The sequence below is a fragment of the Dysgonomonas reticulitermitis genome (assembly GCF_054601275.1).
Map to the genome: position 1 here is coordinate 1 of NZ_BAAHWU010000008.1, position 93,070 is coordinate 93,070.

A 93,070-nucleotide genomic window follows, 5' to 3' on the forward strand; every position below is an offset into this window, starting at 1 on the left:
GTTAATTACTACTTAAATATAATAAAAATATATCACAAATCAAAGCGAATACGCCTAATAATCAATACTATAAATCCTTAACTTAATGACATTGTGGGTGCCCCGCCTGCGGAACTAATGCGCGGGAGGCTGACGCACGACAAGCGGCTGCCTTGTCAGGCTTTAGCCGCGCCTACGCCAAACGGGGGGGACGCTAGCAATCTATGATTGCGCGCAGAAGAAAAGGATGAAAATAATCGAACGTTTCAACTACTGATTCACATGAATAATATGACATAAATTGCCGATTATGTTAAAAAATATGTAATAAATAATTGGTTTAGTGGGCTATTTTACGTATTTTTGTTAGAGATGATGAGAATACGAATTTATTTATTTAATAACACCCATTATGAAAGAAAAAATAGGCGCGAACGCAGGCATCATTTGGACATATCTTGATGCAGACGGCAGCAAGTCTCTGAAGGAAATCAAAAAGGCATGCAAATTGACAGAGAAAGACATGTATGCAGCCCTTGGTTGGTTGGCAAGAGAAGGCAAAATAGCATTCAACGAACTAAAGGACGATCTACAAGTCGTTCTATTGTAAAAAACATCAGACAAAATTCATTCCGGAAGGGGTGCTTATCATATAAATAAGCATCCCTTTTTGTTTTTGTTTGTTTTTAAGGAAATTAGAAAGAGAATAATTTTGTTAATTCGTTGGTATTACCTATTTTTGTCTTGCATTTTGGCTGTTTTATGACTGAAAATGATGAAAAACTTTTAGCCGATTTTGAATTAAGAATGAGGCAATTAATTTACCTCTGTGATATGCTTAAAGACGAAAATTCGCTATTAAAGCAACAGTTGGAGCAAAAAAACACGGAAGTAGAAAGTTTATCATCATTGGTCGAAGAGCTGAAAATAAAATATGACAATTTAAAATTTGCCGGATCATATACATCCGGGAGTCCGGAAGAAAAAGAGCAAGCAAAGAAACGATTGTCGAAATTAGCGCGAGATGTAGATAAATGTATCACCATGCTGAAAAGCTGAAAAAATGTATAAGTTATGGATGATCATTTAATTATTAATCTACGAGTAGCCAACACACGATACCCTTTACGAATCGAGAGAAAAAATGAAGAGATGTATCGAAAAGCTGCTGATGAAATAGATTATAAATTAGGACAATATAAAAATTATTTTACAGGAGATTCTTCCCGTTCGTTACAAAACGCAGATTACATGGCAATGACTGCAATACAAGCTGTAGCGGAAAAGGTAGAATATCAGGCAAGAACAAATTTGTTTGAAGTCAAAATTAAAAAGTTAACTGAAGAATTGGACAGTTATTTAAAGGGCAAGTAAAATAATTATTATACACATAAAAGATCTAAAGCGCTAATTATAAGATGACTAAAATCATCTTTAGTTAGCGTTTTGTTTATTATATAAATTTAAAATTACATAGAAATAAAATTATGGATATATTAAGTATTATACTAATCGTGATAGCCTTCTTCATTGGAGGAGGTGTGACGTGGATAGTTTTGAACTCATTGTCGGGCTCAAAATTAAAACGTCAGGTTAAAGAAGCCGAACAAGAGGCTGAAGTGATCAAAAAGAATAAATTACTGGAAGTTAAGGAACAAGCCTTACAGATGAAATCTGAGTTTGAAAAGCAGGCTAACAGCCGCAATTCAAAACTCCAAGCCGCAGAAAGCAAACTGAAACAACGCGAACTTGGATTGAATCAGAAACAAGAAGAACTTCAACGCAAAAGAAGCGAAGTTGATACTATTAAGACTAATCTGGATACTCAATTAGAAGTGATAGAGAAGAAAAAACAAGATCTGGACAAACTGCATAAGCAAGAAGTTGAGCATCTGGAAGCTCTCTCCGGATTATCAGCCGAAGAAGTAAAAGAAAAGCTGGTAGAAGCGCTGAAAGACGAAGCTCAATCCCATGCCCAGTCTTACATCAACGACATTATGGAAGAGGCTAAGATGACCGCCAACAAAGAAGCCAAAAAAATCGTCATCCAGTCTATCCAACGTGTAGCGACTGAAACAGCCATAGAGAATGCCATAACAGTATTCCACATAGAGTCTGACGAAATAAAAGGACGCATTATCGGTCGCGAAGGCCGTAATATACGTGCGCTTGAGGCAGCTACCGGTATCGAAATCGTCGTAGACGACACCCCCGAGGCAATAGTTCTTTCCGGCTTCGATCCGGTAAGACGGGAAGTAGCGCGCCTGGCTCTCCATCAATTAGTAGCAGACGGACGTATACATCCTGCCCGCATAGAAGAAGTAGTAACGAAAGTAAAGAAACAGATAGAAGAAGAAATTATCGAGACCGGTAAAAGAACAACTATCGATCTTGGCATTCATGGACTACATCCCGAACTGATCCGTCTGGTCGGTAAAATGAAATACCGTTCGTCTTACGGACAGAACCTATTGCAACATGCTCGTGAAACAGCAAACCTATGTGCTATTATGGCCTCAGAATTAGGACTGAATGTAAAAAAAGCAAAAAGAGCCGGATTATTACACGATATAGGCAAAGTACCTGATGATGAACCGGAATTGCCTCATGCCCTTCTGGGGATGAAGCTCGCTGAAAAATATAAAGAGAAGCCGGATATATGCAACGCGATAGGCGCTCACCACGATGAAGTGGAAATGACAAGCCTTCTTGCTCCTATAGTACAGGTATGCGACGCTATCTCCGGAGCCCGTCCGGGTGCCCGCCGCGAAATAGTGGAAGCATACATCAAACGCTTGAATGACTTGGAACAACTGGCTTTATCGTATCCGGGAGTTTTGAAAACATACGCTATACAAGCAGGTCGTGAACTTCGTGTGATCGTTGGTGCCGATAAGATAGACGATGTGGAAACTGAGAAATTATCAACCGATATTGCTAAGAAGATTCAGGATGAAATGACTTATCCTGGTCAGGTAAAAATTACAGTGATCAGGGAAACCAGAGCTGTAAGCTACGCCAAATAATCATCTACATAGAAATGAGGGGAGCTTTTGGCTCCCTTTATTGTTTATAAAAAGTTAAGAAGCAATACTTTTGAGGATAAAAGTTATTTTATTTACTTTTGCATAAGAGTATTAAACATTTTTTTAGAATGATATTATGCCATATAAAATAGCGGTCTTTGATGCAAAGCCTTATGACAGGGCTACATTTGATAGAGTCAATAAGGACTTCGGATTCGAATTGATTTATCATAAAGAACATCTTGATATAAACAATGTACTTTTAGCCAGTGGTACCGATGCAATTTGTATCTTTGTTAATGCCGTTGTTGATTCAGCCGTAATCGACAAGCTTCATTCTTATGGAATAAAGCTGATCGCATTGCGATGTGCGGGATTTAACAATGTAGACATAGCTGCTGCTGCAAAAAAAGGAATTAAGGTAGTACGTGTACCGGATTATTCACCTCATGCCATAGCCGAACACACTTTGACCTTAATGCTTTGCCTGAACAGGAAAGTCCACCGTGCGTTCCTTCGCACGCGCGACAGCAATTTTTCACTCATAGGGTTCCAAGGATTCGACATGTACGGAAAAACTGTAGGAGTTATAGGAACAGGAAAAATAGGAAAAACAGCCATCGGATTGTTCAAAGGATTAGGGATGAATGTACTTGCTTACGACCTTTATCCTGACGCAGCTTTTGCCGAGGCCAACAATATAAAATATGTGAGCCTGGATGAATTATATACCAATTCGGATATAATCACAATGCATTGTCCGTTGACTAAAGAAACCGAATATCTGATCAGCGACCAATCTATATCTAAAATGAAAGACGGCGTGATGATAATCAATACCGGTAGAGGGAAATTAATACACACGAAACATCTGATAGATGGACTGATCAGCGGAAAAGTGGGCTACGCCGGACTTGATGTATACGAAGAAGAAGGTGCGTATTTTTATGAAGACCATTCAGACAAAGTAATGACTGACGATGTATTGGCTCGTCTTTTATCTTTTAACAATGTAATAGTGACATCGCACCAGGCATTCTTTACACAAGAGGCTATGGGAAATATTGCGCAAACTACGATGCAAAACATCCAAAGCTTTTTCGAAAACAAAGAACTTAAAAACGAAGTTATATATAAGGCATAATTTAATTAGAGTAGAACTCTAAAAAACATGAAACGAATTTTAGGTCTTATTTTTTGTTTATTCCTTTTCTGCGGCATATCGAATGCTTCGGATTCTAAGTTTGTTGTCGTTATCGATGCGGGTCATGGCGGAAAAGACGGCGGCGCGGTAAGAGGAATTTACAAAGAAAAAGAAATAAATCTAGGTGTTGCCCTGGCCTTAGGTCAACTAATCGAAAAAAATTACAAGGATGTTAAAGTTGTATATACCAGAAAAACAGATGTATTCATAGCTCTGGATAGAAGGACGGAAATAGCAAATAAAGCAAAAGCGAATCTGTTTATTTCTATTCACACAAATTCTACCAGCGCTAAAACAACGAATGCATCCGGGGCAGACACTTACATTCTGGGGTTGGCCCGTAGTGAAGAAAATTTAGAAGTAGCTAAACGCGAAAACTCTGTTATCTTACTGGAAGATGATTATACCACAAAGTATGAGGGATTCGATCCCAGATCACCTGAGTCATATATCATCTTCGAATTTATGACTAATACATTTATGGAGCAAAGTTTACAGTTGGCAAATTTAATCCAAAATGATTTTAAAACTGTAGCCAAGCGCTCAGACAGAGGTGTTCGCCAGGCCGGATTTTTAGTTTTGAGAAAGACAAGCATGCCGAGCATATTGATTGAGCTCGGTTTTATAAACAATCAAAGTGAAGCCAGCTTCCTGTCTACAAAGAGTGGGCAACGGACTATGGCTTCTGCGATATATTCCGGATTTAAAAAATACAAGAGGGAATTTGACAAAAAACAAGGGAAATTTGCAGTAGCAGACAAAGAGGATGATTTTTCCTTCGACACAAAAGCCAGTGCTACCGTTGGGAATACAAATGATGAACAACCGGTTAGCAACGCCACACAAGAACCAAAGAAAGCAGATTTAACAGGAAAAATCGAATATAGAGTTCAATTTTTGATTTCGATGAAAAAACTGCCGGACAATTCTTCAAGTTTCAAAGGACTAACGCCAGTCACATTTTATAAAGATGAGGGGGGATATAAGTATACTTACGGATCTACCACAAGCTTAAAAGAAATTGTAAATATTCAGCATCAGGTAAACATTAAATTCAAAGATGCTTTTATCGTAAAATTTAAAGATGGCAAGCGAGTAAAATAAAATTATATAGATTAGAATAAAATACGATATAGAATTATGAGTAAAGTATCCAAAGAAATTAAGATCGGCATTGCATTTGTAATAGCAATGTTCTTATTGTATTACGGAATTAGTTTCCTGAAAGGTTTTAATATATTCAAGTCCTCGAATACATATATAGTAGTATTTGATGATGTATCTGGTCTGACGCAAGCAACTCCGGTTACTATAAACGGATTTCAGGTTGGACTGGTATCTTCAATGGAAATGGATCCAAAAAATCCGAATCGAATAGTTACTTACCTAAATATGGACAAAGGGCTTAATATACCGAAAGGTAGCAAAATGTATCTTGATGTCTCCATGTTGGGTTCTGCGACAATAATAATGGAAACGAATCCTTATACAACGGAATATATATCTAATTCTGACACTATTATCGGCATTCGCAAAAAAGGTATGCTCGATGCCGCAGATAAGATGGTTCCTCAAATACAAAATTTGCTTCCTAAAATAGATTCTATATTGACAGGCATTAATACTCTTGTCAACAGCCCTGCTTTGTCACAGTCATTATCTGATGTAACCCAGATAACAAACGATCTGGCGAAATCAACTAAGCAGCTTAATATTATGATGGCTAGCCTTAACAAGGATGTGCCTGTTGTTACGGGTAACTTAAACACAATGTCCAGCGATCTGACTGGTCTTACAAAACAGTTAAACCAGATGGACATTGCATCTACATACAAGGCAGTAGATTCAACTATGAAAAACATACAACAACTATCGACTAAAATTTCGTCGAAAGATAGTTCATTGGGATTATTACTTAACGACCGTAATCTATATGATAGTATCAATAGCACTATTAACAATGCTTCTTTACTACTTAAAGATATACGAGAGAACCCATCCCGCTATATAAATGTTAAAGTTTTTTGACCTTATTATTTATAATAATTCTAAATAACGAAAAACATTCATTTTCTACAAAGGTGTAACATCAATACCTTTGGGAATGATTGTTAAAATTCGGTTAAAGACTAATTAAATACATAACGCGCTGTTTATCAATGGTTCTCATATGGAAAAAGGGGGTTACACAAGGAATATACATAACTCGCTGACTTTAAATCAGATATTTGTTTTGTTAAATAAACAAATTTAGACCCGCTTTTTTATTTTAAAATTTATTCTGAAATTTACATAACGAAACAATTCAAAAATCGATAAGTCGAATCTACTGTTTCATAAATTATTTTCTTTTTACATAAATGGAATCTTCTTCTACTCATAAATTATGGGCTAACTGCTTAAAAGTGTTTCAGGACAATGTATCCGAGGCTGCTTTTAAAACGTGGTTTTTACCGATTGTACCTCTCTCTTATGAAAATAAGATTTTTACAATACAGGTTCCCAGCCAATTCTTTTATGAGTATCTGGAAGATAAATTTGTGGATTTGCTGAAAGCAACTCTACATAGGGAAATTGGAAATGATACGATATTGCAGTACCGTATATTGATAGAAAACACCTCTAATACATTAGTTGATTATAGAGGGAATGCAAAATCGACTACTTCTGACAAGTTCACCAATAAGAACATAAACAAAATACCGAATCCATTCCAAAAGGTTGTCGCAGATGACTTCGATTCACAATTGAATCATAAATATACCTTTGACAATTTCTTCGAAGGAGAAAGCAATAAATTGTCTCGCACAGCAGGGGATGCCATTTGCCAAAACCCGGGGAAAACAGCGTTCAATCCGTTATTTGTACATGGTACTTCCGGAGTAGGCAAAACACATCTTTGTCATGCTGTAGGCAATTGTATTAAAGAGCTTTTCCCGGAGAAACGGGTGCTATACGTATCGGCTCATCTATTCAAGATTCAGTATGCAGAAGCCGGACGTTATAACACAACAAATGATTTTATCAATTTTTACCAAGGTATTGATGTCCTCATTATAGATGACATACATGAGCTTGCCGGAATAGAAAAGACTCAAAATACGTTATTCCATATATTTAATCATCTGCATCAAAACAATAAACAACTGATCTTAACTTCAGATAAAGCGCCGTCTGAACTGCAAGGTGTAGAGGAAAGATTGCTTACTCGTTTCAGATGGGGATTGACAACCAAAATAGATAATCCGGACAAAGCCCTAAGGCTAAAGATTCTTCAAAACAAGATTCTTCATGATGGATTGACCATCCCCGAAGATGTAGTAGATTATATTGCAGAAAATGTAACTGACAACGCCCGTGACCTGGAAGGAATAATCGTATCCATAATGGCCCATTCTTTGGTTTATAACAAAGATATAGACCTACCTTTGGCTCGTCGTGTAATAAGCCAGGCCATAAAGAAGATAGAAGCTAAAAAGATCACTGTAAACACAATAGAATCTATTGTTTGTGACTTTTATAATATTAAGAACGAGCTAATACATACAGCCTCCCGTAAACGCCAGATAGTTCAGGCAAGGCAGATTACGATGTATTTATCTAAGACATATACGGAAATGTCTTTGGCTCAAATCGGTTCACTGATAGGCAAGAAGAATCACGCTACAGTATTGCATGCCTGTAAAATAGTAAAAGAGCAAATGGAGGTTGATAAAACATTCCGGGAAGAAATCGCGGAAATAGAAAGAAAATTAAAAAGCTGAAAATATTGTTTCAGCTTTTTTTCTTTTATATTAAGATTTCTTTACTACAACTTTCCGTTTGATGGCAGTGGCTATTTCTCCAAAAAAATCTTTGATTTCCTTATATCGATCTTTACTATACCGTCCCGAAATAATCTCTGTATTCTGAATATAAATAATTTTATTTCCCTCCAATATACTTTGTGATGAGAATGTCCCAAAATCTGTTGTCAAGGAAATATCCTTCGGCAAGGATTCAGGAATATAGGCCTCAGGTATTTGTATAACAATCGTGTCCGACTCGGAAAAACCATCAGGAATTTCTATATCGAAATTGCGCTTAGCTGCAGAAAACACATTGTAATTATTTTTTTTAAGAGGACATACAGGAATAAATAATCTTGTACCTGTTTTACTCGCAAAATCCATTGCCTCATATTTTAATGTCAGAGAACAGAACGGAAGGGCAGACTTATCTTCACTCGTATTTATCTCTCCTATCTGAATCTTCGGCATACTTACATTGGCATTTATATACTCCACCCTCTTTTCCCTGTCATTAGACAAAATATCGTAGTAGTTCCTGGCATAATCGTATCCTATCAGATGTTCCACAAATGTTATATCGCCTTTAGCTGTACCATCTTCTGAAATATTTATCTGCAATCTCGATTCTTTCTTGTTTTGCTTACTGGTATAAGTCGGTAGTCGACATACCTTACCTCCACTATCAGTAATTACGAGTACATCATGTCCGGCGATACCGTCATGTACGTATCCGAATGGAGTTGTAGCACTGGTACACTCTAACCAAATACTATCATTCTGTAGAGGAACCAACAGTATCACGTGATTATTTTGATTGAAACTCGGAAAATCCGGTAGTAGCTCTTTATCATCTCCCATATTTATAACACAATAGTTAGAAGGAATATCAATAGCCTTCAACATGGCTTTCATTAAGTTTGTCTGTCCTTTACAATCACCAAATCTCGTTTTTAATACAGAGGCTGCTTCAATCGGTCTATATCCACCTATACCGAGCTGTATACTTACATAGCGAGTATTCTCCTGGAGATATTTATAGACAATAGCAACTTTTTCCCGATCAGTTTTCGCATCTTTTGTCATATCATGCAATTTCGCGACAAAATCGACAGGCAAAAGATCCCGGTCTTTCAATAGTCCGGATACCCATGAACCCAGATTGTTCCAATTGGATAAATTGCCGCAAAATGAATCATAACAAAAATCGGACGGAGCAATATACACTAACGGTACAATTTCTCTTGACACAGGAGATAGGGGCTCTTTATCTATAGCTTTTAAGTTTTCGGCAGAAAAAGTATATATATGCTTATTATTCCCTGTACGTTCTTTTATATTACAATCAAAATTAGAATGGTACCTCAATTTAATATCAGTAGGCAACTCTATTGTATAATGCACTTTCTCTGCAGATTGTCTATAGTTTTCAATAGGCGTAAATGGAGGGTAAGATAATATCCCATTCTTAAATTTAAATTCATAGGTATATTCTACTGTATATGGATAAGCAGGGTGTTTACTTGCATAACTAATACTATAATCATCTGACTTAAACCCTTCCGAAATAGAAGATATACTCAGGTCTTTTTTATTGATTTTTTTCACCTCTGCTCCCGCTGCATTCCTTATAACTCCATAAAAATCCTTGAGTTCTCTAAATTTATCACCATATGCAGTAAAATATCCAAATTCCTCTCCTTGTTTATTTAATATTGTAATAATCTCTGTTACTTTATATGTCGCATTATTAATATCTGTTTGAGTAAATACGGCATTACGCTCCTTTACTATTGCATTGGCATTTTCGTAAAGATTGCCTGTCTGAGCTTGCAAATAGCTGATCAGGAAAATGCATATGCCAAAAATCGATAATCGTTTCATAACTTTATTCTTTTACTGCACTTACTTTTTTCAACACTATTTGCTCCGAGTTTTTAGCTATCAGTTTAGCATAAAAATCTCTGATGGCTTCGTATTCTGTTACAGGAAATTCCAGTTTTTTAAGCTGATATATATAATTTAGCCTGATCAGATTTCCATCCACACCGATTCTATAACTAAGTGCAATATCATTATCATTCATCACCATCCTTGCAGGCTTAGGCATTTCATCTACAACATAACCTTCCGGTATTTTTATTTCCACCATTTGCATATATGTTGTCAAATAGTCGAAATTAATAGGATAAACGCGGGTTTCGGTACGGAATAGATTCTCTGTGTAATGTTTGTCAATTAGAGGACTTATATAAATAAATTCCTCACCCATATCTACATTGGTCTTTTGGATATATTCTATTTTCAGGGCTTCAGCTGTATTATCCAAATTCTGGATATTGAAACTATCTATTTCACAAGAGGTTCTCTTAGATAAGGTCTCAATAAATGCATCTTTATCCTTGTGCGCATAATAATAACTCTTAAAATCATAAGCCTCATTATCTTTTCTCGAATCAGTTATTCTTCCAATATATTCGTTTCCTGAAAATTCAAACTTTCCGATTTTCATAACTAATCCTTTTGATATGGAAGTAAGATTTACCCAATCACATCCGTTTTCTTTTATAATATGAGCCTGGGGAACCATACACTTTTCCGGTAATAGATTCCAATCTCCATATTTAGCCGCAGCATCGGTAAAATACATAACGGTATCTATTTTGACACCTGTAATTACATAATTCAGCGCTGCGACACTTGGATGTGTAAACGGCAAGCGTCCATTACTTCTTGTACTTAATGCCACTGGGAATGCGTCAAAACCTCCGGCTTTCAAGGCATTGATAAGCAAAAAGTTCACATCAGCATTGTTCCCTAATCCTGTTTTAAGAGCTTCTTTCAGATTTTGAGGGTAGAGGCTATTCCGCTCGTTCCACTTAACCCTGTATTTTATCATATTCTGTATTTCCCGTGCCCTTTCCAAGTTTATATCACCTTTTTGTATCTCTTCTTTGAACATGTCTGCCTTTTTTGTATTTCCACCAAATACACTGGAAGCTAATAGTTCCTTGTCAATGTTAGTCCAGGAAGAAGAGTAGTTCTGAATTGTACTTCCGGGAAAATAAACGGACTTAAGTTCAAAAGAAACTTTCGAGATGTAATCGTTGATAGTCCATAAGTAGCCTTCTTCTTTCATAGCAGGGAGATCAAACCCTTCGCTTTTGATCTTCTCGGCACTACACGGGATAAGCTGTCCGCTAAGACGAAAACTTTCGTTCTCCGGCTCACGCAAAGTCTTTAAAGAAGCATAACCCTGAAAATTGATATTATATCTAAAGTATTCCGGAATTTTCGCCTCATAATAAGCATAAGCTACAGGAATTGATTCTTGAAACCGAAACTCCCTAAGTTCATAGAAAAAGTCAGAAACAATCGTATACTTATATTCTATTACAGACCCCACTTTTGCCGCAGGCATAGAGAATTTTTTCACTTTATATTTATTATCGATGTCTTCGTCTGTAATATATTCCTTTGACAGTTTAGTTTTTATTATCTTCCCATTTTCCAGATTATATGTTGTCCCCGACAATCCATTTATCTGTTCTTTTGATGAATTGCTGGCTTCGTAATAATCTATATCTCCATTACACCACTTCAACCCTTCGGTTTTCAATATTTTTATTTTTACCTGTAAGGTATACTCAAACTGGAAACCATAAAGCTCCGAAAATTTAAAACGAGCATCCCCTTTTTTTAACAGAACAACAGCCGCCGCCGTTGTATCTTGTGGATAGACCTGCATAGTAAGTTCATCCATAGTTACATTTCCATACTTTGATTGGGCATAATTTTGTTGAAAAATGAATAACGAACACAGTACCAGTGCCAGAGAACAAAGTGTTTTCATAGTGATGTTATTATAAAATATAATTAACGTAAAAGTATTAAAAAAATATTAAAATAGCATATCTGAACAATCGAAAATATATGCCATAAAACAGCTTTTTATATACAGAGTATTCCTTTATAGATTTTCCCATAAGAAAAATAAAAAAAGCAGATCATCCAGACCTGCTTCCCTGTATCTCTATGAATAATAACTCCTATAACCCCAGCCCCATAATAACCGAGGGGAATATTCCCAATATAATATTAAGAGAAATAGCTATTATTGCAACGATTATATATTCGGGTGGAACCTTCAATTTATCCGTTTCGGAACTTTCTTTAGTAACCATTACATTTACTACTCCAAGATAGTAATAGACAGCCACGACAGAGTTGAGTATACCGAATATAACAACGAGAACATGCCCTATTTGCAGCATCTGATTGAAAACAAAGAACTTTGCAAAAAAACCTGAGAAAACAGGGATACCTCCTAATGATAAGAGTGCTCCTGTAAGAATAACGGACAAAAGAGGCTGGCGCTTGAGCAGCCCGAAGAAATTTGTCATATCTTCATTATCTTTCCCATGACATGCGCCGAGTATAACAGCAAAAGCAGCTATCCCCGCAAAGCTATATGCTGCTGCATAATAAAGGACAGTATTTGGCGAATCAAGGGCTATTAAGGCCATCATCATAAAACCAGTATGAGAAATTCCGGAATAAGCCAACATGCGTTTGATATTCGTTTGCTTGATTGCTGTAATATTACCCACACATAATGTAAGAATACACAGAACAATCAATATAGTCTGGAACAAAGGAGTAATACCTGCCGACAAGACAACTAATATTTTATAGAATGCTCCTATTGCGGCAACTTTCACTAAAGTGCTCATTATGGCCGTTACCAATGTCGGCGAACCTTCGTATACATCAGGCGCCCAAAAATGGAAAGGAACGATCGATGCTTTAAACATCATTCCGGTAGCGATCATCAGAAAGCCGATACTAAACCATACCGGAAGGCTTCCTGCCTGAGCTGCCGATGCAATAGCCACAGTACCTGTATCGAATGAGCCGATAGCTCCATAAATAAGAGCAAGGCCGAATAATATAAAACTCGAAGCAAAAGCCCCCATGATGAAATATTTTGCTCCGGCTTCATTGCTTTTCACTTTATCCGGCTCACTTGATGCAAGGGCATAAGCTGCTATCGAGAGAACTTCAAGCCCGATAAAAAACATCGCGAAATTGCCAAAAGATACCATAGCCACAGCACCGGCCAGCATAAATATTTTCAAGGAAACATAGTCTGCTATTTTCGATACTTTCTCCTGATAAAATTTAGGGCTCATCATTACAATGAGAATAGAAAGTATGATGAATAATATAGAAAAGCCCTGTGAGAAACCCGATGCCACAACCATATTATATTTGTCCGCGCCAATTACCGGTTCACCCAGATAAAATTCGGTTATAGTCATTCCTAATATAGCTATCAATCCAAATAAGACGACAGGGACAAGAATTTTTCTTAAATTGAGAATCTCTAACAGCAGGCTGATTATTCCTAATCCTGAAATGGTTATCAATGTACTCATTATATCTTAACTAATTATTATCTGTTAATGTATGTCACTATCTCTGTTATGCTAGCTGTCAGGAGATCTGTAACCGGTTTCGTGTAAACTCCGAAAACAAACAGGACAATTATAAATAAAGAGAATACCGCCACTTCGGTTTTCGACAAGTCTCTGAATGGCTTTTTAGCCGGAGGTCCCAGCATTACATACTGGAACATCCGCAGCATGAATAACGCTCCTAAGAACATTGATGATCCTACAGCTATAGTAAACCATACGCTTACCTGATAAAGCCCGTACATGATGGTAAATTCTCCTATAAAATTAAATGTCAACGGTACTCCGATAGAGGATAAAATACTAAGGAAGAATGCCACTGTAAACCTGGGTGCGTAAGGCTTGATTCCTCCGAGATCGCTGATTCTTAATATACCTGTACGGTTTTGTATAATGTCAGCCGAATAAAACATCGCTACCATACCAAAGCCATGAGCTAATATCAATACTACAGCTCCTTTTATTCCATCGAAGGTTAGAGCATAAGCGCCCGCAGCTATAAAACCTACATGCGACAAAGATGCATATGCCAGAAAACGTTTTATTTCGTTTTGCCTTAATGCCAATATAGCGCCGTATACAACACCGACAGCACATAATATCAATACAATAGTCCTTAGTTCCTGCGAAGCATAAGGAGTTATCGGTAATTGCCAACGAATAACACTGTATGCTCCCATCTTAGACATGATACCTGCTAATAGCATGGTTCCAATGGCCGGAGCTTTACTGTATACATTGGCTTGCCACATATGAAAAGGGAAAATCGGTATCTTAATTGCATAAGCAAGGAAAAACGCCAGAAATATCCATATCTGCTCAGTTGGAGTCAGATTGGCATTGAGGAATGCTTCTAACTCAAAACTTCCGGTTTTCACATATAAATAGATTATAGCCGCCATCATAAATAGCGATCCCATAAATGTGAATAAAAAGAAAGTCATCGCAGCTCTACGTCTTTTCGCTATCTCACCATTACCCCACAAAACAACAATGAAGTAGATAGGTACAAGCGACATTTCCCAGAAAATATAATATAACAACGCATTACTGCTCAAGAATGCTCCTACCATGGCAAATGTCATAAACATGACAAGGCTGTATAACGATTTCTCGTTCTTAAACTCACGTGCCTGTGCCGCTATCAGGATAATAGGAACAAGAATCGTGGTGAGTAACAACATGGCTATGGACAGGCCGTCAGCCTTGAGAGAGAAAGATATATCCGGATTACTTATCCAGTTCACACTAAAATTTGTTCCCGTACCCTCATAATTCAAATAAAGGGCTATTGAAAATACCGCGGCGGCAACACTGAAAAGTATAGCGACTTTCGATGCAAAACGGTTTCCCGACAGATATGTAAATATCGAGCCGGCTAATAGTATAATCAATATAATAACTATGTTCATATTCTTTCAGTTTATACAAGGAATAAATAGATTACTAACGAACTGAATCCCAACACAAAGAAAAACAAGTAGAATCCCAGGCTGCCGTTTTGCAGTTTTCTGGCGGGGAACGACAATACTTCTACAATTCCGCCACCGATCTTGAAAATATTTTTGATCGTAGGTTCTATATATTTGTTGAATATGTCAGCCAGAGCATATAGAGGATTTGTAATAAATTTCCTGTATATTTCATCTACATAATATTTGTTGTACAGGACTTTTACAAAACCTGTAATATCTTTATCTTCTGCCGGTACTTCCGATTTCTTCACATATTTAATGTATGCAATGGTAAGTCCTGCAAAAGCCAGAATGATAGATATAAGCATCACTCCATACTCTTGAAAACCAAACGAATGCTCTTCCGCGACAGCTAATCCCGGCAACACGGGCTCTAAATAATGATTGAGCCAACTAAATCCGGGTATACCGATCACGCCTCCTACAACTGACAAGATAGCCAGTACAATAAGAGGAACAGTCATCGTTTTAGGCGATTCATGTAAATGATGAGCTTGTTCTTCGGTACCTCTAAAGTCTTTGTAAAAGGTAAGAAATAGTACACGGAAAATATAGAATGCTGTCATCAGGGATGCAATAGCGGCAATACCCCACAACCAGATATTATGCTCAAATACTGCCAGCATTATTTCATCTTTGGAAATGAATCCTGCTAACGGCGGTATACCTGCTATAGATGCTGCGGCAGCTACAAACGTAGCGTATGTTACCAGCATCTTTGTTTTCAAGCCGCCCATCCTGCGCATATCCTGTTCTCCTCCCATAGCATGAATAACCGAGCCTGAACCAAGGAAGAGGCAAGCTTTGAAGAATGCATGTGTAATAACATGAAATACCGCAATACTATATGCTCCGAGCCCAACAGCAAGGAACATAAATCCTAATTGTGATACGGTAGAATATGCCAATACTTTCTTTATGTCTGTCTGCACAAGGGCTATAGATGCGGCAAACAGCGCTGTTACCGCCCCTGTGACAGCTATAAGCATTTGCACATCCGGAGTCATATCGAACACGAAGTTGAGGCGAATTACCATGAATATACCGGCTGTCACCATCGTCGCTGCATGGATCAGAGCCGAAACAGGAGTTGGCCCTGCCATTGCATCAGGCAACCATGTATAGAGAGGTATCTGAGCGCTCTTTCCTGTTGCTCCTACAAATAAAGCAAGTGTACCAAGCCCGAGCATGGAAGATATTTCGGGATTTGAAGATGTGGCAATAGCAACTTTAAGTGTTTCATAATCTACAGTATTAAATAAATATGCCAGCACGGAGATACCAATCACAAAGCCCAAGTCTCCGATACGATTCGAAACAAAGGCCTTTTTTGCCGCATCGTTATTCTTATGGTACTGAGACCAGAATCCAATGAGAAAATAGGAACATAAGCCTACACCTTCCCAACCGATAAACATTACTAACAGATTGCTTCCTGTTACTAATACCGACATAAAGAATATAAAGAGATTCAGATAAGCAAAATAACGGTCTATACGCTCATCGTCTTTCATATATCCTATCGAATAGATATGGATCAAAGTACCGATACCAGTCACAAACAAGAGCCAAAGTAGCGATAATTGATCGAGAGTAAAAGCCAGATTCGTGGTAAAACTTCCCAGAGCAATCCATTCAAAAAGATCGACACGTATAGGTTCTTCCGTAGAAAGGATACGGATAAAAAATATGAAAGAGATTATAAAGCTTATAGTCACAGCTATTGTGGCTATGACTCCTGTACGGGAACGTCCGATAATGCTCTTTCCAATCAACAGATTGATAAGAAAACCTACAAGCGGACTGAGCAGAAGTACTAATACTAATATTTTATCCATGCGATTATCCCTTTAAGTTTTTCAATTCATCGATATCGATCGTACCTATATTCCTGTATATAGCCACCAGGATGGCCAGCCCGATTGCAACTTCGGCAGCCGCGACAGCCAACGAGAAAATTACAAATACCTGCCCGCTAGTATCCTGATGGTAAACAGAAAAAACTGCAAGCAACATATTTGCTGCCGCAAGCATTAGCTCAACCGACATGAGCATAACGATTGTACTACGACGAAACAGTACTCCCAATGCTCCAATACAAAACAGCAAAATGGAGAGGTATATGTAATTGTCGATACCTATTTGTTCTAATATATTATCCAGCATAGCTTAAGCTTTTTTTTCCTTTTTAGAAATCAATACAGCTCCTATCATAGCAGTAATCAACAGTATGGATACAAACTCAAATGGCACGAGGTATTCATCCAACAACACCTGCCCGATAACGTTCACCGAGTTGTAATCCAACCCTTCGGCTTTGTATGTTTCTATTACCGGTGTAGACTTTATTAATGTTGCTAATATAACCAACGCCATCAGACAGGCCGATACGGTAGCTGCCACACGGCTTATGATCTTTTTCTTCGGTTCATGCTGTTCGCTCAGATTCATCAACATCAGGGTAAAGAGTAACAATACCATGATAGCCCCTGCATAAACAACAATATTAATAACCGAAAGGAACAATGCGTTCAGCAACAGAAAATGTCCCGATATGGAAAAGAAGCATATAATCATGTATACCGCACTATGTACCGGATTCTTCGCCAAAACTGTCAAAAGTCCGGTTCCAAGTGTAATTGCTGCTAAAATGTAAAAAACGATTGTTATCATATATTTTAAGTTAACGAGTTGATAAGTAAACAAGTAGACGAGTATTTTATTAAAGCTGAAAAAACTTGTACCTCGTGCCTTGTATCTCGTATCTCTAATTTAATCGTATTTTCTTGCCTTACCATCTTCTACCGATATTACCAGCTTATCCTTGCCATAAATAAAGTCTTTCCTGTCGAGCTTCGGTTTCACCAGCTTTTTCGACTTCGTAAGGAATATGGCTTCTTTAGGACAAGCATCTTCACACAATCCACAGAAAATACACCTCAACATATTTATTTCATACACTGCCGCATATTTCTCTTCGCGATAGAGGTGTTCCTCTCCTTTTTTTCGTTCGGCTGCTACCATCGTAATAGCCTCCGCAGGGCAAGCCAAAGCGCATAACCCGCAAGCGGTACAACGTTCACGTCCCTGATCGTCACGCATAAGGACATGTTGTCCGCGATAGACAGGACTGAATTCACGTTGCTGCTCAGGATATTGAATAGTAACTTTCTTTTTGAAAAGATGCTTTATCGTAATACCCAATCCCTGCACAATAGCAGGCAGGTAAAGACGTTCTTTCAAAGTCATTTTTTTATCAACGACCTCAGCTTTTCTTCCCGATAATGATATATCTTTTATTGACATTGCAATCCTTATTTAAATAACAGCGTGAAGATTCCCACAAGGAAAATATTTACTATTGCCAACGGAAACAGTACCTTCCACCCTAGTTTCATTAGCTGATCATATCTGAATCTTGGTATTGTCCAACGCACCCACATATAGAAGAATATGAAGAATGATGTTTTTGCCAACAGTGACAATACCGCAAAAATATTAGCAATGTTCACACCCCAGTTTTCATTTACCCAGTCGATTCCCGGATAGTTATATCCTCCGAAGAACAACACGGAAATAAGCGCCGATGAAAAGAACATGCTGGCATATTCCGAGAACATAAAGAATCCCATTCCTAACGAAGAATATTCTGTATGATGTCCGTTAACCAATTCCGATTCACATTCCGCTAGGTCGAACGGGGTACGGTTACACTCTGCAAAAGAGCATACAAGGAAAATAAGGAATGTCAGCGGTTGGTAAATAATGTTCCACTCCATCCCGTTCCATCCGCCTTGCTGCAAAGTTATTTCGCGCAAACTGAGTGAACCTGTCATCATTATCAGAGCAATAATAGACAATCCCATCGCTATTTCATACGAGATCATTTGTGCACCCGCACGGATACTACCCATCAGCGAGTATTTGTTATTAGAAGCCCACCCTCCGATAACAACACCATAAACACTAGCCGATAATACAGCCACGATGTATAAAACAGCCACATTCACATCTCCGACCTGAGGAATAAACTCATATCCCGCGATAACGAACTTCTCTGCCCAAGGAATAACGGCCGTTCCCAGAAGGGATAGCGTCATTGCAATAGCAGGGCTGCAGATAAAAAGTATCTTATTCGGCGTATTCGGCATAAACTCCTCTTTCGAGAAAAGTTTTGCCCCATCGGCTATCGGTTGTAACAATCCGAAAATACCTGCCCGGTTTGGTCCCAGACGGTCTTGAAGAAACCCGGCAACCTTTCGTTCGGCATATGTAGCATACAACGCGAAGAACATTGTAACTGCAAATACAAGAACAATAAAGATCAATTTTTCTATAATAAATGTAACTTCCATATTTTATTTAGTTGACAAGTTAACAAGTAAACGAGTTGACTAGTTATTTAACTAGTATCTCGTACCTTGTCTACTTGTATCTATTTATCATCTCTGGTTTTCTTAATAGCTTCCAGTTCGTTTGCATCGTAAGGCGAACCGGTCATACTTATCTTTTCTCTGTCTTCCTCACGTCCTTCCAATACCAAATCATCAGTTTCTATTTTTACTTTCTTCTGAGGAGTTGTATAGTTATTGACATTGATAACAGACGGCTTTTCAAATTTACGAGGACCTTCAATTGTCCAGTCTGCAACGTTCTTATGCTCGAAACGACATTCGTTGCAAATAAAATCTTCTACTTCGTGCCATTCGTCTTTACGCGCTGTTACCCGTTGAACTGCATCGCCGAACATCCATAACGTTACTTTACCCGAACATTTGGTACAATGACGATGCGCATTAAACGGTTTATTGAACCATACGCGCGATTTGAAACGGAAAGTCTTATCTGTAAGGGCACCAACAGGACAAACATCTATCACATTACCCGAAAAATCGTTATCTATAGCCCTTTCGATGTAAGTCGATATCTGAGCATGATCGCCACGTCCTACCACTCCGTGAATCCGTTCGGGTGTTAATTGCTCAGCCAGTTTCACACAACGATAGCAAAGAATGCAACGATTCATATGCAGTTGTATGTAAGGGCCTATATTTTCAGGTTCGAATGTACGTTTTTCTTCTATATAGCGCGATTTGAAATTGCCATTGCCATAAGCCAGGTTCTGTAAATCGCATTCTCCCGCCTGATCACATACAGGACAATCGAGCGGATGGTTAATAAGCAGAAACTCTGTTACAGCTTTACGGGCTTCCAACGCTTTTTCGGATGTAGCGCTTTTTACTTCCATACCATCCTGAACTGCCGTTACACACGACGGCTGAAGTTTCGGCATCGGGCGGGGATCTTTCTCGCTGCCTTTACTTACCTCTACCAAACAACAACGGCATTTACCTCCGCAATCTTTTAGTTTCGAATAGTAACACATGGCAGGAGGTACGCTTTCGCCACCGATCATACGGGCAGCCTGCAAAACAGTAGTACCTGCTTCGACCTCTATTGTATGTCCATCTATTGTAATTTTCATATCTTTAGCTGTTAGCTTATAGTCGTTAGCTATTAGCCTTTTATTTTATAAATCCGTGATAACAACCATTTTGCTAACAGCTAATAGCTATTGGCTAATGGCTGTAATAAGTGTCTCACCTTTTCCATCGGTTCATTCACAAAGTGATTCCGGTCTTTTATTTTTTCAGGGAAACGAACATGATATTCAAATTCTTCACGGAAATGACGAATTGCCGCCGCTACAGGCCATGCCGCCGCGTCACCTAACGGACAGATCGTATTTCCTTCTATCTTGCTCTGGATACTCCAAAGTAAATCGATATCCTCTTCGCGCCCGTATCCGGTCTCTATACGATGAAGGATTTTGTCCATCCACCCTGTTCCTTCACGACACGGAGAACATTGCCCGCAACTCTCGTGATGATAGAAACGGGAAAAATTCCATGTATTACGTACAATACAAGCCGTATCATTATATACTATAAATCCTCCTGACCCAAGCGATGATCCTGTAACGAATCCTCCGTCTGCAAGTGATTCGTATGTAATCAACCGATCTTCGCCATTCGCGGTTTTGAAGATATATCGGGCCGGCAAAATCGGCACGGAACATCCGCCCGGAATACAAGCTTTAAGAGGACGGTCGTCCATCATACCTCCACAGTATTCATCGGAATTGAAAAATTCATCAACGGTTATACCTAATTCTACTTCATATACTCCCGGATTTTTAATATGACCCGAAGCAGACATTAATTTAGTACCTGTCGATTTACCCAGCCCTATTTTAGCGTATTCCTCTCCACCATTGTTTATAATCCACGATACAGTAGAAATAGACTCCACGTTGTTTACAACCGTAGGCTCTCCCCACAACCCGCTCACAGCAGGAAACGGTGGTTTGATACGCGGATTACCACGTTTGCCTTCCAACGATTCTATCAAGGCTGTTTCTTCTCCGCAAATGTATGCTCCCGCGCCGCAATGCACATACAAATCGAGATCATAGCCTGTTCCTAATATATTCTTACCCAGCCATCCATTGGCATAGGCTTCTTTAATTGCTTTTTCAAGAATTTTGAATATCCACATGTACTCACCGCGGATATAGATATAAGACAAATTAGCTTCCAGTGCATAACTGGAAACAATAGCGCCTTCGATGAGCAAATGCGGGATATGATGCATCAGATACCTGTCTTTGAAGGTTCCGGGCTCCGATTCATCGGCATTTACCACCAAGTGACGGGGTTTACCTGATTTCTTATCAATGAAACTCCATTTTAAGCCCATCGGGAAACCAGCTCCTCCACGTCCACGCACGCCTGATGTCTTGACTTGTTCGACAACATCATCGGGTGTCATAGTTTTAAGGGCTTTTTCTACAGAAGCATAGCCCCCGCTTTTGCGATAAACTTCATATTCCTGAATATTGGGAATATCAATTTTCTCTAATAATATTTTTTTACCCATCGCAAAAACTTAATATAGGTTTACTTTACCCTGTTTACAATCTTCTATCAAAGTGTCTATCTTCTCCTCTGTCAGATTCTCATGGTAGTTATCTCCAAGTTGAAGCATAGGCCCGTAACCACATGCCCCAAGGCATTCTACACCCACCACACTGAACATACCATCCGAGGTAATTTCTCCTGGTTTTACACCTAATTTATGACAGGTATAATCCATCAGATTTTCGCCTCCACGCAAGCCACAACAGGCTGTACGGCAAAATTCAAGCATATACTTTGCTACCGGTTTTTGATTGAACATCGAATAGAATGTTACAACCTCATATACTTCGATGGAAGTAATCTCTAATATTTCAGCGACCTTGTCCATCAGCTCCAGACTCAGCCAATTGTCATGGGCATCTTGTACCGCATGCAAAACAGGCAATAATGCCGATTTTTTCTTATCTGCCGGATAATGACTCAATAGTTCGTCGATGCGGGCCATCAGTTCATCCGACATATTTATTACTTGTTTATATTCCATATAAGCTGTTAGCTGTTAGCCTTTAGCCATTAGCTTTTTAGTTGATATATATTATTAATTGGCACATTATCATATTTTCAAATCGGCATATTAGATTATGCATCTAATTCTCCGGCAATAACATTTATACTTGAAAGCGTAGCCACTGCATCGGAGAATAATCCTCCTTTTATCATTTCAGGAAACGCCTGATAGTAAACGAAGCATGGCCTGCGGAAATGGACTCTGAAAGGTGTCCGTGATCCGTCTGTAATAAGATACATACCCAATTCTCCGTTTGCACCTTCCACAGCATGATATACCTCAGCTATCGGAACAGGAACTTCGCCCATCACAATCTTAAAGTGCTGGATGAGTTGCTCCATTTGCGTATAGACTTCTTCTTTAGGTGGAAGATAATAATCAGGCACATCAGCGTGAAAATTCCCTTCAGGCATATTATCCTGTGCCTGACGGATTATTTTTAAACTCTCCTTTACCTCTGCCGCACGAACACACCAGCGATCGTAAGTGTCGCCCGATTGTCCGACAGGTACGATAAAGTCAAAATCTTCATAAGAGCTATATGGTTGCGCTACACGCACATCGTAATCGACACCCGTAGCTCTCAGGTTAGGACCTGTAAATCCATAATTGATCGCCTTTTCGGCAGAAATGGCTCCGACCCCGATAAGACGATCCATGAAAATACGATTACGCTTGAACAGGCTTTCAAGCTGATCCCAAGCCTTAGGGAATCCTTCTAGAAATTCATCAAGTTTATCCCAAGCAGCTTTACTCCAATCACGTTCGAACCCGCCTATACGTCCCATATTGGTAGTCAGTCGGGCTCCGCAAATTTCTTCGTATATCTCGTAAGCTAATTCACGGTATTTCATTACATATAAAAACGGCGTATATGCACCAAGGTCTACGCCCAATATACCATTACATATCAAATGGTCGGTTATACGCGCCAGTTCCATGACAATAACACGCATATATTGAGCCCTCTTCGGCACTTCTACTCCAAGAGCCTTTTCCACAGTCATCCACCACGCCATATTGTTTATAGGCGCGGAACAATAGTTAAGACGGTCTGTCAGGGTAGTAATCTGATAGAAAGTCCTGTGTTCTGCTATTTTTTCAAAGGCACGATGAATGTAGCCGATAGTGGTATCTGCATCTAAGATGCGTTCGCCATCCATCAGCAATATATTTTGAAATACACCGTGAGTAGAAGGATGCGTAGGCCCAAAGTTCAATACACTAAGCTCACGGCCGTCTTCAAAGGTCTGTTCCCTCACCATTTTCGCAAAGCGATGTTCCGGATTTATGGTTTGTTCTAACATTTCCCTCCTTTGCTTTATTGTGGTTCGTAATTATTAGGTGTTCTACCAAAGAAACGGTCATCCTTATCGGTACGTCCGGCATCCTCCAACGGGTGATCTTTCCGCATCGGAAAAGACACCATGCCTTCATCATTGAGAATACGCTTCTGATTGGGATGCCCGACAAAGTTTATACCATAGAAATCGTATGTTTCGCGTTCCATCCAGTTAGCGGCGGCAAAAACCTCAACGACAGAATCGACTTCAGGAGCCTCTCCGTTTAAAAACGTTTTGACACGCACCCGAACATTATCGATCCAGTTATGCAACAAGTACACAACCGCGAATTGAGCGTCTTTCGCATTATCGGGATAATGCACACCACATAGATCTGTCAGAAAATTGAAACGCAGAGCTTCATTATCCTTCATAAAACGAATAACATCCTTTATGACAGAAGGTGAAACCTCAAACGTGAGAATATCCTGTTCCATTCTGAAACTGAATGCTTCGGAATCAAATTTCTCTATGATTTTATTTTGAATTTCTGTTATTTCAAGTGCCATTCCTTATTCAAATTTATATGAATCAAGCAATTCCTGATATCTTTCGGAACCTCTACGACGCACAGATTCATGTTTTACCAGTTCTTGTAGTTGCATCACGCCATCCAAAATCTGCTCCGGGCGAGGCGGACATCCCGGCACATATACATCTACCGGAATTACTTTATCGATCCCCTGTAATACCGAATATGTATCGAATATTCCACCCGACGAAGCACAGGCTCCCACAGCTATCACCCATTTAGGTTCTGCCATTTGTTCATAAACATGACGAAGGATAGGCGCCATTTTTTTTGAAATAGTACCCATCACTAGCAGCATATCAGCCTGACGCGGAGAGAAGCTATTACGCTCGGCTCCGAAACGTCCCATATCATAAGTAGATGCCATAGTGGCCATAAATTCAATTCCGCAACAGGATGTTGCAAACGGTAATGGCCAAAGAGAATTGGCCCGGGCCAATCCTACGACATAATCGAATTTTGTAGCAAAAAATCCATGCCCTGTATATCCGTCAGGAGCAGGTACTACATTTATATTAGAAGATTTGCTCATAATTTTATATCTTTATTTTTCCCAATCCAGAGCTTTTCGCTTCACTATATATAGATAGCCTACAAGTAGAAGAACAATAAAGCCTCCCATTTTTAACAAGCCATCCCACCCAATAGTTTTGAAATTAATAGCCCAAGGGTACATAAAGACAATTTCTATATCGAAAAGAACAAACAAAATAGCTATTAAGAAATATTTTACCGGAAAAGGCGACCTGGCATTTCCTATCGGGTCAAGGCCACATTCAAAATTTGCTTCTTTTCGTGAGCTTCTGTGTTTCGGACCCAGAGCCTTCGATACAAATACTGTAGCAAAAACAAATATCGCGCAAAAAGCAATTTGCATTAATATGGGCAGAAAATCATATAGACTGGAGTTCATAAAAGGCTTTTTAACATACATTATTTCGTTACTTACAAAGGTACTTTTTTATTGGCAAATAAAAATAAAATGGCTCATATATTTTATCGATAATATACTGAAAAATCCGCATCAATACAAAAAAGTAGCGTTTTGTTCACTCCAGTTCGCAAACTAGCTAAAAAGTGTGTGTATGGCGACACACATTTATTTAAAAGCGTTAGTTATAAATTTTATTTATGAGTTTCTTATTCAATATTTGAAGCTATTAACATTTAAACTCCGGCTATAAGCAGGTTCCCAACAGAAATGTTAATTAATGTTTTTGAAGCGGGTTATTAGATAAACTTGCCCTTATTACTTCTTTTTTTATTCTTCTTTATCCAATAAATCAGGGCGCAAGCGTTCGGTTCGTTCCATGGCCTGTTGTAATTTCCATTCATCGATTTTGGCCTGATGTCCTGACAGAAGTATTTCAGGTACTTCCCAGCCTTTATATTCCGCCGGACGTGTATAAACCGGTGGCGCCAGCAAGTTATCCTGAAAAGAATCGGAAAGGGCTGATTGTTCATCTCCTATCGCTCCCGGTATCAGGCGAACAATGGCATCCGCCATCACAGCAGCAGCAAGTTCACCGCCTGTCAGCACATAATCACCGATAGATATTTCGCGAGTTATAAGATGCTCTCTTACCCGGTAATCAATGCCTTTATAGTGTCCGCAAAGGATTATTATATTTTCATACGAAGACATCACATTGGCTATCTTCTGGTTGAAAACTTCTCCATCGGGTGATGTATAGATGACTTCATCATAATTCCGCTGTTTCTTTAATGCCGAAATAACATTGTCTATTGGCTCCACTTGCAATACCATGCCTGCTTCTCCACCAAAAGGATAATCATCGACACGCCGATGTTTATTCGTTGTATAATCCCTGAGATTATGAACATGTATTTCGACCAGTTTTTTGTCTTGTGCCCGTTTCAGAATAGAACAGTCTATCAGTCCGGTAAACATTTCGGGCAGAACACTTATTATATCTATACGCATAGATAATGCCTATTTAACCTCTTTATGGAATAAGCTACCTGAGGCTTGGGCAGTAGGCATGACCAACAGATCTTGTATATCAACATGCGAAGGTTGCGAAACAACATAATGTACAGCTTCGGCTATATCGTCTGCCACAAGATTTTCAAAACCTACATACACCTGATCCGCTCTGGTTTGATCTCCTTTAAAGCGGACTAACGAAAATTCGGTTTCCACAGCTCCGGGGCATATTTGGGTAACTTTGATATTGTATGGCAGAAAATCCATTCGCATACCTTTGCTCAGAGCATCTACGGCATGTTTGGTCGCGCAATATACGACTCCGTTAGGGTATACATCCTTTCCGGCGATAGAACCAATATTGATAATATGGCCCGACTTACGGGCAACCATACCCGGCGATACAACGCGGGTAACATACAGTAGTCCTTTTACATTCGTGTCGATCATGCGTTCCCAATCTTCCAATACTCCTTTGTGAATAGGGTCGAGACCGACAGCTAAACCGGCATTATTAACCAATACATCAATATCTTTCCACTCTTCAGGAAGGCTATCTATCGCTTTTTCTACTTCATCATATATTCTGACATCAAAATAAAGAGAGAGAACTTTTACCTCATATTTAATTTCAATTTCTTTTTCAAGCTCTTCAAGCCGGTCTTTACGTCGTCCGGTAATAATTACATTATAACCTTCCTTTGCCAAACGCAAAGCTGTAGCTCTCCCCAAACCGGAGGTTGCTCCTGTAATAAGCGCTATCTTTTTCATGTCACTTTTTATTTTATCCACACGTTTATAATTTCACCCAGGCATGATTTAAGATTGGCGCCCTCAGCCGGTATTTCTCCGGACTTTTTACACTCTATAATCATCCATGCTTCCGAAAACGCAGGAGAGCCTGAAGGCATTGCCACAGGAGTAAACTCTGTGTCCTTGATCTTTTCTGAACCATCCAGTTTAGCTAACCCGTCATTGTATATTTCCGTAAAGAAACATATAGTATACGTTTTTGCATTTTCGATTAACGAATACCGGCTTGCACTAACATTCGTTATCGCCTGTAATCTTTCCATCAAAGTAGATGTACCTTTCCATTTAGCAAGGATAGCCGATGGTTCTTTCACATTACCGCTCAATATCAGCACTTCTTTGCCTATCATTGAGGACGGAATTTTATCAGACGGAATTTTCTTAAATCCGGATATTGTAGATGCGGTATTTTGCAGCGGCTGAGATACTTCTTTTTCAACAACAGGGGCCGGAACTACTGCTACAGGCTGTTCGGCGACAGCCACGACCGGTTGGGCTGCCGCACCTGTCGTACTCACCCCATTGAGATACACATCTATAGATCGAAAAATACTACTAATACTATCTATGGTTTGCGTTCTGAATTTATCATAATACCGATTAAGCTTATCCCCTTTTTTATTAAGAGCTATTTTGTCCGTGATCATTTGTTCCGCAGGTTGCAAATCTTTACTGTCGGAATAATCATATTTGATACCCCTGGCAGTAACATCACATTTCCCGTTCCCTACTTTCATAAGCAACTGGTAAGTCATTTTTGCCTGATCGAGGACTAAAGCGCTTTTTTTAAAGACAAGGTATTTTTCACCACCGCATGCTATTGTTCGGGATTGAGGATCCGACAATAACACTCTGTTATTCAAATCCCCTTCGGACTTATAATTCTCTTGTGCCCATTTATCCATTAAGCTAAAGAAACGGTCATCATCGATTAGCTGCTTTACTGTTACAGATTTTTCAAAAACCACCTTACCTCCAACTTCAGGCACAGCTCCGGCTAAATATTTATTCTGCTGAGCAACAGAAAAAAGACTTACTAAAAAAAGAGAAGCCAGTAAAAGATATTTATTCATTTCGACAAGTTATTATGATTATACCATAAAAGTAGTAATTTATAGTAGTTTGTCAATGTCAAATATTAAAAAATAAAAAGGTATCAGCTAATAGCCGGTACCTTTTCTATTAATTTTGTGTGTTCTTAGTTCGAGTCGCTCGATCCGTCTGAATTTTCAGCAGCCATACGTTGGTAGCTCTTATAACGCCACAAGGCACTTTTTTGAGCTGCTTCGTATAACTCCGCAGATTCGCTTGGATTTGATTTTTGAAGAGATGTGTAACGAACCTCATTGCCTAAGAATGCTTGGAATTTAGACCAATCAGGTTCCTTACTATCCATTACAAATGGATTTTTGCCCTCTTCTTCCAGCATTGGATTGTAGCGCCACAAGTGCCAGTAGCCGCATTCTACAGCCAATTTTTCTTCATCTTGGGCATGTCCCATACCTTTTCTTAATCCGTGACTGATACATGGGGAGTAAGCAATAACTAAAGATGGCCCTTTATATTCTTCGGCTTCTTTAATAGCTTTGAGGCATTGTCCCTGATTAGCGCCCATCGCAACTTGTGCAACATATACATACCCGTATGTGGCTGCAATCATGCCAAGGTCTTTCTTCCGGATTTTCTTACCTGCTGCTGCAAATTTAGCTACGGCTGCAATTGGTGTCGATTTGGAAGATTGTCCTCCTGTATTGGAATATACTTCTGTATCCAGTACAAGGATGTTTACATCTTCTCCTGAAGCGATAACATGATCGAGACCACCAAAACCTATATCATAAGCCCATCCGTCGCCACCAAAGATCCAGATAGAACGTTTGATCAGATATTGTTTAAGAGAATAAATTTCTTTACAATAATCGCATTTATCTTTTTCTACTTCAAGTAATGGAAGTAGACTGGCTGTGATTTCTTTAGTCTTTCCGGAATCATGCTTGTTCTCAATCCATTCCTTATATAAGGCTTTAGTTTCAGGAGAACATTTGTCACAATCCTGAACTTGGGTCATCAGCTTCTCTAATTTATCACGCATTGTCATGTTTGCAATGGCAAATCCCAGACCGTATTCAGCGTTATCTTCGAATAGAGAGTTTGCCCATGCCGGACCTTTACCTTCTTCGTTTTTACGATAAGGGGTAGATGGAGCCGATCCTCCGTAGATAGATGTACAGCCGGTTGCGTTAGCGATCATCATGTGGTCGCCGAACAATTGCGTTACTAGTTTTATGTATGGGGTTTCACCACAACCTGAACAAGCGCCTGAGAACTCAAACAATGGTGTTGCAAACTGGGAGTTTTTCACATTTAGTTTTGTATCTACCAAATGAGCTTTGCTCGTTACATTTTTGATCATGAAATCCCAATTGTCCTGTTCCGGGAATTGAGTGCCGATTTCAACCATTTTAAGAGCAGGGTTTCCTTTCTTTCCAGGGCAGATATCCGCACAGTTGCCGCAGCCAAGACAGTCGAGAACGTCTACTTGTATGCGGAATGCCATTCCGTCGAATTGTTTTCCTTGAGCTTTTAATAGTGTAACGTCAGCCGGAGCGCCGGATTGTTCAGTTGCATCCAATACAAACGGGCGTATAGTAGCATGAGGACAAACATATGCACATTGGTTACATTGTATACAGTTTTCGGCATCCCATACAGGAACGAATGCTGCTACTCCGCGTTTTTCGTACTCGGTAGTACCATGATCCCAAGTTCCGTCTTCGCGACCAACGAATACTGAAACAGGAAGGTCATAACCACGCTGTGCGTTAACCGGACGTACTACCTTCTTGATAAATTCGGGAGCATCGTCTTCTTGTGATTTCTCAACGACAATGTTAGCCCATTCGGCAGGAACTTCTACTTTTTCTATTTCGTCGCCACGATCAACAGCTGCATAGTTTTTCTTTATCACATCTTCTCCTTTACGTCCATATGACTTAACGATGAATTTTTTCATCTGCTCTACTGCCAGGTCGTAAGGAATAACGTTCGATATTTTAAAGAACGCGGATTGCAGGATTGTATTTGTACGGCCTCCCAAACCAATTTCGGTAGCAATTTTAGTCGCGTTGATTATATAGAAATTGATTTTATTTACGGCAAGATATTTCTTGACATTGTTTGGTAAGTAATTTCCTACTTCTTCTTTATCCCATACCGAGTTGAGCAAGAAAGTTCCGTTTTTCTTCAACCCTTTAGTAACATCATAAAGATGAAGGTAAGCAGGAACGTGACAAGCTACAAAGTTAGGTGTGTTCACCAAATAGGTAGATCGTATAGGGTTGTCGCCAAAGCGAAGGTGAGAGGCGGTGAATCCTCCGGATTTCTTGGAGTCGTAAGCAAAATAAGCCTGACAATATTTATTGGTGTTGTCGCCTATGATTTTTACGGTGTTTTTGTTAGCGCCTACTGTACCGTCCGAACCCAGACCATAGAATTTAGCTTCGTAGTTATTGTCTTCTACAGCGACTTCTTCTTTCATCGGTAGCGACTTAAATGTCACATCATCCACAATACCGATTGTGAAGTCGTTCTTCGGTAAATTCATGGCCAGGTTTTCGTAAACCGACATGATTTGCGAAGGGGTAGTGTCCTTAGATGACAGCCCGTAGATACCACCAACAATAGTCGGTGCATCAGCCTTGCCAAAGAAACAATCTTTTACATCCATATATAATGGTTGTCCAAGAGCTCCCGGTTCTTTTGTACGATCGAGTACGGCAATTCTCTTCGCTGTTTTAGGTATAGCCGAAAGGAATGCTTCTGCTTTGAACGGACGATATAAGTGAACGGAAACAAGACCCACTTTTTCACCTTTTGCATTCAGGAAGTCTATTGTTTCGCGGATTGCTTCCGTTACAGATCCCATTGCAATGATTACACGGTCTGCGTCTTCTGCCCCGTAGTAATCGAACAGTCCATATTTGCGTCCGGTAATCTTGGTTATTTCAGCAAGATATTTTTCTACAATCGCAGGTACTGCACTGTAAAATTTATTAGAAGCTTCACGTGATTGGAAATAAATATCATCGTTTTGAGCTGTACCGCGTGTTACAGGATTTTCCGGATTCAGGGCTCTGTCGCGGAATGCTTGAAGCGCTTCTTGGTTGATTAATGGAATCAGGTCTTCCTGATTCATTTCTTCAACTTTTTGTATTTCGTGTGAAGTACGGAATCCGTCAAAAATGTTCATAAACGGAATACGTGCTTCAAGTGTAGCCAGATGAGGAACAGCCGATAAATCCATAACCTCTTGTACCGATCCGGAGAAGAACATCGCGAAACCGGTTTGGCGAGCGGCCATTACGTCCTGATGGTCTCCGAAGATAGATAGGGCCTGGGCGGCTATCGCGCGAGCCGAAACGTGGAATACGGATGGAAGGAGTTCTCCCGCTATTTTATACATATTAGGTATCATCAACAAAAGCCCTTGCGAGGCTGTATATGTCGTTGTCAATGCACCTGCCTGTAACGATCCGTGAAGTGTGCCGGCAGCACCTGCTTCCGATTGCATTTCCTGTACTTTGAGTATTTCACCAAAAATGTTTTTGCGTCCGGCTGCTGCCCACTCATCAGCATACTCTGCCATAGTTGACGATGGGGTGATAGGGTAGATCGAAGCCACCTCACTGAACATATAGGATATATGTGCAGCTGCTTGATTACCATCACAAGTAATGAATTTCTTTTGTTTAGCCATACTTTCTGTAATAGTTGATTATCTTTTTAGTTTACTTATTTTTATATGTTCGATGTCTTTGAATATTAGTTATCTAGTATAGAAAACCGAAAAGCCAAAGAGGAATTATATTCTTATCGCCTGTCTTCAGGTTTCCGACCGCGTAGAGCAAATCCGATTTGTTTTTACTCCGGGTCTTTTGTCCTTCTATTTTAAATTTATAACTTTTATCATTGTATTCAACGATGAATGCGCCACTTTTCGATCCTTTTCTTAATTTGCTGTCGCTATGGTGCAGTTGGTTATAAAAAAAAGTTTCGCGAAGGTCCTGGTCGCTTACATCTGACTTTTTCAACGGGAACATCAGGTTTGTATTATGCATGTATACCAGATCGGGTTTCTTAGGGTATTCTTCACCTTCTTTGTATAGCATATTAATAAGCCTGGCGCTATGCAAATATTCCAGATAATTAGTGACTGTCGCCCTGGAAATCTCACAATCGATACTCAATTGGCTGATATTCGGTTTCCCGGGAGCAGATAAAGACAAAAGATATAGCAATTTTCTTAGTTTTGGCAAATATGACATTTCTATCTGCCGGATAGATAGAACATCTATTTCCAGCATCATATTGACCGTTTTAAGTAAATTTTCCGAAAAATTCCTTTTCTCGAGGAAAAAAGGATAATAACCATGATGAAGGTATCCCCAAAAATGTTCCAATGCGTCAATTTGGCTATAAATATCTTCTGCTATTTGGCGGTGGTCATTTACTATATCTTCCAGTCTATATGCCGGAAAATCTTTTCCAAATTGAACGTTCAGATACTCTCTGTAAGAGAACCCTCTCAGGTTATATACCTTTACGATAGAAGACACCTCTGCATCTTCTCCCAGTTTCATTACGGTGGAAGTTGTAAATACAATCTTCAATTGAGGAAGCTGTTCGTAGCACTCTCTCAGTTCTTTAGTCCAATTAGGATATTTGAATACCTGATCGATCAATAAAGTTTTACCACCACGCTCAACAAACTCTTTGGCAAAACTTGTTATAGACCGTATGGTAAAGTAGAACTGATTCATGTTGATGTAGAGACAGTCTCTTTTGTCCAGATCGAAATATTTCTTGGCATATTGCAACAAGAAGATAGTCTTTCCTACCCCTCTGGTACCTTTTATACCAATCAGCCGATGTGACCAATCTATTTGATCCATCAACAATCTAGGCATTGTTCCTTCGAGATGCTCTACTAAATATTTATGTGTACGAAAAAATGATTCCACTGAATATCAATTAAACCTGACGAAGATACTTCTTTTTTGCTTTATTGCAAAGTCCAGATAGCAGTTTTAATCATTTTTTATCAAAAAAAATGAGAGAATTCTCCAAAAATAGTTTTGCAAGCAGGCTTTAAAGATGGTAGTAAGTAGTTGCTTAGAGATTTAGGAACCAAGGGAAAAAGCATACTACTCCCTACTTACTACTCTCTACTTACTACTATTTATAGTATTTATCATAAACTTTCTTGTAAGCATCTGTCTTTTTAAGGCGTTGTATCCACGTATTAAGAGAATCCAGCAGGATAGGGGATTGTTCTCTTACAGCCCAAGCTTCCAAATGGGTGAATCCTATGAATGTAGCGTAGTCTATTTCGGGTAAATCTCTTGCTACATTCCCGGCGGTTTTTTCGTCACAAACGGCATAGTCTATCTCTTTCGAGGCTACAAGCATGGCTAGCTGTTCGGAGCCATATACTTCATCTTCCTTTATATATATGGTATCGCCAATTTCGTGCGAAAGATTTTGCAATCTCAGTTTAGCCGGCGATTTGGCCGATATATATATCGTTTTTTTTGCCAAATCCAAATGGCTTCTTATGGGTTCTGTGTTGTCGTTGAAGGTTTTCTTGCGTTGTATGAGTACCTGCCGGTTTTGCACAATCGTTTCTGTGAATTTTAAAGAATCCCGTAATAATGTTGTAACAGGTATATTGCGTGCTACTACATCATATTTGCCTTGTTTCAGGCCTTCTATGCTTTTTTCGAGGCTGGACTCTAATGATACCTCTACCTTTAAAGGTATATATGTTTCCAGTAGCCGGATGAGGTCGTGATTGAATCCGGCAATAGTATCGCCCGATACAAAATATCCTATCGAATTGTAGTCGGTGACAATATGCAGGGTGCCTGACTTTTCTATCTGAGGATAGTCTTTTATTTGTTCCTTGCCTTTTTTAAGGAATAGAATCCAAATAACGAGAATAACGGCAATGATAATTGGTATTGCAAGAAAATCTTTTTTTTTCATAGAGCCCTAATTGTTGAAACGCCAAGAGATCCCTAATTTCAATCCTCGTGGATTTACCGGATAACGGTATAAAGAGAACGATTCGCCATTACCCATACCTTGTGCGACATTATACATCATCACGAAGAAACGGGTATATTTCAGATGCATATTGAGGTATGCTGTAGCTATCGGAAAATTGCCCAGTTCCATGTCTCTTTGGTTATAGAATTGCATGGTCAGAGGCTGATAGCCGGGCATGTAGTATTTGGTGTGGAAATGGGCATCGGCTCCGAGCTGTAAAGTAAGTACCTTTGCCAGCTTCGTTGTAATATAGATATTGGTATAAAAACTAAGCTTCGGTAGGGGGATGATCTCTTCTTCGCTTTGTTGAAATATCACCTGGCTATCCCAATGGAAAATCCCAAAGTTAAACTTTTGGTCGAGGCGTATGGCGTATACCTGTGTTTCACTCTCGTATTGTACAGGGAGTCCTTGCTTATCATAATATATATAGTTATTTATAGATTCTATTCCCCCACTTATTTTTGTTTTAGAAAAAGGAAGCTCTGGAAAATTAATTTCACCACCAATGTATTTGCGATTTACGTGTTTGAATTCATTCTTCCAGTTCCAGTATTTAGAAGCAAAGTTATCTTCAAAAAAGCTTGGAGTAGTATTTTTTATGTAGGCATTCGCTTTCACGGAGAAATCTTTGCCCTTAAATTTTAGCATAGTGGTAAGCTCGCCTTCTAGTTTGTAATCGGCTTCTGAACTAAATTCACCGGATGCTTTATATCGCAGGTATTTTCCTTTTTCTTTAGTCAGAACGCCTCCGATAGTCAATACATTGTCCGGCTCTCTCCTGTTCATGCCGGGTCTGGATATGATAGTAATGGTATTCGTATTATCATCTGTTATAGTCATAGATGTCGGCATGGAATATTTTCGCAAGTCGTATTCTATAAATGCAGTGAGGCCGAACTTTATCCATTTGCGGAATCCTTCGTTCATTGCCAGCGCCAATGTGTTTTTGAAGGAATAATACGCCATGTAATCATCTATATTTTCCGAATAGACAGGGGTACTTATAGATTTCCCATTGTAAGGGTATTTCCCGTCTATGGTGTACAGGTTATCCATGTCGGTATAATTAGAACTGAAGCGGCGCCTTTGATCGGTATAATGCGAGGTAAGGATAACACTGGCAGGGGAAATATAATCCTTCTTTTGACGGAGTCCCATGGTGCTGTCATTAATAGGATATTCTTCCATATTATTACCTAAATCGTAGCGATTGGTGATATATATATGGCGTCCGCGAAGTTTATTCCACGTTTGTTGCATTCTTACCGGTATATCGCGTGAGTTTCCACTGAACTTTTTATCTCTTATGATGTTCCCGTTCGGGCTGGTGATATATAATGTGTCTGCTATCCCGCCGTTTTCAATATTCGTGAAATTATTGTTATGGAAAAACGCGTGCATCTTGTATTTATCTCCGATATAACTGGCATATACATCGTAACTGATTCCCTTGTTAGAAAGCGAGGTATAGAAACCACGGGAGTAGATGTAATCAAAATCGAACCCTATGTTTAGTTTTTTACCCATATTAGTTGAAATCTCCGCTTGGAATCTATTTTCAGCAGTTTCTCCACCTCCGGCACTCTGATACTTAATTTCCGAATAAGGAACTTTCGTATTTAAGAAGTCTTTGGTTTCAGGACTTTTTCGCCAAAGGTACATGGCATCCATAAAGGTAAAACGGGAAGTTTCGGGACGTTCAAAGAATATTTTTGATTGGGCCGGTGAGCCGACATTACCCAGATATCCCATAGCAACACTCTTCCCATCGACCAACATGCTTTGATGAAAATCTATTATCGCCGTGTCGCGGGGAATGAAAATACGTTCACCCAATCTGGGTGTTATTTTCCATGCGTAAGTATTGGGTATTTCAATTTTGGTGGTATCTATTTTGCGGCTGTCGGATGGTAATTTACCTATAACTTCTTGTTTTAGGGAATCCTGTACTATTCTGGCGGGAGACGATTGAATATTCCTGTTCTGAGCCTTCAAAACAGGAAGCACTATAATAAATAGAAATGCGGCTACTATATATTTTTTCATCGGTGCAAACTTACACAAAAAATGAAAAAAGAGAAGTTAATCTATCTATAAAAACAGAAGTCTGGACAGTTTATTGCAAAATATTAATTAAAAAACTGTGATAGTGAGTAACTTATTCCGGCTACTCCTTGAAGGTTTGCATTTTATTACGCTGAATTTCACGAAAATATCATATCTTTGATACACAGAGTTTCATAGTACATGACAAAAAATATTGCAAAATCTTATATTGCCCTTACAGGGCGCGGTTTCAGGGATTGTATTTTCCCACCCAAGGCGTTGCCATTGGGCTATATTATGTAGCCCTTTCAGGGCATCGTGGAAAGAAACAGGCTGAAAGCCTGATATATTCCAGCCCGGGGTAACACCCCGGTGAGATGACAGACTAGGGAATCGCGCCCTGTAAGGGCAACATAATAAGCCTTTTAAATATATATATAATATTTTTTGTCATGTACTATGACAGAGTTTATATAAAGATTTAGGAGAAACCAAAATGGCGCATTACTGGGAGCATATTGCGTGTCGGTAACTTCAAGCCATTACGATTGGGCGAAGAAAAAAATCAAAGCACATCTAAAAACGCGTGCCTTGTGAGTTTACAGTAAGATTAATAAAATAAAAATATCGACCGGCTGAAAGGGCAAAAAAAAGAAATATATACAAGGAATCCCCCGAAAGTTAACCTTTCCATTCGGGAGTTATTTGATAGTATTGCACCGCAAAACGCTGAGATACGCATGGTTGCCAAATATTTATGTCTCATTCTCAAATATCCTGCAAAGTGATTATCCCTTAGACAGTTGATTCTAACCGATTAAAATCCAAAATAAAAAAGTAACTTTGTCCTATAGTTTTAAAACAGTGGTAATATGAATACAATAACATTTTATAAAAATAAAGAGCAAATTATACGTTCTATATTAGATGCGGACGAAGAAACTATTACCGAAATAGCTGCAATTCTGGGGAGAAAGAAGGAAAAATATCCGGCGAGAATGACTGTCGAAGAATTAAAGGAGGAAGTTCTGGAAGGTGTTAATCAGGCGCAGAACGGACAGGTTATATCCCATGAAGACTTCTTAAAGAAACATGGATTATGAAAATAAATTGGACGCATAAAGCGGACGCGCGGATTGACGAAATCCTTGATTTTTATAAAGAGAAAAGCCCAAAAGTAGCGAAAGAAATATTGGTAGATATAAATAAAACGGTGGAGCCATTGGTAAAATTTCCACAAATGGCAGCTATAGAGCCTGTGTTGTCTGATTTACCCATCTCTTTTCGCTCTTTGATCGTTCGTAACATCTACAAAATAATCTATTATGTGGATGAAAACAACGGGACTATAAATATTGTTACCGTTTGGGATTGTCGCCAAAACCCAAAGAACTTAAAAGATGAAGTTATCAGAAAATAGAAGGGGTATGGACACAAAGCCCCATAAAACACAATCCGTGGGATTGTAAAATATATTTGAATCGGTAATTTTTTTGGTTTCTAAATTAACCCTTTGGTAGAAGGTAGTTCGTAATTGAAAATATCCCGTTTTTTTGCCATTTTTAAAGCTCGTGCAAGAGCTTTGAAAATACCTTCTATTTTGTGATGTTCGTTTGTCCCTTCTGCTTTTATATTAAGATTCATTTTAGCCGAATCGCTTAATGATTTAAAAAAGTGCAAGAACATTTCGGTAGGCATGTCTCCTACTTTTTCGCGGTTGAACTGTGCATCCCAAACCAGCCATGGACGTCCGCCAAAGTCGAGGGCTACAGAGCAGAGGCAATCATCCATAGGCAGGCAATAACCGTAGCGTTCTATTCCCCGTTTGTCTCCTAACGCTTTATTTATGGCTTCGCCCAAAGCTATTGCTGTGTCTTCTATGGTGTGATGTTCATCTACATTAAGGTCGCCTTTCACCTGTATTGTAAGGTCTATCCCTGCATGTTTTCCTATCTGCTCCAACATGTGATCGAAAAAACCGAGACCTGTGGATATGTCACAACTGCCTTTTCCATCCAGATTGAGAGCTATATAAATATCCGTTTCTTTTGTCGTGCGCCTTATTTCGGCTTTGCGTTCTCCGGCAAAAAGAAATTCACTGATGGCATTCCAATCGGAAGTTTTAAGAATGCAAGAGTTTTTCAGTTCGTCAGGGATATCGATGTTTTCTTGTAGGAAGATTGCCCTACATCCCAGATTCTTAGCAAGTTCTACATCCGTTAATCTATCACCTATTACAAAAGAATGCTCCATATCGTATTCTCCTGTCATATATTTGCCCAGCATTCCGGTTCCGGGTTTTCGTGTCGGCGCATTGTCTCCGGGAAAACTCCGGTCGATAAGTATATCATCAAAAATGATTTCTTCGCCTTCCAGTGTCTTTAACATCTTGTTATGCGCAGGCCAAAAAGTATCTTCGGGGAAAGAATCTGTGCCTAATCCATCCTGATTAGTAACCATAACAAATTCGAAATCAAGGTTTTTCCGTATAAAATAAAGATTTCGGATCACTTTCGGATAGAATTCCAATTTTTCAAGACTATCCAGTTGATAATCAATAGGAGGTTCTATAACGATAGTCCCGTCACGGTCTATGAATAATGCTTTCTTTTTCATTTTCTATAATCCTAAAATATTCAATGTTTCTATCAGCGTTTTATTCTCCTCATCCGTCCCTACTGTTATGCGAAGACACCCGGCACACAGCGATACGGAATTGCGGTTACGTACAATCACGCCCCTGTCGGCAAGCTTTTTATATATTCCATTTGCATCACTTACTTTTACCAGGAGAAAGTTTGCATCTGTCGGATATATTTTCTCTACAAACGGAAGCTTTGGTAATTCATCCTTAAGATAATCACGTCCTTTAAGTAAAGTCGCGATCCATTGCTTTCGCAGTTCCAGTTTGTCAAGTTCTTCATTAACAAAGTTTTGTGTCAATATATTAACATTGTAAGGATATTTCACTTTGTTGAATAATCTAATAATTTCGGGAGAAGCAAAAGCCATTCCCAGCCGCACAGCCGCCAGTCCCCATGCTTTAGAAAAAGTTTGCAGGATAACCAGATTCGGATATTTATCCAACTCGTTAAGCCATGTCGTTTCCGAGGCAAAATCGATATATGCTTCGTCTACTATTACAATGCCTGCGAAAGTATTCAATATCTTTTCTATTTCTTTTCGGTTCAGGAGGTTGCCTGTCGGATTGTTTGGCGAACAAAGAAATATAAGCTTTGTTTTTTCATCAGTTCTTTCCAGAATTTTTTGCGCGTCGATGTCAAAGTTTTCATTAAGTAATACTTTCCGGTATTCTACGTCGTTTACATCGGCGCATACCTGATACATCCCGTATGTAGGATTTATGGCAACAATATTATCGATACGCGGTTCGCAAAAGATACGGATAACGAGATCTATCGGTTCATCGCTGCCATTTCCCAGGAATATTTTTTCTGCGTCAATACCCTTAATTTTTGCTATTTTTTCTTTAAGCTTCCATTGCAATGGGTCGGGATAACGATTGTATTTGTCGTTCAACGGGTTCTCATTGGCATCTAAAAAAACAGAGGCTTCCCCTTTAAATTCGTCCCGGGCTGAGGAGTATGCCTTCATGTCCCATACATTTTTGCGTACTAATTGTTGCAGATCCATCTGATTATTTCTGATTATTTAAAACAATGAGGCTGTCTCAAAAGTAAAATTACACTATCAAAGTGTTACCCTCTTTGTCATCCTGAGTGCAACGAAGGATCTCATTCCTCAGGAAAAGAGATGTTTCACTCCGTTCAACATAACAACCAACGGTCACAGGAGCGTAGCGTATGTAAATAGATATAAGAAAATACTTTTGAGACAGCCTCATTCTGTACTTTTTCTTGTTACTACAACTCAATTTTAACTCCCAGCAGTTTATAAAATTCCCTTAAAATGGCAGGGTGTCCGGGCCATGCCGGTGAGGTGGCCAAATTACCGTCCGCAATAGCTTCCGTTGCCGGAATATCCTTATAAATTCCTCCTGCCAGTGTTACTTCCGGACCTACTGCTACATAGCAAGTAAGTGTTTTGCCTTTTACGACATTAGCGGCGGTCAATATCTGAATGCCATGGCAAATGGCAGCTACAGGAAGATTCTTGTCAAAGAAATAGCGTGTATATTCAATTACTTTCGGATTGAGGCGGATATATTCCGGAGCCCGTCCGCCGGTGATGTAAAGACCTGCGTAATCTTCCGGTTTTACAGCATCAAAACTTTTATTCAATGTAAAATTATGACCTCTTAATTCGGCATATGTCTGGAATCCGACAAAGTCGTGAATTGCAGTAGCGACCTGTTCTCCGGCTTTTTTGCCGGGACAAACTACATCTACATGAAATCCGACACTAACGAGAGCCTGAAAGGGAACCATCAACTCATAGTCTTCTACAAAATCGCCTGCCAGCATTAATATTCTTTTACTCATAATAAAACAGATTTAAATTTGTGAATCGATTAATTTCTATAAATATAGAAAGATTTTCAAGAAAATCAGTGTTCCTATCTTATTTTGGTTCGTATGTTGTTACTACGAATATTATAAGAGGTTCGTCACCGGTATTAATTATTGAGTGATAATTGTTCTCTCCCTGAATAGAAGTTACGTTTCCTTTTTTCAGATTGAACTTTCGGGTAATTTTATCCAAACCTTCACGTTCGATATATTCCCCTTCACCATGTACAATTACATAAAGCTCCTGTTCTTTTTTGCTGCCATGCTCGTGAAATCCCGCCTGGTCGCCTTTGTTCAGTAACACCATATAGGTACCTATGCGGTTATTTACCAGTTCACCTTTTTCGAAGACAGAGAGCATATAAACCACTCCGTTTCCGCCATACATCGGGTCACGTTTTTCTACGTCTATTGCTGTTCGTTGAGGCTTGCCAAAGGGTATCAGGCTAATATCTATATATTTTGATACAGTTTCCAGAACTTGTTTTTTCTCGTTTTCCATTATAAAATAATATATTTAAAGATTCAAAAAATTAAAGATTTAAAGATTTAAAAATTGGCAAGAGTAAGATCTTTTTCCATTTCATAATGGGGAATGCCTACTTCTTCAAATTCATCCCCCATTATTTTGTAACTATATTTTTTGTAAAAGCCAACAGCCACTTTACGGGCGTGCAGGGTAATTTTTTCAAAACCTTCTTTTGTAGCCACGTATTCGGCAAAAGCAAGCATAGCTGTTCCTAATCCGGACTTTTGGACAGTATCGTTTACAGCCATTTGCCGGAGTTTTCCTGTTTTATTGTCCAAAGGGGTGAGTATGCAGCATGCTACGATATGTTGATTGTCGGACGAGCGTATTGCGAGCAAGAAATCGTCTTTGTCCTTCTCCAGATCTTCTTGGGTAAAAGTCAATCCCAGAGGCTCACGCAATATTTTAGTTCGCAGGGCGAGCATCTCACCGTATTCAGGGCTTCCGTATTTTATTATTTGAGGATGCATTATTCTTTCTTTTTTAGTCTCAAAGTTACTGCATTTTTGTGAGCAAACAACTCTTCATTCTCTGCCATAATCTCAATAGTTGGTCCAAGGTTTTGTATTCCTTCTTTGGTTATCTCCTGAAAAGTGATCTTTTTGATAAAACTATCCAGATTGACACCGCTATATGCTGTTGCATAGCCATTTGTGGGTAAAGTATGATTGGTTCCGGATGCATAGTCGCCTGCACTTTCAGGGGTGTAATGCCCCAAAAAAATAGATCCCGCATTGATTATTTTATCAGCAATATTCATATGTCCGGCAGTTTCAATAATCAGGTGTTCGGGAGCATATTGATTGGTAATATCTATTATTTCCTGTTCATCTTTCAATAGAATCAGTTTACTGTTTTGAAGAGCTTTTTCTGCTGTTAGCCGACGTGGTAATTCAGCCAATTGACGCTCTATTTCCAAAGAAACTTTTGAGATAAAAGATTCGCTTGTTGTGGTCAATATTACCTGGCTGTCGGCTCCATGTTCCGCTTGCGATAACAAGTCGGCAGCTACAAAAGCCGGATTTGCTGTCTCGTCTGCTATAACCTGTACTTCCGATGGCCCGGCCGGCATATCGATAGCTACGTCTTTAAGGCTTACGAATTGCTTTGCCGCCATTACATACTGATTGCCCGGCCCGAATATTTTATATACTTTAGGGATTGATTCCGTGCCGTAGGCCATTGCCCCGATAGCCTGAATACCTCCGGCTTTGAATATTTTGCTTACTCCTGCTTCTTTTGCCGAGTAAAGAATGGCAGGATGTATTTTTCCTTCTTTATCAGGCGGAGAACATAGTACAATTTCACTACATCCGGCTATTTTTGCAGGGATGGCTAGCATCAATACTGTAGAGAATAAAGGGGCTGTACCTCCCGGTATGTACAGGCCTACTTTTTCTATCGCTACGGCTTTTTGCCAACAGGTAACACCCGGAGTTGTTTCTATTTTCTTTGTATCAAAGATTTGGCTGCGATGAAAAATTTCGATATTCTTTTTCGCTTGCAGGATAGCAGCTTTCAGTTCTTTAGGAACGAGCGTTTCGGCTTCGTCTATTTCTTCCTGAGTGACAGCAAGAGAAGATAACTTGACTTTGTCGAATTTTTCTCCGTATTCCAATACCGTTTTATCGCCACCGTTCTTAATGTCGTCCAGTACAGTACTTACTGTATTATTAAGTGATGATGTATCGAATACGGGACGAGCCAGTATTTTTGTCCACTCCGACCGACCGGGATATTTTATGATTTGCATGATTTGTCTTTGATTCTTTTTTCAACAAACTATATACATTAGAGTTTATATTTAATAAAAGATTATTCTATTTATTTACAGGTGTTTATACATAGTTGATTTTTTAACCACAGAGTTGCACCGAGTTAAATATCACGGAGTTACACCGTGATACACCGTGAACCATAACTCCGTGCAACTCTGTGGTTAATTTATTGTTTATGAAATCCATAAATCTTTATTCTATATAATATCTATTAATATCTGTAATTCTTGTATCATAATATCATTTTTTCGATCGGCAAGACGAGTATTCCTTCTGCGCCCAATCCTTTCAGTTTGTTGATAACTTCCCAAAAACGTTTATCTTCCACAACTGATTGTACCGAGCACCAGCCTTTAGTCGCCAATGGTGTGACAGTAGGGCTGCGCATTCCGGGGAGGATATCAAATATTTCGTTTAGCTTGTCTTCCGGTGCGTTCAAAAGTACGTATTTTTTACCTTCCGCATTTTGAACGGCTTCTATCCTGAATATCAATTCATCCAAAATATCTTTTTTCTCCCGGGATAAGTTTTTTGCGGCAATGAGCAAGGCTTCCGAGCGCATGACGACTTCTACTTCCTTTAGGCGGTTGCTGACAAGTGTTCCACCTGAGCTGACAATGTCAAAGATAGCGTCGGATAATCCTATACTTGGTGATATTTCTACAGATCCGGAGATAATATGTATTTCCGAATTGATATTCTGTTTTTTTAGATATTTTTTTAATATGAAAGGGTAGGAGGTGGCGATCTTTTTCCCTTCGAACCATTTTATATCCTGATAGTCTTCATCTTTTGGTATGGCTAAAGACAAACGGCATTTGCTGAATCCGAGACGCTTAACAATGTCTGCATTTTCGTTTTTTTCTACAAATTCGTTTTCCCCGACTACGCCTATATCGGCCACACCTGTTGCTACTGCTTGGGGAATGTCGTCGTCACGCAAGAAGAGTATTTCTACCGGAAAATCTTTCGCCGGAATGAGAAGCGTCCGTTTGATGTTATTTAACTTTATACCTGCCTCCTGAAGCAGTTCCATTGTTTCTTCAAATAACCGGCCTTTCGATTGTACTGCAATTCTTAATACCATTATATTCGTTTTATATTATATAAAAAATAAAAGCCTACCATTCCGGTAAGCTCTCACTATATATTTTGCAGACATCACATCAATATATGTTACTTACCTTTTGGTAGTAATAAAAAATGATGATGATGTGCTTTATTGTTCATATAAAATTATTCTATGAAACAAAAGTATATATTATTTGTAATAAAACAAACTTTTTGCTAATTATTTTTATCTGCGGCCTCCTTCGCGTTGCTGATGATCTTTTAAAAGTTTTTCGTTAAACTTCTGATCGGCAATTCTGTACCGTTCCACTTTTTCGGCAGAAAGCACCTGGCTGAATTTTTTATAATATTCAACCTGCAATTGGGTAGCCCTTTGTTCCGATTCCAGGTTTAACTGGGTAATCCTTTTGTAGTCGGCGTCGGTTTTATTTTCCTTCCGCTTCAGTTCCTGCGTTTCTTTTCTGGCTTCCCTGTTTACTGCAAATTTCTTTTGCATAAATTCCGCTTCCAAAGGAAGGAATGCTTTGGCTTCGGTATCGGTTAGGCTTAATTCCTTTTTAAGGTATTCTGCCTTTTCTTTTTTTATAGCTTCTATGTCAAAGCCTCTTCTGCCATCCTGTGCATTTATGGAAAATGAGAAGCAAAACACTAAAAATAATAATAAAATACTCTTTGCTTTCATATGCTTGTTTTAAATCTTTCTATCTGTTGATTTGCAATTACTTTAATAATTATATACCATTTCTTTATACTGTGACTTTACCACTTCGTCCTTTAGAAAGAGGAAATAATCATCTTCAAGGGAAGATGAAAGGTTTGAAGATATAGTCACATTAGGATCAACTTTGCCGCTTTTCTCCAAAACACCGGTGGTAAAGAGTACTCCGCAGAATATAGCCGCAGCTGCAGTCCAAGGCAATACCTTCTTCCATAATGGAACTATCCTGGCTTTATTTTCTTTGGCCGGAAGACTTTCCATTATGCTACGATTAAAGTCCTCAAAATAGTTTTCAGGAACTTTAAACGGATTCTTTGTTTTATCAAATTTATCCAACATGATTACTTTATACTTAAAACTCTATAATAATAGACTATAATTAGTTTAAAAGGTTTAATGCTCCGTTGATAAAAAATCTTCAATTTTTTTTACCGCATGATGATAGGATGCTTTTAGCGCACCAACAGAGGTTTCCAGAATATCCGACATTTCTTCATATTTCATTTCGTTGAAATACTTCATGTTAAATACGATCCGTTGTTTCTCAGGTAATGTAAGTATTGCTTTTTGCAATATTAGTTGAGCCTCATCCCCATCAAAATACTCATCTCCTTCAAGTTTCGATAATAAGAAAGAGTCTGTATCGTCTACTGAAATATTATTTTGTACACGTTGTTTATTCAAAAACGTAATAGCTTCATTCACTGCAATGCGATATAGCCATGTCGAAAGTTTCGAATCTCCTCTAAAATTATCTATACTGGTCCACACTTTAATAAATGTATTCTGAAGAACATCATTGGCATCGTCATGGCTCAATACGATTTTTCGTATCTGCCAATATAGAGGCTCGCTGTATTCTTTTACCAGCTCAGAAAAAGCAGATTGCTGAGTTTCTGCATTCTGCACCCTTTTTATAAGATTACTCTCAGTCTCTTGTGACATTATATTTATGCGTCATATTTTTATAAATCTGAATCATCACCCAACTCTTCTTCATCCTCTTCCATCTGGCTTTGCCCGTGTTCGAACCATTCAATGAAATTGTCTACTTGAGTTTTATTTTTGTCCCACCATGAAAGCGATTCCGGGAAATAGGCAACACTAATATATTTACAATATGTATCGAAGTGTCCTGAACCTAAGATCTCTTCATAGGTAGGTACAAAGAAATACCAAAGTAGCCCGCTCTGCGTATCGTTTTGCAATTGAGATAAAGAGAAAAATATCAATTTAGAGGCTTCTACAAAGAAGTTGTATTGGTCTTTATCGCTATACTTTGCTTTTATATTCTGTATTTCCTTATAAATAGCCTGACGGTCTACCCCTTCTTCCATAGAAAGGTTTTCCGATCCTGTTTCCAATTTTGCATTGAGAATGTCCAACATCTCACTAAACGCATCTTTCGAACGTTCGGTATTCGGTTCTAATAGCAGGAAAAAATGAAAGGAGTAAAAACTTTGAAGCCATCTTCCCATATCGTTTAGTGCATAGCCATATAACAGGAATGCACTGGCATGTGTAGCATCGATTTCAATGGCTTTGCGTAAATGCAATACAGCCATTGGATTATTTTTACTATTGAAATAACATAGCCCTAAATTAAAATGAAGAAGATATTCATCTCCACATCGCGACACAGCTTCATTCAGGGTTTTAATGGCCTCACCCATTTTGTCACTATTAGCCAAAGCCGTTCCTTTTACTATATAGGCATCCATCAATAGGGGTTGAAAACCGGAGGTTATAACTTTTGAACTCAGACTTAATGCTTTACTGTAATCTTTTAATTGGAGATAGGAAAGCGACATCTCATAAACGGCAGACATGGAATTCGGATTCTCTGCCAGTGCTTTCTCATAAAATTCTATTGCCTCTTTATACTGCCCTTTGTCATGAAGGCTAACTCCCTGCCTTATCAGTTTCTCTGACGGTGTTTGAGCGCTGACATTGATAAAAGAGCCGGATAATATTAATAATATAACGAGGATATATTTCATGCTAAAATCTATTTTAGTTACAAAAATAAGAAAAACCTTTAAAAAGCAGCGCTCTCTTGAAATTCTTAGACTTTTTTAAAACATGCAGGTTTAATGATTTTTCTGTTGAATTGAAAAAATATACTTGTTTGGAAGTCGTCTAGACTTTTCAACTTTTACCATCTTTTGTCATTTTGAGGAACGAAAAATCTCCTTTTCGAGATGTTTCACTATCGTTCAACATGACAAAGAGGATCAGAAATGAATAAAAAAGACTAGTTTACAAAAAGTCTAGACGGCTTCTTGTTATAAATATTATCGAACAGTATATAAATTAAATTGTTAGACATAACAGTCCAACTGAATGTTTTTTTATTACATTTGCCTTTACCCCTAAAATGCTATATAGATAGAACTAAAAAATAAATTAAATAGAAAGACTATGACAGAAATCCGGATTTTTGATATAGAGATGATTCGTAAGGTTTACGAGTCTTACCCATCAAAAGTTAGAGAGGCCAGAGATATTTTGAAGAGACCTTTGACTTTAAGTGAAAAAATACTGTATGCCCACTTATCCATAGAAGAGCCTGTTAAAGACTATGTCCGTGTCAAAGATTATGTAAACTTTTCGCCCGATAGGGTTGCTATGCAGGATGCAACAGCTCAAATGGCCTTATTACAATTGATGAATTCCGGGCGGTCAAAAGTTGCGGTGCCGTCCACAGCACATTGTGACCACCTCATTCAGGCTTTTAAATCGGCTAAAGAGGATTTAAATATTGCAGAAACAACGAACAAAGAAGTTTATGATTTCCTTAGCGCCGTATCTGATAAATTCGGTATCGGTTTCTGGAAGCCGGGCGCCGGTATTATTCACCAGGTAGTGTTCGAAAATTATGCTTTCCCCGGAGGTATGATGATCGGTACCGATTCACATACACCGAACGCCGGAGGATTGGGCATGATAGCTATCGGGGTAGGTGGCGCCGATGCCGTCGATGTAATGGCCGGTATGCCGTGGGAGTTGAAAATGCCAAAACTAATTGGTGTTAAATTAACAGGAAGACTTTCAGGTTGGGCATCGCCAAAAGATGTGATTTTGAAACTGGCGGGAATACTTACCGTAAAGGGTGGAACGAATGCTATTATTGAATATTTTGGAGAAGGAACGGCATCGTTATCTGCTACCGGAAAAGGGACTATTTGTAATATGGGAGCCGAAGTAGGAGCTACTACTTCTATATTTCCATACGACAAAAAATCATCTGACTACCTGAAAGCTACAGGCAGAACAGAAATTGCCGCATTAGCAGACCGGTTGGCAGATTATCTTACTCCTGACATGGAAGTTGTGAGCGAGCCGGATAAATATTTTGATGAAGTAATCGAAATAGATTTGTCTGCTCTCGAACCATATGTGAATGGGCCGTTTACACCCGATGCAGCTCATCCTATTTCACAATTTGCTAAGGTCGTAAAAGAAAAAGGGTACCCTCAGGTTATGGAAGTAGGATTGATTGGCTCATGTACTAATTCTTCCTATGAAGATCTCTCGCGGGCTGTGTCTATTGTAAAAGATGCAAAGAATAAAAATATTAAGGTAAAAGCCCGGTTCATTATCAATCCGGGTTCGGAACAGGTTCGTTATACTGCCGAACGGGATGGCATATTGCCTTTGTTTGAGGAGGTCGGCGCAACCATTATGGCAAATGCCTGCGGACCATGTATCGGTCAGTGGAAAAGGGAATCGGAGAATCCTGAGCGTTCAAACTCTATTGTGACTTCTTTCAACCGTAATTTCGCGAAACGGAATGATGGAAATCCGAATACCCATGCTTTTGTCGCATCGCCGGAGATTGTCGCAGCTTTGAGTATTGCCGGAGACCTGTGTTTTAATCCGATGACGGATACTTTGCTGAATGGGAACGGAGAGAGAGTCAAACTGCAAGAGCCTGACGGGTACGAGCTTCCTCCGAGAGGCTATGGAATGGAAGATTCGGGATATTTGGCTCCGGTCGAAGATAGTTCACATATTGTTGTGAAAATAGCGCCGGACTCTCAACGATTGCAGGAATTACATCCTTTTCCTGTATGGAATGGGAAAGATATAATAGAACAGCCTTTGTTGATAAAGGTGAAAGGTAAATGTACCACCGACCATATATCTATGGCAGGACCGTGGTTGCGTTTTCGCGGACATTTGGATAATATCTCTGATAATATGTTGATCGGAGCAGTCAATGCTTTCAATAATAAAACGAACGCAGTGTTGGATACTGAAACGGGAGAGTATATTGCCGTGCCCGGGCTGGCAAGGAAATTTAAGGCAGAAGGTTTGGGATCGGTTGTAGTCGCCGAAGAAAACTACGGGGAAGGTTCATCCCGCGAACATGCCGCGATGGAACCACGTTTCCTGAATGTGAAAGCTATTTTGGTGAAATCTTTCGCCCGTATCCATGAAACAAACTTGAAGAAACAAGGAATGCTGGCTATTACATTCATAAACAAGGAGGATTATGACAGGGTGAAAGAGGATGATAAGATCAGTATAATTGGTTTGACTAACTTCGAGCCGGGGAAAAATCTTATTGTCGAACTTATTCATAAAGACGGTACGAGAGACGTGTTCGAAGTCGCCCACACTTATAACGAAACTCAAATAGAGTGGTTCAAAGCGGGGAGTGCACTGAATTATATGAAAGGAAAGTGATTTAAAGATTTAAAGATTCAAAGATTCAAAGATTGTTCGGCGAGGGTTTTATCTATAGATATAGGGATAATTAGATAATTTGAAAATTAGCGAATTTGAAAATGTGAAAATGGCGCGAAGCGACAGTAACAGTCATCAGTCATCAGTTAACAATGGCGCGAAGCGGCAAAGGCTAACAGCTAATGGCTAATTGAGTGTGGAGTTTGTTACATTTTAGTTAAACAGTTACGAGTAGACGAGATACGAGGTACGAGTTGTTGACTGCTGACTGTCGCACGTCATTGCGAGGGTTCGCCCGAAGCAATCCATTAATAATCAATACTCTGGATTGCTTCACTCCGTTCGCAATGACGAAAAGGCCTTGCTTACTGATAACTGTTGACTGATGACTGTAGAAGTTTGTTACTTTTTAGTTAAATTCTGGTTTGTCATGCTGACGACAGGAAGCATCTCCTGTCTCCCGGGGATCGGGATCCTTCCCTGCGGTCAGGATGACAAAGAGGGTAGCCGCGCGAGCAGGGGCTAACAGCTAATGGCTAACAGCTAATGGCTAATTGAGTGTGGAGTTTGTTACTTTTTAGTTAAAAAGTTACGAGTTGTTCACTGACTACTGACTACTGACTACTAACTACTGATAACTGTAGAAGTTTGTTACATTTTAGTTAAAAGGGAAAGAATTTAAAATATAAAATATAAAATATAAATTACGATGGATAGATTAAATAACAATGAGATAGTAAAGCAAATATCAAGTACGGTAAGTAACACTTGTAATATAGAGAACGAACTCTTTCAGAAGTTTAGTGTAAAACGGGGTTTGCGTAATGAAGATCACACGGGAGTAGTAGTGGGATTGACTAAAGTAGGCGATGTTGTCGGTTATGATCGCGATGCCGAAGGTAATACGTATCCTATTCCGGGGAAGTTAATGTATCGCGGAATTAGTCTTGAGGATGTAGTGAAAGGTGCCCAGAAAGAGGATCGTTTGGGATTTGAAGAAGTTGTTTATCTCATTCTTTCGGGAAATCTTCCTGATAAAAAAGAATTAGCCGATTTCACGAGCCTGTTGAGTAAAACGATGGATCTGAATTCAAAGATCGTAATGCATATACTCGACCTTGTGGGTAACGATATTATGAATTATTTGTCGCGTTGTGTTCTCGAACTGTATACATTCGACGAAAATCCGGACGATATATCTCCGGAAAACCTCATAAAACAGTCGCTCAATCTGGTCGCCACGTTCCCTACTATTGTCGCTTATGCACACAATGCTTTAAGGCACAGCAAAGGACAATCGTTGCATATCCGCCATCCACAACCGAATGTTTCGCTGGCTGAAAACTTTTTGTATATGATAAAAGGGCATAACTATACACCACTGGATGTGAAGATACTCGACTTGGCTATGATGGTTCATGCCGACCATGGTGGTGGCAATAATTCTACATTCACGGTTCGTGTAACAAGCTCAGCCGGAACGGATACATATTCGGCGGTCGCGGCAGGTATCGGCTCCTTGAAAGGGCCTTTGCACGGTGGCGCCAATTTGAAAGTAGGAGATATGTTGAGGCATATCAAGAAGAACGTAAAAGATTGGACAAATGTAGAAGAGGTAGATGCCTATATTATGAAAATTTTGAATAAGAAAGCATATAATAAGACAGGCTTGTTCTACGGTATAGGCCATGCTATATATACAATATCCGATCCCCGTACAGTCTTGCTGAAAGAAATGGCCCGTGATTTGGCTATAGAAAAAGGGCGTGAGGATGAATTTAATTTTATGAGTCTGCTGGAAGAGCGTGCTATCTACAATTTTATGGAATTAAAAGGCAAAAATGTGAAGAAGCAGGTTTGTGCCAATGTCGATTTCTATTCCGGATTTGTTTATGATATGATCGGTTTACCGCAAGAAATCTATACCCCTTTGTTTGCTATGGCTCGTATAGTTGGTTGGTGTGCGCATCGTATAGAAGAGTTGAACTTCAAACAAAAACGCATTATTCGTCCGGCATATAAAAATGCAGGGGAAATCAAGGAGTATATCCCGCTAAAGGACAGGAATAAGTAAAAGGTTCTTGTATTTTTTTAAGAATAATTGTAACTAAATGGAGTTTTGTGCGTCATATTTATAAAGCGCTAATCAAAAAATATAGAAATGAAATCAATTTTATACACAATCGGTATTGCTTTAATAGCTTTAGCCTTGAATTCATGTTCTTTCAACTCGGTAAGAGGTAGTGGAACGTTAGTAAGTAATGAGGTTAGTATTCCCGATTATAAAGGGATCGATTTTGGCGGTGGCGCCACTATGGTCTATGAACAAAAGCCCGGATCACCGTATCTGCGGATAGAAACCGATGACAATATATACCCATTGCTGCGGGTTGAAGTAAGAGATGGCACTTTGTATATAGGCAGTTCAGAAAATATCAACCCTACAAAATTCAATATATATACCAACTCTTCTACATTAGAATATTTAGGAGCCAGTGGTTCTATAAAGGCCATACTGAAAGGAAAACTAGAGACTTCGTTCTTAGATATAGATGTATCCGGTAGCGGCAATATAACAGCAGAAGAGCTTATCTGCGGAACATTGCGAACAAAAGTTTCAGGATCGGGCGACTTCTTTGTAACAGGAAAAGCATCGAGCGTAGATAGCCGTATTTCCGGAAGTGGAAAGGTTATGGCTACAGAACTTATAGCAGATACGGTTTCTTGTTCAGTTTCCGGTAGTGGCGATTTCTTTGTGACAGCTCAAAAATATCTGAATGTGAGTATTTCCGGAAGTGGAAGCGTGAAGTATAAAGGTAATCCTCAGATAGATCAGTCTATATCAGGCTCAGGGAGAATATCGAGATTGGAGTGAATTGTCGTTTAAAATAATTTAGCTCAACCGTCATAGAATCAAAATCTATGGCGGTTGAGTTTTTTGTTGGGTTCAGCAAGAATATCATTTTGAGTAAAATAAAAGGCGAATATAGGAATTTCATACTGAGGATTTCATCTTTATTTGCAAGTGTATTAACCTTTTTATTAAATAAAACTGTTTACCATGAACATGAAAAACAAATCGATTTTATACCTTGTTCTAAGTATTTTGTTCTGTGGGTTCTTTTCTTGTACCGACAAAGATGACGACCCTCGGAATGAGATTGCTCAATTGAGCGATGTGGTTCTTAAACAAACAATAAATGGCTCGGAGTCTTTAGATCTTACAGAAATCAATACAGAGCTTATTTTTGTGTCGCGACTTACATTTAATGAAAAGTCTATACAATGGCCTACACCTGCATTGGAACAAGCTTTTAATAAGATTTTCGACTTGTCGGAAGATGATATATCCGTTACTGATGCTCAGGATTCCAAAGTTTCTTCAGTAAATATTACTATAGACGATAAGAATAATGTGAAGGTGGCATTTACTAAGGTTGCCGGTTCTTATGGTTATATGGAATCTTCGACTTTCAAGATCAGTATAAAGACCAGAATTAGGGCAGATGCTTCATCGGAGGAGTTGAAGGCCTTTAATGATAACGGATTCAGTAGCCAGAGTCTTTTTTATGGTGAATCTTCGGAGGTGAATCTTAAGTCTAATACTATTTCTATTATATCCAAAATCGATTCTGATAATTTTTATGATGTTAAAGGTGACCCTAAGAATAGTAATTATCCATATAAGTTGAATGTGGTTTATTTCGTTCCTTCCGATATACAGGAAAATCCGGGTTATAAAAAACGCATCAGCACATTGTTGCTAAAACATCAGTTATTTATCTGTAAATGGATGAAGCATTGGGGTTACGAAGAAAAAAGCTTTGGCCTTTTTTTAGATGAAAATGGTATGGTTGAGATTATCGTGGTTCCTGGCGAAGGCAAAAAAGCGGATTATCCTTATGCTTCAAATATTAGCGCCGGAAAAATGATTAATGAGATAAACCAATACTACACAGACAACAAGCTAACAAAATATAGCGAACACATACTTGTGATAACTGCAACCAATGGAGATATTTCTGAAACTCCGTTTTATGGCTATGGAAGATGGTGCTTTGCTCTGGATTATCCGGGTATGTCTTATGATTTGTACAATATAGACCCTATCACAAATGCACCAGTGAATTCAACGCCACTCACCACATCTCTGATAGGAGGCTTGTTTCATGAGTTGGGACACGGGCTCAATGCACCGCATGTCGGCCCTACCTTTACGCAAAAAAATGATCCTGCATTTGGAATGTCTTTAATGGGAGCCGGTAATCAGACTTATGGCAAAATTCCTACTTTTATGCATCCGGCAACAGCAGCAATAATGAACAATTGTCAAGTTTCATCTTTGACCAATAAAAAATTCTATGAAGTAACAACGGCTTCTGTGAAAATTAACGGAGTAACAATCAATGGCAATAAATGTACAATCAAAGGGGATTTCACAGCTTCAGCTAATGTAACTGATGTAATTGTTCGTTTCTATAATGCAACTGAGGCATTTTTGGGTGGTTCCTCGGGTTATACAAGTGTAGCTTTTGTTGCTAAACCTACTGGAAATAACTTTGAGTTAACAATGTCTATCGAGGAATTGAGAGTCAATAACTTTGAATATAGAATCGGGGCAACTATATTGATGGAAAACGGAACAACTAAAAGCACATCTCTACCTTATGTGTACCGGTTAGTAACTGCCGGGTCGAGCTATACACTCGAATCAGAGGATATAATAAATAATGGAGATTGGAGCGTGACAACATCTCATCCGCTTCCAAAAGATGATGCTATATCTAATGCCCCCGGTAGTTTGGTAGATGGCGACTTGTCTACTTGTTTGTCAATGGTAAAACCTGGTAAGAGTTATGAGGGTGTTTCCGTTCCTCAAGGGGCTGAGGTGTATGCAATAATTGATTTTAAGAAGCAAATTGAGTTTAATACAATTATTTTGACTAATAGAAACTTCCAAATATATCTAAACGCAAAAGAGGTATCTTTTTACGGAAGTAATGATGGGAATGTATACACTCCTGTCAAGATTGAAGTCGATCTGCCTGATCCCAAGGAGAATATTATTGCATTGGGAGGAACAGTTAAATGTCAATATTTGAAAATGACTTTTGATAAATGGGATAGTTCTCAGGGAAGTACAATTCAATTTGCCGAATTAGGATTAAAGAATCAAAAATAAAGAAATAAGTTAATTCTTCAACGAAAAAAAAGCGTCTTGAAAACCGAGGCGCCTTTTTCGTTTTAATACACTTACTGTCCTATTTGAGTTTTAATGTAGTCGTTGGCATCGTCTTCGCAAAGAAAATATAATAGTCCTTTAAACTCAAACGGGAAAGAAATTTTGCCTAGAGGTAAATGGAATCGTTTCTTTTCGCATTCGATCGAAAAGTTTTCATGAGTAGTAGTCGTGAAATTATACACTTCATCCGGGCTACTGATTCTAAATACCTTAATCGATAACTTTTGGGGATCAACCCGGTACAAGATACCCCCTGTTTTTAATTTTAAAGCATCTTTTATTCTCATGATAACCTGTTTTTAGATGGGATAATAATACTATACAAAATATTAACGATTAAATGCTATGGATTGTTTGATGATATTGTTATTTTAATATTAAATTAACAGTGGAACGGGTAGATATCTATTGTCGTGAAATAGTGCTCGCGCAAGATGCTTCTTCTGGCGAAAACGATCATTTAGAAACTTATTTAATAGTCTTGTAAACTATTTGATACTATGTGTATAGTTGAGGTTTTTTTACCGTATTAATTTCGTTGTCTTATTATTTAGTAGTACCTTTGCGGCGAACTAAATAATAACTTTTTATTCAGATAAAATCATGGATATTTCACACATTGAACATTTAGGTATTGCCGTAAAAAGCATCGAAGAGCAACTTCCTTATTACGAAGGCGTGTTGGGTCTTAAATGCTATAGCATCGAGGTTGTAGAAGACCAAAAAGTGAAGACTGCATTTTTTAAAGTGGGACAGACTAAAATAGAGCTTCTTGAGCCTACAAGTCCTGACAGTACAATCGCTAAATTTATCGAAAAAAGAGGAGAAGGCATCCATCATATAGCATGGTGCGTTCAAGATGGTGTTGCTAATGCATTGGCAGAAGTAGAAGCAAAAGGTGTACAGTTGATAGATAAAGCGCCTCGCCGTGGAGCTGAAGGCCTTGATATCGCTTTCCTTCATCCTAAATCTACAGGTAGTGTTCTTACCGAATTTTGTGAAACTCCTCAAAAATAATGGAGATGGCTTTGTTGCAATCGCAGCAGAGTCATTTTTATGTAAAGACTTTAATTTTAATTTAGAATTTAAAATATAAAAACATGAGCCAACTTGAAAAAGTAAAAGAGCTGATAGAACTTCGTGCCAAAGCTCGTCTTGGTGGAGGTGAAAAAAGAATAGAAGCTCAGCATGCAAAAGGCAAATACACAGCACGCGAACGTATTGCTATCCTTCTCGATGAAGGTAGTTTCGAGGAATTCGATATGTTCGTTGAACATCGTAGTACAAACTTCGGCATGGATAAACAAAAATTCCTTGGCGACGGTGTTGTTACAGGTTGTGGAACTATCGAAGGTCGCTTGGTTTACGTATTTGCTCAGGACTTTACTGTAATTGGAGGATCATTGTCCGAGACTATGGCGTTGAAAATATGTAAAGTAATGGATATGGCAATGAAAGTAGGCGCTCCGGTAATCGGTATTAACGACTCGGGTGGCGCACGTATTCAGGAAGGTGTAAATGCTTTGGCCGGTTATGCGGAAATTTTCCAGCGCAATATTCTTGCTTCAGGGGTTGTTCCACAGATTTCAGGTATATTTGGGCCATGTGCCGGTGGTGCGGTTTATTCGCCTGCTTTGACTGACTTTACTTTGATGACAGAAGGAACTTCTTATATGTTCCTTACAGGTCCTAAAGTTGTAAAAACTGTAACCGGTGAAGATGTAACACAGGAAGAACTTGGAGGAGCCAGCGTTCATACTACAAAATCAGGTGTAGCTCATTTTTCTGTTTCTAATGAAGATGACGGTTTATCTCTTATTCGTCAACTGTACGGTTTCCTTCCTCAAAACAATATGGAAGAAGCACCTCGCAAAGAGTGTACAGATCCGATTGCCAGAATGGAAGATTCGTTGAACGAAATTATACCGGACAATCCAAATAAACCATACGACATGTTCGAGGTAATAGGCGCTGTTGTCGACAACGGAGAATTCCTTGAAGTACATGGCAACTATGCTAAGAATATTATTGTAGGATTTGCCCGCATGAACGGTCAATCTGTTGGTGTAGTCGCAAACCAACCTAAATATCTTGCCGGAGTATTAGATATCAATGCTTCACGCAAGGCCGCGCGTTTTGTTCGCTTCTGTGATGCATTCAATATTCCATTGGTGACATTGGTTGACGTTCCGGGATTCCTTCCGGGTACAGGCCAGGAATACGGTGGGGTAATTACTCATGGCGCAAAACTCCTTTATGCTTATGGAGAAGCCACAGTACCTAAGGTAACTGTAACTCTTCGTAAATCTTACGGAGGATCTCACATTGTAATGAGCTGTAAACAACTTCGCGGAGACCTTAACTATGCATGGCCAACAGCAGAAATTGCTGTAATGGGTGGTGAAGGTGCTGCTGAGGTTCTTTATGCAAAAGAAATTAAAGATGCCGGGGATAAAGCGAAAGAGGTTAAAGCAGAAAAAGTTGCGGAATATAACAAGCTATTCAGTAACCCATACAATGCTGCCCGTTATGGTTATATCGATGATGTGATTGAACCACGTAACACTCGTTTCCGTGTAATCCGTGCTTTGGAACAATTGAGAACTAAAAAGCAAATTAATCCTGCTAAGAAGCATGATAACTTGCCTCTATAATCCATAAAGTGAAATTTTAAAAATTAAAGATTTAACAATTTAAACAAATACTTTGATTATTAAATCTTTAAATATTAAATTTTTAAACATCACAAAAGAAAAAATAAGATGAGCGATCAAAATATAACGACAGAAGTATTAGCCGCTATTGCAATGGCTATATACGATATGCAGGATCAACACGATGTGGAGAGCAATGTTTTGACTATTAAACATGTATCGCAAGATAATCTGCCATGGGTAGATAGAAGTTCTTTAATGCTTCAAATGCCAGTTAGAAAATAAAAAATAGAGAAATTATTATGAAACAATTCATATATAGAATTAACGGTCAAGAATACGTTGTTGCCGTAAATAAAATGGATGACTCTCTTGCAGAAGTAGCTGTAAATGGAGCTAACTACAAAGTAGAGTTGGTAAATAATGAGGAAGTTACCCTTGTTTCCCGTCCGACAGTGAAATCCCCGGTAGCTGCAACTGCGGCTCCCGCGCCTAAAGCAACAGCTTCGGCGCCTGCAACTAAACCCGCAGGCGGTGGCGGTGCAGGTAGTGTGAAATCTCCACTTCCCGGTATCATTATCGATGTATTGGTAAACGTTGGCGACGAAGTGAAAAAAGGTCAGACGGTAGTGATGCTTGAGGCTATGAAAATGGAAAATGCTATCCAAGCTCCTCAAGATGGAAAAATAACAGAAGTTTGTGTAAATAAAGGTGATTCTGTGCTGGAAGGGGTTATCCTTGTATCAGTAGGATAATCTCTTATTAAAATAAATTAAAAAGAGGTTGTCCCAAAAGTAAAACAACACAATCAACGTGTTACTCTCTTTGTCATCCTGAGTGCAACGAAGGATCTCATTCCTCCGGACACGAGATGTTTCACTCCGTTCAACATGACAAGAGATAGTTAAAAATACTTTTGGGACGGCTTCTTTTTGTTTTGATAAAACTAATTAAATGATTACCTTAGAGGCGATTTTTATCCTAAACATACTACATGAAAACAAATTTAAAGTTCATTTTATTACTATTCTTGGTTGTCTCTTTATTCTCTGTTGCGCAGAATAATTCTATTAAACCATACGGTGTTTTACCTACTAAATATCAGGTAGATTGGCAGAAAATGGAGTATTATATGTTTATCCATTTCGGTCCGAATACATTCACTAATGTAGAGTGGGGCAACGGGAAAGAAGATCCGAAGGTATTTAACCCGACTGACGTTGACTGCCGTCAATGGGCGGCAACAGCCAAAGCTGCCGGTATGACGGGAATAATCATTACAGCAAAGCATCACGATGGTTTCTGCCTGTGGCCTAGTAAGTATAGCACACATACTGTACGTGAAAGTCCCTGGAAAGATGGAAAGGGAGATGTTTTGAGAGAACTATCCGATGCCTGTCGTGAGTATGGACTAAAATTCGGAGTTTATTTATCCCCGTGGGATCAGAACCACCCCGACTATGGTACACCTCAATATAATCAGATATTTGCGAACACACTGAATGAAGTCTTGTCCTCGTATGGAGAAGTTTTTGAGCAATGGTTCGATGGCGCCAATGGTGAAGGTCATGGCGGGAAGAAGCAGGTCTATAACTGGGATTTGTTCCATGAAACAGTATATCGTAACCAGCCTCAGGCCATAATATTTAGCGATGTGGGTCCGGGATGCCGCTGGATGGGAAATGAACGGGGCGTAGCAGGAGAAACAAACTGGTCTACATTAAATATAACCGGATTTGGCCCGGGAAGGGCTGCTCCGCCTGCAAAGATTTTGAATACAGGAGATCAGGGAGGGGAAGCATGGGTTCCTGCCGAAACTGATGTCTCTATTCGTCCGGGATGGTTCTATAGCCCGGAAACAAATGATAAAGTAAAATCGGTGGAAAAACTGATGGATATTTACTATACATCAATAGGACGTAATTCGAACCTGTTGCTGAATGTACCTCCTGACCGTAGTGGACGTATTCATGCCGCCGATTCCACCCGTCTGATGGAGTTTCGCAGGGCGAGAGAGGAAACTTTTGCAGACAACCTGGCAATAAAGGCTTCAGTAAAAGCGAGCAATACCAGAAAAGGTTCAGACTCATGGAATAGATTCGAGGCATACAATGTGCTTGACGATAACTACGATACTTACTGGACGACCAATGACAATGAATTGAATCCTTCAATTGAAATTGATCTGAAGAAGGCCCAAACTATCAATAGGTTACTGTTGCAGGAATATATTCCTTCAGGGCAGCGCGTTGAATCCTTTACTGTTAAATTTTGGGATGCAAATGCGAAAGCCTGGATAGATTTGGCTAAAGAAACAACAATAGGATATAAGCGTATATTACGTTTTCCTGCCATATCTGCCAGGAAGCTGAAAATTGAATTTAAAGCTTTAGCTTGTCCGGTTATCAGCACCGTCGGAATTTATAATGCGCCGGAACTTATTGTTACAGAAAAGGTCGTAGATAATAAGAATAAAATAGATATAAAAGACTGGACGTTAATATCGCCCCAATCTTTAGAATCCGCGATCACGAATGAGGACGGTGCTTATTTCTTGAAAATAGAAAAGAATACACCGCTGATAGTCGATTTGGGTAATAATTATAAGTTTAGTAGTTTTTCTTACACTCCTCTGTCCAAAGAACAATCTTCGAATATCTTGAAATATAATTTCTATATTAGTACTGATGGTAAGAATTGGACGAAGCTTAAAGAGAATGCGATGTTTAATAATATTGCAAATAGTCCTGTCGTACAATATGTAAGTTTATCGGAGGAGGTTGAATCTCGTTATTTAAAACTGGAACCGTTGGAAACAGCAGATGGTGGAGATATTTATTTTGTCGCAGGACTCGATATATATAAATAACGATACAGGCTCAGGAGAAAAAGGGAATTTGATTATCTTTACAAGCAGAAAACAAAGTTGAAAATGAAAAAAATAGTATACCTGGTTGTACTTATCTGTCTTGTTTTTACAGCTTGTAGTAGTGATAGTGAGGAAGATTATATTTATAAAGTTCGTTATAGAGATCTTTCAAGTCTTGCTATATATGCGGGTGAAGCTGCCGGCCCTGTAAATGTGCAATACAATAATCTGAAAAGGACAGAACTTGCCCGTCACTACTTTGCAGGACTTTATAATCACCTTTTACATGATTCGCTTAGTATCCAGTTTAATGGCGATTTGATAACGTATCAGTATCCGGAATCGAGAAGTAGACGGAAGATTGTTTCAAAGTATGCTTACCGTAATGATTCCCTTTTTGCTATAAAAACAGATGGTACTTATTTATTTGCTGCTATGGGGAATAATCGCGATAGTCTTTACCGCCGGTTAAGTTTGGTTATGTATCCCTATGTAGTAGCTCCGGATGTTTATAGAGATACGGTCGTTATATCTGATCAGCCGTTCGATTATAAAAAAGATATGGCTTCGTTGCCGTTGACTAAATACACTTCATTGGATGATTTAAAAGCAGATGGAGATACTATCGTTTGGTGTAATGTAAAATATCTATTTCAATGATGTATAGAATAAATCTTTTTAGAAATATATTATTATTGGGACTTACTTTGGTATTTTTTCATGCCTGTGGAAACGATGATGATACAAACTCATTACGATATAAGAACTCGAAATATATTAAGTTTGAAGTATATGCAGGTTCTGATAATGGTGGCGTATTAATTAATAAGAAAGTAGACTCGGTAAGATATTTTAATGCAGTAATGGAATCTTTTACAAATGCTATGATCTCATTTGATGCAAATCGCATTTTGGTAGGACAGGTGAGTATTTCGGAAAGTAGCCCTTATAAATTTGAAAACGGATTGTTGTATATTTACAATGATGGACTTTGGCAATATTTCGGTTATGGAAATACGGGCAATGTCACTGTCCGGCAAAATTATGTAGCATATAAGCAAAATGGAGGTGCGATACAGCGTTTCCGTGGGCCATCCCAAGAGTCTTACACAGTGGAGGAGGCTGCGATAAATACACCATTTAAAGAATTGTCCGGTATGGGAAAAAAAGCCGATACATTGATCGTTTGTACCCGGGATTCGTATTTTAAATAAAAAGAAAAAATGTTATAATGATAAAGGTTTGCTCAAGGCAAACCTTTTCTGTTTAAAGTATAATCCGAAAAAAAACGTACCTTTGCACAAATTCACAGATTAGGATTATTATTTATGGGAAATTTAGTAGCTATAGTAGGCCGTCCGAATGTAGGAAAGTCGACGCTGTTCAACCGTCTGACTGAAAGCCGTCAGGCTATCGTTGACGAAACATCGGGCACAACACGCGACCGCCAGTATGGAAAAGTAGAGTGGGGGAAGCAGGAATTTTCCCTTGTAGATACCGGAGGATGGGTTGTTAATTCAGACGATATATTCGAAAGCGAGATAAATAAGCAAGTTTCAATAGCCATTGAGGAGGCAGATGTTATTCTTTTTTTGGTAGATGTTACCAATGGCCTTACCGATTTGGATTCATCTGTAGCCAATATGTTGCGTCGGTCTAAAAAACCGATACTTCTTGTATCTAACAAGGCCGATAACTTTGTGCAACATGCCGAATCGGCGGAGTTTTATGCCTTAGGATTAGGTGATCCTATTAATATTTCGGCAATAAACGGTGCGGGAACAGGTGATCTGTTGGATCTTATTTTGACCAAATTTACAAAAAAAGGAGAGGATGAGCCATTAGAAGAAATACCCCGTATTGCTATCGTGGGACGTCCGAACGCAGGGAAATCATCTTTCGTAAATGCACTTATCGGAGAAGAAAGAAACATTGTCACCAATATTGCAGGAACTACCCGCGACTCTATTTATACCCGGTTCGATAAGTTCGGGATGGACTTCTACCTTGTTGATACTGCCGGTATTCGCAAGAAAGGGAAAGTGACCGAAGATCTCGAATATTATTCGGTAATCCGCTCTATAAAGGCAATAGAAAATTCCGATGTGTGTGTGTTGATGATAGACGCTACACAAGGTATAGAGAGTCAGGATATGAATATTTTCTCGTTGATACAGAAAAACCGTAAAGGTTTGGTCGTTTGTGTAAACAAATGGGATTTGGTGGAAAATAAGGAGCAGGTGGTCATTAAAACCTTTGAAGCAGCCATCCGTAACAGATTGGCGCCGTTTACGGATTTTCCAATAATTTTTGCATCTGCACTCACTAAGCAGCGTATTCTGAAAGTGTTGGAAGTAGCGAAAGAAGTTTATGCCCGCCGGGAAACTAAAATTCCGACTCATAAACTGAACGAGGTATTGTTGCCTATCATTGAACATACGCCTCCTCCGGCAAATAAAGGGAAGTATATAAAAATTAAATATATAACTCAGTTGCCGAATACGCATGTTCCTACGTTTGTGTTTTTCTGTAATCTTCCGCAATGGATTAAAGATCCGTACAAACGTTTCCTGGAAAACCGTATCCGTGATAATTGGGATTTGTCGGGCACGCCAATCAATATTATTATCAGGGAGAAGTAGTAAAAGAGTAAAAAAAGAGAAGAGGGATGACGAATAATCATTCCTCTTTTTATATTTCACTGAAAGAAGTGAACAAATAGGACTATCTAATGCTGATATTTCTTATTTTTGTAAGTTTAAATATATCTTGAGCTTAATTATGACTCAACCATCAATCAACATAAAGAATAAACGTGCCGGTTTCGATTATGAGTTTGTTGAAACTTTCACTGCCGGAATTGTACTTACAGGAACAGAAATCAAGTCGATCCGTTTAGGTAAAGCTAGTCTGGTAGATACTTTCTGCATGTTTGAAAAGAATGAACTGTGGGTGCGCAATATGTATATAGCCGAATATTTTTATGGTTCGTACAATAATCATGCTGCCCGCCGCGACCGTAAGCTATTATTGAATAAGAAAGAACTGAAAAGAATAGAGCGTTTAGTTAAAGAAACCGGATATACGATTGTGCCGACCCGTCTTTTCTTAAACGAAAGAGGCTTGGCGAAAGTTGTAATAGCTGTTGCCCGTGGTAAAAAACAGTATGATAAACGTCAATCTCTTCGCGAGAAAGATGATAAACGTGCTATGGACCGTGCTATGAAGTTTTAATATAAGATAAGATTTAGGTTTCTCTTAATAATTATACCGATGATTAATATAACTCCTGATAAAAAGAATGGCATAAAGAATATTCTTTTTGTTTTTTCGGTAATCTTGATAAGTACCCTTTTCTATATCTTAAATAAACATTACTTGATGTATATTGACGATTGGGGGTACTCTTTTACTCATACAGGTAAAAAGGTCGGAAGTTTTTTTGATATTATCGAGTCTGAATATTATCAATATATTATCTGGGGGGGGCGGAGTGTTGTTCATGTCATAGCCAGAATATTATTATGGTTTGGTGATATATGGAGTAATATATTGAATACGGCTGCCTATGCCGGATTAGTGCTGCTTATCTATTTTATTGCTGACAGGCAGAAGGGCGTGAATATTCTGTTGTTTTTCCTGATAAATATACTAATCTGGTTTTCCTTGCCTTCTTTCTCTCAGAACATTCTATGGATAACAGGTAGCGCCAATTATCTTTGGGGGTGTCTTATTATTTATGGCTTTATATTTTTCTATGTCTCCTATTTTTTCAAGAAGACGGAAAAAGATAATGTCTTTAAAAGTTTGGGATTCTTGTTGTTCGGAGCTATTGCCGGATGGACAAATGAAAACATGGGCATAGCGCTTATATTCTTTCTTTTATCTCTTTTGTCGTATCTGAAATATAATAAAGAAAGAATTCCCAAATGGATGATATGGGGATTACTGGGTGTTATAACCGGATACATTGTGATGATGCTTTCTCCGGGTAATGCGTATCGAAGCCAAAGTGAATTTATGGTGATCCATAAAATAAAAGAGGTACCTTTGTCATTCTATTTTTATCGTTTTGTTACCATTGCAAAATACTCATATATATACCTGCGATATCCGGTTTTAATCTATATTTGCAGCATAGCTCTATTTCTGTGGAAAGGAGAAAAAAATAGAGAAAAGAAGAAACGTATTCTATTCTTATCTCTACTTTTTCTCTGTACATCGGTTGTTGCAACTGTTGTCATGAGCGGTTCTCCTTCTTTCCCCGATAGAGCGTGGTTTGGTATAATTATTCTGCTGATAACCTCAATTGTTACGCTATATGCTAATATAGATTGGTCAGGCTTGAAACTGCGGGTTGGTAATTATATGGTTATGTTGACTCTTATCGTTATATATTTTATTTCTTTTTCAGAAAGTTATTCTGAACTTTTAAGGTTTGAAAAAGTCTGCCAACATAGAGATAAACTAGCCGATGAAGCAATACAAAAAGGACTCAAAAATATTGTTATAGAAGATACTATATTTGTACAGAAAAAATCCCCTTTAGTGGTTCTGGACTTAAATGATTGGTTGATACTGGACAGTAGCTTTGGTGAAAGATATGGACATTACAAAGGAGTGGAGTCGATAAATATACAAATGGCCGGCCCTTTCTAAACATTAATACATGGATATGCGAAAGATACAAGATATACTTAAAGAGAGAATCCTGATACTCGATGGGGCAATGGGCAGTCTTATACAACAATATAAACTGACCGAAGACGATTTCCGGGGCGAACGTTTCCGTGATGTTGTTGTATTGCAAAAAGGGAATAACGAGTTGCTGAATTATACGCGCCCCGATGTAATCGCGGATATTCATCGCAGATACCTCGATGCAGGTGCTGATATTACAAAAACCAATACATTCAATGGTACTTCCATATCGCTCGCAGACTACGATATGTCGTATCTGGCTAAAGAAATAAATAAAGAGGGAGCCCGAATAGCGAAGGAAATAGCCTCAGAATATACAAAGCGAAATCCCGACAAGCCCCGTTTTGTAGCCGGATCGATAGGGCCGACTAATAAAACGGCATCGATGAGCCCGAAGGTGGAAAACCCTATCTTTCGTGCTGTGACTTTCGATGATCTTCGTTTTGCCTATAAGGAGCAAATAGAAGGACTGGTAGACGGAGGTGTGGACTTGCTGCTGATAGAGACTATATTCGATACCCTCAATGCCAAAGCGGCTCTGTTTGCAGCCGAAGAAGTGCGCAAAGAAAGAAAGGTCGATTTACCAATAATGATATCGGTGACATTATCGGACAAGGGTGGACGTACATTGTCGGGGCAGACGATCGGGGGATTCTTGGCATCTGTCAGTCATATCGATTTTCTTTCCATTGGTCTTAACTGCTCCTTTGGAGCATCGGATATGAAGCCTTTCCTGAGAGAAATGGCAAAGATGGCTCCGGGCTTTATTTCGGCACATCCGAACGCCGGACTACCCAACCAATTTGGAGAGTATGACGAAACGCCTGAAATAATGGCGGGGCAGATTAAAGACTATGTGAATGAAGGTTTGGTAAATATTCTTGGAGGTTGCTGTGGTACTACTCCCGATCACATAGCTAAATACGTGGATCTTGTAAAAGGAGCAACGCCTCACAAACCGGCGGATAAACCTAAATATATGTGGTTGTCGGGATTAGAGCTGCTGGAAGCAAAACCTGAGATCAACTTTATAAATGTTGGGGAACGGCTCAATGTTTCAGGTTCCCGTAAGTTTCTCCGCCTGATCAAAGAGGGAAAGTATGAAGAAGCTCTTACCATTGCACATAAACAAGTAGAAGACGGAGCACAGATACTCGATGTGAATATGGATGAAGGCTTACTCGATGGAGTAAAGGAAATGACCACTTTCCTCAACCTGATGGCTTCCGATCCCGATGTGTCGCGTATTCCTGTGATGATCGACTCGTCGAAATGGGAAGTGCTCGAAGCCGGATTGAAATGTGTGCAGGGAAAACCTGTTTTAAATTCCATCTCCCTGAAAAACGGAGAAGAAGAATTTCTGCATCAGGCACGGCTTGTCCGGCAATATGGGGCAGCGGTTATTGTCATGGCTTTTGATGAAACGGGGCAGGCCGATACTTTTCCTCGCAGAAAAGAAATTTGTCAACGGGCATACAATCTGTTGGTAAATGACGGATTTAACCCAATGGATATAATCTTCGACCCTAATATTCTGGCAATAGCCACAGGCATAGAAGAGCATCGCAATTATGCTGTCGATTATCTTGATACGATAACATGGATAAAAGAAAACCTCCCTCATGCGAAAATCAGTGGCGGGGTTAGTAATCTTTCTTTCTCGTTCCGGGGAAATGATTATGTCCGCGAAGCTATGCATGCCGTATTCTTATACTATGCTATTCAGCGTGGTATGGATATGGGAATTGTTAATCCCGGACAATCGGTTGTGTATGACGATATTCCTCTCGAGCTAAGGAATCTAGTTGAAGATGTAATCTTTAACCGCAGGGCGGAAGCTACTGATGAACTAATCGAGTATGCCGAGAAGGTCAAGAATGAGAAGCTAGGCCATACAGAACAAAAAGTAGAAGAGTGGCGGTCGTTTCCTCTCGATGAGCGTATTCAATATGCCTTGATGAAAGGTATCAGCGACTATCTGGAAGAGGATTTGGAAGAGGCTTTGAAGGTATATCCTAAAGCCGTGGATATTATAGATAAACCTTTGATGGAGGGAATGAACAAAGTAGGAGACCTGTTTGGCGCCGGTAAAATGTTCTTACCTCAGGTTGTGAAAACTGCCCGTACAATGAAGCGTGCCGTGGCTATTCTTCAACCTACACTAGAGGCTCAGAAAGCATCTGCCGCGGGAAGCAACAAAGCGGGAAAACTTCTGATAGCTACTGTTAAAGGCGATGTACACGATATTGGTAAAAATATTGTAGCCATTATTCTGGCATGTAATAATTACGAAGTGATCGATTTAGGAGTGATGACTCCTCCGGAAGTTATTATCCAAAAAGTAAAAGAAGAACAACCCGATATACTTTGTCTAAGCGGATTGATCACTCCATCGCTGGAAGAGATGAGTATCGTTGCCTATGAGATGGAAAAAGCAGGTTTCTCTATTCCATTGATGATCGGCGGCGCTACGACATCCAAGCTGCATACTGCGATAAAGATAGACCCGAAATATAACAATGGATCGGTAGTGTATGTAAAAGATGCTTCTCAGGCTCCTTCAGCAGTGAGTAAGTTGATTAATCCGAAAACGAAAGAAGATTATATAAACGAAGTAAAGCAGGAATATAATTCTTTACGCGAAACGGCAGGAGATAAAAAAGCAGATCTGTTGCCTTTGTCTGAGGTGTTGGATAAAGGAATGAAAATAGATTGGGCAAATTATAAGTCTCCTGAGCCGAAAGTCGCGAATCGGCAGATATTAAAAGCTATTCCGGTAGGGCAAATTGTTCCTTACATAGATTGGAAATTCTTTTTCCATTCATGGAACTTGTCCGCGCGCTATGCCTCAATACAAAATATCGACGACTGTCCGTCATGCCGGGCTACGTGGCTTAGTTCTTTCCCGGAAGAGGAACGGGAAAAAGCATCCGAAGGTATGCGTCTCTATAAAGATGCTAAGCTGTTGATTAACCAGTTGATACAGAATAAGGCTGAGTACATTAATGCCGTATTCGGTATTTTTGAAGCTTATAGTGAAGATGAATGTTTGTACATAAACGGTATCCGCTTCCCGATGCTTCGTCAGCAAAAGAAAAATGGCAAGGGAGAATATCTGTCTCTATGTGATTTTGTTGCTCCAAAATCATCAGGAAAAAAAGACTATGTCGGAGGTTTTACCGTAACGGCCGGAATAGGCGCTAATGAACTGATGAGTGAATATGAAAGACGAGGCGACGAATATAAGGTATTGTTGCTGAAGTCAGTACTTGATCGATTAGCAGAAGCCACAACCGAATGGCTTCATGCTAAAATCAGGAAAAACTATTGGGGTTTTGCTGCCGGTGAAGATATCACAGTGAATGAAATGTTCGCGTTGAAATATCAGGGTATCCGCCCGGCTGTGGGTTATCCGTCTATCCCTGATCAGTCTATAAATTTCTTGTTAAACCATGATTTGTTGCAATCGGCTGAAATAGGTGTTGAACTCACGGAAAACGGAGTGATGATACCGAACGCGTCGGTGAGTGGCATTCTGATTTCGCATCCGGCGTCAAAATATTTCAACATAGGGAATATTCTCGAAGATCAGTTAATGTCGTATGTTGAAAGGCGAGGTGAGGACGCTGCGTTGATCCGTAAATTTTTAGGAGCTAATTTGGTATGATTCGGACTAAAACATCAGGTAAGAAAACGCAAATACTTTTTGTTACAAGTGTTTGTAGCGTTTTTATTCTGGTTTTTATTCTGAATAAGCTTTATCCATTATTTGCCGACGATTGGTTTTACAGTTTTGTATATAACGACAAGTATATCAGGGTAGGTTCGTTATTTGATATCTTCGATTCGCAGTATAATCATTATTTCGTGTGGGGAGGCCGGAGTATTGTCCATGCGATAGATCAACTTTTGCTGATGATGGATTTCCCGGTTATTTGCGTTCTTAATTCGTTCGCTTTTGTTGTTTTCATTTATGTATTATATAAAATAACGAACAGGGATAATAAAGTAAATCCTTTTGTCTTTATTCTTTTTAGCTTGCTGATTTGGTTTTCACAACCTGCTTTTTTCGAGACAGTTATCTGGAAAACCGGGAGCGTAAACTATCTGTGGGGAGGAGCGATTGTTTTTTTGTTTATGTATCCTTATTATAAATATTATCGCTCAGGTAAATCATCAGGTAATCTGTTCAAGGTCGTTTTATTCTTTCTTTGCGGTGTTGTCGCCGGATGGACAAACGAAAATATGGCAATAGCCCTGATCTTTTTTATAGTGCTGCTATTGTTTAAATCGCATTCACAGAAGATGGCAATACCTAAGTGGGCTATTGCCGGTCTGGCAGGTACATTGACCGGGGCGGCGTTTTTACTTTTGGCTCCCGGGAATTATGCTCGTCTCGAAGAAGTTAAAACTACTTACGGATGGCACGATATTACTTTTTTGAAAGCTTTGTGGATAGGAATAAAGAACATTCTCAGATACTTCTTCCATTATATTATGCCACTGTTGGGTATATATGTGTTGCTGTTATGCGTTTATAACAGGTATCCGAGGAACGCTGAATCCATAAAGATAAATGTGCGAAGTTCGATTCTTTTTATTACTACCGGATTTATAGCTTTGGGAGCTATGATTGGATCATTAATATTTCCGGAACGCTCACTTTTTGGTATTATCGTTTTGTTTCTTATACCAATTGGAATTATATATGCCAATATTGACTTCTCTCAGGCATATTTCAGATATCTGAATACAGGTGTAATGGTTATATTTCTCTTGCTGTTTCTGAATGGCTATTATAAAGCGACCCGCGATTTATACGGGGTAAATGCTGTATTCGCGGAACGGGAGTTATATATCGAGGAGCAGAAGAACAAAGGTATAGACTCTGTTGTTTTTACAAAGGCAATGCCTGTAATTAATGAGAAAAAATATTTTATCCGGGATCTTACTAATGATCCGAATGGATTGACGAATAAGGCATATGCCCGTTTTCATGGGCTTAAGTCGGTAAATTTGGTTGTAAATAAAAAAGAAGAGAATTAATGGAATTTTTCGATCTCTTGTCATATACTTTTTTCCAGAATGCATTGCTCGGTAGCTTGTTTGCTTGTATAGCATGTGGAATTATCGGGTCTTATGTAGTAGTTCGCAGATTGGTTTTTATCAGCGGTGGAATTACTCATGCTTCGTTAGGAGGTATTGGCATGGGATTCTATTTTGGTTGGAATCCAATCCTGTCTGCGATGATTTTTTCTATCCTGTCAGCCTTTGGTATCGAATGGCTGTCCTCAAGGCAAGGTGTGCGTGAGGATTCGGCAATCGGTTCTTTCTGGTCGTTGGGAATGGCTGTGGGTATAATATTTATATATCTTAAGCCGGGCTTTGCCCCTAATTTATCCGACTATCTTTTTGGCAATATCCTGACTATAACGATTCTCGATATTGTATATCTGGCTATTTTATCTTTGGTCTTGGTTTTTGTTTTTACATTATTCGGACGGCAAATACTTTTTGCGGCTTTTGATCCTGATTTTGCAAAGACCCGCAATCTTCCCGTCAACCTGATTAAATATACAATGATGATGGGAATTGCCATCACGATTGTTCTGTCCATTCGTCTTGTGGGTATTGTTTTATTAATGTCGATACTTACAGTCCCTCAAATGACAGCAAACCTGTTTACATCCAATTTCGTGAAGATGATTCTTCTGTCTATCGTGATTGGCTTCTTCGGCTGTATTGTAGGATTATTTCTATCTGCTATTTTAGATGTCCCGTCAGGGGTATTTATCATTTTCACACAGATAGTGGCCTTTTTAGTTTCGAAGTGGATCGTACGGTTAGCACAGAAGAAGCGACAGAATCCGAGTTATGAGTTACAAATGGGAAACGAGAAGTGAAACATTGTCCGGCGTTAATTTTATCTATAATAGATAATTTGAAAATTAGCGAATTTGAAAATTTGAAAATGGCGCGAAGCGACAATAACAGTCAACAGTTATCAGTCAACAGTCAACAATGGCGCGAAGCGGTAAAGGCTATAAGCTAACGGCTAACAGCTAACAGCTAATTGAGTGTAGAGTTTTGTTACATTTTAGTTAAAAAGTTACGAGTAGACGAGATACGAGGTACAAGTTGTTGACTGCTAACTGTTGCACGTCATTGCGAGGGTTTACCCGAAGCAATCCATTAATAATCAATACTCTGGATTGCTTCACTCCGTTCGCAATGACGAAAAGGTCGACTGTTTACTGACTACTAACTACTGTTTACTGTAGAGGTTTGTTACTTTTTAGTTAAAAAGTTACGAGTAGACGAGATACGAGGTACAAGTTGTTGACTGTAGAGTTTGTTACATTTTAGTTAAAAAAAGCAGGAGTTAAAAAGTTCTAAGTTCTAAGCACTCACTACTTACTACTGTTTTCTGATGACTGTTCACTGTCTTAGCCTTTTCCTATTACATCTTTTAGTGAGATGTTCTTTACGCTTGATTTTCTGAATAATAGCGCGCCAATGCAGATTCCAATGGCCAATGTAAAAAGCAATGACATGGTAAGCATCAGGTTATGTGACATTTCTATCAGTATACGGGGATTTTCTTCTACTGTCGGCAGATCTGTTATCTTTATTCCGGCAAGCATAGTTTTGTAGGCAAACATACCCGGTATCATAGTAATGCACGCGGGCATTGTGAATACAACAGGCGGACTGTCTACTTTATGTGCGGCATATATTCCTACTAACCCGATTAATACCGATCCGGCAAGAGTAGCAGTTATCAGCCCGAAGTCGAGTTGGATCAAAATAAAACGGACGCAGTGCCCCATTCCACCAAGCAATCCGGCAACCCAGAGGAGGCGTTTCGACGAACCAAACAAGATAGCCCAGCAGAAACCTACTGCGAAAGCAATCCCGAAATCACGCGCTATATTTAATAAAGTAAGTTCTTCCATGTTTTAAAAATTGCTGATACCCATCAGGGTGATGCATAAAGTCATTCCTGCGGCAATACATAAGAGGATAAATCCTCCGAATAAAGCCCTGTTGATAGCAGAGGCTAAATAGCCTTCGATAAGATCGATTACACAGTTGATAAGAGGCACGCCCGGAATAAGATACAGGACTGCTGTCGCCATAGCTGCCTCAGGATGAGCCCCAATTCCATATAGTTTTCCAAGTCCTGTAATAAGAGTCGTTATGAACGCTGCTATGGAGATGCAGATCATGGGGTTGTATTTTCGATTTGAGAAAAGGACTTTTACGATGTATCCTATAAATGCAGCAGAAAGAGTAATCAATGCATTGATCCAGTCTCCTAAAGAAAATAAACATAATCCGGCACAGGATAATCCAACAGCGATGGCGATTATAATATCATTATAATGAGGTTTGGCCTTTATCTTAGCAAACTCCCGTTCTACCTCTGTAATGGAAAGTTTTTCTTCCTGTACTTTCCACGACAAGTGCGAAACATCTGTCAATACGGCCAAATGTACATTATGGGCAGGCGAACTTTTATAGCACGTAATTATATTAGATGGGTCATTTAAGTCCTTTACTGTAACTAAAAGCCCCTTGAACGTAGGATTCATATTCATTTCGAATTCCCATGCTGTAGCTAACCGTCCAAGATTGCTATTGAGCCGCCCACAGTGCGCTCCGGATGCTAAAAGATATGTACCCATATCTAAAATAAGATCGGCAAAACGTTGTGCAGGAATTTTAGCTCTTTCGGATGTGTCTCTATATGCAGGCATCTTTTGTAATCTATTTTGATGCAAAGATATTAAAAAGTAAAGTGTATTGGGAATTGTGCACCAAAGATTATTATAGAATGGAATCAACTGAAGCTTTTTAAACAGAAAACAAAAGGCCTCCTGTTGTTGGAGACCTTTCTTGTTTTATGTCCGATTCTTATTATTTTACTAAAACTTTATATTCCCATGCTTTCAGCGATGTAGGGATATTCTCAACTTTTGCTCCTGTGAAATAATCAATATAACCGCCTTTATTCAAAGCATCGTTGCTCGCATAAGTGATATTTTTATCAGATAGGTTAAGCAATACCATTATTTCTCGCCCTCCTTGTGTTCTTGAGAAGATTAGCAATTCTTTGTTTGCTGATGTCTGATATCTTCTAAATTCACCTCCCTGTCCCGCAATAAGAGCCATATTTGTATGTTTTAACTCATTCAGCTTCTTATAGAATTTTGTAGTCGCATTCTCTGTCCATGAAGGTACCATGTCTTTTTCGAAGAAAGACAAACGTTTCTTCATACCAACTTCCTGTCCTGTGTAGATCATAGGCATGCCATTCAGCGTATAAGTGAGTACGGCAAACGCTTCAATGTCTTTTCCATATCGTTCAAATTCAGTTCCATTCCAGGAATTTTCGTCATGGTTGGTTAGGAAATTCATTTTATATCCGTCAGGGCATTTTATCGTATCCAGCTTTTGAATGTATGTAGCAATATCGTCGGCTGTCTTTTCTTTTTTGTAAATATCTGCCATCATATGCATAAGTTCCCATGAATAATTAGCATCGAAAGCATGTTCCAGTAAATCATAATTTTCTGATTCAGCCAGCATGAAAACCGGTTTTACGCTGTCAAGGCTTTTTCGGACATCATTCCAAAAGTCGGTTGGTACTTCATGAGCCATGTCGCAACGATAACCATCTATATTAAAGTTCTTTATCCAATACTTCAATGCGTCGGTCATAGCAGCCCGCATATCTTTATTGTCGTAATTCAGTTCGTATGTGTCAGTCCAGTCATAAGGGCTTTTAGGATTTCCGGCTTCATCTTGTACATACCAGTCAGGATGTTGCGCAAGCCACACATTATCACCTCCCGTATGGTTAGCCACCCAGTCTAAAATGACTTTGAAACCCATATCGTGAGCTTTATCTACTAATTGTTTAAAGTCTTCTTTTGTGCCAAATTCAGGATTGATTTCCGTATAATCTTTCACAGCATAGTAACTGCCAAGCGTACCTTTACGATTTTTCTCAGAAATGGGATGCACAGGCATAAACCAAAGCACATCCACACCCAGTTCTTTCAGCCGTGGCAGATGTTGCCCGAAGGCTGCAAAAGTACCCTCTTTGGTGTATTGCCTTACATTTACTTCGTATATAACAGCATTGCGAGTCCAATCGGGATGTTTGACCGTACATTTTTCTTGCGGTGCATTTTCTTCCTGTACTTTCGGTTTACAAGAGTAATTTGCTAAAGCTATAGTAATAGCTGTAAATAATAATAGTTTATTTCTCATAGATTATAATTTTATATATAAGTTCAAAAAGAAAAGTTGGTATAAAGATAGTGACAATGACCTAATATAGACTAGTTTTTGGGTAATTTATCCATAGAATCCCCAAAAGATATATGTTGGGTAATTGATAAGAAAATAAATTATAGTGTTGTTCAATATAGGAGAAATATATTAAATTTATAGGGTGTTTGAATTAAAAAATAATAAAATATGGAAAAATATTATCTGTTCATTTTAGCAGGAGTATTATCTCTGACTGCTATAAACACCTCCGCCCAGAAAAAATCTACGGCTACAACTAAGCCGGGAGCGGCGGCAATGACTAAGGCTACTGCCGGGAAGATTATCGAAATGACCAATGCTGTAGTTGATATATACAACGACCAGTTGAGTGAAGTAAGGGATGTCCGGGATTGCCTGGAACGCTTTGAAAATACGATGGCTTCCGTAGCCGCAAATCCTAAAGGTTCGGCGCATGGCGCTTCATGCGCAAATATAAGGGTATTACGCGCCGATCTGGCTGATAAGATGAAAGCTAAAGCGAACCTTGCTCCGGTATTTCCTGAAAAGGCAGCTATAATAGAAGGCATCGATAATATAAACAAGGAGTTTGAAACAGCAAAAGCGTGTTGCCAGAATGTACAGGCTTATTTTACAGAGAAGAAATATCTTGAGGATGATAGTCAATATTCCGGTTATGTGGCGTTACGTGATGCGTATCTAGCTTCCTATAAAAAGATAAACAACCTGTTCAATAAAACCATGAATTTGGCATCAAGCGCCGGAGACAGGGCCGAGTTAGTAATACTTAAGACACATCCTTTGGCTCCGGTAGTGATACCAATGAAAAACAACCTGAGCGCGGTGTCCCAACTGATGTCAAAGTGCCGCGAGGACGAACCTGACGCAGAGGCGATAAAGGCTGATATAGCGGCGATACGCAAATCGCTGGAGAAGGATAAAGTGATGACTCCGGCAATTAAGGCTTCTTTAGCAAAGGGGCAGAATGGCGAAAGTCATTTTGAACGTTTCTATGAGTATGTAGGCGAAGCTATGGATAAAGCGGATAAATTTGTGGAATACCTTGATCCTGGCAAGGAAATAAAGGATGTCGACCATATATTGAAAGAAACGGTGGAAGATGCCCGCAAGCGTCATCAGAATCGCCATTATGGCGAGATCCGCGATTACTACGGTTATATGGTGGACGTATATAACGGATTATAATCTTAATAGTTAATATATAACGGCAGGAGGCTTACTAATAATTTTAGCAAGCCTCCTGTATTTTATAGTTTGGAATGTTCTTATTTTACCGATTCGGGTTTGAGCTCTTTCTCTCCTAACGTTTCTTTTACAAAAATGACCGAAATAGCTCCTAAAATCAATAAAACTCCTGCTATAACAAGCATCATAATGGACGTGCCTGCAACATATTTTAATATTACACCACCTAGAGCAGCCGCAAAGATCTGAGGCAGACATATGGTTCCGTTAAATAATCCCAGGTATGCCCCCATATTTTTGCCGGATAAGGCATTTGTCAGAATGGTGAACGGAAGAGCCAGCATAGCAGCCCATGCACATCCTATCAGCAGATAAGATCCGAACAGCACATACTGGTTTGTGACAAATATTGTAGATATAAATCCTGTTGCTCCCAGTAGAAGGCTGACTACATATGCAGTCTTGTGGGATTTAAATAATGGAATAACCATCGACCATAATACAGAGCCTATTGCCTGTACGGCAAATATCACTCCTACCCAGTTCCCCGCTTCCTGATATGCTGCCGATTTAGCATCGGTAGTATTCCATACAGTTTCGGCTATACCGCCGTTGGTATATGTCCACATATACATAAATGCAGCCCAACAGAAAAATTGAACTAAACCTACTGTCCAAAATACTTTAGGGGCATTTTTTAGTAGAGTAATAAAATCAGATTTTTCTTTTTTTTCAGGTTGTTCCTGTATACCGTGAAATTCAGCATACTCGCGCGGAGGCATCTCCTTTACTTTGACAACTGTATATATAACACATAAAATGAGTATCGCTGCTCCTACATAAAACGAATAAATAACAGAATCGGGGACAACGCCTGCTGCTGCTATATTTGATATTCCTATCCATGTGAATATGAAAGGGAAGAGGTATCCTACCAAACTTCCGGCATTACATAGAAAACTTTGAACCGAATAGGCAAATCCTTTTTGTTTTTCATTTACCATGTCTCCAACCAGCATTTTGAAAGGTTGCATAGCCATATTAATGGATGTGTCGAGAAACATAAGGGAAATAAGTCCGAATAACATTGCTCCACCAACAGCGAAATTAAAGCTACCGGCATTAGGTAACAAACACATGACAATGATAGATGCCAAAGCCCCGATAAATAAGTATGGGATACGACGCCCAAAACGAGTCCATGTACGATCACTCAATGTCCCGACAATAGGCTGCACAATAATTCCCATTAGTGGAGGCAGTATCCAGAAATAACTTAAATTATGAGGATCGGCTCCGAGGGTAGCAAAAATGCGACTAATATTCGCACTCTGTAGCGAATATGCTATTTGCACACCCAAAAATCCGAAACTGAGGTTCCAGATTTGCCAAAAAGAGAGTGTCGGTTTTTGTTTCATGGTTATGGTATTTGTTTACTCTTATTGCATTTTGTCGCCAGGCAGCTTCCTTGTTGTTTGCCTTGCTATCAGCGATGTTTTTATTATTTTATTTTTCCTCGAAGTGTTTTCAGGATTCTCTATTTTCTCTAAAATTAATTTCATAGCTTCCATCCCCATTTCCTGAGGGTGTTGATCCATAGTTGTCAGCATAGGGTCGGTATCCTGAGATATATTAGAGTTTGAAAATCCGAAAATCGATATTTCTTCCGGCACTTTCAGCCCCAGCTTTTTCGCCGCAAGCAGTATTCCCGACGCGGTATAGTCATTCATTGCCATAAATGCATCCGGATGGTTAGGTTCCCGCAATATTTCCATAGCTCTTTCATATCCGAGCTTCTTAGTGTCCGCTATCTGTATCAAGTTTTCCTCTACCGGTATATGGTATTTGCGTAAAGCATCCAGGTATCCGTTCTTCCGGTTTTTTGATATTTCAAGATGCAGAGGTGCGGAAAAGAAGGCTATACGCTTACAACCTGTTTTAATCATATACTCCACGGCGGTGAGTGTTCCGGAATAATCGTCGACTACTACTTTGTCACTATCAATACCTGTACAAATTCTATCGAAAAACAGGACAGGAATATCATTGTCCAGTAATTCCTGAAAATGGTCATACTTGGTTGTAGTCTTTGATTGCGAAATCAGTACTCCACATACTCTTGCTTTGATTAGAGTTTGAACATTCCGAAGCTCTTTTTTATAATCTTCCTGTGATTGGCAGACAATTATATGATAATCCCTGTCTTCGGCTATAGTTTCCATTCCCGAAAGTACACCCGAAAAAAAGTGATTGGCCAGCTCAGGAACAATTACCCCGATAATGTTATTATGCTGTGTCCTTAGGTTAAGAGCGAGCGTATTTGGTTTATACTTATGCTGTTTCGCATACTCCTGCACCATTTTTCTAGTCTCCAGACTAATGTCCGGATTATCTTTCAGGGCACGCGATACTGTAGATGGCGAAATATTTAAATCCTTAGCTATGTCTTTGATTGTAAGAGGACCTTTCTTCATGACCATAGAATTTGATTATACTTTTATAAAAGTAATCAAAATTCTAATATCAATACATTTCTCGGACTAATAGTTAAAGTTTCGCTCAAACTTACAGTGTTTCCGCTGATTAGATCTTTTGCCTGACTCTTTGGCAAAATCTCTTTATATCTTTCCATGCTGATAGTTTTCCCGCTATCTGAACCGGATAAGATTACAACTACAGACTTGTCGTTATATTTTCTTTCGTACACATATATTCCATCATATGGGACGAATTGTTTCAAAGTTCCTTTTGCTATTACCTCATTCCCTTTTCTCCAATTCAATAATTTGCGGGTATAGTCAAGTACTTCATTTTGTTTTTCTGTCCTGTTTACGGCTTCGAAAGCATTGACTTTATCTCCGGCCCATCCACCGGGAAAGTCGCGGCGAAGATAACCGTCTCCTTCACTTTTATCTGCTGCCATAATGATTTCTGTACCGTAGTATATTTGAGGAATTCCACGTGTGGTTAGAAGGAATGCTAAAGCCTGTTTGTAACGGTTTAGATTCGATGTGTCTTCTTCTTTTTTGTAGAACCGGGATGTATCGTGGTTATCTAGGAATATTAACAACTCCATTGTGTTGGCATATACAATGTCTTGTGCCAGATATTCATGGATACGGGAGAATCCTTGTCCCCAGTCTGTTGTTTCCTGATCGAAAGCGCTATTCATAATGTCAGTCAGGGGAAAATCCATAACCGAACGCAGATAGGAGTTTCTTGGAAAAGCAAGTTTACTGTCTTTTTGCCAGAAAGCTACTCCGACATTGCTGTTCAACCATGTTTCACCTACTATGTTAAAGTCAGGATATTCTTCTGTTACTTCTTTACACCATTGCGCCATCATATCATAATCGGCATATGGGTGTGTATCTTGTCTGATTCCATCGATTCCGCTATACTCGATCCACCAAATACTGTTTTGGATAAGATATTTTGCTACATGAGGATTTCGTTGATTCAAATCGGGCATTGTTTCTACAAACCAACCGTCTGCTGATAAATTTTTATCGAAATCAGAAGCGTGCGGGTCGAACTGAGACATCGTCTTATAGGATGTCTGTACATATTTGTCCGGAAAATTGAACCAATCTCTGGAAGGCCGGTCTGTAAAGAAATAGTGCTCACTGCCACAGTGGTTGAAAATCATATCCATAACGACTTTCATCCCTTTTGCATGAACCTTGTCTACCAAGTCAACGAATTCTTGATTTGTTCCAAAGCGCCGGTCAACTTTATAGTAGTCAGTGGAAGCATAACCATGATAAGAACCTTCCTTCATGTCATTTTCCAGTACAGGATTGAACCATATTGCCGTTACTCCAAGATCGTGGATATAATCCAAATGATCGCTTACTCCTTTAAAGTCGCCACCATGACGTGCATACTGACCATTTCTGTCTACTTTCGATTCACGCATGTCGGGAATAATATCATTTGAAGGGTCGCCGTTAGCAAACCGGTCGGGCATAATCAGATACAGAACATCACTGGCATTGAATCCTACTCTTTGAGAGGAATCTTGTTTACGTTCTTTTATTTCGTAAGGGATTGCTTTCTTTTGTTTTCCTTGCTGTAGTATTATATCGAATTTTTCCGGTGTAGCATTGGAGAGATCCAGATATAGAAGGATGTAATTAGAACTTTCTAGTTTTACTACTTCTTTTATTTTTGTAGTTTTAGATGTAATGCTTACTTCCGATTTTGCAATATTGTCACCATATAATAGAACTTGGAGCTCAGTGTTTTTCATCCCGGCCCACCAAAAAGCAGGTTCGACATTCTTTACCTCAATCGCAAAGATTGAATAACTGAATAAAATAAAAAATAAGATCAGTACATTTTTTTTCATGGTCTTTATATTTGTTATTTATTTCCTTCCCGATGATTCTATCATGGATAATAATTGATCATTAAATTCTTTGGCACCGATCAACTCTTCTAATGTCAGATGCATTCTATATTGCCAGTAATGTTGCGATATAGCAGGTATATTAATCCGTTCTTCTTCCGGATTCGGACGTTTTAGTTTATCGCTGATCGACAACCAGTCCTGAAGAGGTAAAATAGCTAACATTGCAGGAGAGTTAAGATGGTTCGATACAATTTGCCAGCTAATATCTGCCGTACAATCTTCAGGTGCCGCACCTTGTTTCCATAAAACGGAATTATAATATTTCTGAGTCACTTCTCTCTTTTCTTTCCACCATAACCTGATAGGAGCCATGTCATGCGTTGAGGTAGTACATACACTCAGATATGGCAGGTTCTGAAGATAATTGAATTGGGCATCTTTGTCTTTAGGCATGCGTTCTATCTCCAAACTCAATATCTGTAATTCATGCATTACCGACGGAACACATTCCGGTACCATACCTAAGTCTTCTCCACAAACTAACATGGATGTGGAAGAAATAAGAGTTGGCAATTTTGTCATCGCCTGATCGCGCCAATACTGAGAGTGGCGATGGTAGAAGAAATCGTCATACAGGCGATTAAAAGCTTCTTTTGCACCTTCATCCAGATCTTTGTATGAGTAACTATATTGAGCTGTAATGCGTGGATGATATTTCCACGGTTCACGTTTATCCTTAATGAAGAGAACTTCGTTGCAAAGGCTATACAAACCATCGCGCGTACGAACACTCTTATAATCGTTTTTTCCTTCGAACAGGGCTTTTATCTTGACCTGTGTATTGCACTCCTCATTTAACTCGAAACGTTGCCATGCAATAGGTTTCAGATAGTTATTTATAATTTCTTGGGAATCGTTTCCGAAAATGTGTACTAAAAAATGTTCGTGAATATACGGAGTAGTCATTCTATATTCGTCGAACCACAAGCCTGCCGATCTGATTTCCTCAACTGTTAGCGGTAGAGCAGGGCTAAAATAACCCAATAATCCTTGTACAGAAGAAAGAGGTATTTCCCAAATGCGGAAGAACCCAAGTATGTGATCGATGCGATAGGCATCAAAATAATCAGACATTTTGCGGAAACGCTTTATCCACCACTGGTATCCGTCTTTTGCCATTTCGTCCCAATTGTATGTGGGGAATCCCCAATTCTGTCCGAAATAAGAAAAGTCATCGGGCGGGGCACCTGTTTGAACGTCCAGGTTGAATAAATGGGGTTCAACCCATGCCTCAACACTGTCTCTGCTGATCCCGATCGGTATATCTCCTTTAAGTATTACATCGTGCTGATGAGCATACTCTTTTACCTCAACCAATTGTTTGTGAAGTAGATATTGGGTAAAACATAAAAGATCTATATTTTCTCTGGCCTCTTTATCAGCTTCGACAAAATTTGTCAATTTCTTTCTATTAAATATTGAGTGAGTTTTCCATATAGAAAAGGTGGGAGTTTTATACTTGTCTCTTAAATGAGAGAAACATGCGTATGGGAACAGCCATTCTTCATTGTGGATATAGAAATCCTGATACTCTTTGCTTTTTAAAGTTGTCTTACCCGACTCGTTAAACAAATCTTTAATATATTTCCATTTTAGGGCAAGCACTTTGTCATAGTCGATTTTTGTCAACTTATTTAAAGCTGCCGCCTCTTTTTCATATTGTTTATATAGTTTTTCGTCTTTAAGCGGATAGGCTTTCAATCCTAAATAGACAGGATGAAGGGCATATATGGATATAGCATTATACGGATACGAATCGACCCATGTATGAGTAATAGTTGTATCGTTGATAGGTAGTATCTGGATGATTTTCTGTTGTGTTACTTTAGCCCAATCTACCATTTTTTTGAGATCGGAAAACTCACCTACGCCGAAACTATCATTTGAGCGTAACGAGAAAACAGGTATAGCCACCCCTGCGGCTTTCCAGTTCATCCAGTTATAATTATAGTTAAGAGAGTCGATTTTTATAATATCACCTTTTTCTTTGATTGGTGTCAGAATACGGTTTTGTCCCTCCTCCCAGTGGATTATTTTCTTTTCTATATTATCATATATAGCAAGTTTATACTCTTGCTCTGATTTTATCTGTGTGGCATTTATAGCCAATTGCCATTCACCATGGCTGGTCTGGGTAAAATGTATTGCGTTTGCAGAATCCCACTCTCCTAAGGCTTTAGAGGATCCACAAAGTATTACGACCTGATCTTTTTTTGCATAGGGACAATTTACTTTCAGTAGTATTGTCCTTTTGTAGTATTTTATTTTTGCATTATCATGCTTGAAGAAGCTATCGGAGAATCCTGATGTATAAAGGAATTTCTGCTGGGGAACGCTTTGCCAAATATCGTATATATCGAAGTCTTTATTGGCTTCATTCGATATAATATGAGGATTACCCCATTCCCTGGCAACTATATTGCCATTATTGTCTTTTACAAGATAACGGTATTCTATGTTTGTAGTATCATTCGTTTCTATATCGATACACCACACCTCAGGAGAAATGTATTTCATTTCGACAGCCTTGTTCTCGTCCCAATTACCTAATGCCGGTATGGACCCGTAAACAAAAATATTTTGTCCCCATGTTGTGTGATAATTAATATGCAGTCTCATTCTCATGGTTTTAAGTTAATTAGATAATGGGTGTTTTGCTAAAAGATCAAAACAAAACTACATATTAAAGAAAAATGTACAGACTCCATTATATTGTTTTTTGATTAAAATCGATTGCAAACGATTGCATGACAGCATAAAAAGAGGCTGTCTCAAAAGTATTTTCTTATATCTATTTGTCATGTTGAACGGAGTGAAACATCTCCTTTTCTGAGGAATGAGATCCTTCGTTGCACTCAGGATGACAAAGAGGATAACACTTTGATAGTGTAATTTTACTTTTGAGGCAGCCTCTTCTTGTATTTTTGAGGTTTCAAAATCCGAAACCATCAACTACTATATTTTCTTTTTCTTCTTCTTTGAAGGCTTCTCTTTTATGGTGTTCTTTGTTCCCTTCTACAAAAATAGCTCTGCGCGGCCTTACCGGACAGATGTATTCGCAACCACCACACCCTACGCAAATGTCAGGATTTGTATGGGGTATGGTCAGCCCTTCATGGCCTTCGTAAGGTATCATGGTCACAGCCTGAGTAGGGCAGTGTTCGGCACAAGCGCCACAGTTAGTCTTTTCTGTATGTACAACGCAAATGTCCTGTGTAAAAGTAACCCTGCCTATTTGCAGCATATGCTTTTCATCCTGTGTAAGAGGGAGTAAAGCTCCATTTGGACAAATATCGGCACAAACGGTACAGTTATAATTACAGAAGCCTTTTTCGTAGTTCATCATAGGCTGCATGATGCCTCCTAATCCATATTCCATAAAGGCAGGCTTGATGACGTTTGACGGGCATCTGCTTACACAAAGGTGACAAGATGTACAATGATCGAGAAGATGTTTTGCACTTTGCGAACCCGGAGGACTGATCGGTGTTTGGCGTGTCGGCGCCTTTGTTCCTGACAACTGAGCGGCTTTTTCCTGTGCATATACAGCCGGAACAGTAACAGCTGTTGTGAGAGTAGCCATAAGAAACTGCCTTTTTCCCATGTCAGTCGTTTCCGATCCTTCTTGTTTTTTATTTTTTATTGAAGGACTAAATTTCAGCGCATTTTGCGAGCAGCTATTCAGACAGTTGAAGCAAGCTACACAGCGGCTGTAATCTACCGAATGATTTTTGCTATCGATACACGAAGCTTTACATTTTCCGGCACAAGAACCGCATCTGTTACACTGATTTTCGTCGATCCGTACTTTAAACAAGGAGAACTTGCTAAGAAAACCCAATACAGTTCCTACAGGACAAATAGTGTTGCAGTAAGTCCGTCCATATTTCCATGCCAAGAAGCCAATCGCAAGAAATGTTACTATTCCTGCAATAAAAGCAAAGAGACTCAGAATAACAATTTCTACTTTATAAAAGGTATAATTGCCAAAACTGGTGAAAATAGATTCCAATACATTGTTCCCTGCCGTATAAACAGGCTTGAATACATTTGCGATCATACGTCCGTATGCACTATAAGGGTCAATTAACCCTAAGAGCAGAGGCAGGTTAAGAAAAAAAGTGACTATTGTTACCCCGAGCACAGACCAGCGCAAAATATTTTTAGCTTTACTGTATTTGTACCTTTTCTTCTTTTTCGAAAAAATCTTACGTTTTGAAAACCAACTTACAATATCCTGATATATTCCCATCGGACAAATAGACGAACAATAGACTCGTCCAAACAGCAGAGTGAGAATGATAAGCGCTGCCAATATAATAAAACTACCACTCAGTATCGCCGGTACTAATTGTATATGAGCCAGTACATGAAACTGGTCGGGTAGGATAGCAGAAATATCCAGAAAGTAAAACGTAATAAGTGCAAATAGTATGATTGATATACTTACACGAAGATTCTTCAACATTATATTTTGATTCTCTTTATATTAAGTTTATCAATATCCATTGTTCCCAATTTCAACTTTTGTCCGTTGGCTAAGTGGCCTACATGGGCAAGAGGCATATCTCTTACCTGACCAAAGAATTTGGTGGCAGCAGTGTCTACGGCTACAATATCTTGTGATAAGAATAATCCTTTAGTATCGACAACGTCGGCTGTGGATCTGCCTTGAGGGCCATTTGTTTGAACTATCCGGTATGCGTCAACGACATTAAGCACCGGCTTTTTCGAGTAGGTACATACGTCGGCAATACATTGTTGCAGACCACTGCTATGGAAAATCCGTCTGTCCCAAACAATACCCATATAATTTTTCATTGATATGGTCAGGTTGGCTCCTCCATGATGTTTCAATACCGGAACATTTATCCATGCGTCGCAGTTTATGATGGCTTCGTGTATCTTGGTATTCTTCAGGGTGACACCATTCGGTAATGCTACGCTTTTGTAGTATGATTCTTCGTTTGCCGGTACTACTTTTGCTCCGGCAGCTTTTGCCGCAGCTTCTATCCCGCTGTTTTTATAGCATTTGAGCCAATCGTCGCAAGTATGGTCAAAAACAGTGACTTCCTTCGCTCCGGCAGCAAAGCACTGACGGATAATTTCAGATACGAGTTTAGGGTTGGTATTCCCGGCAAGTTCGGGTGCTTTGTCCCAGCCTATATTTGGCTTAATAACAACTTTAGCTCCCTTCTTAATGAATTTTCCCATCCCTCCCATTTCAGTAATAGCACGTCTGAACATGACGTCGGGTTCACCTCCCATAACGGCAACCATGTCTACCGGTTTGCCTGTTTGAGAACTATTGACAGTTTCCGCCAATATATCCATTCCTCCACTTGCCTTTATTGTTGCGGCTGCACCAGTAATGGCAATAGCTTGTAAAAATTTTCTTCTGTCCATAATAGCCTAATTATATTTAACTCTGATTATTTTAAAATTTAAGATTAATGCCACCGAACACAGTTGCCCGAGGCATTGGGTAGCCCGCATTGATCTCATAATTTTGGGCTAACAGGTTTTCACCTCTTGCAAATATTTCCAATATATTTGCCGGTTTGTAAGCGATTCTTACATTCCAAAGGGTGAAGGTTTCTTTTTTTGCTACTGTATTCGTTGCCTTATTTTCGGTCACTGTATACAAGTTGTTTATGTATTGTACACCTGTAGAGAAATTCCATTTCTGATGTATATAGCCTGTCCCTACATATAATTTATGTTCGGGTGAAGCTGTTACTATGTGTTTCATGTGCAGCCAACTATAATTGGCTGAAATATTCCAGTTTGGATTTATTTTATAATTAGAGGAAAATTCGATTCCGTAATTTTCTATCTTACCTGTATTCATGTAGATAGGTGTTGGTCTTCCTTCTATCGTTTCCAACTTGATGCTGTTGTCACCCTTTATATAAAAGAATCCTAAATCGAGACTAAGAGAATGATTCAGTAGCTTCTGAGAAGCCGATAGTTCATAGTTCATCAATCTTTCAGGCCTTAAATCGGGATTCTTAGGGCCGAACATATACATCTCGCGGATAGTAGGGTTGCGGAATCCTTTACTTACAATGCCTTTTAAGACTGTGTTTTCGGAAGCAAAGAAACTCAACCCGGCTTGAGGTATCCATTCGGTTCCTGTGCGTGAATGATGGTCCATCCTGATACCCGCATTAAATACGACTTTGCCAAGAATATTTTGCTGAAAATTGAGATAACCTGCTACTTCGTTTTCACTTTTCTGTGCTATGTCCTTATTTTCCGTGCCATCCATAAAAATATTCCACGCATGGCCTCCGAAATGCTGATAATCGATTCCGGCAGTGGTTTGGTTGCCTTGAAAGAGATTATATGTCTGGTACAATGAAACGCCTAACATTCTGTCGTTCGATCTGAAACGCTCATTTCGGGGTGCTCCTTCGGGGATGTATCCGTCGTTGATTTTATGTGTACCAAAATTGTAAAAGAATTTCAAAGCGCCGGATGTTTTTTCGTAATTGTTCTCTAACGAAAATGAAGTGACACCGCGTGTAATATCGGCATCATTGTCAATAACCGGACTATTCACTGTTCCCGGGTTAGAGGCTTTGAAGTTAGTCAAATCGAGATCAATGAATGATTTCCAATTTGGAGTAAAATCATACCCTACTTTTGCATATCCGCTATATTGCTCAAAATCCATATCCTTACGATTATTGTCGCTACGGTTATACCCAAGTGAAACAAAGCTGTTAAACTTACCCGATCGTACGGCATTGTTCAACTCGGTACTTAATGTATTATACGATCCGTACATGGCACGCAATCCGGTTTTTATTCCGTCTTGCTGTTGTTTTTTGGTAATAATATTTATTACGCCACCCATTGCATTTGATCCGTAAAGAACAGATGCCGGCCCTCGTACAACTTCTACGCGCTCTGCCATCAATGTCTGATAGGAATCCGCTAAAGGATGCCCCATTAATCCCATATATTGAGGATGTCCGTCTATCAGCATCAGTACTTGTGCTGTTGGATTTCCTCCTATACCCCTGATCGTTATGCCTCCGGCAGCGCCTGTAGATACACCATATCCCATAATGCCTCGCGAAGTGATAAATAAGCTCGGAACTTGCTCGGTGATAATGGGGAGTAATGATTGCTCGAATCGGCTCTCTATTTGTTTGCTTCCTACTACTGTAACACTCATTGGTAAATTATTCAAATTTACTTCGGGACGACTGCCTGTAATTACAATTTCACCCAGATTGATAGAATCTCGAATTTCTGTTTCGGGTTTATCTTTAGAGTATAAGGTATATAGCGATGATACCATTAGTAGTGCAATGATGCAGAGCTTTTTCTTCATATATTTATAATAGCCACGGAAATTTGAAACAATCTTCGTCGTATAGAGCATAATCAGCTTTTCCATTTACGGCAAATGTCTTCACGAGTTTAGCTTCTTCCAGCAATTTACAAGCGAAAGCTAGTGATGCTCCGGTTTTTACCCGGTCTTCCACAAGCAGGATCGTTTTGTCTTTATAGTCAAAGTCGATAGGAGCTACCAGTTGTGGACTATTGTACTTAGGTTTCTGATTTGGATCTCTTAAATTTATTTTTAATAATTGAATCTCAATGTCTAGCCGTTGGTTAAGTATAGCCGCAGGAATAATACCTCCATTGGCTATGGCAACAATCATATCAAAACTTTCAAAGAATTGAATGTTGCGGAAGCGCTCAAGTACTTCCGCAAAAGTTTTATCGTAAGACATTTGTTTATTATAACTTAGCTATGGCTCTTAATAAAGCATATCCTCCAAATACCTGTACCAGCATACCGGGTATACCGATCCGGAAATCCTGGATAGCTACTGCAAAATCTTGTATAACAGCCCATTCTATCAATGTGCCAATCACCTGATAAGCTAAAACAGCGCCAATAATAGCTAACAGAGATATTTTTTGGAAGCGGTGCGCGGCATATGCGGCAGTTCCGGCGAGTAAAGTCGATTTAATCAATATCGCAGGTAATACCGCTACCGGAGGCATACCAAACAATGCGCTGTTCAATAAAGGGGAAAGGATAGCTGTAAGTAATCCCACGCGTAACCCGTACTTGTAAGCAGCTATTAGTGTGAAGAAATAGATCGGTAACCATGCTAGTCCTCCACCCGGAATCAAATGGCATATTTGAGGAAGAGCGATATTCCCAATGATGAATAATAGAGCAAACAAATATGTTTTGACCTCTTTGTAAGATAAAGAATAGAGTTTTACTGTTGTTTCCATAATGATAGTAATTAAAGGAAATATAATAATGATGTTTTAGTTGATAAGGCGATAGTATGTTTTTTATATATTAATAGATGCAATGCTAAACAATATTCTTGTAATGAGCAAGTAATATGATGTTTTATCCTTTTTATTATTCCGATTCTAAAGATAGTTAATAAAGTTATCACATGTTTATTGAATAATACCAATTTTAACGATGTTAATTTTTTTTATGTTTTCGGATACATTTTTTTTGTTTTTTGAATAAAATACGGATAAATGTCAAAGGCTACCTCAATTAGAAATAGCCTTTGTGTACAGATGATATTTTATCGTAAATTTTAGTTAATCCATACGCAAGATGTTAGCGCCTAGCTGGTTCAGCCTGACATCTATATTCTGGTATCCTCTATCTATTTGCTCTATGTTGTGAATCGTACTTTTACCATCTGCGCACATTGCTGCAATAAGCAAGGCTATTCCTGCCCGGATATCAGGGGAGGTCATGGTTGTAGCACGCATCGGTCGTTTGCCTGTGCCTATAACCGTTGCCCTGTGAGGATCGCATAGTATAATCTGAGCTCCCATATCTATCAGTTTATCCACAAAGAATAAGCGGCTTTCAAACATTTTCTGATGAATTAATACGCTTCCTTTGGCTTGAGTTGCCACTACCAGCAATACACTGATAAGGTCAGGAGTCAGTCCCGGCCAGGGAGCATCGGCAATCGTAAGGATAGAGCCATCTATAAAAGTATCTATGGCGTACTCCTTTTGAGCGGGTATGTATATATCGTCATTCTGTCTTTCCAGTTGGATACCTATACGACGGAATGTATCGGGAATAATACCGAGATCATCATACGCTACATTTTTGATAGTAATTTCCGAACCTGTCATGGCTGCCATTCCGATGAAACTACCTATCTCTATCATGTCCGGTAAAATGCGGTGTTTGGCTCCTCCAAGAGATTTTACTCCTTCTATCCGGAGAAGATTAGAACCTACTCCCGATATTTTAGCTCCCATCTGTATGAGTAATTTACTCAATTGTTGGATATATGGTTCGCAGGCAGCATTGTAAATAGTAGTTTCACCTTCGGCAAGCACTGATGCCATCAGAATATTGGCAGTACCTGTCACCGATGCTTCATCCAGCAGCATGTAAGTTCCTTGTAGCTTTTTTGCAGATATGTTATATATCTGTCGCGCATCGTCGTAAACAAAGTCAGCCCCTAGTTTTTGTATACCGATAAAGTGCGTATCCAAACGACGGCGGCCGATCTTGTCTCCTCCCGGTTTTGGCAGCATAGCTTTACCGAAACGTGCGACCAGAGGTCCTATAATCATTACTGATCCTCTCAATGATGCGCTTTTTTTCAAAAACTCAGGACTTTGCAAATAATCTATATTTACATTTTCTGCTTTGAATGACCATGTGTCTTCGCTCAAACGTCTGGTTTCTACGCCCATGTCGCCCAGTAGGGCTATCAGGTTGTTTACATCCAGAATGTCGGGTATATTTTCGATGATGACTTCTTCGGGAGTAAGCAGGGTTGCACAGATAATTTGCAGCGCTTCGTTTTTTGCTCCTTGTGGTAGAATATCTCCTTTAAGGCGACAGCCTCCTTCTATAATAAATGATGCCATGTTTCTGTTTTTTGTTTTAAAAGATTCTTACTTCAGGTTCAAGTTCAATATCGAATTTTTCTTTTACAGCATGTTGAACTCCTTTCATGAAACGGATTATTTCATTCCCGTCAGCCGACCCGTAATTAACAATAATCAATGGCTGGTTGGGATATGTGCCTATATCACCGGTTCTCTTGCCTTTATATCCCGATTTATCTATCAGAAACGCAGCTGAAGTTTTTATCGATCCGTCCTTTTGCAGATATGCCGGAAGGTCGGGGTAATTTATTAAAATCTTGTCAGTTTGTTCTTGTGTAATATATGGATTTTTGAAAAAGCTTCCTGCATTTGGCAATACCTTTTCATCCGGAAGTTTACGTTGGCGTATTCGTATAACGGCATCACGGACATCTTGAATAGCCGGTTCTGCTATTTCTTCCAGTTCTTTGTTCAAATCAAAATACTTCGGAGTGTAAACGAATGTCCGTTTTAAGTGGAAAACAACGGATATTACTAAATATTTATTTGTGCGCTTAAATATACTGTTCCGGTAGGCAAACTCACATTCGGCATTAGAAAAAGATACAGTCTCTCCCGTTTCCATATCCACTGCTACAACTTCACGTATTACATCTTTTACCTCTGCGCCGTATGCACCAATGTTTTGAATAGGTGCTGCTCCAACAGTTCCGGGTATGAGTGAGAGGTTTTCGATTCCGGCAAAACCTCGTTCTACGCAATAAGCAGCAAATTCATCCCAGTTTTCAGAAGCATTGACTTCGATAAATATATCTTCATCTTCCTCTTCTTCATCAGAAATAAGGCGAACTCCTTTCATGTCGGGATGGATGACAAGCCCATCGAAGTCTTTTGTGAAAAACAAATTGCAGCCACTGCCTATAACAAGCTTTTTTTCGTTTGAATGATCTCTTAAACATTGGCGAAGCTCCTCGATCGTGTTGGGCTGACAAAAAATCTTAGCAAGAGCTTCTGTTCTGAATGAATTATAATTTTTTAATTGGAATTGCCTATAATAGTCCATTTCGGGGTTAATTGGTTTCACAAAATATCAGGTTAACTACGCTTTCGCTTAAACCAGAAAAATAATATAACAAGTATAAGAAGTGCTCCGGCAATGATAAGAATTGTCTGCCAGTGAGTCATAACAAACTTTACAATGAAAATCAGGGCAACTATTACTAATACAGCCCCAACGGCTTGTGTCACCCGGCGTATCGTTAATTTACGTTTAGCTGCCGGTTCATCCTCTTCAGAGATAAGGTGATTACTCTCTTTCCCGGCTTCATATTCCAACATTTGTTCGGTAACTGTATCCGGTTCCGTATTCTCAGTAAAATCTTCAAATGGGACATAATCTTCATTGCTGTCTGTGCCGGACGAAGGGTCTAATTCCTCATAGTCTACATCCTCAGGTTGATATACCTGTTCTTCTTCTCCCTGGTATACTTCCATAGGAATATCATCTATATCCGGGATTATTTCCGAATCCGGTTTCCCTGATTCTTCATATTCTTCAATTTGAGGTGTGGGTATTATTGGCTGAGCAGCCTTGTCTGTCAGGCGAATAACTGTGTCAACACGTGATGAGGCTACCTTTGTATCAAAGTCTCCATCTTCTACCATGTTTATTAATTCGTCTTCTATAGACGGATATTTAATCATCAAAGTCTTGCAGGCATTAGCAAAGTCGCGAAAGCGTTGGATCTTGTCTATCTTCACTTTTACATCCTCTCCGTTACCTGCCGATAAATCCAATATTTTGTCTGCTAAAATAGCTTTTAAACGTTCCATTGTCTTGTTTATATTAGTTGCTTACTTTATCTGTTACCGTACATCTGTTCGTAATATTTCGTATAGTCGCCCGAAGTAACCTCATCTACCCATTGCTGATTGTCAAGATACCAGTAGATAGTTCTTACAATGCCTTCATCAAATGCCGTTTCCGGTAACCATCCGAGCTCTCCGGATATTTTTGTCGGATCGATTGCATAGCGGTGGTCGTGCCCCTGGCGATCTTTTACAAAAGAAATGAGGTCATCGTTTATCCAACTGATGTCTATGAAGCCATCTGCGGCTTTTTCTTTCTTTTTGAGTACTTCCCTATATTCAGGTTTTCTTTCCATTATATCGTGAATGGTTTTGATTACCAATTTCACTATATCGATATTTCTTTTCTCATTGTGTCCGCCTACATTGTATACTTCACCTGCTCTTCCATCATGCAGCACGGCATCTATGGCTTTGCAGTGATCTTCCACATACAGCCAGTCACGCACATTGCTTCCGTCCCCGTAAACAGGAAGCTGTTTTCCCTCCAGAATGTTACGTATAATAAGCGGGATTAGCTTTTCGGGAAAATGATATGGCCCGTAATTGTTTGAACAACGGGTAATATTTACCGGCATCTTATACGTTTCACTATAAGCCTGTACTATCAGATCTCCTCCTGTTTTTGCAGCGCTGTATGGCGAACGGGGATCGAGAGGTGTCGTTTCGGTAAAATAACCTTCTTCACCCAGCGATCCGTATACCTCATCAGTGGATACTTGCAGGAACTTCACTCCTTTTCGCCAGATAGGGTAATTATTCTCGTCCTTGCCTTCTGTCCAGAATTTTCTCGCTGTATCCAGCAGGTTTTGAGTTCCTAATATATTAACTTGTAAAAAGAGCTGAGGATTTTCAATGCTTCTATCCACATGGCTTTCAGCAGCAAAATTTACGACATAATCGATTCTATGGTTTGTGAAAATTTTCTCGGTAACAGTTCTGTCACAGATGTCGCCCTTTACGAAAACAACACGTGGATCTTTAAGTTCTTGTGTCAGTGTGCCAAGGTTTCCCGCATATGTGAGCGCATCGAGAATAACCAATTTTGCCTGGGGATGTGCAGCCAACATATGTTTTACAAAGTTTGCGCCTATGAACCCGGCACCACCGGTGATTAAATAAGTCATTTTTAGTTTTACATTTAATGAATGATATTATACGCAAAAATAAGAAAAAAACAATATCAAAGGTGTCTTACAAGCAATATATCTTGTAAGGCAAACGAAAAGAATAAATAATGCGAATCAGTAGTTGAATTAATAATCACAGGAGCGAAGTGTATGTAATTAATTGTTCGATTATTTTCATTCTTTTCTACTGCGCGCAATCACAGATTGCTTGCGTTCCTTTTGCCCAAAGCCGCAAAAGGAACCAAAAACGCTTTTGCGCCCCGCTTCAACGTCCGACCCATAACGGACTTAAAGGCTAAACAAAAAAACTCGCT

At 39.1% G+C, this 93,070-nt stretch carries 79 protein-coding genes and 1 pseudogene; 29 read left to right on the forward strand and 51 right to left on the reverse strand.

Going from position 1 to position 93,070, the window contains the following annotated elements:
• Positions 1-391: 391 nt before the first annotated feature.
• The 8 genes from ACYPZI_RS05525 (at position 392) to dnaA (ending at position 7,973) form a co-directional block, all read left to right on the forward strand.
• Positions 392-589 carry a winged helix-turn-helix domain-containing protein gene (locus tag ACYPZI_RS05525; protein WP_459599437.1) on the forward strand — a complete coding sequence of 66 codons (198 nt, stop codon included), beginning with the start codon at positions 392-394 and terminating at the stop codon, positions 587-589.
• Between the two features lie 197 nt (positions 590-786).
• Positions 787-1,038 carry a hypothetical protein gene (locus ACYPZI_RS05530; protein ID WP_459599439.1) on the forward strand — a complete coding sequence of 84 codons (252 nt, stop codon included), beginning with the start codon at positions 787-789 and terminating at the stop codon, positions 1,036-1,038.
• Positions 1,039-1,053: 15 nt separating this feature from the next.
• On the forward strand, positions 1,054-1,353 hold the full coding sequence (locus ACYPZI_RS05535) for a cell division protein ZapA (protein WP_459599441.1): 300 nt from the start codon (positions 1,054-1,056) through the stop codon (positions 1,351-1,353).
• 113 nt (positions 1,354-1,466) lie between these two features.
• Positions 1,467-3,005 carry a ribonuclease Y gene (rny, locus tag ACYPZI_RS05540; protein WP_459599443.1) on the forward strand — a complete coding sequence of 513 codons (1,539 nt, stop codon included), beginning with the start codon at positions 1,467-1,469 and terminating at the stop codon, positions 3,003-3,005.
• 136 nt (positions 3,006-3,141) lie between these two features.
• Positions 3,142-4,149, forward strand: a complete 1,008-nt coding sequence (locus ACYPZI_RS05545) for a 2-hydroxyacid dehydrogenase (protein ID WP_459599445.1) — start codon at positions 3,142-3,144, stop codon at positions 4,147-4,149.
• A gap of 27 nt (positions 4,150-4,176) precedes the next feature.
• Positions 4,177-5,313 carry an N-acetylmuramoyl-L-alanine amidase family protein gene (locus ACYPZI_RS05550; RefSeq protein WP_459599447.1) on the forward strand — a complete coding sequence of 379 codons (1,137 nt, stop codon included), beginning with the start codon at positions 4,177-4,179 and terminating at the stop codon, positions 5,311-5,313.
• Positions 5,314-5,349: 36 nt separating this feature from the next.
• Positions 5,350-6,237: an MlaD family protein gene (locus tag ACYPZI_RS05555; protein ID WP_459599449.1), complete on the forward strand. Its 888-nt coding sequence runs from the start codon at positions 5,350-5,352 to the stop codon at positions 6,235-6,237.
• A gap of 332 nt (positions 6,238-6,569) precedes the next feature.
• Positions 6,570-7,973 carry a chromosomal replication initiator protein DnaA gene (dnaA, locus tag ACYPZI_RS05560; protein WP_459599451.1) on the forward strand — a complete coding sequence of 468 codons (1,404 nt, stop codon included), beginning with the start codon at positions 6,570-6,572 and terminating at the stop codon, positions 7,971-7,973.
• 30 nt (positions 7,974-8,003) lie between these two features.
• On the opposite strand, the gene ACYPZI_RS05565 is transcribed toward dnaA, so the two are convergent.
• The 23 genes from ACYPZI_RS05565 to ACYPZI_RS05675 all read right to left on the reverse strand — a co-directional run bounded on the left by ACYPZI_RS05565 (position 8,004) and on the right by ACYPZI_RS05675 (position 36,229).
• Positions 8,004-9,881, reverse strand: a complete 1,878-nt coding sequence (locus tag ACYPZI_RS05565; RefSeq protein ID WP_459599453.1) for a DUF3857 domain-containing protein — start codon at positions 9,879-9,881, stop codon at positions 8,004-8,006.
• 4 nt (positions 9,882-9,885) lie between these two features.
• Positions 9,886-11,850, reverse strand: a complete 1,965-nt coding sequence (locus ACYPZI_RS05570) for a DUF3857 domain-containing protein (protein WP_459599455.1) — start codon at positions 11,848-11,850, stop codon at positions 9,886-9,888.
• Positions 11,851-12,046: 196 nt separating this feature from the next.
• Entirely contained in the window at positions 12,047-13,435 is a 1,389-nt protein-coding gene (locus ACYPZI_RS05575; RefSeq protein WP_459599457.1) for an NADH-quinone oxidoreductase subunit N, read from the reverse strand.
• 17 nt (positions 13,436-13,452) lie between these two features.
• Positions 13,453-14,886: a complex I subunit 4 family protein gene (locus ACYPZI_RS05580; protein WP_459599459.1), complete on the reverse strand. Its 1,434-nt coding sequence runs from the start codon at positions 14,884-14,886 to the stop codon at positions 13,453-13,455.
• An 11-nt stretch (positions 14,887-14,897) separates the two neighbouring features.
• Positions 14,898-16,787 (reverse strand): NADH-quinone oxidoreductase subunit L, encoded by a 1,890-nt coding sequence (gene nuoL, locus ACYPZI_RS05585; protein WP_459599461.1) that lies wholly within the window; start codon positions 16,785-16,787, stop codon positions 14,898-14,900.
• A gap of 4 nt (positions 16,788-16,791) precedes the next feature.
• Positions 16,792-17,115, reverse strand: a complete 324-nt coding sequence (nuoK, locus tag ACYPZI_RS05590) for an NADH-quinone oxidoreductase subunit NuoK (RefSeq protein WP_459599463.1) — start codon at positions 17,113-17,115, stop codon at positions 16,792-16,794.
• Positions 17,116-17,118: 3 nt separating this feature from the next.
• A complete protein-coding gene (locus ACYPZI_RS05595; protein WP_459599465.1) occupies positions 17,119-17,622 on the reverse strand; it encodes an NADH-quinone oxidoreductase subunit J family protein in 504 nt (167 codons plus the stop codon).
• Positions 17,623-17,721: 99 nt separating this feature from the next.
• Entirely contained in the window at positions 17,722-18,255 is a 534-nt protein-coding gene (locus tag ACYPZI_RS05600; protein ID WP_459599467.1) for a NuoI/complex I 23 kDa subunit family protein, read from the reverse strand.
• An 8-nt stretch (positions 18,256-18,263) separates the two neighbouring features.
• The gene (gene nuoH, locus ACYPZI_RS05605; RefSeq protein ID WP_459599469.1) at positions 18,264-19,304 is read right to left on the reverse strand and encodes an NADH-quinone oxidoreductase subunit NuoH; all 1,041 of its coding nucleotides are present in this window, start codon (positions 19,302-19,304) and stop codon (positions 18,264-18,266) included.
• Between the two features lie 80 nt (positions 19,305-19,384).
• On the reverse strand, positions 19,385-20,434 hold the full coding sequence (locus ACYPZI_RS05610) for an NADH-quinone oxidoreductase subunit G (protein ID WP_459599471.1): 1,050 nt from the start codon (positions 20,432-20,434) through the stop codon (positions 19,385-19,387).
• Between the two features lie 80 nt (positions 20,435-20,514).
• The gene (nuoF, locus tag ACYPZI_RS05615) at positions 20,515-21,888 is read right to left on the reverse strand and encodes an NADH-quinone oxidoreductase subunit NuoF (RefSeq protein WP_459599473.1); all 1,374 of its coding nucleotides are present in this window, start codon (positions 21,886-21,888) and stop codon (positions 20,515-20,517) included.
• 9 nt (positions 21,889-21,897) lie between these two features.
• Positions 21,898-22,413 (reverse strand): NADH-quinone oxidoreductase subunit NuoE family protein, encoded by a 516-nt coding sequence (locus ACYPZI_RS05620; protein ID WP_459599475.1) that lies wholly within the window; start codon positions 22,411-22,413, stop codon positions 21,898-21,900.
• Positions 22,414-22,508: 95 nt separating this feature from the next.
• On the reverse strand, positions 22,509-23,744 hold the full coding sequence (gene nuoD / locus ACYPZI_RS05625) for an NADH dehydrogenase (quinone) subunit D (protein WP_459599477.1): 1,236 nt from the start codon (positions 23,742-23,744) through the stop codon (positions 22,509-22,511).
• 14 nt (positions 23,745-23,758) lie between these two features.
• Positions 23,759-24,289, reverse strand: a complete 531-nt coding sequence (locus tag ACYPZI_RS05630) for an NADH-quinone oxidoreductase subunit C (protein ID WP_459599479.1) — start codon at positions 24,287-24,289, stop codon at positions 23,759-23,761.
• 3 nt (positions 24,290-24,292) lie between these two features.
• Positions 24,293-24,844 (reverse strand): NADH-quinone oxidoreductase subunit B, encoded by a 552-nt coding sequence (locus ACYPZI_RS05635; RefSeq protein ID WP_459599481.1) that lies wholly within the window; start codon positions 24,842-24,844, stop codon positions 24,293-24,295.
• Positions 24,845-24,856: 12 nt separating this feature from the next.
• The gene (locus tag ACYPZI_RS05640; protein WP_459599483.1) at positions 24,857-25,225 is read right to left on the reverse strand and encodes an NADH-quinone oxidoreductase subunit A; all 369 of its coding nucleotides are present in this window, start codon (positions 25,223-25,225) and stop codon (positions 24,857-24,859) included.
• 348 nt (positions 25,226-25,573) lie between these two features.
• The gene (gene trmD / locus ACYPZI_RS05645) at positions 25,574-26,257 is read right to left on the reverse strand and encodes a tRNA (guanosine(37)-N1)-methyltransferase TrmD (RefSeq protein WP_459599485.1); all 684 of its coding nucleotides are present in this window, start codon (positions 26,255-26,257) and stop codon (positions 25,574-25,576) included.
• A 9-nt stretch (positions 26,258-26,266) separates the two neighbouring features.
• On the reverse strand, positions 26,267-27,031 hold the full coding sequence (locus tag ACYPZI_RS05650; protein WP_459599487.1) for an SDR family oxidoreductase: 765 nt from the start codon (positions 27,029-27,031) through the stop codon (positions 26,267-26,269).
• Between the two features lie 8 nt (positions 27,032-27,039).
• The gene (locus ACYPZI_RS05655; protein ID WP_459599489.1) at positions 27,040-28,146 is read right to left on the reverse strand and encodes a DUF4468 domain-containing protein; all 1,107 of its coding nucleotides are present in this window, start codon (positions 28,144-28,146) and stop codon (positions 27,040-27,042) included.
• 125 nt (positions 28,147-28,271) lie between these two features.
• On the reverse strand, positions 28,272-31,829 hold the full coding sequence (gene nifJ / locus ACYPZI_RS05660) for a pyruvate:ferredoxin (flavodoxin) oxidoreductase (protein ID WP_459599491.1): 3,558 nt from the start codon (positions 31,827-31,829) through the stop codon (positions 28,272-28,274).
• Between the two features lie 73 nt (positions 31,830-31,902).
• Complete coding sequence (locus ACYPZI_RS05665) at positions 31,903-33,093, reverse strand: AAA family ATPase (RefSeq protein ID WP_459599493.1); 1,191 nt, start codon at positions 33,091-33,093, stop codon at positions 31,903-31,905.
• Positions 33,094-33,307: 214 nt separating this feature from the next.
• Positions 33,308-34,117 (reverse strand): transporter substrate-binding domain-containing protein, encoded by an 810-nt coding sequence (locus ACYPZI_RS05670; protein WP_459599495.1) that lies wholly within the window; start codon positions 34,115-34,117, stop codon positions 33,308-33,310.
• A 6-nt stretch (positions 34,118-34,123) separates the two neighbouring features.
• Positions 34,124-36,229, reverse strand: a complete 2,106-nt coding sequence (locus ACYPZI_RS05675) for a putative porin (RefSeq protein ID WP_459599497.1) — start codon at positions 36,227-36,229, stop codon at positions 34,124-34,126.
• A gap of 507 nt (positions 36,230-36,736) precedes the next feature.
• Here ACYPZI_RS05675 and ACYPZI_RS05680 point away from each other — a divergent pair.
• The 3 genes and pseudogenes from ACYPZI_RS05680 to ACYPZI_RS05690 form a co-directional block, all read left to right on the forward strand.
• Positions 36,737-36,826, forward strand: a pseudogene (locus ACYPZI_RS05680) (ClbS/DfsB family four-helix bundle protein); the annotation flags it as partial.
• A gap of 275 nt (positions 36,827-37,101) precedes the next feature.
• A complete protein-coding gene (locus tag ACYPZI_RS05685; RefSeq protein ID WP_459599499.1) occupies positions 37,102-37,332 on the forward strand; it encodes a hypothetical protein in 231 nt (76 codons plus the stop codon).
• Positions 37,329-37,649: a type II toxin-antitoxin system RelE/ParE family toxin gene (locus ACYPZI_RS05690; RefSeq protein ID WP_459599500.1), complete on the forward strand. Its 321-nt coding sequence runs from the start codon at positions 37,329-37,331 to the stop codon at positions 37,647-37,649. The genes ACYPZI_RS05685 and ACYPZI_RS05690 overlap by 4 nt, the downstream gene beginning before the upstream one ends.
• Positions 37,650-37,729: 80 nt before the next feature.
• Here the strand turns inward: ACYPZI_RS05690 and hisB are convergent, their stop codons facing one another.
• The 11 genes from hisB to ACYPZI_RS05745 all read right to left on the reverse strand — a co-directional run bounded on the left by hisB (position 37,730) and on the right by ACYPZI_RS05745 (position 46,815).
• The gene (gene hisB, locus ACYPZI_RS05695; protein WP_459599502.1) at positions 37,730-38,845 is read right to left on the reverse strand and encodes a bifunctional histidinol-phosphatase/imidazoleglycerol-phosphate dehydratase HisB; all 1,116 of its coding nucleotides are present in this window, start codon (positions 38,843-38,845) and stop codon (positions 37,730-37,732) included.
• A gap of 3 nt (positions 38,846-38,848) precedes the next feature.
• Positions 38,849-39,883: a histidinol-phosphate transaminase gene (hisC, locus tag ACYPZI_RS05700; protein ID WP_459599504.1), complete on the reverse strand. Its 1,035-nt coding sequence runs from the start codon at positions 39,881-39,883 to the stop codon at positions 38,849-38,851.
• A 230-nt stretch (positions 39,884-40,113) separates the two neighbouring features.
• Positions 40,114-40,692, reverse strand: a complete 579-nt coding sequence (locus ACYPZI_RS05705; RefSeq protein ID WP_459599506.1) for a DJ-1/PfpI family protein — start codon at positions 40,690-40,692, stop codon at positions 40,114-40,116.
• Between the two features lie 79 nt (positions 40,693-40,771).
• Entirely contained in the window at positions 40,772-41,221 is a 450-nt protein-coding gene (locus tag ACYPZI_RS05710; RefSeq protein ID WP_459599508.1) for a cupin domain-containing protein, read from the reverse strand.
• A gap of 47 nt (positions 41,222-41,268) precedes the next feature.
• Entirely contained in the window at positions 41,269-41,718 is a 450-nt protein-coding gene (locus tag ACYPZI_RS05715) for a GNAT family N-acetyltransferase (RefSeq protein ID WP_459599510.1), read from the reverse strand.
• Positions 41,718-43,001 (reverse strand): histidinol dehydrogenase, encoded by a 1,284-nt coding sequence (gene hisD, locus ACYPZI_RS05720; RefSeq protein WP_459599512.1) that lies wholly within the window; start codon positions 42,999-43,001, stop codon positions 41,718-41,720. Before hisD ends, ACYPZI_RS05715 begins: the two co-directional genes overlap by 1 nt.
• A gap of 257 nt (positions 43,002-43,258) precedes the next feature.
• A complete protein-coding gene (gene hisG, locus ACYPZI_RS05725) occupies positions 43,259-44,113 on the reverse strand; it encodes an ATP phosphoribosyltransferase (protein WP_459599514.1) in 855 nt (284 codons plus the stop codon).
• Between the two features lie 210 nt (positions 44,114-44,323).
• Entirely contained in the window at positions 44,324-44,779 is a 456-nt protein-coding gene (locus ACYPZI_RS05730; protein ID WP_459599516.1) for a hypothetical protein, read from the reverse strand.
• Positions 44,780-44,821: 42 nt separating this feature from the next.
• A complete protein-coding gene (locus tag ACYPZI_RS05735) occupies positions 44,822-45,154 on the reverse strand; it encodes a hypothetical protein (protein WP_459599518.1) in 333 nt (110 codons plus the stop codon).
• A gap of 54 nt (positions 45,155-45,208) precedes the next feature.
• A complete protein-coding gene (locus ACYPZI_RS05740) occupies positions 45,209-45,760 on the reverse strand; it encodes an RNA polymerase sigma factor (protein WP_459599520.1) in 552 nt (183 codons plus the stop codon).
• A 20-nt stretch (positions 45,761-45,780) separates the two neighbouring features.
• Entirely contained in the window at positions 45,781-46,815 is a 1,035-nt protein-coding gene (locus ACYPZI_RS05745) for a tetratricopeptide repeat protein (protein ID WP_459599522.1), read from the reverse strand.
• A gap of 421 nt (positions 46,816-47,236) precedes the next feature.
• On the opposite strand from ACYPZI_RS05745, the gene ACYPZI_RS05750 reads away from it, so the two are divergent.
• From ACYPZI_RS05750 to ACYPZI_RS05765, 4 genes are all read left to right on the forward strand, one after another.
• Positions 47,237-49,507 carry an aconitate hydratase gene (locus tag ACYPZI_RS05750; RefSeq protein WP_459599524.1) on the forward strand — a complete coding sequence of 757 codons (2,271 nt, stop codon included), beginning with the start codon at positions 47,237-47,239 and terminating at the stop codon, positions 49,505-49,507.
• Between the two features lie 709 nt (positions 49,508-50,216).
• Positions 50,217-51,581: a citrate synthase gene (locus ACYPZI_RS05755; protein ID WP_459599526.1), complete on the forward strand. Its 1,365-nt coding sequence runs from the start codon at positions 50,217-50,219 to the stop codon at positions 51,579-51,581.
• A gap of 87 nt (positions 51,582-51,668) precedes the next feature.
• Positions 51,669-52,382, forward strand: coding sequence for a head GIN domain-containing protein (locus ACYPZI_RS05760; RefSeq protein ID WP_459599528.1), 714 nt, complete (start codon positions 51,669-51,671; stop codon positions 52,380-52,382).
• Between the two features lie 186 nt (positions 52,383-52,568).
• Positions 52,569-54,689 (forward strand): discoidin domain-containing protein, encoded by a 2,121-nt coding sequence (locus ACYPZI_RS05765; RefSeq protein ID WP_459599530.1) that lies wholly within the window; start codon positions 52,569-52,571, stop codon positions 54,687-54,689.
• Positions 54,690-54,760: 71 nt separating this feature from the next.
• Here the strand turns inward: ACYPZI_RS05765 and ACYPZI_RS05770 are convergent, their stop codons facing one another.
• On the reverse strand, positions 54,761-55,036 hold the full coding sequence (locus tag ACYPZI_RS05770; protein WP_459599532.1) for a hypothetical protein: 276 nt from the start codon (positions 55,034-55,036) through the stop codon (positions 54,761-54,763).
• A 316-nt stretch (positions 55,037-55,352) separates the two neighbouring features.
• On the opposite strand from ACYPZI_RS05770, the gene mce reads away from it, so the two are divergent.
• The 13 genes from mce to ACYPZI_RS05835 all read left to right on the forward strand — a co-directional run bounded on the left by mce (position 55,353) and on the right by ACYPZI_RS05835 (position 70,876).
• Positions 55,353-55,766, forward strand: a complete 414-nt coding sequence (gene mce / locus ACYPZI_RS05775) for a methylmalonyl-CoA epimerase (RefSeq protein ID WP_459599534.1) — start codon at positions 55,353-55,355, stop codon at positions 55,764-55,766.
• Positions 55,767-55,849: 83 nt separating this feature from the next.
• Positions 55,850-57,403 carry an acyl-CoA carboxylase subunit beta gene (locus ACYPZI_RS05780; protein WP_459599536.1) on the forward strand — a complete coding sequence of 518 codons (1,554 nt, stop codon included), beginning with the start codon at positions 55,850-55,852 and terminating at the stop codon, positions 57,401-57,403.
• A 108-nt stretch (positions 57,404-57,511) separates the two neighbouring features.
• Complete coding sequence (locus ACYPZI_RS05785; RefSeq protein WP_459599538.1) at positions 57,512-57,688, forward strand: hypothetical protein; 177 nt, start codon at positions 57,512-57,514, stop codon at positions 57,686-57,688.
• Between the two features lie 17 nt (positions 57,689-57,705).
• On the forward strand, positions 57,706-58,158 hold the full coding sequence (locus ACYPZI_RS05790) for a biotin/lipoyl-containing protein (RefSeq protein WP_459599540.1): 453 nt from the start codon (positions 57,706-57,708) through the stop codon (positions 58,156-58,158).
• A 239-nt stretch (positions 58,159-58,397) separates the two neighbouring features.
• On the forward strand, positions 58,398-60,272 hold the full coding sequence (locus ACYPZI_RS05795) for an alpha-L-fucosidase (protein WP_459599542.1): 1,875 nt from the start codon (positions 58,398-58,400) through the stop codon (positions 60,270-60,272).
• 63 nt (positions 60,273-60,335) lie between these two features.
• Positions 60,336-60,932 carry a hypothetical protein gene (locus ACYPZI_RS05800; RefSeq protein WP_459599544.1) on the forward strand — a complete coding sequence of 199 codons (597 nt, stop codon included), beginning with the start codon at positions 60,336-60,338 and terminating at the stop codon, positions 60,930-60,932.
• Entirely contained in the window at positions 60,929-61,486 is a 558-nt protein-coding gene (locus ACYPZI_RS05805) for a hypothetical protein (RefSeq protein WP_459599546.1), read from the forward strand. The genes ACYPZI_RS05800 and ACYPZI_RS05805 overlap by 4 nt, the downstream gene beginning before the upstream one ends.
• 114 nt (positions 61,487-61,600) lie before the next feature.
• Positions 61,601-62,914 carry a ribosome biogenesis GTPase Der gene (gene der, locus ACYPZI_RS05810; RefSeq protein ID WP_459599548.1) on the forward strand — a complete coding sequence of 438 codons (1,314 nt, stop codon included), beginning with the start codon at positions 61,601-61,603 and terminating at the stop codon, positions 62,912-62,914.
• A gap of 139 nt (positions 62,915-63,053) precedes the next feature.
• Positions 63,054-63,506: an SsrA-binding protein gene (gene smpB / locus ACYPZI_RS05815; RefSeq protein ID WP_459599550.1), complete on the forward strand. Its 453-nt coding sequence runs from the start codon at positions 63,054-63,056 to the stop codon at positions 63,504-63,506.
• A 39-nt stretch (positions 63,507-63,545) separates the two neighbouring features.
• Positions 63,546-64,931 (forward strand): DUF3329 domain-containing protein, encoded by a 1,386-nt coding sequence (locus tag ACYPZI_RS05820; RefSeq protein ID WP_459599552.1) that lies wholly within the window; start codon positions 63,546-63,548, stop codon positions 64,929-64,931.
• Between the two features lie 10 nt (positions 64,932-64,941).
• On the forward strand, positions 64,942-68,640 hold the full coding sequence (metH, locus tag ACYPZI_RS05825; protein WP_459599554.1) for a methionine synthase: 3,699 nt from the start codon (positions 64,942-64,944) through the stop codon (positions 68,638-68,640).
• Positions 68,637-70,019 carry a DUF3329 domain-containing protein gene (locus tag ACYPZI_RS05830; protein ID WP_459599556.1) on the forward strand — a complete coding sequence of 461 codons (1,383 nt, stop codon included), beginning with the start codon at positions 68,637-68,639 and terminating at the stop codon, positions 70,017-70,019. The genes metH and ACYPZI_RS05830 overlap by 4 nt, the downstream gene beginning before the upstream one ends.
• Positions 70,019-70,876: a metal ABC transporter permease gene (locus ACYPZI_RS05835; RefSeq protein ID WP_459599558.1), complete on the forward strand. Its 858-nt coding sequence runs from the start codon at positions 70,019-70,021 to the stop codon at positions 70,874-70,876. Before ACYPZI_RS05830 ends, ACYPZI_RS05835 begins: the two co-directional genes overlap by 1 nt.
• 543 nt (positions 70,877-71,419) lie before the next feature.
• Here the strand turns inward: ACYPZI_RS05835 and ACYPZI_RS05840 are convergent.
• The 3 genes from ACYPZI_RS05840 to ACYPZI_RS05850 all read right to left on the reverse strand — a co-directional run bounded on the left by ACYPZI_RS05840 (position 71,420) and on the right by ACYPZI_RS05850 (position 74,252).
• The gene (locus ACYPZI_RS05840; protein ID WP_459599560.1) at positions 71,420-71,929 is read right to left on the reverse strand and encodes a threonine/serine exporter family protein; all 510 of its coding nucleotides are present in this window, start codon (positions 71,927-71,929) and stop codon (positions 71,420-71,422) included.
• 3 nt (positions 71,930-71,932) lie between these two features.
• A complete protein-coding gene (locus tag ACYPZI_RS05845) occupies positions 71,933-72,733 on the reverse strand; it encodes a threonine/serine exporter family protein (protein ID WP_459599562.1) in 801 nt (266 codons plus the stop codon).
• A 160-nt stretch (positions 72,734-72,893) separates the two neighbouring features.
• Positions 72,894-74,252 carry an alpha-amylase family glycosyl hydrolase gene (locus ACYPZI_RS05850; protein WP_459599564.1) on the reverse strand — a complete coding sequence of 453 codons (1,359 nt, stop codon included), beginning with the start codon at positions 74,250-74,252 and terminating at the stop codon, positions 72,894-72,896.
• 210 nt (positions 74,253-74,462) lie between these two features.
• On the opposite strand from ACYPZI_RS05850, the gene ACYPZI_RS05855 reads away from it, so the two are divergent.
• On the forward strand, positions 74,463-75,479 hold the full coding sequence (locus ACYPZI_RS05855) for a hypothetical protein (RefSeq protein ID WP_459599565.1): 1,017 nt from the start codon (positions 74,463-74,465) through the stop codon (positions 75,477-75,479).
• 80 nt (positions 75,480-75,559) lie between these two features.
• Here ACYPZI_RS05855 and ACYPZI_RS05860 read toward each other — a convergent pair whose 3' ends face one another.
• The 13 genes from ACYPZI_RS05860 to rfbB form a co-directional block, all read right to left on the reverse strand.
• Entirely contained in the window at positions 75,560-76,897 is a 1,338-nt protein-coding gene (locus ACYPZI_RS05860) for an MFS transporter (RefSeq protein WP_459599567.1), read from the reverse strand.
• A gap of 21 nt (positions 76,898-76,918) precedes the next feature.
• Complete coding sequence (locus tag ACYPZI_RS05865) at positions 76,919-77,953, reverse strand: LacI family DNA-binding transcriptional regulator (RefSeq protein ID WP_459599569.1); 1,035 nt, start codon at positions 77,951-77,953, stop codon at positions 76,919-76,921.
• Between the two features lie 35 nt (positions 77,954-77,988).
• Positions 77,989-79,830 (reverse strand): glycoside hydrolase family 13 protein, encoded by a 1,842-nt coding sequence (locus tag ACYPZI_RS05870; RefSeq protein WP_459599571.1) that lies wholly within the window; start codon positions 79,828-79,830, stop codon positions 77,989-77,991.
• An 18-nt stretch (positions 79,831-79,848) separates the two neighbouring features.
• Entirely contained in the window at positions 79,849-82,512 is a 2,664-nt protein-coding gene (locus ACYPZI_RS05875; protein ID WP_459599573.1) for a 4-alpha-glucanotransferase, read from the reverse strand.
• A 313-nt stretch (positions 82,513-82,825) separates the two neighbouring features.
• The gene (locus ACYPZI_RS05880; RefSeq protein ID WP_459599575.1) at positions 82,826-84,361 is read right to left on the reverse strand and encodes a 4Fe-4S dicluster domain-containing protein; all 1,536 of its coding nucleotides are present in this window, start codon (positions 84,359-84,361) and stop codon (positions 82,826-82,828) included.
• The gene (locus ACYPZI_RS05885; RefSeq protein ID WP_459599577.1) at positions 84,361-85,299 is read right to left on the reverse strand and encodes a DUF362 domain-containing protein; all 939 of its coding nucleotides are present in this window, start codon (positions 85,297-85,299) and stop codon (positions 84,361-84,363) included. The genes ACYPZI_RS05880 and ACYPZI_RS05885 overlap by 1 nt, the downstream gene beginning before the upstream one ends.
• A 31-nt stretch (positions 85,300-85,330) precedes the next feature.
• Positions 85,331-87,238 carry a TonB-dependent receptor plug domain-containing protein gene (locus tag ACYPZI_RS05890; RefSeq protein WP_459599591.1) on the reverse strand — a complete coding sequence of 636 codons (1,908 nt, stop codon included), beginning with the start codon at positions 87,236-87,238 and terminating at the stop codon, positions 85,331-85,333.
• A 4-nt stretch (positions 87,239-87,242) separates the two neighbouring features.
• On the reverse strand, positions 87,243-87,644 hold the full coding sequence (locus tag ACYPZI_RS05895) for a phosphoribosyltransferase (RefSeq protein WP_459599579.1): 402 nt from the start codon (positions 87,642-87,644) through the stop codon (positions 87,243-87,245).
• A gap of 7 nt (positions 87,645-87,651) precedes the next feature.
• The gene (locus tag ACYPZI_RS05900) at positions 87,652-88,161 is read right to left on the reverse strand and encodes an ECF transporter S component (RefSeq protein WP_459599581.1); all 510 of its coding nucleotides are present in this window, start codon (positions 88,159-88,161) and stop codon (positions 87,652-87,654) included.
• Positions 88,162-88,491: 330 nt separating this feature from the next.
• The gene (gene murA / locus ACYPZI_RS05905; RefSeq protein WP_459599583.1) at positions 88,492-89,796 is read right to left on the reverse strand and encodes a UDP-N-acetylglucosamine 1-carboxyvinyltransferase; all 1,305 of its coding nucleotides are present in this window, start codon (positions 89,794-89,796) and stop codon (positions 88,492-88,494) included.
• Positions 89,797-89,812: 16 nt separating this feature from the next.
• On the reverse strand, positions 89,813-90,841 hold the full coding sequence (gene murB, locus ACYPZI_RS05910) for a UDP-N-acetylmuramate dehydrogenase (protein ID WP_459599585.1): 1,029 nt from the start codon (positions 90,839-90,841) through the stop codon (positions 89,813-89,815).
• An 11-nt stretch (positions 90,842-90,852) separates the two neighbouring features.
• Positions 90,853-91,590, reverse strand: a complete 738-nt coding sequence (locus ACYPZI_RS05915; RefSeq protein WP_459599587.1) for an LPXTG cell wall anchor domain-containing protein — start codon at positions 91,588-91,590, stop codon at positions 90,853-90,855.
• Positions 91,591-91,616: 26 nt separating this feature from the next.
• Positions 91,617-92,753 (reverse strand): dTDP-glucose 4,6-dehydratase, encoded by a 1,137-nt coding sequence (rfbB, locus tag ACYPZI_RS05920; RefSeq protein WP_459599589.1) that lies wholly within the window; start codon positions 92,751-92,753, stop codon positions 91,617-91,619.
• Positions 92,754-93,070: the final 317 nt, after the last annotated feature.

Bases quoted from the DNA above. Each gene is read 5' to 3' on its own strand.
- ACYPZI_RS05570 (WP_459599455.1), bottom strand. From the start codon at position 11,850: ATGAAAACACTTTGTTCTCTGGCACTGGTACTGTGTTCGTTATTCATT.
- rfbB (WP_459599589.1), bottom strand. From the start codon at position 92,753: ATGACTTATTTAATCACCGGTGGTGCCGGGTTCATAGGCGCAAACTTT.
- ACYPZI_RS05630 (WP_459599479.1), bottom strand. From the start codon at position 24,289: ATGGCACTTGAAATAACAGAAATTCAAAATAAAATCATAGAGAAATTT.
- ACYPZI_RS05690 (WP_459599500.1), top strand. From the start codon at position 37,329: ATGAAAATAAATTGGACGCATAAAGCGGACGCGCGGATTGACGAAATC.
- ACYPZI_RS05595 (WP_459599465.1), bottom strand. From the start codon at position 17,622: ATGATAACAATCGTTTTTTACATTTTAGCAGCAATTACACTTGGAACC.
- ACYPZI_RS05745 (WP_459599522.1), bottom strand. From the start codon at position 46,815: ATGAAATATATCCTCGTTATATTATTAATATTATCCGGCTCTTTTATC.
- ACYPZI_RS05635 (WP_459599481.1), bottom strand. From the start codon at position 24,844: ATGAGCAAATCTTCTAATATAAATGTAGTACCTGCTCCTGACGGATAT.
- ACYPZI_RS05685 (WP_459599499.1), top strand. From the start codon at position 37,102: ATGAATACAATAACATTTTATAAAAATAAAGAGCAAATTATACGTTCT.
- trmD (WP_459599485.1), bottom strand. From the start codon at position 26,257: ATGCGTATAGATATAATAAGTGTTCTGCCCGAAATGTTTACCGGACTG.
- ACYPZI_RS05555 (WP_459599449.1), top strand. From the start codon at position 5,350: ATGAGTAAAGTATCCAAAGAAATTAAGATCGGCATTGCATTTGTAATA.
- mce (WP_459599534.1), top strand. From the start codon at position 55,353: ATGGATATTTCACACATTGAACATTTAGGTATTGCCGTAAAAAGCATC.
- ACYPZI_RS05880 (WP_459599575.1), bottom strand. From the start codon at position 84,361: ATGTTGAAGAATCTTCGTGTAAGTATATCAATCATACTATTTGCACTT.
- ACYPZI_RS05865 (WP_459599569.1), bottom strand. From the start codon at position 77,953: ATGAAGAAAGGTCCTCTTACAATCAAAGACATAGCTAAGGATTTAAAT.
- ACYPZI_RS05750 (WP_459599524.1), top strand. From the start codon at position 47,237: ATGACAGAAATCCGGATTTTTGATATAGAGATGATTCGTAAGGTTTAC.
- der (WP_459599548.1), top strand. From the start codon at position 61,601: ATGGGAAATTTAGTAGCTATAGTAGGCCGTCCGAATGTAGGAAAGTCG.
- ACYPZI_RS05900 (WP_459599581.1), bottom strand. From the start codon at position 88,161: ATGGAAACAACAGTAAAACTCTATTCTTTATCTTACAAAGAGGTCAAA.
- ACYPZI_RS05620 (WP_459599475.1), bottom strand. From the start codon at position 22,413: ATGGAATATAAACAAGTAATAAATATGTCGGATGAACTGATGGCCCGC.
- ACYPZI_RS05565 (WP_459599453.1), bottom strand. From the start codon at position 9,881: ATGAAACGATTATCGATTTTTGGCATATGCATTTTCCTGATCAGCTAT.
- ACYPZI_RS05820 (WP_459599552.1), top strand. From the start codon at position 63,546: ATGATTAATATAACTCCTGATAAAAAGAATGGCATAAAGAATATTCTT.
- ACYPZI_RS05710 (WP_459599508.1), bottom strand. From the start codon at position 41,221: ATGGAAAACGAGAAAAAACAAGTTCTGGAAACTGTATCAAAATATATA.
- smpB (WP_459599550.1), top strand. From the start codon at position 63,054: ATGACTCAACCATCAATCAACATAAAGAATAAACGTGCCGGTTTCGAT.
- ACYPZI_RS05675 (WP_459599497.1), bottom strand. From the start codon at position 36,229: ATGAAAAAATATATAGTAGCCGCATTTCTATTTATTATAGTGCTTCCT.
- ACYPZI_RS05860 (WP_459599567.1), bottom strand. From the start codon at position 76,897: ATGAAACAAAAACCGACACTCTCTTTTTGGCAAATCTGGAACCTCAGT.
- ACYPZI_RS05770 (WP_459599532.1), bottom strand. From the start codon at position 55,036: ATGAGAATAAAAGATGCTTTAAAATTAAAAACAGGGGGTATCTTGTAC.
- ACYPZI_RS05805 (WP_459599546.1), top strand. From the start codon at position 60,929: ATGATGTATAGAATAAATCTTTTTAGAAATATATTATTATTGGGACTT.
- ACYPZI_RS05790 (WP_459599540.1), top strand. From the start codon at position 57,706: ATGAAACAATTCATATATAGAATTAACGGTCAAGAATACGTTGTTGCC.
- ACYPZI_RS05575 (WP_459599457.1), bottom strand. From the start codon at position 13,435: ATGAGTACATTGATAACCATTTCAGGATTAGGAATAATCAGCCTGCTG.
- ACYPZI_RS05785 (WP_459599538.1), top strand. From the start codon at position 57,512: ATGAGCGATCAAAATATAACGACAGAAGTATTAGCCGCTATTGCAATG.
- hisB (WP_459599502.1), bottom strand. From the start codon at position 38,845: ATGAAAAAGAAAGCATTATTCATAGACCGTGACGGGACTATCGTTATA.
- ACYPZI_RS05885 (WP_459599577.1), bottom strand. From the start codon at position 85,299: ATGGACAGAAGAAAATTTTTACAAGCTATTGCCATTACTGGTGCAGCC.
- hisC (WP_459599504.1), bottom strand. From the start codon at position 39,883: ATGGATCTGCAACAATTAGTACGCAAAAATGTATGGGACATGAAGGCA.
- ACYPZI_RS05830 (WP_459599556.1), top strand. From the start codon at position 68,637: ATGATTCGGACTAAAACATCAGGTAAGAAAACGCAAATACTTTTTGTT.
- ACYPZI_RS05640 (WP_459599483.1), bottom strand. From the start codon at position 25,225: ATGAACTCCAGTCTATATGATTTTCTGCCCATATTAATGCAAATTGCT.
- ACYPZI_RS05915 (WP_459599587.1), bottom strand. From the start codon at position 91,590: ATGGAACGTTTAAAAGCTATTTTAGCAGACAAAATATTGGATTTATCG.
- nuoD (WP_459599477.1), bottom strand. From the start codon at position 23,744: ATGTTAGAACAAACCATAAATCCGGAACATCGCTTTGCGAAAATGGTG.
- ACYPZI_RS05735 (WP_459599518.1), bottom strand. From the start codon at position 45,154: ATGTTGGATAAATTTGATAAAACAAAGAATCCGTTTAAAGTTCCTGAA.
- nuoL (WP_459599461.1), bottom strand. From the start codon at position 16,787: ATGGATAAAATATTAGTATTAGTACTTCTGCTCAGTCCGCTTGTAGGT.
- ACYPZI_RS05845 (WP_459599562.1), bottom strand. From the start codon at position 72,733: ATGCCTGCATATAGAGACACATCCGAAAGAGCTAAAATTCCTGCACAA.
- ACYPZI_RS05795 (WP_459599542.1), top strand. From the start codon at position 58,398: ATGAAAACAAATTTAAAGTTCATTTTATTACTATTCTTGGTTGTCTCT.
- ACYPZI_RS05545 (WP_459599445.1), top strand. From the start codon at position 3,142: ATGCCATATAAAATAGCGGTCTTTGATGCAAAGCCTTATGACAGGGCT.
- ACYPZI_RS05870 (WP_459599571.1), bottom strand. From the start codon at position 79,830: ATGAAAAAAAATGTACTGATCTTATTTTTTATTTTATTCAGTTATTCA.
- ACYPZI_RS05840 (WP_459599560.1), bottom strand. From the start codon at position 71,929: ATGGAAGAACTTACTTTATTAAATATAGCGCGTGATTTCGGGATTGCT.
- ACYPZI_RS05835 (WP_459599558.1), top strand. From the start codon at position 70,019: ATGGAATTTTTCGATCTCTTGTCATATACTTTTTTCCAGAATGCATTG.
- ACYPZI_RS05650 (WP_459599487.1), bottom strand. From the start codon at position 27,031: ATGAAAAAGATAGCGCTTATTACAGGAGCAACCTCCGGTTTGGGGAGA.
- ACYPZI_RS05765 (WP_459599530.1), top strand. From the start codon at position 52,569: ATGAACATGAAAAACAAATCGATTTTATACCTTGTTCTAAGTATTTTG.
- rny (WP_459599443.1), top strand. From the start codon at position 1,467: ATGGATATATTAAGTATTATACTAATCGTGATAGCCTTCTTCATTGGA.
- ACYPZI_RS05550 (WP_459599447.1), top strand. From the start codon at position 4,177: ATGAAACGAATTTTAGGTCTTATTTTTTGTTTATTCCTTTTCTGCGGC.
- hisD (WP_459599512.1), bottom strand. From the start codon at position 43,001: ATGCAAATCATAAAATATCCCGGTCGGTCGGAGTGGACAAAAATACTG.
- ACYPZI_RS05610 (WP_459599471.1), bottom strand. From the start codon at position 20,434: ATGAAAATTACAATAGATGGACATACAATAGAGGTCGAAGCAGGTACT.
- ACYPZI_RS05715 (WP_459599510.1), bottom strand. From the start codon at position 41,718: ATGCATCCTCAAATAATAAAATACGGAAGCCCTGAATACGGTGAGATG.
- ACYPZI_RS05670 (WP_459599495.1), bottom strand. From the start codon at position 34,117: ATGAAAAAAAAAGATTTTCTTGCAATACCAATTATCATTGCCGTTATT.
- nuoF (WP_459599473.1), bottom strand. From the start codon at position 21,888: ATGGGTAAAAAAATATTATTAGAGAAAATTGATATTCCCAATATTCAG.
- ACYPZI_RS05875 (WP_459599573.1), bottom strand. From the start codon at position 82,512: ATGAGACTGCATATTAATTATCACACAACATGGGGACAAAATATTTTT.
- ACYPZI_RS05740 (WP_459599520.1), bottom strand. From the start codon at position 45,760: ATGTCACAAGAGACTGAGAGTAATCTTATAAAAAGGGTGCAGAATGCA.
- ACYPZI_RS05850 (WP_459599564.1), bottom strand. From the start codon at position 74,252: ATGAGAAATAAACTATTATTATTTACAGCTATTACTATAGCTTTAGCA.
- ACYPZI_RS05800 (WP_459599544.1), top strand. From the start codon at position 60,336: ATGAAAAAAATAGTATACCTGGTTGTACTTATCTGTCTTGTTTTTACA.
- nuoH (WP_459599469.1), bottom strand. From the start codon at position 19,304: ATGGAAGTTACATTTATTATAGAAAAATTGATCTTTATTGTTCTTGTA.
- ACYPZI_RS05780 (WP_459599536.1), top strand. From the start codon at position 55,850: ATGAGCCAACTTGAAAAAGTAAAAGAGCTGATAGAACTTCGTGCCAAA.
- ACYPZI_RS05730 (WP_459599516.1), bottom strand. From the start codon at position 44,779: ATGAAAGCAAAGAGTATTTTATTATTATTTTTAGTGTTTTGCTTCTCA.
- ACYPZI_RS05525 (WP_459599437.1), top strand. From the start codon at position 392: ATGAAAGAAAAAATAGGCGCGAACGCAGGCATCATTTGGACATATCTT.
- dnaA (WP_459599451.1), top strand. From the start codon at position 6,570: ATGGAATCTTCTTCTACTCATAAATTATGGGCTAACTGCTTAAAAGTG.
- ACYPZI_RS05855 (WP_459599565.1), top strand. From the start codon at position 74,463: ATGGAAAAATATTATCTGTTCATTTTAGCAGGAGTATTATCTCTGACT.
- ACYPZI_RS05755 (WP_459599526.1), top strand. From the start codon at position 50,217: ATGGATAGATTAAATAACAATGAGATAGTAAAGCAAATATCAAGTACG.
- ACYPZI_RS05530 (WP_459599439.1), top strand. From the start codon at position 787: ATGAGGCAATTAATTTACCTCTGTGATATGCTTAAAGACGAAAATTCG.
- hisG (WP_459599514.1), bottom strand. From the start codon at position 44,113: ATGGTATTAAGAATTGCAGTACAATCGAAAGGCCGGTTATTTGAAGAA.
- metH (WP_459599554.1), top strand. From the start codon at position 64,942: ATGGATATGCGAAAGATACAAGATATACTTAAAGAGAGAATCCTGATA.
- ACYPZI_RS05580 (WP_459599459.1), bottom strand. From the start codon at position 14,886: ATGAACATAGTTATTATATTGATTATACTATTAGCCGGCTCGATATTT.
- ACYPZI_RS05535 (WP_459599441.1), top strand. From the start codon at position 1,054: ATGGATGATCATTTAATTATTAATCTACGAGTAGCCAACACACGATAC.
- nifJ (WP_459599491.1), bottom strand. From the start codon at position 31,829: ATGGCTAAACAAAAGAAATTCATTACTTGTGATGGTAATCAAGCAGCT.
- ACYPZI_RS05655 (WP_459599489.1), bottom strand. From the start codon at position 28,146: ATGAATAAATATCTTTTACTGGCTTCTCTTTTTTTAGTAAGTCTTTTT.
- ACYPZI_RS05760 (WP_459599528.1), top strand. From the start codon at position 51,669: ATGAAATCAATTTTATACACAATCGGTATTGCTTTAATAGCTTTAGCC.
- murA (WP_459599583.1), bottom strand. From the start codon at position 89,796: ATGGCATCATTTATTATAGAAGGAGGCTGTCGCCTTAAAGGAGATATT.
- ACYPZI_RS05890 (WP_459599591.1), bottom strand. From the start codon at position 87,238: ATGAAGAAAAAGCTCTGCATCATTGCACTACTAATGGTATCATCGCTA.
- ACYPZI_RS05600 (WP_459599467.1), bottom strand. From the start codon at position 18,255: ATGTCAATAAAAGATATATCATTATCGGGAAGAAAAGCTGAGGTCGTT.
- ACYPZI_RS05895 (WP_459599579.1), bottom strand. From the start codon at position 87,644: ATGTCTTACGATAAAACTTTTGCGGAAGTACTTGAGCGCTTCCGCAAC.
- nuoK (WP_459599463.1), bottom strand. From the start codon at position 17,115: ATGCTGGATAATATATTAGAACAAATAGGTATCGACAATTACATATAC.
- ACYPZI_RS05705 (WP_459599506.1), bottom strand. From the start codon at position 40,692: ATGAGTAAAAGAATATTAATGCTGGCAGGCGATTTTGTAGAAGACTAT.